Annotated in this window: 79 protein-coding genes, 4 tRNA genes and 1 pseudogene; 41 read left to right on the top strand and 43 right to left on the bottom strand. The window is 36.2% G+C overall.

Features of this window, described 5'->3' with window-relative positions; genetic code table 11:
• Positions 1-718: 718 nt before the first annotated feature.
• A tRNA-Pro gene (locus FT993_RS01670) sits at positions 719-796 on the bottom strand.
• A gap of 214 nt (positions 797-1,010) precedes the next feature.
• Here FT993_RS01670 and FT993_RS01665 point away from each other — a divergent pair.
• Entirely contained in the window at positions 1,011-2,240 is a 1,230-nt protein-coding gene (locus FT993_RS01665) for a multidrug effflux MFS transporter (RefSeq protein ID WP_147860803.1), read from the top strand.
• 40 nt (positions 2,241-2,280) lie between these two features.
• Positions 2,281-2,913, top strand: coding sequence for a Crp/Fnr family transcriptional regulator (locus FT993_RS01660; protein WP_147860802.1), 633 nt, complete (start codon positions 2,281-2,283; stop codon positions 2,911-2,913).
• A gap of 77 nt (positions 2,914-2,990) precedes the next feature.
• On the opposite strand, the gene FT993_RS01655 is transcribed toward FT993_RS01660, so the two are convergent.
• Entirely contained in the window at positions 2,991-3,407 is a 417-nt protein-coding gene (locus FT993_RS01655; RefSeq protein ID WP_147860801.1) for a PepSY-like domain-containing protein, read from the bottom strand.
• 201 nt (positions 3,408-3,608) lie between these two features.
• Between FT993_RS01655 and FT993_RS01650 the strand changes: the two genes are divergently transcribed.
• Genes FT993_RS01650 through FT993_RS01630 form a run of 5 tightly spaced genes read left to right on the top strand, consistent with a single transcriptional unit; the run spans position 3,609 to position 9,484 of the window.
• The gene (locus FT993_RS01650; protein ID WP_147860800.1) at positions 3,609-4,910 is read left to right on the top strand and encodes a TolC family protein; all 1,302 of its coding nucleotides are present in this window, start codon (positions 3,609-3,611) and stop codon (positions 4,908-4,910) included.
• A gap of 32 nt (positions 4,911-4,942) precedes the next feature.
• Entirely contained in the window at positions 4,943-5,530 is a 588-nt protein-coding gene (locus FT993_RS01645; protein WP_187240731.1) for an efflux RND transporter periplasmic adaptor subunit, read from the top strand.
• A gap of 6 nt (positions 5,531-5,536) precedes the next feature.
• Complete coding sequence (locus FT993_RS01640; protein WP_147860798.1) at positions 5,537-6,034, top strand: efflux RND transporter periplasmic adaptor subunit; 498 nt, start codon at positions 5,537-5,539, stop codon at positions 6,032-6,034.
• A gap of 5 nt (positions 6,035-6,039) precedes the next feature.
• Positions 6,040-9,231 carry an efflux RND transporter permease subunit gene (locus FT993_RS01635; RefSeq protein WP_147860797.1) on the top strand — a complete coding sequence of 1,064 codons (3,192 nt, stop codon included), beginning with the start codon at positions 6,040-6,042 and terminating at the stop codon, positions 9,229-9,231.
• A 46-nt stretch (positions 9,232-9,277) separates the two neighbouring features.
• Entirely contained in the window at positions 9,278-9,484 is a 207-nt protein-coding gene (locus tag FT993_RS01630; RefSeq protein ID WP_147860796.1) for a DUF2892 domain-containing protein, read from the top strand.
• A 373-nt stretch (positions 9,485-9,857) separates the two neighbouring features.
• Here the strand turns inward: FT993_RS01630 and FT993_RS01625 are convergent, their stop codons facing one another.
• The 4 genes from FT993_RS01625 to FT993_RS01610 all read right to left on the bottom strand — a co-directional run bounded on the left by FT993_RS01625 (position 9,858) and on the right by FT993_RS01610 (position 16,259).
• A complete protein-coding gene (locus FT993_RS01625; protein ID WP_147860795.1) occupies positions 9,858-12,824 on the bottom strand; it encodes a DNA polymerase III subunit alpha in 2,967 nt (988 codons plus the stop codon).
• 2 nt (positions 12,825-12,826) lie between these two features.
• Entirely contained in the window at positions 12,827-14,044 is a 1,218-nt protein-coding gene (dinB, locus tag FT993_RS01620; RefSeq protein ID WP_147860794.1) for a DNA polymerase IV, read from the bottom strand.
• 665 nt (positions 14,045-14,709) lie between these two features.
• Positions 14,710-14,783: transfer RNA gene (locus FT993_RS01615), tRNA-Arg, on the bottom strand.
• A gap of 117 nt (positions 14,784-14,900) precedes the next feature.
• Entirely contained in the window at positions 14,901-16,259 is a 1,359-nt protein-coding gene (locus FT993_RS01610) for an NAD-dependent succinate-semialdehyde dehydrogenase (RefSeq protein ID WP_147860793.1), read from the bottom strand.
• 119 nt (positions 16,260-16,378) lie between these two features.
• Between FT993_RS01610 and FT993_RS01605 the strand changes: the two genes are divergently transcribed.
• From FT993_RS01605 to FT993_RS12555, 3 genes and pseudogenes are all read left to right on the top strand, one after another.
• Positions 16,379-16,771, top strand: a complete 393-nt coding sequence (locus FT993_RS01605; protein WP_147860792.1) for a glyoxalase — start codon at positions 16,379-16,381, stop codon at positions 16,769-16,771.
• 14 nt (positions 16,772-16,785) lie between these two features.
• Entirely contained in the window at positions 16,786-17,862 is a 1,077-nt protein-coding gene (gene corA / locus FT993_RS01600) for a magnesium/cobalt transporter CorA (protein ID WP_147860791.1), read from the top strand.
• Between the two features lie 177 nt (positions 17,863-18,039).
• Positions 18,040-18,243 (top strand): annotated as a pseudogene (locus tag FT993_RS12555) (hypothetical protein); the annotation flags it as partial.
• Between the two features lie 15 nt (positions 18,244-18,258).
• On the opposite strand, the gene FT993_RS01590 reads toward FT993_RS12555, so the two are convergent.
• The 13 genes from FT993_RS01590 to FT993_RS01530 form a co-directional block, all read right to left on the bottom strand.
• Positions 18,259-18,951, bottom strand: a complete 693-nt coding sequence (locus tag FT993_RS01590; RefSeq protein ID WP_147860790.1) for a TVP38/TMEM64 family protein — start codon at positions 18,949-18,951, stop codon at positions 18,259-18,261.
• A gap of 16 nt (positions 18,952-18,967) precedes the next feature.
• Positions 18,968-19,753 carry a tRNA pseudouridine(38-40) synthase TruA gene (locus FT993_RS01585; RefSeq protein ID WP_147860789.1) on the bottom strand — a complete coding sequence of 262 codons (786 nt, stop codon included), beginning with the start codon at positions 19,751-19,753 and terminating at the stop codon, positions 18,968-18,970.
• Positions 19,754-19,841: 88 nt separating this feature from the next.
• A complete protein-coding gene (locus FT993_RS01580) occupies positions 19,842-20,657 on the bottom strand; it encodes a prohibitin family protein (protein WP_147860788.1) in 816 nt (271 codons plus the stop codon).
• 9 nt (positions 20,658-20,666) lie between these two features.
• A complete protein-coding gene (locus FT993_RS01575) occupies positions 20,667-22,697 on the bottom strand; it encodes a hypothetical protein (protein ID WP_147860787.1) in 2,031 nt (676 codons plus the stop codon).
• A gap of 4 nt (positions 22,698-22,701) precedes the next feature.
• Complete coding sequence (gene fabG / locus FT993_RS01570) at positions 22,702-23,448, bottom strand: 3-oxoacyl-[acyl-carrier-protein] reductase (RefSeq protein ID WP_147860786.1); 747 nt, start codon at positions 23,446-23,448, stop codon at positions 22,702-22,704.
• A gap of 140 nt (positions 23,449-23,588) precedes the next feature.
• Positions 23,589-24,461 (bottom strand): succinate--CoA ligase subunit alpha, encoded by an 873-nt coding sequence (sucD, locus tag FT993_RS01565; RefSeq protein ID WP_147860785.1) that lies wholly within the window; start codon positions 24,459-24,461, stop codon positions 23,589-23,591.
• A 104-nt stretch (positions 24,462-24,565) separates the two neighbouring features.
• Entirely contained in the window at positions 24,566-24,934 is a 369-nt protein-coding gene (locus FT993_RS01560; protein WP_147860784.1) for a nuclear transport factor 2 family protein, read from the bottom strand.
• A complete protein-coding gene (locus FT993_RS01555) occupies positions 24,927-25,862 on the bottom strand; it encodes a UDP-3-O-(3-hydroxymyristoyl)glucosamine N-acyltransferase (protein ID WP_147860783.1) in 936 nt (311 codons plus the stop codon). The genes FT993_RS01560 and FT993_RS01555 overlap by 8 nt, the downstream gene beginning before the upstream one ends.
• Entirely contained in the window at positions 25,862-26,425 is a 564-nt protein-coding gene (efp, locus tag FT993_RS01550; protein WP_147860782.1) for an elongation factor P, read from the bottom strand. Before efp ends, FT993_RS01555 begins: the two co-directional genes overlap by 1 nt.
• A gap of 8 nt (positions 26,426-26,433) precedes the next feature.
• On the bottom strand, positions 26,434-27,216 hold the full coding sequence (lpxA, locus tag FT993_RS01545) for an acyl-ACP--UDP-N-acetylglucosamine O-acyltransferase (protein WP_147860781.1): 783 nt from the start codon (positions 27,214-27,216) through the stop codon (positions 26,434-26,436).
• A gap of 4 nt (positions 27,217-27,220) precedes the next feature.
• Positions 27,221-28,612 carry a bifunctional UDP-3-O-[3-hydroxymyristoyl] N-acetylglucosamine deacetylase/3-hydroxyacyl-ACP dehydratase gene (locus tag FT993_RS01540; RefSeq protein ID WP_147860780.1) on the bottom strand — a complete coding sequence of 464 codons (1,392 nt, stop codon included), beginning with the start codon at positions 28,610-28,612 and terminating at the stop codon, positions 27,221-27,223.
• Between the two features lie 12 nt (positions 28,613-28,624).
• On the bottom strand, positions 28,625-29,647 hold the full coding sequence (gene lpxD / locus FT993_RS01535; protein WP_147860779.1) for a UDP-3-O-(3-hydroxymyristoyl)glucosamine N-acyltransferase: 1,023 nt from the start codon (positions 29,645-29,647) through the stop codon (positions 28,625-28,627).
• A gap of 34 nt (positions 29,648-29,681) precedes the next feature.
• Positions 29,682-30,902 carry an HD domain-containing protein gene (locus tag FT993_RS01530; protein ID WP_187240730.1) on the bottom strand — a complete coding sequence of 407 codons (1,221 nt, stop codon included), beginning with the start codon at positions 30,900-30,902 and terminating at the stop codon, positions 29,682-29,684.
• Positions 30,903-30,936: 34 nt separating this feature from the next.
• Here FT993_RS01530 and FT993_RS01525 point away from each other — a divergent pair, with 34 nt between their 5' ends.
• The 6 genes from FT993_RS01525 (at position 30,937) to FT993_RS01500 (ending at position 35,728) form a co-directional block, all read left to right on the top strand.
• Positions 30,937-32,484: a response regulator gene (locus FT993_RS01525; RefSeq protein ID WP_147860777.1), complete on the top strand. Its 1,548-nt coding sequence runs from the start codon at positions 30,937-30,939 to the stop codon at positions 32,482-32,484.
• Between the two features lie 10 nt (positions 32,485-32,494).
• Positions 32,495-32,929 (top strand): tRNA (adenosine(37)-N6)-threonylcarbamoyltransferase complex ATPase subunit type 1 TsaE, encoded by a 435-nt coding sequence (gene tsaE, locus FT993_RS01520; RefSeq protein WP_147860776.1) that lies wholly within the window; start codon positions 32,495-32,497, stop codon positions 32,927-32,929.
• Between the two features lie 218 nt (positions 32,930-33,147).
• On the top strand, positions 33,148-33,693 hold the full coding sequence (locus tag FT993_RS01515) for a hypothetical protein (protein WP_255504390.1): 546 nt from the start codon (positions 33,148-33,150) through the stop codon (positions 33,691-33,693).
• A 54-nt stretch (positions 33,694-33,747) separates the two neighbouring features.
• Complete coding sequence (locus FT993_RS01510) at positions 33,748-34,944, top strand: alanine dehydrogenase (protein WP_147860775.1); 1,197 nt, start codon at positions 33,748-33,750, stop codon at positions 34,942-34,944.
• Between the two features lie 2 nt (positions 34,945-34,946).
• Positions 34,947-35,318 (top strand): hypothetical protein, encoded by a 372-nt coding sequence (locus FT993_RS01505; protein ID WP_147860774.1) that lies wholly within the window; start codon positions 34,947-34,949, stop codon positions 35,316-35,318.
• Between the two features lie 74 nt (positions 35,319-35,392).
• Positions 35,393-35,728: a hypothetical protein gene (locus tag FT993_RS01500; protein ID WP_147860773.1), complete on the top strand. Its 336-nt coding sequence runs from the start codon at positions 35,393-35,395 to the stop codon at positions 35,726-35,728.
• 43 nt (positions 35,729-35,771) lie between these two features.
• On the opposite strand, the gene FT993_RS01495 is transcribed toward FT993_RS01500, so the two are convergent.
• Both FT993_RS01495 and msrA read right to left on the bottom strand, forming a co-directional pair.
• Complete coding sequence (locus FT993_RS01495; protein ID WP_147860772.1) at positions 35,772-36,065, bottom strand: hypothetical protein; 294 nt, start codon at positions 36,063-36,065, stop codon at positions 35,772-35,774.
• 29 nt (positions 36,066-36,094) lie between these two features.
• Entirely contained in the window at positions 36,095-36,631 is a 537-nt protein-coding gene (msrA, locus tag FT993_RS01490) for a peptide-methionine (S)-S-oxide reductase MsrA (RefSeq protein ID WP_147860771.1), read from the bottom strand.
• Between the two features lie 86 nt (positions 36,632-36,717).
• Between msrA and FT993_RS01485 the strand changes: the two genes are divergently transcribed.
• From FT993_RS01485 to FT993_RS01455, 7 genes are all read left to right on the top strand, one after another.
• Positions 36,718-37,377 carry an ABC transporter ATP-binding protein gene (locus tag FT993_RS01485; protein ID WP_147860770.1) on the top strand — a complete coding sequence of 220 codons (660 nt, stop codon included), beginning with the start codon at positions 36,718-36,720 and terminating at the stop codon, positions 37,375-37,377.
• A 273-nt stretch (positions 37,378-37,650) separates the two neighbouring features.
• Positions 37,651-38,406 carry a TIGR02757 family protein gene (locus FT993_RS01480; RefSeq protein ID WP_147860769.1) on the top strand — a complete coding sequence of 252 codons (756 nt, stop codon included), beginning with the start codon at positions 37,651-37,653 and terminating at the stop codon, positions 38,404-38,406.
• A gap of 68 nt (positions 38,407-38,474) precedes the next feature.
• Positions 38,475-39,692: a GAF domain-containing sensor histidine kinase gene (locus FT993_RS01475; RefSeq protein ID WP_147860768.1), complete on the top strand. Its 1,218-nt coding sequence runs from the start codon at positions 38,475-38,477 to the stop codon at positions 39,690-39,692.
• Entirely contained in the window at positions 39,682-41,607 is a 1,926-nt protein-coding gene (locus FT993_RS01470; RefSeq protein ID WP_147860767.1) for a BatA domain-containing protein, read from the top strand. Before FT993_RS01475 ends, FT993_RS01470 begins: the two co-directional genes overlap by 11 nt.
• 2 nt (positions 41,608-41,609) lie before the next feature.
• The gene (locus FT993_RS01465) at positions 41,610-42,869 is read left to right on the top strand and encodes a dihydroorotase family protein (RefSeq protein WP_147860766.1); all 1,260 of its coding nucleotides are present in this window, start codon (positions 41,610-41,612) and stop codon (positions 42,867-42,869) included.
• Entirely contained in the window at positions 42,866-43,201 is a 336-nt protein-coding gene (locus FT993_RS01460; RefSeq protein ID WP_147860765.1) for a hypothetical protein, read from the top strand. The genes FT993_RS01465 and FT993_RS01460 overlap by 4 nt, the downstream gene beginning before the upstream one ends.
• The gene (locus tag FT993_RS01455; RefSeq protein ID WP_147860764.1) at positions 43,198-43,857 is read left to right on the top strand and encodes an alpha/beta hydrolase; all 660 of its coding nucleotides are present in this window, start codon (positions 43,198-43,200) and stop codon (positions 43,855-43,857) included. The genes FT993_RS01460 and FT993_RS01455 overlap by 4 nt, the downstream gene beginning before the upstream one ends.
• On the opposite strand, the gene FT993_RS01450 is transcribed toward FT993_RS01455, so the two are convergent.
• Positions 43,854-44,255 (bottom strand): hydrolase, encoded by a 402-nt coding sequence (locus FT993_RS01450; RefSeq protein WP_187240729.1) that lies wholly within the window; start codon positions 44,253-44,255, stop codon positions 43,854-43,856. The genes FT993_RS01455 and FT993_RS01450 overlap by 4 nt on opposite strands.
• 101 nt (positions 44,256-44,356) lie before the next feature.
• Positions 44,357-45,118 carry an MBL fold metallo-hydrolase gene (locus FT993_RS01445; protein WP_147860762.1) on the bottom strand — a complete coding sequence of 254 codons (762 nt, stop codon included), beginning with the start codon at positions 45,116-45,118 and terminating at the stop codon, positions 44,357-44,359.
• Positions 45,119-45,217: 99 nt separating this feature from the next.
• On the opposite strand from FT993_RS01445, the gene FT993_RS01440 reads away from it, so the two are divergent.
• Positions 45,218-46,672: a TonB-dependent receptor gene (locus FT993_RS01440; RefSeq protein ID WP_147860761.1), complete on the top strand. Its 1,455-nt coding sequence runs from the start codon at positions 45,218-45,220 to the stop codon at positions 46,670-46,672.
• A gap of 74 nt (positions 46,673-46,746) precedes the next feature.
• Here FT993_RS01440 and murA read toward each other — a convergent pair whose 3' ends face one another.
• From murA to FT993_RS01425, 3 genes are all read right to left on the bottom strand, one after another.
• Complete coding sequence (gene murA / locus FT993_RS01435; protein WP_147860760.1) at positions 46,747-48,057, bottom strand: UDP-N-acetylglucosamine 1-carboxyvinyltransferase; 1,311 nt, start codon at positions 48,055-48,057, stop codon at positions 46,747-46,749.
• A gap of 2 nt (positions 48,058-48,059) precedes the next feature.
• Positions 48,060-48,704 (bottom strand): DUF4290 domain-containing protein, encoded by a 645-nt coding sequence (locus tag FT993_RS01430; RefSeq protein WP_187240728.1) that lies wholly within the window; start codon positions 48,702-48,704, stop codon positions 48,060-48,062.
• 100 nt (positions 48,705-48,804) lie between these two features.
• Positions 48,805-49,095 (bottom strand): DUF493 family protein, encoded by a 291-nt coding sequence (locus FT993_RS01425; protein ID WP_147860758.1) that lies wholly within the window; start codon positions 49,093-49,095, stop codon positions 48,805-48,807.
• 87 nt (positions 49,096-49,182) lie between these two features.
• On the opposite strand from FT993_RS01425, the gene FT993_RS01420 reads away from it, so the two are divergent.
• From FT993_RS01420 to FT993_RS01400, 5 genes are all read left to right on the top strand, one after another.
• On the top strand, positions 49,183-49,710 hold the full coding sequence (locus tag FT993_RS01420; protein ID WP_147860757.1) for an AAA family ATPase: 528 nt from the start codon (positions 49,183-49,185) through the stop codon (positions 49,708-49,710).
• Positions 49,711-49,722: 12 nt separating this feature from the next.
• A complete protein-coding gene (locus FT993_RS01415) occupies positions 49,723-51,636 on the top strand; it encodes an ATP-dependent DNA helicase RecQ (RefSeq protein ID WP_147860756.1) in 1,914 nt (637 codons plus the stop codon).
• Complete coding sequence (fmt, locus tag FT993_RS01410) at positions 51,623-52,573, top strand: methionyl-tRNA formyltransferase (RefSeq protein WP_147860755.1); 951 nt, start codon at positions 51,623-51,625, stop codon at positions 52,571-52,573. The genes FT993_RS01415 and fmt overlap by 14 nt, the downstream gene beginning before the upstream one ends.
• 184 nt (positions 52,574-52,757) lie before the next feature.
• A complete protein-coding gene (locus FT993_RS01405) occupies positions 52,758-53,030 on the top strand; it encodes an HU family DNA-binding protein (protein WP_147860754.1) in 273 nt (90 codons plus the stop codon).
• 99 nt (positions 53,031-53,129) lie between these two features.
• A complete protein-coding gene (locus tag FT993_RS01400; protein ID WP_147860753.1) occupies positions 53,130-53,690 on the top strand; it encodes a YqgE/AlgH family protein in 561 nt (186 codons plus the stop codon).
• On the opposite strand, the gene FT993_RS01395 is transcribed toward FT993_RS01400, so the two are convergent.
• Both FT993_RS01395 and FT993_RS01390 read right to left on the bottom strand, forming a co-directional pair.
• The gene (locus tag FT993_RS01395; protein ID WP_147860752.1) at positions 53,687-54,532 is read right to left on the bottom strand and encodes an aminotransferase class IV; all 846 of its coding nucleotides are present in this window, start codon (positions 54,530-54,532) and stop codon (positions 53,687-53,689) included. The genes FT993_RS01400 and FT993_RS01395 overlap by 4 nt on opposite strands.
• Positions 54,533-54,583: 51 nt before the next feature.
• Positions 54,584-54,979 carry an START-like domain-containing protein gene (locus FT993_RS01390; protein WP_147860751.1) on the bottom strand — a complete coding sequence of 132 codons (396 nt, stop codon included), beginning with the start codon at positions 54,977-54,979 and terminating at the stop codon, positions 54,584-54,586.
• Positions 54,980-55,106: 127 nt separating this feature from the next.
• Between FT993_RS01390 and FT993_RS01385 the strand changes: the two genes are divergently transcribed.
• Positions 55,107-55,180, top strand: a tRNA-Met gene (locus tag FT993_RS01385).
• A 114-nt stretch (positions 55,181-55,294) separates the two neighbouring features.
• On the opposite strand, the gene hisS is transcribed toward FT993_RS01385, so the two are convergent.
• Positions 55,295-56,668: a histidine--tRNA ligase gene (gene hisS / locus FT993_RS01380; protein WP_147860750.1), complete on the bottom strand. Its 1,374-nt coding sequence runs from the start codon at positions 56,666-56,668 to the stop codon at positions 55,295-55,297.
• A 99-nt stretch (positions 56,669-56,767) separates the two neighbouring features.
• Between hisS and FT993_RS01375 the strand changes: the two genes are divergently transcribed.
• Complete coding sequence (locus FT993_RS01375; RefSeq protein ID WP_147860749.1) at positions 56,768-58,009, top strand: ABC transporter permease; 1,242 nt, start codon at positions 56,768-56,770, stop codon at positions 58,007-58,009.
• 48 nt (positions 58,010-58,057) lie between these two features.
• Here the strand turns inward: FT993_RS01375 and FT993_RS01370 are convergent, their stop codons facing one another.
• From FT993_RS01370 to rpsF, 4 genes are all read right to left on the bottom strand, one after another.
• Positions 58,058-58,528: a DUF6495 family protein gene (locus FT993_RS01370; RefSeq protein WP_147860748.1), complete on the bottom strand. Its 471-nt coding sequence runs from the start codon at positions 58,526-58,528 to the stop codon at positions 58,058-58,060.
• Between the two features lie 79 nt (positions 58,529-58,607).
• The gene (gene rplI, locus FT993_RS01365) at positions 58,608-59,057 is read right to left on the bottom strand and encodes a 50S ribosomal protein L9 (RefSeq protein WP_147860747.1); all 450 of its coding nucleotides are present in this window, start codon (positions 59,055-59,057) and stop codon (positions 58,608-58,610) included.
• Between the two features lie 13 nt (positions 59,058-59,070).
• The gene (gene rpsR, locus FT993_RS01360) at positions 59,071-59,367 is read right to left on the bottom strand and encodes a 30S ribosomal protein S18 (RefSeq protein ID WP_147860746.1); all 297 of its coding nucleotides are present in this window, start codon (positions 59,365-59,367) and stop codon (positions 59,071-59,073) included.
• Positions 59,368-59,369: 2 nt separating this feature from the next.
• Positions 59,370-59,708, bottom strand: a complete 339-nt coding sequence (gene rpsF / locus FT993_RS01355; RefSeq protein ID WP_147860745.1) for a 30S ribosomal protein S6 — start codon at positions 59,706-59,708, stop codon at positions 59,370-59,372.
• A 172-nt stretch (positions 59,709-59,880) separates the two neighbouring features.
• Between rpsF and FT993_RS01350 the strand changes: the two genes are divergently transcribed.
• Positions 59,881-60,567, top strand: a complete 687-nt coding sequence (locus tag FT993_RS01350; RefSeq protein ID WP_255504389.1) for a LytTR family DNA-binding domain-containing protein — start codon at positions 59,881-59,883, stop codon at positions 60,565-60,567.
• On the opposite strand, the gene priA is transcribed toward FT993_RS01350, so the two are convergent.
• The 4 genes from priA to nadC all read right to left on the bottom strand — a co-directional run bounded on the left by priA (position 60,564) and on the right by nadC (position 65,479).
• Positions 60,564-63,023: a primosomal protein N' gene (gene priA, locus FT993_RS01345; RefSeq protein WP_147860744.1), complete on the bottom strand. Its 2,460-nt coding sequence runs from the start codon at positions 63,021-63,023 to the stop codon at positions 60,564-60,566. The genes FT993_RS01350 and priA overlap by 4 nt on opposite strands.
• A 90-nt stretch (positions 63,024-63,113) precedes the next feature.
• Positions 63,114-63,674 carry a chalcone isomerase family protein gene (locus tag FT993_RS01340; protein WP_147860743.1) on the bottom strand — a complete coding sequence of 187 codons (561 nt, stop codon included), beginning with the start codon at positions 63,672-63,674 and terminating at the stop codon, positions 63,114-63,116.
• A 27-nt stretch (positions 63,675-63,701) separates the two neighbouring features.
• Positions 63,702-64,619 carry a YihY/virulence factor BrkB family protein gene (locus tag FT993_RS01335; RefSeq protein WP_147860742.1) on the bottom strand — a complete coding sequence of 306 codons (918 nt, stop codon included), beginning with the start codon at positions 64,617-64,619 and terminating at the stop codon, positions 63,702-63,704.
• A complete protein-coding gene (nadC, locus tag FT993_RS01330) occupies positions 64,619-65,479 on the bottom strand; it encodes a carboxylating nicotinate-nucleotide diphosphorylase (protein WP_147860741.1) in 861 nt (286 codons plus the stop codon). Before nadC ends, FT993_RS01335 begins: the two co-directional genes overlap by 1 nt.
• Positions 65,480-65,692: 213 nt before the next feature.
• Here nadC and rlmH point away from each other — a divergent pair, with 213 nt between their 5' ends.
• The gene (gene rlmH, locus FT993_RS01325) at positions 65,693-66,166 is read left to right on the top strand and encodes a 23S rRNA (pseudouridine(1915)-N(3))-methyltransferase RlmH (protein WP_147860740.1); all 474 of its coding nucleotides are present in this window, start codon (positions 65,693-65,695) and stop codon (positions 66,164-66,166) included.
• Between the two features lie 2 nt (positions 66,167-66,168).
• A complete protein-coding gene (locus tag FT993_RS01320; protein ID WP_147860739.1) occupies positions 66,169-66,747 on the top strand; it encodes a non-canonical purine NTP diphosphatase in 579 nt (192 codons plus the stop codon).
• 60 nt (positions 66,748-66,807) lie between these two features.
• On the opposite strand, the gene FT993_RS01315 is transcribed toward FT993_RS01320, so the two are convergent.
• Genes FT993_RS01315 through FT993_RS01300 form a run of 4 tightly spaced genes read right to left on the bottom strand, consistent with a single transcriptional unit; the run spans position 66,808 to position 72,042 of the window.
• The gene (locus FT993_RS01315; protein ID WP_147860738.1) at positions 66,808-68,883 is read right to left on the bottom strand and encodes a cytochrome c biogenesis protein CcdA; all 2,076 of its coding nucleotides are present in this window, start codon (positions 68,881-68,883) and stop codon (positions 66,808-66,810) included.
• Positions 68,880-70,196 carry a tRNA lysidine(34) synthetase TilS gene (gene tilS, locus FT993_RS01310; protein WP_147860737.1) on the bottom strand — a complete coding sequence of 439 codons (1,317 nt, stop codon included), beginning with the start codon at positions 70,194-70,196 and terminating at the stop codon, positions 68,880-68,882. Before tilS ends, FT993_RS01315 begins: the two co-directional genes overlap by 4 nt.
• A 12-nt stretch (positions 70,197-70,208) precedes the next feature.
• A complete protein-coding gene (locus tag FT993_RS01305; RefSeq protein WP_147860736.1) occupies positions 70,209-71,501 on the bottom strand; it encodes an anthranilate synthase component I family protein in 1,293 nt (430 codons plus the stop codon).
• 1 nt (position 71,502) lies between these two features.
• Positions 71,503-72,042, bottom strand: a complete 540-nt coding sequence (locus tag FT993_RS01300; protein ID WP_147860735.1) for an NADPH-dependent FMN reductase — start codon at positions 72,040-72,042, stop codon at positions 71,503-71,505.
• A 92-nt stretch (positions 72,043-72,134) separates the two neighbouring features.
• Between FT993_RS01300 and FT993_RS01295 the strand changes: the two genes are divergently transcribed.
• On the top strand, positions 72,135-73,022 hold the full coding sequence (locus FT993_RS01295; protein ID WP_147860734.1) for a LysR family transcriptional regulator: 888 nt from the start codon (positions 72,135-72,137) through the stop codon (positions 73,020-73,022).
• 73 nt (positions 73,023-73,095) lie between these two features.
• Positions 73,096-74,031, top strand: a complete 936-nt coding sequence (locus FT993_RS01290) for a YeiH family protein (RefSeq protein ID WP_255504387.1) — start codon at positions 73,096-73,098, stop codon at positions 74,029-74,031.
• Between the two features lie 113 nt (positions 74,032-74,144).
• Here the strand turns inward: FT993_RS01290 and lpdA are convergent, their stop codons facing one another.
• Together lpdA and FT993_RS01280 are read right to left on the bottom strand one after the other, a co-directional pair.
• Positions 74,145-75,545, bottom strand: coding sequence for a dihydrolipoyl dehydrogenase (gene lpdA, locus FT993_RS01285; RefSeq protein WP_147860733.1), 1,401 nt, complete (start codon positions 75,543-75,545; stop codon positions 74,145-74,147).
• Between the two features lie 199 nt (positions 75,546-75,744).
• A complete protein-coding gene (locus FT993_RS01280; RefSeq protein ID WP_147860732.1) occupies positions 75,745-76,206 on the bottom strand; it encodes an Lrp/AsnC family transcriptional regulator in 462 nt (153 codons plus the stop codon).
• Between the two features lie 160 nt (positions 76,207-76,366).
• On the opposite strand from FT993_RS01280, the gene FT993_RS01275 reads away from it, so the two are divergent.
• The 5 genes from FT993_RS01275 (at position 76,367) to FT993_RS01255 (ending at position 81,972) form a co-directional block, all read left to right on the top strand.
• The gene (locus tag FT993_RS01275) at positions 76,367-77,590 is read left to right on the top strand and encodes an aminotransferase class I/II-fold pyridoxal phosphate-dependent enzyme (protein WP_147860731.1); all 1,224 of its coding nucleotides are present in this window, start codon (positions 76,367-76,369) and stop codon (positions 77,588-77,590) included.
• A 77-nt stretch (positions 77,591-77,667) separates the two neighbouring features.
• Positions 77,668-79,152, top strand: a complete 1,485-nt coding sequence (gene nhaC / locus FT993_RS01270; RefSeq protein ID WP_147860730.1) for a Na+/H+ antiporter NhaC — start codon at positions 77,668-77,670, stop codon at positions 79,150-79,152.
• Positions 79,149-79,865, top strand: a complete 717-nt coding sequence (gene bshB1, locus FT993_RS01265; protein WP_147860729.1) for a bacillithiol biosynthesis deacetylase BshB1 — start codon at positions 79,149-79,151, stop codon at positions 79,863-79,865. The genes nhaC and bshB1 overlap by 4 nt, the downstream gene beginning before the upstream one ends.
• A gap of 58 nt (positions 79,866-79,923) precedes the next feature.
• A tRNA-His gene (locus FT993_RS01260) sits at positions 79,924-79,999 on the top strand.
• Between the two features lie 776 nt (positions 80,000-80,775).
• A complete protein-coding gene (locus FT993_RS01255; protein ID WP_147860728.1) occupies positions 80,776-81,972 on the top strand; it encodes a tyrosine-type recombinase/integrase in 1,197 nt (398 codons plus the stop codon).
• The last annotated feature ends 149 nt before the right edge of the window (positions 81,973-82,121 follow it).

The raw sequence follows: 82,121 nt of genomic DNA, 5'->3' as shown, positions 1-82,121 counted from the left end.
CAGGGCTATTTCATTCCGCGTTGTGCTTTTCAATTCCATTGTTCTCTTTTTAAGTCAGTTAAATTTTCAAACAGTCGAATTTATCATTTCTCCGTTCCGCTTAAGATTCCGAGCTATTTTAGGTAACTCGTTATATCAACCCAAATATACACTTTTAAAACAATTTCTTTATTGGATAAAGTGTAACTAAGTTATTGAGGAGTGAATGTGTTAGAGTCAGTTTTAACCAGTAGAGGCAGATTTAGTTTATAAGCTACAAGGAGCGCAATGAAATAAATTGTTTCATGAGTCTTATACATTAATCCAATTCATAGGTGCTATAACAATCTGGAGGCATGCCTTTGAATTAAAAGCCAACTATTTTACCGTTTCTTTAAAGATACATTTTTGATACATTTTAATAAAGAAAAAGGATAAGCTAGGTTGGGAATGTAAAGCAATGCAGACGAGAGATTTTCCTCAAAAAAAATGGATCGGGCTCAAATAAATCCAACAGGCTAGCGCCTGAAATTGGATTTTTTGTTTTTACGCCCTTTAAAGCTGGGCTTTAGGGCTATATTTACTAGGATTAACTGCGTTGATCCTCAAAAAGGAATCGGTGCTCAAATGAATCCAACAGGCTAGCGCCTGAAATTGGATTTTTTATTTTTAGGCCCTTTAAAGCTGGGCTTTAGGGCTAAAAACAAAAAATCCAATCACTCTCGTGATTGGATTCATTTGGTCGGGATGAGAGGATTCGAACCTCCGATCTCGCGCCCCCCAGACGCGCACTTTAACCGGACTAAGCTACATCCCGAATGTTGCAGCGCAAATATACTTAAGTTTTTGACAATTTACCAAATATTAAAAGGCTTAATCTGCACCAGATAATAAGCCTCGTATTGGATAGTATACTAAACTTTTCATTACCAAGACGCTAAGCTTTTAGCCGCATTTAGACTCCGATTAATCTTTTGTTAAACTAGCCTATAACCGTTCGCTATTATCCAATTTACTTGCACCTTTGCAAAATGCCTTCCACGACTTTAACACATAAGAAAAAGCAACAGATTATTCTCTGGGTGCTAGGAACCTTAATTGCTCTAGGTCCGCTTTCTATTGATATGTATTTGCCAGCTTTTGAACAAATAGCACAAGATTTTAGCATACCCAAATCACAAGTAGGTTACTCACTTACCACTTATTTTATCGGAATTGCTCTGGGGCAATTAATGTACGGCCCAGTGATGGATAAGTTTGGTCGTAAAACCCCACTGTTATTCGGCTTAGTGTTGTATATCTTTGCCGCTTTAATTTGCTTTTTCTCTCCCAATATTTGGTGGCTCATGGCTGCACGTTTTTTACAAGCCATAGGTGCTTCGGCAGGTATGGTCGCTTCAAAAGCTGTGGTGCGCGACGTTTTTAAACCCGAAGAAGTAGCCCGGGCCATTTCATTTTTAATGCTCATTATGGGAGGTGCGCCCATTGTGGCTCCTACTCTAGGCGGCTTTATCATTCACCACCTGCATTGGCCCTACATCTTTTTGGCTTTGGTTATTGTCGCCAGCTTGATGTTTGTAAGTGTGTTTAGGTTTCTACCCGATAATTTTCCTGCCGATTATAGCGTAAACCTGAATCCGATTGAAGTAACCAAAAAGTATGTAGGTATTTTTAAGAACAAAATTTTCCTCACCTACTCGCTTGCCGGTAGTTTATGCATAGGAGCGCTATTTGCTTATATCGCCAACGCACCGGTTTTATTTACCGATAAATTTCATTTCACCGAATTGCAATTCGGTTGGTTATTCGGTTTAAACGCCGCAGGACTTATTGCGGGAAGTCAGTTGAACCGGGTGGTACTCAAACGATTTAGCACCTACCAAACCACTAAATTTGTTGGTTTTATTCTGCTGGTATTTAGTATTTTACTGGTTGTTTTCTCGTTGTATGTAGATCATTACATCAGTATATTAGGCTGCTTGTTTGTAATATTATTTTTATTGGGCTTTCAAAATCCCAATACCACTGCTCTATCGCTTTATCCGTTTACACGAAAAGCCGGACGAGCTTCGGCGTTGGTAGGAAGTTTTAAAATGATTTTAGGAGCGGTCGCCTCCTTTGTCATCAGCTCATTCTCTGGGCAGTATTTATTGCCTATGGCTATTTGTATTTTTCTTTGTTTTTTACTGAGCTATGTTTTACTGATTGGTTTTGAGTGGAAAGAAAAAGCCGCCGTAAGTTTTTTAAAAAGTGCAAAATAAGTGTACCTTAGTAAAACACTAATGCTAAACAGACCTGATTATGCCCAACACCTTAGACGGAGCTTACCAATCGCTTTTTCAACCTGAATTAATCGCCGAAATTGAAGACGTTGGTGTGATTAAAGAGGTAAAAGCCGGTGAAGAGCTGATACAAGTAGGCGACTATATACGCTCTATGCCTTTATTACTAGATGGTGCGATTAAAATTTCGCGTGTAGATGAAGACGGATATGAGTTATTGCTCTATTTTTTAGAGCGCGGCGAAACCTGCGCCATGACCCTTAGTTGTTGTGTGGGGCACAAACAAAGTGAAATTAAAGCTGTAGCTGAATTAAACTCTACTTTACTCATGGTTCCCGTTTTTAAAATGGAAGAATGGTCTTCAAAGTATAAATCTTGGCGCAATTATGTTTTTGAAAGCTACCACAACCGCTTGATGGAAGTACTCTCAGCTATAGACAATATTGCTTTTACCAAGTTAGACGAGCGCCTTCTACGCTATTTAGAAAGCAAAAAGAAAATCAACCGTTCGGTTCATCTAGAAATGACCCACCAAGAAATAGCATCAGATTTAAACTCGTCGCGTGTAGTTATTTCTCGCTTATTAAAAAAGCTAGAATATCAAGGTTACCTCAAAATTAATCGCAATAGCCTAGAACTACTAAAAACCTAAACGCAGTATCTTGGTCATAACTAAACATAAAAAAACCCAAACGTAAAGTTTGGGTTTTTCAATTTAATCAATTATTATTAGTCAACTTTTAAAAATTTTCCGTTTCCGTCAAACTCCAATTCGGTACCGTTGTCTAAACCTATTTCGTGTTTACCGTCTTCATATTCCCATTCAATAATCTTTTGTTCAGGATATTTGTTTTGCACAAAATACTTTACTTTTTCAGGAATTAAAGCGGCCGGAATTTCGGTATCACCTTTGATTTCGGTTAGGTAACCTTCAATATTAAAATCCATTTTAGCACCGTTCGCAAACTTCACTTGAAAAGCTTCTTGACGGTCATCTTTATCTATATTTACTTTATCTACCTTCCAAGCCTTATAATGCTTTTGAATAACATCTTTTGCTGGTTGTGGTAAATCGTTTACGCTTTGGGCTTGCATAAAGCTAAAACCAAAAAGTGCCATTGCTCCACCTAAAATTATCTTTTTCATAATATTTTAAAATTTAAAATTCAACTTTGTTTTTATGTCTATCCAAAGCTATTAAAATAATTCCTGCCTTATATTAAAATTATGTGAATTTAATTCGCTTTAACGTTACAGGCCTCCATTTATAATTTAATTAAGGTTTAGGTAACTTAGGTTACGAAAAGTAGATCAGTATACAAATACCTTTGTTTAAAATTAGAAACAATGAAGGTCAAGTTTTTACTGTATATTTTCGCTTTAAGCGGATTTTTAAGTCAAGCACAGGAATACAACCTGCTTACTCAACAGGAAGTATTAGCACAGGTGCAGCAAAAAAATGCTAAAATTAAAATTGCGGGGTACAATACGCGCATGGCGCAAGCCGACTATCAACAAAGTGCGGCAGTATTCTTACCCGAACTAGGAATTTCTCATCAGGCCACCTCCACTACCAACCCCTTGATGGCCTTTGGGTCTAAACTCAATCAAGAAATCTTAACACCAATTGATTTTGACCCAATGCGCTTGAATAATCCAGAAGCCATAGAGAATTTTCAAACCAAGGCCAGCATACAAATGCCTTTACTTCATTTAGACGGTATTTATGAGCGAAAAGCAGCCAAAAAAGCCTGGCAAGCAGCTCAGTACCAAGAACAGCATACGCAAACTTTTATGATATATCAGGCCAAAATGGCTTATATGCAATTGCAGTTAGCACACAAAAACTATGCGGTATTGCAAAAAATTGTAATCGCCGCACAAGCACACTATAAAATGGCTCAAGACAATCGAGCCGCCGGTTACTTACAAGATGCCGATGTACTTTTGGTACAAATGCGGGTGAGTGATATTCAAACCAAGTTGAACTATGCTAAAAGTGCTATTCAAAATGCCTCTGATCAACTGAATTTATTGATGGGCAATAATTTGTCCACTGCCTACCAACCAGTAGATAGCCTGCAACTACAAATGGTTGCTTTAAATACAAATTATAATTTGCAACAGCGTAATGATATAATGGCGAAGAAACAGGCTACCGAGGCTCAAAAGAATTTATTACGGGCAGCGCGCATGCAATTTTTACCTCAACTTGCAGCCTTTGGGAGCTACGAATGGCACGATGATGCACTATTTGGAACACAAGCCGAAGGCTATTGGATAGGTGCTCAAATCAGCTGGACACTTTTTGAGGGCGGCCAGCGATTTGCTAAAAACAAACGTGCTAAAAATGAATGGGAAAAAGCCGTTCTTGAAACCAAAAATTATGAACTAGAAAGTTTAGCAGAGCTTGAGCAAGCAAAACGCCAGTTACAAGATGCAGAGCGTGAAGTAGCACAAGCCGAATTGGCAGTAGAGCAAGCAAAAGAAGCGCTTCGCATAAGAGCTAACCGCTTTAAAGCCGGACTCGAAAAAACCACCGAACTTTTGCAAGCAGAAGCGGTTTATGCACAAAAACACTTACAGTATTACCAAAGCATTTATGGCTACAACCAAGCCTTATATTATGTCAACTTTTTAACCAATTAATGATGAAAACACGATTCTATAAATCTTTACAAATGAAAAATATATTATTCTCTGTTGGCCTAATCATAGCCTTATTGTTAACCTCATGCAATAAAGAACAGTCGGCTGCAAAAACTCAACAAGCCAATCCGGTTGCGGTAAACCTTTTCACGCTTAAAAAAGCACAAGAAAATCAACCTTATATTATGGTAAGCGGTACGGTCGCAGCCGATAATGCAGCGCAAATTAGTACTCGGCATATGGGTTATGTAAAAGCTGTGTATGCCAAACTAGGCGAAAAGGTAAAAAAGGGTCAGAGCTTGATTCACATTAGCAATACAGAGCTTTCGGCTCAATTGGCACAGGTAAAAGCCAAGCAGACAGAGGCTAGAGCGGCTTTTCTAAATGCTCAAAAAGATTACGAACGCTATACCCAACTCTTTAAACAAAATAGTGCCACCCAAAAAGAACTAGATGATATGCAAACCCAATATAGCATGGCGCAAGCTCGCTTAAAGGCCGCGCAAGAAATGCAAAATGAAATTGAGTCGCAATTTGCATATACACAAATAAAAGCACCTTTCACCGGTACTATTACTAGCAAAAATGTTCAAGTAGGCGATTTAGCCAAACCGGGGTAGGTATTAATGCAATTAGAAGGTGACCAAAGTTTATTGGTTGAAACCCGTATCTCCGAATCCGATATTAATCGTATCAATCCGCAAGATAGTGTAGCGGTTTATTTAAATAGTATTGACCAGCGACTTAAAGCTGAAATCTTTGAGTTAAGTAATTCGGCACGCTTTACAGGCGGACAGTATACGTTAAAAGTTCGTTTAATTAATCCGCCAGAGAGCGTAAAAGCTGGAATGTATGCACAGGTAAAACTCCCCATTGAATCAAAAACAGACGATGAATCGCAAGCTGCACCACTTCTTATTCCTAAAGAAGCCTTGGTAAAACAAGGGCAATTAACCGGAGTATTTACTCCTAGCCTTCAAAATACAGCCGTATTACGTTGGTTGCGCTTGGGTCAAGATTTTGGTGACCAAGTAGAAGTTTTGAGCGGTTTATCTCCTGAAGAACAAATTATTATTAATTCACAAGGCAGGTTGCAGAACGGAACCCCTATTGTTAAAAAATAAATCGGATGAAAGAAGGTATTGCTGGCAAAATTGCCAAATCGTTTATACAGTCAAAACTCACCATATTATTAATGATTGTTTTTATGGTGGTAGGCGTATGGAGTTCGTTTTTAATTCCGCGCGAAGAAGAACCGCAAATTGAAGTGCCGATGGCCGATATTTTTATCGGATATCCGGGAGCCAGTCCTCAAGAGGTAGAATCGCGTGTAATTGAACCACTAGAAAAGATTCTCACCAATATTACGGGAGTAAAACATGTGCAAGCCGTAGCACAGAAAGATGGTGGGATGCTTATTGCCCAATTTTATGTGGGCGAAGATACCGAACGATCCTATGTTAAACTTTACAATGAGATTCAAAAACATATGGATTTGATGCCCAGCGGGGTAAGTATGCCTTTGGTAAAAACCAGAGCCATAGACGATGTACCCGTTCTAGGTTTAACCCTATGGAGCGAGCATCTAGATGATTATATGCTTAAACAAATCGCACAAGAAACTCGAAACGCCATTGAAAAAATACCCGATGTAAGTCAGACTTCAATCATTGGAGGCCGTAGCAAAGAAATGCGCATCAGCATAGACAAAAACAAGCTACGAGAGCGTCAACTCGATTTGCAACAGGTAGTGCAATTAATCGGGGCCAACAACCACAAACAATACATAGGCAAATTCAATCAAAACGACACTGAATACCAGGTTAAAGCGGGTAGCTTTTTAAAAAGCCAACAAGAAGTTGAACAATTAATTGTAGGCACACAAGCCGGCAAACCTGTTTACCTTAAACAAATTGCACAAGTAGAAGAAACCCCAGAGCGATCAACCACTTATGTCTCGCTTGGTTTTGGTGCTGGTCACGAAGCGCAACAAGACTTTCAAAGTGAATATCCAGCAGTAACCTTATCTGTAGCCAAAAGAAAAGGTGCTGACGCTATGCAACTTGCCGATAAAATTTTAGAAAAAGTAGAGCGCCTAAGGGCCTCCACCCTAACTCCTGATGTACACGTAGAGGTAACGCGAAATTATGGTGAGACCGCTTCGCAAAAGGTAAGTGAATTATTGTTGCACCTTATTGGCGCTATTATAGCGGTAACTTTGGTGGTTATGATGGCTATGGGCTGGCGCGGTGGTTTAGTGGTATTTTTATCTGTACCCATAACCTTTGCCCTAACCTTGCTTAGCTATTACATGCTCGATTACACCTTAAACCGTATTACCTTATTTGCTTTGGTCTTTGTTACTGGTATCGTGGTAGATGACTCCATTATTATTGCCGAAAATATGCACCGGCATTTTAAAATGAAAAAATTGGCGTTTAAAGAAGCTGCATTATATGCTATTAACGAGGTAGGAAACCCTACCATATTGGCAACGTTTACCGTAATTGCTTCGGTGTTGCCTATGGCCTTTGTGAGCGGTATGATGGGCCCCTATATGAGTCCGATGCCCATTGGTGCCTCTATTGCAATGATTCTATCTTTATTTGTAGCTTTAACCATCACCCCTTATTTAGGTTTTATTTTCTTGCGTGAAAAAGAGAAAAAAAAGGATAAGCCTCAAGTTCAAAAAGAAGGAAGAGGTTTTATTTATAATCTGTACAATAAATTTGAGCGCCCATTATTAGAGCACAAAGCTTGGCGCTGGGGATTTTTATTGGGCACCTTTGGTATTTTATTTTTAAGTATGGGTTTATTTTTAACCGAAAGTGTTGCGGTAAAAATGCTACCTTTTGATAATAAGAATGAATTTCAACTCATTATAGATATGCCCGAAGGCACAAGTTTAGAGCGTACTGCAGTGGTGACCCGGGAAATTGGGCAGTTTTTAAAAACCCGTCCCGAAGTTGTAAGTTATCAAAACTATGTAGGTACCGCAGCTCCTATAACCTTTAATGGTTTAGTGCGTCACTATGATTTACGTGCCGGTAGCCATACCGCAGATATTCAAGTAAATTTACGCGATAAAAAAGATAGGTCTGAGCAGAGCCATGCTATTGCAAAATTGCTAAGACCTCACATTCAGGCAATAGGCGATAAATTTGGTGCAAATATAAAAGTGGTAGAAGTACCTCCGGGTCCGCCAGTGTTATCGACTATAGTAGCCGAAATTTATGGTCCCGACTATGATCAACAACTACAATTAGCTAAAGATATAAAACAGCTTTTACGCCATACTTCAGATGTAGTAGATGTAGACTGGATGAGCGAAGACCCTTATGAAGAGTACAATCTAAAAGTTAACCAAGACAAAGCGATGCTTCAAGGTATAAGTACACAAAAAATTGTACAGACTGCGCAATTAGCTTTGGCTGAGCGGTCAATTGGTAGAGTTTACCAACCCGAAGCTGCAGAGGCGGTGAACCTTGTATTGAGTTTAACAAATGCCCAAAAGAACCATATTGACGCCATCACAGATTTAAGTATAAAAAATGCCAACGGACAAATGATTCCCTTGCATTCGTTAGTAAGTATTGAAAAACGCCAAGCACCACAAAGTATTTACCGCAAAGACCAAAAACGAGTGGTTTTTGTTACCGCCGATATGGCGGGAGTTCTCGAAAGTCCGGTTTATGCTATTTTAGGAATGACCCAAAAACTAAAAGAATTGGATTTGCCAGTGGGCTATCAAATAGATGAGTTGTACTTAGGTTCTCCAGAAAATGAAGCCAACTATACCGTTAAATGGGATGGAGAATGGCAGGTTACTTTAGAAGTTTTTAGAGATTTAGGTATCGCCTTTTTAGGGGTAATCATCATAATATATATGCTTATTGTAGGTTGGTTTCAAAACTTTAAAGCCCCCATCGTAATGATGGTAGCCATCCCATTGTCTTTAATAGGCATTATTCTAGGACATTGGATGATGGGCGCCTTTTTTACGGCTACCTCATTTATTGGTATGATTGCATTGGCAGGTATTATGGTGCGTAACTCAGTACTACTCATTGATTTTATTAACCTGCAACTTGCCCAAGGAATGCCTTTAAAAGAAGCGGTGATAGAAGCGGGTTCAGTACGTACTACCCCTATTCTGCTTACAGCTGGGACAGTGGTCATCGGTGCCTTTGTAATTTTGTTTGATCCAATTTTTCAAGGACTGGCTATTTCACTAATGGGTGGTACCATAGCCTCTACTTTTTTAACGCTACTGGTAGTGCCGTTGGTGTATTACTTAGTTGAACGTAAAAATCATCCGTAAAGTAAAAGATAAATACTAAATAAATTATTAAATAAAAATAAAGAATATGATTAATAGATGGATAAGAGCAATTGCTGGTAGTTTTGTTATAATAAGTGTTTTACTGGCCGTATATGTAAACATGAATTTTTTATGGTTTACAGGTTTTGTAGGAATTAATCTCCTGCAGTCATCCCTTACTAAATGGTGTCTTATGGAAGATATCTTGAAAAAATTAGGGGTTAAAGAAGCAGGAGATTGCTGCTCAAGATAAGAGTAAATTCTTGAAAATTATAAATGGGTCGTCTAAGCTAATGCTAGATGACCTTTTTTTATTTTAAATTTTAATTTGATTAAAAGTAATAGAATTGTGAGCAAAAATACTTTTTATGTCGTAGGGGTACTTTTAATAATAAAACAAGAGGTTTCTTATGATTTTAAAGTACATAATTCCGCTTAAAGCGGATTTATATACCGTAGCGATACAAAGGGTTAAAATATAAATGGAACAAAATTTGACCTAAGTTTAAAAAACATCATCATGAAAAATATTGTACTTCTTTTATTACTCGCTTTAGGTAGTGAAACAGTGTTTGCAGATTGCTCAATGAGTGGAATGTCTTTTTTTTAAGCAGTGGCTACATTTTCTAAACAAAACGCGGATCTTTACGTACGGCTTGTTTTTCTATACTGCTCACTACAATACTGGGGTACTCATAAGCGTAGGTGAGCTTACCTACAATTTTATAAATACCCATACCATAAATAGGGAATTGATTGTAAGTTTCTGGAAAATGTACCGTATCAAAAACTTCAAACCAAGCGTCATAGAAAGTTCCAAAAGCCATATATGCCCCTTTGCTGGTTTTTGTGGTTTTTAAGCAAATTAAATCGCCGTAAATACAAATGCTTTTACCTGCCCAAGAAGAGAAATGACGCACGCCTAGCTTGCTGCTTATTTTATGTTGAAGCAGTTGAAACGGATGGTACACATGAAACCCCAAAAGATGCATTTGGTCATAAGCATCGCTCAAAAAATTTTGTTCTAAAGCCGGTAACTCATATTTCTTTGTTGGATTTACAAATAGCTTTTGTTGCCAGCGATTGACTTGCTGTTGATACGGATTTGCAGAAAGCTGAAAATGAGCTTGCCAAAGCAATTCATATTTAGATTGCCCCGTGAATCTAAAGGCACCAGCATTAATCAAAATACTTACTTGCTCGATAGAAACATTTAGCCGATTTAGAAAATCTTCGAGCGAGCGGAATGCGCCCCCAAAATTTCTTTCTTCTAAGAGCAACTGTATATTTCTTTGCTCTAATTCTTTTAAGTAACCCAAGCCCAAATAAACATCTTGTTTATCAATAGTTAAAGCAAAATGACTGTGATTTACACAAGGCAAATGCACACGCCCTCCGCAGTTTCGCAGCTCTTGCAAGTAGGTTTGCATACCATAAAACCCGCCTCCATTATTAATAACAGCTACCATAAATTCTAGAGGAAAATAACATTTTAAGTACAAACTTTGATAGCTCTCTACCGCATAAGATGCCGAATGCCCTTTAGGAAAAGCATATCCGGCAAAAGAAGCTATCTGTCCCCAAATTTCATGTATAATTTCTCTGGAGTAACCTTTTTGCAGGCAGTTGCTAATAAACTTTTGTTCTATGCGCTGCATTTGATTTTTAGAAGTTTTTTTACCGCTCATCCCACGGCGTAAAATATCGGCATCTTCTAAGTCTAAGCCAGCAAAGTGATGCGCTACCTTCATCACATCCTCTTGATATACCATAATGCCGTAAGTATCAGGCATAATCTGATTCAAAACCGGGTGAGCCTCCTTTCTTTTTTCGGGTTGTCGGTGTCTTTTGATAAACTCTTCTTTCATACCTGCACTAGAAACCCCGGGGCGTATAATCGAGCTGGCAGCAACTAAATTCAGGTAATTATCAGTTTTTAATTTGGTTAATAAAGCACGCATACCGGGAGACTCAATATAGAAAACTCCCATGCAATCGCCTTGAGCTAGTAAAGCATTTATACGCGTGTCTTGTTTAAAGTCACCTACCTTATTGATGTCTTTAAGTTTAGCCTGAGGTTGATTGGCTTTTATTAAGGCCAGTGCATCGGTGATTTTTGAAAGGCCACGCTGAGCCAAAATATCAAATTTATGTATACCAGCTTCTTCGGCAATATGCATATCTATTTGTATGGTAGCAAAACCCTTAGGAGGCATAAAAGTGGCGGCATAATGAAAAACCGGTTGATTTAAAATGAGAATACCACCAGAATGCACACTTATATAATTGGGAAAACCTGCTATGTATTTGCTGTAGCGTAGCACCAAGCGCTCTAAATGATCGAGTTGATTATCATTAAACCTCCCTTTACTCAAACGGTCTATTTGTGCTTTGGGCAAACCAAAAACTTTACCCAACTCCCTAATTACCGCTTTGCGTTTAAAAGTCACATAAGTCCCCATCAAAGCGGTATGCGTATATTTAGAGAAAATATACCGGGTGATATCATCTCTATCTTTCCAAGAAAAATCGAGATCAAAATCGGGAGGTGAACTGCGTCCTGCATTGATAAAACGTTCAAAATACAAATCGAGTTCAATAGGATCTACATTGGTGATTTCTAAAATATAAGCCACTACCGAATTGGCTCCACTACCCCGCCCAATATAGGCGTAATTCTTTTTTTGAGCGTAGCAAATAATATCATAATTAATAAGAAAATAAGAAACAAAACCCAACTTAATAATTGCATTCAGCTCGGTTTTTACCCGTTGCATCACCTCTACCGGTGCTTGTGGGTAACGTTTAGGTAGCTTTTGGTAGCACAAATCTTTTAATCGCTTTGTATCTTCCTCTTGAGTTTTGCCCAGTAGCTGCAAGTTTTTATTGTATTGTACCCCAAATTTAAAATGTACTCGGCAATTGTTTAGTAACTCTTGAGTTTGCTTGAGCAAATAGTCGATACCATTACAGGCCTGCGTTATTACCTCTGGGGTATAAAAAGTGTGTTTTGCTTGGCCTTGTTGCGCTTCAGGCAGTTTGCTTAACAAACAATTTAAATCGATGCTCCGCAGTAACCGATGTGCATTAAAATCTTTTTTGTTTCTAAAACTTAGGCTTTGTAAAAACACCAGTTTTTCTTTTGGATAGGCTGATTTATTCCGCTTTAGCGACAGTAAATCCGTAAAGCTAACTCCCACGTAATGCTGAGGTAAAAGTGAAAAGCTTGCTAACTTTTTTAGGGCATGTATCGGATATATGAAATAACAATTAGGTAAATTGGGCGCTTGAAGCGGAAAGTCTTGCTGCTGCTCTAAATACTGTGATAAAAACCGATTGAGCTCATAATACCCTTGGTTGTTTTGCGCGATTCCTACGTAGAGTTGTTGATGTTCGTTTCTAAAATCTACTCCTACACGCGGACAAACACCGCGTTTTTGCGCATGCTTTATAAACGATAAGCAAGCCGATGTTGAGTTGATATCGGTTAATACAAAGTCTTGAACACCCTGTGCTAAAACCCAGTCACAGAGCTCATCTTCTGGTATTACCCCGTAGCGCAATGAAAACCAAGAATGACAGTTTAAATACATTGTTATTGTTTTCTGTGAGCCAAAACCATAGGTGGTTCACCGTTAAACGGATTTCCCATACCGCCAATACTTTTACTATCTAGTGTAGAAGCTTTTAAAATGCTGCGTTCTCCAAACCTGTTTTTTATCTTATCAATAGATTGGTATAAATCGATTAATTTTTGCGAATCATCAAACAAATCAATTTGATGATGCCCCCCTACTAGCCCCGAAAATTTAAGCCCGATAAGTCTTATGAGCACTCTTCTTTGGTACAGCTGGTCAAAAAGTGCTAAGGCTTGAGGAACCAGTAAATGATCTGCACTGGTATAGGCTATTCGGGTTTGTTTACTTTGCGTTTGATAATCGGAGTATCTGATTTTTACCGTAACAATTGAAGTTAGTTTTTGTGCGTTTCTTAGTTGATAAGCCAAGCTTTCTGCCATGGCTTGTAGGCTATTTTTTAAACGCACTACATCTATTGTGTCTCGGTTAAAAGTGCGCTCCATAGAAATTGATTTGCGCTCGTGATACGGTATAATGGGGCTGTTATCTATGCCCTGTGCACGCAACCAAATGGTTTTTCCGTTTTTACCCAATACCTGCTCAATCACAGCCAAAGGCATTTCTTGCAAAGTTTGTATGCGTTGTATGCCCATTTGCACTAATTTGGTGTAGGTTTTTTGACCTACCATAGGAATCTTTCTGGTTGATAACGGAGCTAAAAAATGCTTTTCTGTTCCTTGAGGTATATAACGTTCATTATTGGGTTTAGCCTCGCCTGTAGCTATTTTTGAAACTACTTTGTTTTGAGATAAGCCTACAGATATAGGCAAACCGCTCTCTGCAATGATCTTTTTCCTGAGGTCAAAAGCAAATTGCTGTGTACCAAAAAACCGATCCATTCCGGTTAAATCAACATAGAATTCGTCTACACTGGCTTTCTCGAAAGCAGGTACCTCTGCCCGTATGATTTCGGTCACCAAGTGAGAATATTGCGTGTAAGTAGAAGCGTTGCCTTTTATTACAATAGCTTGCGGACAAAGTTTGCGGGCCACTTGCATAGACATACCGCTGTGTATACCATAACTTCTAGTCTCATAACTGCAAGCCGCCACTACGCCACGATCGCCTAAGCCACCTACCAAGATGGGTTTGTGCTGCAATTGACTATCTAAAAGACGCTCTACAGATACAAAAAATGTATCTAAATCGAGGTGTAATATAGCTTGAGGTTTCATTGTTTTAAGGATTTATTCCTTTTTAATGGATTTATTCCAAAATTAAAACAATAACTAGAATTTTGTAGGTTTATACGTGTTAAATTTTACCAGTTAAAAAACAACTATTTGATTTACAGATAAGTAAACAAACAAATTCTTAATTCATAAAATTCACCCGGCACATCTACTGTTTATATCTATACAGCGTTTGTTTGCTTCTTATTAAAGCTTTATCGTAAGTATCCTGAGTCCACGGTAAGTCCACTAAAAAGTAAACTAAGGTATACTCATACTAGATTCAATATAGATTTAGAATAAAGACAATATGATTTAAACCGTGCTTTGGTATAAGCTTAGTATACTTAAAAACTAAATCAACTTTAAGGAAATGTGATTAAAGGGAGTAATTAATTTTAATTACCGTCTCGGGTTTAAAATGCAGTACTTTATGAATGAGTTATTTATTCGAAATTTAAAACCTTTCAGAGCTCAATTAAGAGGTGTAAAAAAAGTTGAATATTTATTGTACTAAATAAAACAATTAGTTACTTAAAAACTCAAAAACCCAGAAAATGTCCTTGATCCAAAAAAACAGAAAATAGTCTTGATCCCATTATCCGTACTCAATAAGAGGTGCATTATAAAAACAAAAAACCCTTACTAAAAAATAGTAAGGGTTTTTGTGATCGCGACAGGATTCGAACCTGTGACCGTCTGCTTAGAAGGCAGATGCTCTATCCAGCTGAGCTACGCGACCATTGCTGTTAGCGGTTGCAAATATATAACTGTTTTTAAAAAAATCAAGCTGTTTTCTAACTAATTTTATTTTTTTTTACTTTAAGCTGAGCAACCTACTCAAAATCAAATTTGAAGATTAATTTTTTTTGAAGTATACCGTTTTGGCATTTACAAATTCTTTGATTCCAAAAGTACCTAGCTCTCGACCATAACCCGATTCTTTGGTGCCGCCAAAGGGTAGTCTTGGATCGCTTTTTACCAATTCATTCACAAAAACCGCACCGTCGTCAAACTGCCCGATCAAGGCTTCGGCCCTTTCATAATCTTCGGTAAAAATAGAGACTCCTAGTCCAAATTTAGAGCGGTTAACCAAATCAATCGCTTCTAAATCGGTTTTAAAGGGAGTAATTCCCATTACGGGTCCAAAGGTTTCTTCTTCAAAAATACGTGCTTTTTTATGCACATCGATTACAACGGTGGGTTCAAAATAAGTTTTTCGACGCTTGCCACCTAGAATTAAACGAGCGCCTTTGGTAAGTGAATCTTCGAGTTGTTTTTCTAGTTCTTCGGCTAAATCTTCTCGCGCCATTACACCAATAAAAGTATCTTCATCTTGGGGGTTACCACTTTTTAATTCGCGTACCTGCGTGATGAATTTCTCAACAAATTCAAGGTAAATAGATTCTTGCACCAAAAGCCTTTTTCCCGCAATACAGCTTTGCCCTGTATTCTGAAAACGCGCTTGAACGCATGTTTTTACGGTTTCTTCTAGGTTGGCATCTTCAAAAACCACTAAAGCATTACTTCCGCCCAATTCCAATACCGAAGGTTTTATTAATTCGCTTGCTTTTGAAGCTACTGCGCTACCTGCCGGTTTGCTACCGGTTAAACTTACGGCTTTAACCCGATCGTCTTTAAGTATGGCATTTACCTTCTTGCTACTAATCACTAAATTTTGGTAACAACCTTCGGGAAAACCGGCTTCATTAAAAGCTTCTTCAATAAGTTCTGCACAACCCATTACATTGCTAGCGTGCTTTAAAAGCACCGTATTACCAGCCATTAAGGTAGGTATAGCAAACCTAAATACTTGCCAAAACGGATAATTCCAAGGCATAACGCCCAAAATTATACCTAAAGGGTCATAACGCACCAAAGATTTATACGCATCGGTTTCGATAACTTCATTCTGCAAAGCTTCGGCTGCGTTATCGGCATAATAATCACAGACCCAAGCACATTTCTCAACTTCGGCTTTAGCCTGGCTGATGGGCTTACCCATTTCTTGGGTAATCATCGCTGCATATTTATCGGTATTTTTACGTAAAATTTGACCTACAGCTCTTACAAATTTTGCGCGACTATTCAAATTGTGGGTGCGCCAAACATCATATTGTTTTTCGGCGCGTTTAAGTTTTTTATTGAGTATTGATTTTGTGTCTTGACGGTATTTTTTTATGGTCTCTCCCGTGTACGGATTTATAGATTTAATCATAGTTTCATTTTAGGTTAAAAATAAGCATCCGTAGTAGAATTCAATTTTTTATTAAGATGATTTTAACGTGTAGCTCTAGGCTTTTTCTGTATTTTTATTAAAAACTAGTTTTATCTATTATGAAATCAAGATCTGAAGCACTTTTTCAGTTAAGACCAAATTTAAACCTAGCTACCTCTCCCCTTCAAAATCCGCTCGAGCATTTTCAAAACACTTGTTTACGACCTATTTTAAAATTCCAGAATGAGTTGCTGTTAGAGGTTTTTAAAATGCATATCCGCAAAAGGAAAAACCTGTTTTATAGTTTAAAAAAAGAGGATCGCCCAACGTATATTTCAAATGAAATCAGCAAAGACAATCAGCTAAGAAAATTATTACAAGGAATCACGCTAGCTCTTTTCACCTTTGAGGAATTGAGTTTCTACCAGGAAAATAAGTCTGAGATCAACAAACGTATCAACCGGCTTATCGCACAACGCTTAATCGATCAGCTACAGCTATTAGAAGCTTAAAACATTTAAAAACTATGCGTAAACCGCGAAAGAAAAAAGTAAAAAGCAAAAAACCAATTGTCAACCAAATACCAGGAAAGGTAGTTTATGTAGGAGAAAAACAAACCCAAGGTACCCTAATAGAGGTATTTGAATATAGTAAAGACTTTTTAACCTATAAGAAGTTGGCACAGGTTGAAGAAGCCTTTGCCTATAAAGACAGTAAAAATATTGCATGGATAGATTTTGATGGCTTGAACAATACCCAAGCTATCGAATCTTTAGGAAATCACTTTGGCTTACACCCTTTATTGTTAGAAGATATTGTTAATACACGCCAACGGCCTAAAATTGATGTGTATGAAGATTATATTTTTTTACAAGTAAAAATGTTGTATTATGATACACAAGATGTTTTAATAAAAGAACATGTGAGCATTGCTTTTGGAGAAAATTATGTAATTAGTTTTCAAGAAGCAGAAAGTGATGTTTTTGATGGTGTAAGGGAGCGATTGCAAAATGCACAAGGCCGCTTGCGTACCTTTAAAACCGATTACCTAGCTTATGCCTTACTCGATGCTATTCTTGATCATTATTTTGAGGTGGTTGAACAACTGGCCGAAAAAGTTGAAAATTTAGAAGATAACCTGTTTACTAACAATGTAAACAACCAAACAGCGCTAGATATTCAAGAATTAAAACGTGAAATAATTAGAGTGCGTAAGGCTATTTTTCCCGTCAAAGAAGTTATTGCACGCCTAGAAAATGGATCGCATAAACTCATTGAAGCACGTACAAAAAATTACTTGCGTGATTTGCACGACCACGGTATACAGGTAGCTGAAAATATTGAAATATACCGAGAAATGACTTGGGGGCTTATGGATATGTATATGAGTAGTATTTCTAACAAAATGAATGAAGTGATGAAGGTACTAACCATTATGGCAAGTATTTTTATCCCTCTTACTTTCATCGCAGGTATTTACGGGATGAATTTTCACCATATGCCCGAGCTAGATTGGGAGTATGGTTACTATTATGCTTGGGGAGTAATGATTTTAATAAGTTTGGCATTAGTAATTTACTTTAAGCGTAAAAACTGGTGGTAAAACCAAACAGCTTTTCTTTAGTAAACTGAACCAATGATTGTTTTAGTAGATAAACATTTTTTGATTTTGCTGGCAGGTTATGGATTTATTTCGGTTTTTGCCGGAATTATGTTGAGGGCATACCCCCCTAAGAAGATCAATTCTTTTTATGGTTATTGAAGTTACCGCTCTCGAAAAAATAAAATCTACTGGTTTAAAGCGCAACAATTTGCGGCAAAATATATATTGCAAATAGGACTTATTAGCTTGTTTTGCGCTCCGTTAGATTTACTAGAAATATTTTCTCCTTTTTGGTCTGCCGTCTTTGGTTTAACTTTTATAGCAATAACAATCGTTTGGCTCATTTTAAAAGTTGAAAAAGGTTTGAAAGCTCTAGAATAACTAATTTAATTGGATTCAAGCTTTTGATTTTCTTTTTCGGTAATCTAACCAAATAAAAATTCCGTAAAGCAAAATACCAGCTCCACCAATATAATATAGACTTTCTTTTAGCTTGTCTATACTGCTAGAGAAATAAGCAATGGCAACACTTAAAGGAATAATACCAGCTAAGGTAGCACCTATGAATTTAAGAAAATTCATTTTCATTCCACCTGCAATAAAACTGATGGCATCATTAGATAGAAATGGAGAAATGCGAAACAACAGCACGCTTAAAAACCCATATTCTTTTACCCAAAAACTTAATTTTTTATAATTTTTCTTTCCTGAAATTCGTTTGATATTATGGTGCCCAATTTGTAATCCGAGTACATAGCCTAAACTCGAAGCGATAAATACCCCACTTACCGAAATGGCTACCGCTTCAAAAAAACCATAAGCCAATGCTGCTACCACCATAGGTAACCAAGAAGGAACCACAATTAAAAACATTTGTAATACAATAATTAGCACTAAGATAAGCGCCCCCAAAAAACCAAAGCCACTTATAATTTTTTGTACCTCTTGGGTATTGCCCGCTAAAAGCGCCGCCCACAAATCTTGGGTAACCGATTTAAAGCTCGGAATAAAAGCATAGCAAAGCCCTAAAATGCCAAATACCAATAAACTAATGAAGACTGCGCTATATTTTTTCAAGAGATTTTTCATGCTATATACTATTGCTTTACGGATTTAATTTTACCTGATGCAAGATAAGTCCAGAAGCCGGAGCAATATGTTCTAGTTTTATTCCATTATCAGGATTTAAAGTTGATTTGATGAAATCAAGGTTTACATCTCCCCTACCTAAATCGATAAGCGCTCCCATCATAAGTCTGATCTGATGCCGTTTAAAACCGCTACCTTTAATTTTAAGGACATAACTTTTTTCTGGAAAAAAATTAGCCGTGTACACATCATTCTCAACCAATTCACAAGAAAAGATCTCTCCAGTTGTAATCGTTTGCGGACTAGGTCTAAAAGCATAAGCTCTAAAATCTTGCTTTCCGACAAATAAGCTAGCTGCTTGAGTCATTAAATCAATATCTAGATCATCTTTTACATAAGCCATAAACGGCGCAGCAAAGGGATGAAATTTTTTGGCAAAAGCAAAAAAATAATGGTACTCCTTCACTTTAGCATGTTTAATAATGTTAAAATCACGCGTAGTCTCTTCAATACCTAAGGCGTGTATGTCGGGTGGTAGATTCTTGTTCAACAAATCTAGAAATTCGTTGCATTCTAACTCTTTTTCATAAAGAAATAATTCGACATAAGTTTGGTTTACCGAAACCTTAGCATCTGTTCTGCCCGCTGCGATTACCTTAAACCGTGCCCTATCTAAAATGTATGAAAGCGTGCGTTCTAGCATACGTTCTACTGTATTAACATCGGGTTGTTTTTGCCAACCATGGTATCTAAAACCCAAGTACTGAAGCTTAATAAGATAATAATAGCGTTGGGGTTGCATGATATAAAAGTTACTTTTAGGTTAATTATAACAAAGAAAAACCTGTTTAAAAAAGATTAAACAGGTTTTTAACTGAATAAAATTATTATTATTTGTCATTAAGAATTATAGGCATTCCGGTTTCACCACCTCCAATAATTACTGTTTTGGAATTATTTGAGCGCGCTAACTCTAAAGTTGCTTGAATTCCTTTTTCCTGTAAAACCTTATCGGTTAACGATTCGCTTAAAATACGGTTTGCACGCGCCTTACCTTCCGCTTCAATTTTTTGGCGCTCGGCTTCTTTGGTAGCTTTGGTAAGTCTAAACTCATATTCTAAAGATTCTTGCTCTTGTTTTAATTTACGCTCAATCGCATCTTTAATACTAGGAGGCAAAGTTACATCGCGCACTAAAATCTCGTTGAGTTGTATGTATTGATCATCTACAATATTTTCGGTCTCGGTGTAGATTTCTTCTTGAATGGCGTCTCTCTTTGAGGCATATAATTGTTCTGGTGTATATCTACCTACCACACTACGCGCTGCAGAGCGTATAGCTGGTAATAAAACACGTTGCGTATAATCTTCGCCTTTTTCTTGGTGTAATTTACCTAATTTACCATAAATAGGTTGAAACCAAGCCGATGCATCAATTTTTATCTCTAATCCGTTGCTAGATAATACCTTCATTTTTTCGAAGACTTCTTGTTGTCTCACCTCATAAATAAAAACATCATTCCACGGCGCTACAAAGTGAAAGCCTTCACCCATAGGGGGCTCATCTGTAACCACACCTCCGCCAAAAGTTTTGTAAAGCACTCCTGCCTCTCCCGAGCCGATAGTAACCGTTGATTTAAATACAATAATTAATACCACTACACCAATAAATATAGCAGGTAAAGCAATTTTAGGTAATTTTTCCATTTTTAATATTTAAGTTAATCCGTTATACTTTCTTAAAAACCATTCTAGACTTAGCAACAACACCCACAAAGCTAAAAGCCACTTGAATTCTATTAATTCTACTTTTTTAGTAAGCGTACGTTGTACTGGTTTGTATACATCTGTTTGAAGTAGTTTTGTTTTTAAAGATAAAAAATCTTCACTGTAATACAAGGTATCGCCAATCTTATTAAGTTCGCTTACTTGCGCATGGTTAAACTGCTCTTCTATATCAAAGGCAGTTACCACAAAATCACCAGTTTGTAAGCCATTTTCACCCTCTACTTGGGCGGTAAAAGTATAAGAACCAGGTGTTAGCGCTCCTAAATTGGTTACATAATTGCCATCTACATAATTTAGGCTGTAATTTTTTATAGACTCGTCTTCTTGTTTCACCACTCGAAGATTTATGGTAGCTTGAGCGTCTTCTCGGTAGTTTTTATCTACATACTGTGCCTGCATTCTAATGGGCTCGCCTTGATTAAAAACCGTCTTCATATCAACCTTAAGTCTTTCACCACGATTGTTATCGCCTAAAAATTGTATTATGTCGTTTATAAACAAATCGAATGCTTCAAAATTTGCTAAATCAGCGAAACTCTTTACACGCCACTGCCATAAATTTTCTCCAAAAACAAGTCCGATTCTACGTTGCCCACTATCCACAAAGTAAACTACAGGTTGCTGTGTAGCAACCCCGTTTATGTTTTGTTGCAATAAGGCCTGCCCCTTGCCCAAATTACTTATTTCGCCAAATTGATCGCTCAAAGGCGGATAATCTAAAAAATTGATTTTACTGGGTTGATACAATGAAAAGTTTTCATTCAATTGCGCTTGAAACTCCTCATTTTGATTGATTTTTAATTCTTTACGGAAAGAAGACTGAATCCCATTTAGAAAATTATAGTCTGTTTTTGTACCCCCAATCATTACATAATTTTTTTGAGTTTTATCTAAGTAATCAAATACCCATTTAAATTTTTGATTAGGTTGGTATAGAACAAAATTAGTGTATTCGCCTAAATCTTCTTGTTTTAGCTCATCGATTACTTTAATATGGGCTTGGCGTTGTTTATTGCTATTAATGCTTTTTTTAAGCGCTCCTAAATCTGGGTGCAAAAAACTGCTAAGAATTAACACCTTAGATTGCTGGTCGACCACTTCAATATAAAAATCTCTTTGGTTGTTTTGTATGTTTTTTTCTTGATTTATTGGAGTAATAGAGGCAGTATATTTATGTTTGCCTATACGCTTGGCTGGCAGCATAATCTCTACTTGTTCTCCCTGCTTATCGGCGCTAAAGCTCAGCTTTGTCTCGTGTACCACTCGTGTACCTTTTTTGATTAACAATTTAGACTGAATGCTAGCGTCTCCTTGATAGTTAACAAATATTTCTACAGGAAAACGTTGGTCTAAAAAAGCATACGGATTCACATTGAGCAAATCGATGTAAACATCGGCGTGTTGGGTGGTATCCCCTACCACCACCGGAAATATTTCGCTTTGGTATTTGCTGGCGGCATAAACAGGTGCTGTACCCTGAGTAGCGTTGCCATCGGTAATTAAAATAAGTGGAGAGTTGGATTCTGGGTATAATCGTGCAAGTTGCTTTAAAGCCTTCCCAGGATCACTTGCATTCCCCGAAAATTCCGGTGTTCTAGAAAAATGCAATTCTTCATCAAAGGTAAAAGATTTAACGTTAAATGCCTCTTTGATCTCTTGGTCTTGAAGTAATTCTTGTAAAAACCTTTTTGTTTGTTTTTCTCCCTTTAAAAAACGAACCGATTTAGAGTTATCGGAAACCACTACAAGATTTGGTTTTTCAATACGAACTTGGTTTTGTTCAAACTTGGGATTGATGAGTAAAATCAATCCTACCAATACCGTAAAAAAGCGTAAAACACTAAAATACTTCCAGTGTTTTACGCTTTTTTTCTTTCTAGGAAAATAATATAACCCCAATGCTGCTACAGCGCTTAGCAATACGGCTATTCCTAAAAATAATACGGAAATTAAGCTCATGCTTTTAGGTTAACATCCCGCCATCAACGTTGATAACTTGTCCGGTGATGTATGCACTCATATCAGACCCAAGGAAAACACATGCGTTTGCAATATCTTCGGGTGACCCACCTCTTTTTAAAGGTATAGCCTGTCTCCAACCCTCAACGGTTTTTTCATCTAATTTATCGGTCATTTCGGTTTCAATAAAACCAGGTGCGATCACGTTACTACGAATATTTCTGCTTCCTAACTCAAGGGCTATAGATTTCGAGAAACCAATCATTCCTGCTTTAGAAGCTGCGTAATTAGCTTGACCAGCATTTCCTTTCACACCTACTACAGAACTCATATTGATGATACTTCCTTTTCGTTGTTTCAACATAGTACGCTGTACCGCTTTGGTCATATTAAAAATAGACTTTAGGTTCACCTCAATCACCTTATCAAAATCTGCCTCGCTCATACGCATGAGCAGATTATCTTTTGTGATACCCGCATTGTTAACCAGAATATCTATACTATCAAATTCTTCATTAACTTGCTCTACCAGTTTTTGAGCCTCCTCAAAATTGGCTGCATTGCTTTGGTAAGCCTTGGCTTTTACACCTAAACTTTGTAATTCTTTTTCGAGTTCTTCGGCTGCTTGTTTTGATGAGCTATAGGTGAAAGCTACATTGGCGCCTTGTTGAGCAAAGGCTAAGGCAATACCTTTCCCTATACCACGACTTGCTCCTGTAACAATTGCGTTTTTACCTGCTAATAATTTCATTCTTTTTAAGTTTGTTTTATCTAAGTCATTTGCTAAATTCAGCAAAATACTTTGCTCAAATATAATAATCTATTTAAGTTTTTCAATAAAAAAACCCTGCTTTGTTTTAAGCAGGGTTTATTCTTTATTTCAGTTAAAAATTAGCCCATTACTTCAGCTACTTTTTTACCGATTTCTGCTGGTGAATCCACAACGTGAATCCCGCATTCTCTCATGATTTTCTTCTTAGCTTGAGCAGTGTCTTCACTACCTCCTACTATGGCACCTGCGTGACCCATTGTTCTACCTGCTGGAGCGGTTTCTCCAGCAATAAAGCCTACGATTGGTTTTTTAGAACCGCTTGCTTTGTACCATTTTGCTGCATCAGCTTCTAATTGACCACCAATCTCACCAATCATCACCACACATTTGGTATCATCATCATTGATTAATAATTCTACCGCTTCTTTGGTGGTAGTTCCAATAATAGGGTCTCCTCCAATACCAATAGCAGTAGTGATTCCTAGTCCTTCCTTTACCACTTGGTCTGCTGCTTCATAGGTTAAAGTACCTGATTTTGAAACAATTCCTACATTTCCTGGTTTAAAAACAAAACCTGGCATAATACCCACTTTGGCCTCACCTGGTGTAATAACTCCTGGACAGTTTGGACCTATAAGTCTACAATCTTTATCTTTGATATAATCTGAAGCCTTAATCATATCGGCTACAGGGATCCCTTCGGTTATAGTAATAATTACTTTAATTCCTGCATCAGCTGCCTCCATAATAGCATCGGCTGCAAATGCCGGCGGTACAAAAATAATACTAGTATCTGCATTCACTTCTTTTACCGCTTCTGCAACCGTATTGAATACTGGCTTATCTAGGTGCTTTTGCCCTCCTTTACCAGGAGTAACTCCTCCTACTACATTGGTACCATATTCTATCATTTGTTCGGCATGGAAAGTACCTTCACTCCCAGTGAAGCCTTGTACGATTATATTTGAATTCTTATTTACTAAAACACTCATAATTTGTTCTTGAATTTATTGTCTTGCAAATTTAACTTTTTACTTGAAACTCTAAAAGAAAATGACTTCTTTTTAAGGGACTGATTATACAGCCTATGAGTCAATTAGTTCAAAACACTCATTAACTCTAACTCGGTCACCAAATTCTGCTCAAATCTCGCTAACAGCATAAAGGTAGCTACAGGATCTACCTCATCTGGATTCTCAATAGTAGTCATCCAAAAAGTAAATTTACCTGCCACGGTATCTTCTTCTTCAATTAAATGAGAAAAATCGGCATTAAGCTCTTCATACGATTTGCCCATTTGCTCAATTTTATTTTGAAAGACTTCATACCCCAAGTGCTGCGTTCCTTGAGCACTCATCCATTTTATTTTAATTTCGGGAGCTAAAAATTCTTTCATCGCATCGGGATTTTTATAGAAAGAAGACTCTAATAATTGTTTGATACGTTGTTTTTTGTTTTTACTCATTGGATTTTACTTTTTTTGGGCTTGATAAATCTTTTAATGCTGCCATTTCTCGATAAGCTGTTCTTGTTTCCTTTGCTGGGGAACCGAAATAACTTTTACCCGCTTCTAGGTTTTTACCTACACCTGATTGCGCCATCACAACAGCTTTCTTTTTGATCACCACATCGCTTTTTACACCAACTTGACCCCATAAGGTAACCTCATCTTCTATCACCACACAACCGGCTATACCAGTTTGACTGGCAATTAGGCACTTCTTACCTATTCGAGTATCGTGACCTACGTGCACTTGATTATCTAATTTAGCACCTTGTTGAATAATAGTATCTCCAGATACACCTCGATCTATGGTACAAGATGCTCCAATATGTACATCGTTTTCTATGACAACCCTACCACCCGATAGAAGTTGATCAAAACCCTCTGGTCTATTTTTATAATAAAAAGCTGCGGCTCCCAGCACTGTGTTGGCGTGAATTTCTACGTTATCGCCAATTATGGTATGATCATAAATACTCACATTACTGTGAATTATACAGTTAGAGCCAATTTTTACGTGATTACCAATAAAAACATTGGGTTGGATAATGGTATTATTTCCTATTTTAGCGGTTGTACTTACCGAATCGTAAGATTTTTGAAAAGGCCTAAAGTGTTGGGTTAAGCGATTAAAATCTGTAAATGGATCTTTAGATATCAACAGCGCCTTACCTGCTGGGCAGTCTACTTTTTTATTTATTAGCACCACACTAGCTTGAGATTGCAATGCTTTATCGTAGTATTTAGGGTGATCTACAAAAACAATATCACCCGGAGTCACTACGTGAATTTCGTTGATACCGGTAATTTGAAATTCCGCATCGCCCACAAACTCTATGTCTAAAATAGAAGCTATTTGCGCCAAGGTGTAAGGCTTAGGAAACTGCATTACTTAATACGTTCTTTATAAGTGCCTTTTTCTGTCTCTATTTTAATAATGTCGCCTTCATTGATAAATAATGGGACATTTACTTCGGCTCCGGTTTCAACCGTTGCAGGTTTTGTGGCGTTTGTAGCCGTATTACCTTTAACCCCTGGTTCTGTAAAGGTCACTTTAAGTTCTACATGCGGAGGCATTTCAACCGAAAGTGGAGCGTTATCTTCTGTATTTATTAAAACGGTTACCACCTCTCCTTCTTTAAGTAATTTAGGAGCATCTAGTGCAGCTTCTAATAATCTAATCTGGGTGTAATCTTCGGTATTCATAAAGTGATAGAATTCACCGTCTTGATATAAAAATTGAAATTTATGCGTTTCTACACGCACTTCATCAATTTTATGCCCTGCCGAAAAAGTATTATCTAAGGTTTTCCCAGTAGTAACACTTTTAAGTTTGGTTCTTACAAAAGCTGGCCCTTTTCCTGGCTTTACGTGTAAAAACTCTACAATTTTATAAATATCGTGATTGTATCGAATACAAAGTCCGTTTCTAATATCGCTTGTTGTTGCCATAGTTTATTTTAATTTGAGAAATATCCTTTCATGATGCCTCGCTGTGAATTTTTAATGAATTCTAAAATATCATCGCGCTCTGGTGTGGCCTCCATTTCGGCTTCTATTATTGCCACTGCTTGAGAATTGTTATAATTTTTCTGATACAAAATTCTATAAATATTTTGTATCTCTCTGATTTTTTTTGTAGAAAACCCTCTTCTTCTTAAGCCAATCGAATTGATTCCTACGTAAGATAAAGGCTCACGTGCTGCTTTCACAAAAGGAGGAACATCTTTGCGTACTAAAGAACCACCGGTAATAAAAGCATGACTTCCTATTTTGCAAAATTGCTGTACTGCAGCCATACCAGCCAGTACAACGTGATCACCTACGGTAATATGCCCAGCTAAGGTACTGTTATTTGAAAAAATGCAGTTGTCGCCGACCACACAATCGTGAGCCACATGGCAATAAGCCATTATCCAGCAGTTCTCACCTATAACAGTTTTCATTCGGTCTGAGGTTCCTCTATTAATGGTAACGCACTCCCTAATAGTCGTATTGTCTCCGATAATCGTTAGCGTGTCTTCATCGTTAAATTTTTTATCTTGTGGAACAGCAGAAATAACCGCACCTGGAAAAATACTCACATTTTTACCAATTCTTGCGCCCTCCATTATGGTTACGTTAGATCCTATCCAACTGCCTTCTCCTATAACCACGTTGTTATGTATGGTTGTAAAAGGCTCAATCACAACATTCTTTGCTATTTTTGCTCCCGGATGTACGTATGCTAAGGGTTGATTCATAATCTTAAGATTCTTTAGATTTTACAATTTGTGCCATTAGTTCGGCTTCTGCACACAACTTACCGTTAGCATAGGCATAACCCTGCATATGGCAAATCCCGCGTCTTATGGGTGATATTAAGTCACATTTAAAAATTAGCGTATCGCCAGGCACTACTTTTTGCTTGAACTTAACATTATCTATTTTCATAAAATATGTCAAGTAGTTTTCAGGGTCGGGCACGGTGCTTAAAATTAATATCCCCCCAGTTTGGGCCATGGCCTCTACAATTAATACTCCTGGCATAACTGGCGCTCCAGGAAAGTGACCTTTAAAGAACTCTTCGTTCATGGTCACGTTTTTAACGCCAGTAACATGGGTTTCACTTAGTTCAAAAATTTTATCGATAAGCAGCATGGGCTGTCTATGCGGTAACATTTTCATGATTTGATTCACATCCATAAGCGGAGTGGTATTCAAATCGATTTTCGGAACCTTATTACGACGTTCTAATTTTATTTTCTTAGCTACCCTCTTTGCGAATTCGGTATTAATTTTATGGCCAGGCTTATTGGCGATTACCTTCCCTTTAATTGGTGTTCCTATTAAGGCTAAATCACCTATTACGTCTAATAATTTATGTCTTGCAGCTTCATTTGGGTGGTGTAAAGTAAGGTTGTCAAGAATACCATTAGGTTTTACCGATATGCTCTCTTTATTAAAAACCTGCTGCAACTTTCCCATAGTTTCTTTAGATAACTCCTTATCTACATACACAATAGCATTATTTAAATCGCCACCTCGTATTAGTCCGTTATCTAAAAGCATTTCGATTTCATGTAAAAAACTAAAAGTTCTTGAATCGGCTATTTCTTTTTTAAACTCTTTAATACTATCTATACTGGCGTTTTGGGTTCCTAAAACTTTGGTGCCAAAATCTACCATAGTAGTTACTTGATATTCTTCAGACGGCACAAGCATAATTTCACTACCAGTTTCTTCGTCTTTATAAGAAATAACTTCTTTTACGATATAGTACTCGCGCTCTTCTTCTTGTTCTTCTATTCCTGCTTCTTCTAAGGCCTCAACAAAATACTTTGAAGAACCATCCATAATAGGTGGTTCACTAGCGTTTAATTCTATTAACAAGTTATCTATTTGTAATCCCACACAAGCTGCTAACACGTGTTCAGAGGTAAGTATCTGCACCCCGTTTTTTTCTAACGAAGTTCCTCGCTGGGTATTGTTTACATAACTAGCGTCTGCCTCGATAAGCGGCTGACCTTCCAAGTCTTTACGCTTAAAAACGTACCCGTGACCTGCAGGAGCTGGTTTAAAAGTAAGCTCTACTTCTTTACCTGTATGCAAGCCCACTCCTTTTAGAGAAACTTCTCTTTTAATTGTTTGCTGTTTCATAGTAATTAAGGCTTAATCTTTAAGCTTTTTTTCAATTTCGTTAATTCTTTTTATAGTACTGGGTAAATTTTTAAAATGCACATAAGATTTATTAAAATCATTATAACCAAGTGCAGGCGAGCCTTGAAGCACCTCATCATCTTCAACGTTTCTACCTATACCTGTTTGAGCCTGTATCTTAACTCTATCGCCAATTTTAATATGCCCTACAATTCCTACTTGCCCCCCAATAAGACAATGCTTACCTATTTTGGTTGAACCAGCAATTCCTGTTTGGGCAGCAACAGCGGTATGTGCGCCAATCTCTACATTATGAGCAATTTGTATTTGATTATCAAGCTTAACCCCTTTACGGATAATTGTTGAACCTAAGGTTGCCCGATCAATGGTTGTTCCTGCACCAACTTCTACATTATCTTCTAAAATTACATTGCCTATTTGAGGTATTTTTTGATACTCTCCTTTTTCATCGGGAGCAAAACCAAAACCATCTGAACCAATTACAGCACCACCGTGTATTACACAATTTTCACCAATAACCGATTCTGAATATATTTTAGCTCCGGCAAAAACAATACTGTTATCGGCGATACGCACATTATCTCCTATATAGGCGTGCGGATAAATTTTTACCTTATCTCCTATTTGCACATTGTTACCAATATAAGCAAAGGCACCAATAAAAACTTCTTCACCATAACTCGACTGCTCACCAATAAAATGCGGCTCTTCAATTCCAGATTTACTTAACTTTACCTCATTATAATAGGCAAGCAACTGTGTAAATGCCTTGTATGCATCGTTTACACGGATTAAAGTAGCGCTCACTGACTTTTGCAGTTCAAGCGATTTATTCACAATACAAATACTAGCTTGTGTGGTATACAAGTAAGCTTCATATTTAGGATTAGACAAGAAAGTAAGACTTTCTTCTTCTCCTTCTTCTATTTTCGAAAGACTAGAAACTTCTACCAAGGGATTACCTTCGACTTCTCCTTCTAATATTTCGGCTATTTGTTGTGCAGTAAATTTCATTCTGACAAAAATATAAAAAATTGTTAATTTCTGATTATTTTGGATAACAGATATAGTATTTTAAAACCGGAGTAGCCAAAGCCTTTAAATTCAGTTGATCTGAAGCTTCGGTTACATCTTTTATCTTATGGTTTTTATACATAATCTTTATAGGGGCTTGGTGATTATCATAAGCCAAATTGCTGACCTTACCATGAAAAACAAAGTATTCCGCTTCATGTGCCGAAATACCATATTCCTGCATTAGGTTCTCTTTTTTGGCTGCCAATTTCTTTTTTCCAATGGATTTATTCTTCAGTTTCACCTTAAGCAAATCCCTATTCAATAGCATACTACAAAGATTTTGCAAGACAAAATCAGGGTGATCTTTCCAGGATTTCATTGCAGCCAAAACATCTATATCATCCAAATTACTAAATCGTTTCAAGACATCGGCATCAAAACTTGCGGTAGTAACTTGATGGTTCAAGAAAAAATGCAAAGCTTCACTGGCGTTTAATTTTTCGCCACGAGCCACCAATTCTTTTGCGCGTTTAAGCACACGAATTAACAGTTGCTCGGCTCCTAAACTGGTTTTGTGTAAATAAACCTGCCAGTACATCAGCCTACGAGCTACCAAAAATTTTTCTACCGAATAAATTCCTTTTTGCTCAATTACCAACTCATCATTGGCTACATTTAACATACTAATAATACGCTCGCTGTTTATGTTGCCCTCTGCTACACCGGTATAAAAGCTATCTCGCTTGAGGTAATCAAGTCGGTCAATATCCAGTTGACTTGCAATCAATTGTTTAAAAAACTTACGATGGTATTCACCTTTGAAAATTTTGATAGCCAGCGTTAAACTTTGGTTAAATTCTTGATTTAAAGCCTCCATAAAACGCAAGGAAATCCATTCGTGATCAATATTTTCTACGATTGAATGTTCCATAGCATGGGAAAAGGGACCGTGACCTATATCGTGTAACAGTATAGCAATAAGCAAGGCTTTCTCTTCTTCTTCATTTATGGCAACACCCTTAAAACGAAGCACTTCTATACTTTTTCGCATTAAATGCATGCAGCCTAAGGCATGATGAAATCTTGTGTGATGTGCACCTGGATAAACTAAATAAGACATACCCATTTGCGAAATTCTGCGCAAGCGTTGAAAGTACGGATGCTCTAAAATATCATAAATACCCTCATTTGGAATAGTAATAAATCCGTAAATTGGGTCGTTAAATATTTTAAGTTTGTTTGTATTGTTCAAGGAAACGATTTTAATTAAACGCAAATATACATATATGAATAAAATTAGCATACTTTGGATTGATGATGAAATTGATTTATTAAAACCTCATATACTGTTTTTAGAAAAAAAAGGATACCAAATCACTACCTGTCAAAGCGGGGCCGAAGCTTTAGAAGAAGTTGCTGTTCATAATTTTGACGTAGTGCTTTTAGATGAAAATATGCCTGGTATAACGGGATTAGAGACTTTATCTGAAATAAAATCGGTAAAGAGCAACTTACCGGTAGTTATGATTACCAAAAGTGAAGAGGAGTATATAATGGAAGAAGCCATTGGAGCCCAAATTGCCGACTACTTAATCAAGCCCGTAAATCCTAACCAAATCTTACTCAGTTTAAAAAAGATTTTAGATCATTCTAGGTTAATTTCTGAAAAAACCACAGCCAGCTACCAGCAAGAGTTTAGAAAAATTGCCATGGATATGAATATGATCAACTCCCACGAAGAATGGGTAGATTTATATAAAAAACTCGTGTATTGGGAACTGCAATTAGAACATATCGAGGACAGCGGGATGATTGAAATTTTAGAGTCTCAAAAAACTGAGGCCAACAATCAATTTTTTAAGTTTATTGATAAGAACTATAAAAACTGGCTAAGGGGTGAAGATGCACCAACCTTATCGCATACTTTGTTTCAACAGAGAATTGCTCCTATTTTAAGCAAAAAACAACCCACCTTGCTCATAGTAATAGACAACCTGCGCTACGATCAATTCAAAAGTATTGAGCCGCTAATAAACAAATATTTTAAAAAAATACAAGAAGACTCTTTTTATAGTATTCTTCCTACGGCTACTCAATATGCTAGAAATGCTTTGTTCTCTGGGCTCATGCCAGCCGATATGCAAAAGCTACATCCCGATTGGTGGCTTAATGACACCGACGAAGGAGGAAAAAACCTTTATGAAAAAGATTTTTTACAAGCACAAATGAAACGTTTAGGCTTAGACTTTGTCATGGACTATCACAAGATAACCAGTTTAAAAAGTGGTAAAAAGCTAGTTGAAGATTTTAAGCAATTAAAAAACAATGATTTGACGGCCGTTGTTTACAATTTTGTAGATATGCTATCGCACGCCAAGACAGAAATGGAAGTGATAAAAGAGTTAGCCTCAACCGATAAGTCGTACCGCTCTTTAACCGAAAGTTGGTTCAAGAACTCTCCTTTATTAGAAATGATTCAGCGCGCTCAACAAGAAAAGTTCCAGCTCATCATCACAACCGACCATGGAACCATTAATGCCAAAAACCCTTCAAAAGTTATTGGAGATAAAAACACCAGTTTAAATTTGCGTTACAAAACCGGCAAGAGTCTATCTTACCAAGATAAAGAGGTTATCGCGGTTAAAAACCCGAAAGAATTTGGTTTGCCTAGCATACATATGAGTAGTTCGTTTATTTTTGCCAAGTCTGATTATTTTTTCGCTTATCCTAATAATTATAATCATTATGTAAGTTATTACAGAAACACCTACCAGCACGGTGGTGTATCTTTAGAAGAAATGATTATTCCGTTTGCTGTTTTTTCACCCCGATAATTTAAACATTATGAATCTTACCTACACCTTTGAGAGCATAGATCAAATCGCCCAACAATTGATTGACAAAATTAAGCAGGAACCACTGCCTATTTTATTTGAAGGCGAAATGGGGGCTGGTAAAACCACCTTAATCAAAGCTATGGTTAAAGCATTAGATAGCCTGGATCGCGTTTCTAGCCCAACTTTTTCTTTGGTGAATGAATATCATTCTCCATCGGGACCTATATTTCATTTTGATTTTTACCGTATCAATCAAGAAGAAGAAGCTTATGATATTGGTTTCGAAGAATATTTAAACCAAGATTCTTGGTGCTTTATCGAATGGCCTCAAAAAATCACCAATTTATTACCTAAAAAACATTATCTTATAAAAATTATGAAAAAAAATGAATTTTCTAGAGTCCTAATTTTAAACAAAAAACAGTTAAATATGGTAAAGTAAACCATTAATAAAAGCTAGTTAACTCATTGACAGGCAGTTTTTTTTACAAAAAAAGTTTGCAAAGGTACGGCGAAGAAAATTCGTGGAAATAAGTTTTTTCTTCATAGATTTGTATCAACAAATCACAATAAAACTTATTAAAATGAAAATTAAAAACTTTATCTTCGTAGCAGTATCATTAGTATTTTTAGCAACATCTTGTACACCTCAAGCCATTGATGAACACACAACAGAAGACAACATTAAAGGACAAACCGAAACCACAACAATCGAAAAGAAAGATATTAAAATCCCTTCTAACGGGTAGTTATATTGCCTTAGCAGTAGCGGCAACTCCTTTTATATTTTACTCATACGAAAGTTTCCCAGATTCAAAAACTTGGGAAACTTTTCTTTTTACCTTTGAGAGCAATTATTATGAAAAGGTAAATGTGAGTATTTGGACCATGATGACCAAATTTATTCCGTTATTTCTTTTAGTCATTTGGTTTCTTACTTGCAAACATTGGTGGTATCACGTAATTCTCATCCCTACAGGGATGTTTTTATTTCAGCTTATAAGCGTGTTAAACGATGATTTAAGAATTACCGATGAAACCGAGCTCATTTATGTACTCCCTATAATGCTTGCCACCATTCCGCTTATTTATCTAATACGCGCTCGAATAATTACGCGCATCAACCCTACCAATCTCGATGAGCTTGAAGCGGATCTAATGCAAAAAAAAACAGTTTGGGAACAATTAAAAGATCTCTTTAGGTAGTTTTAATAATTATTGCTAGCTTTAGAACTAATAATACTTAAGCTATAATCTGTTATGAGTCAGCCCAATACGCCTTTTAGCCACTCCGAATTAATTCCGCAAGAAGAAACCCTTGAAATTCAAAAAAGGAAAGGTAAGTTATTTATAGGCCTACCGCGTGAAACCTCTTATCAAGAAAAAAGAATATGCTTAACTCCAGATGCGGTTGCGGCATTAACGGCACACGGGCACCGGGTTCTAGTTGAGCATAATGCAGGAGCAGACACTAATTTTAGCGATCAAGATTATTCTGAAGCAGGTGCCGAAATAACAAAAGATACCGCTAAGATTTTTGCTTGTCCAACCGTGCTTAAAGTTGAACCTCCCAGCCTTAAGGAGCTCAGTTATATGCAGCAAAACAGCACATTAATATCGGCTCTTCAACTAAAAACTTTAAATAAAAGTTATTTTGAAAAGTTAAAGGAGAAAAAAATTACAGCTTTGGCTTTTGAGTTTATTCAAGATCAAGACGATTCTTATCCGGCAGTTAAAGCGCTAAGTGAAATCGCAGGCACGGGAGCGGTTCTCATTGCATCAGAACTACTTTCGAAACCTAAAGGAAATGGTTTGTTATTCGGGAACATCAATGGCGTTCCACCAGCTGAGGTAGTGGTAATTGGAGCGGGTACAGTTGGCGAATTCGCCGGAAAAGCAGCGCTGGGATTAGGTGCTAATGTGCGATTTTTCGACAATTCTCTTACCAAGCTCAATGCGCTACAATATAAACTAAGTCGGCCATTAGCCACTTCTACCCTACAACCTAAATATTTACTAAAAGCTTTAAAACGGGCAGATGTGGTAATCACCGCAGTACGCGGAAATCATCGTGCCCCTATTATCATCAGCCAGACAATGGTCGAGCAAATGAAACCCGGATCGGTGATTATCGATGTGAGTATAGATATGGGTGGCTGTGTCGAAACCTCTGAAATCACCAGTCATGATAACCCTACCTTTATAAAACACGGTATTATACATTATGGAGTACCCAATATCCCGTCTAGATTTGCTCGAACGGCATCTATAGCATTAAGCAACATTTGCACCCCATATTTATTGCATATAGCTGAAAACGGAGGCCTAGAAAATACCTTGCGATGTGACAAAGGTTTAAAAAATGGTTTGTATTTTTACCACGGAATTTTAACCAATAGGTCTATAGCTAATTGGTTTGATTTACCTTATAGAGATATACATTTACTTATTTTTTAAATATGAAATTAATTACCCGTTTCGCCTATTATTCTGTCGGACTGTTTTTTGGCATCATCATTCTTATTTTCTTTTTTAGTGGTAAGCGAACCTCCTGCGACTATTCACCCAATGATAGAGTGCTTAAAAATATTCGACAAAAAAACTTGGTGTATAAAGCAGAGACTATAGAACAGCTTAGAGCTGCACAGATAGACACAGCCGATATGCGAAAAGTTTTTCAAATTGGAAATGTAGATTTTGGAGCGAGTAATACCAGTTTAGATTCTTGCAAACTCTATGTAATTGAAGCCGAAATTGAGCATAAAGAATTAAGAATTAAAGTTGAAAATTGTACCCATGAAGCTCGAATAATCGAGACAGAAATAAAATAAAAATAATCCAATTGTTTTATAATAATATACATGTTTTTTTTATCATTGTGAACTAAAATAAATGCTTAAGAAATATGAAAAGGGTCATTGTCGATTATAAGAAATTAACACCAGAAATACTGACTCTCCTGGTAAACAAGTACCCAGACGGGTATGATGATAAACACATTATTACCTTTAAAAATGCTAAAAATGAAACCGTAGAGGCAGTAGAGGTAAAAACCGAGGATGCCATCTATTTGGTTAAAGTTAGCACACGTCTAGAAAATACCATGGCCAATTTTGAGGAGGATGACTATGAAGATGAAGATTTTGACGAGCCTATTGTAGAGCTAGACAGTAATAACAAAAAAGTAATTGACGATGCTGAGTTGAAAGAAGAGTTTTCTGATGATGATGAAGAAGAATAATTATTCTACATAAATAGAAAGCCACCAATTGAGGTGGCTTTTTTTATTTTACTTCTATCGGCTTTGAACGAGATAACCATAAGTACTGGTAACACCACATTAAAGTAAAAGTTGGCAGTACATCTGTATATGGTAAAATCTCCTCTAAAAAAACTATGGCAGCTGCCCATTTACCTTTTGTTCCGGGATACATCTCGGTCATTTTTTTAGCAGCAACTGGCGCCCATACAATATCCAAAAAAGGGCCAATACCCGGTATAAGCATACTTAACATTCCGATTCCGTCAAAAAGCAAACTTTTTATTAGTAGCTTTTTTTTATTTTTTTGATCTATCATAATTGGAAAAATTCAAAAACTATACCAGTTTAATTATCCTTTAAAAGATGAGCAAATTGATTTCTTAAAACTTTTATTTTTGGATCAATGATATATTGGCAATACGGCTGATTTGGAAAACGATTGTAAAAATTATAATGTTCTTCTTCTGCAGGATAAAAACCAGAAAAAGGCGTCACCTCTGTAACAATTTTACCCTCAAAAACCTGCTTGTCTAAATACTTAATATATTGCTGGGCTATTTCTTTTTGTTCAGATGAATGATAAAAAATAGCACTACGGTATTGTGTACCCACATCATTACCTTGTCGATTTAGGGTAGTAGGATCATGGGTGCTAAAGAATACGGCTAAAACATCTTTAAGGCTTAAAATTGTGGGATCAAAATAAAGCTGAATAGCCTCGGCGTGTCCAGTTCTACCCTGCACCACTTCGCGGTAAGGCGGATTTTTTATCTTACCTCCACTAAAACCCGAAACCACCTTCTCAACTCCCTTTAATCGTTGAAAAACCGCCTCTGTACACCAAAAGCAACCGTTGGCTAAAGTAATAACCTCTTGTGTCATATTTTTAAAGCTTTTCCTTAAGTTTGTGCCTCGTTTAGCACAATTCAATTATTTTAGCTAAATATATTAGTTTTTAAATTTAGTCCATGATACAAGTTCATAATTTACATAAATTTTATGATGATTTTCACGTATTGAATGCTGTAGATTTACAAGTTCAAGCCGGCGAAATAATATCTATTGTAGGTGCTTCTGGAGCAGGAAAAACCACATTATTGCAAATTTTAGGAACACTTGACAAACCAGCTAAAAAAGAAGATACTACGATAATAATAAACGGAATAAAAATCCTTGAGCTTAGTAAAAAAGAGTTAGCGGCTTTTAGAAATGAGAATATAGGCTTCATTTTTCAATTTCATCAATTATTACCAGAATTCACCGCTTTAGAAAATGTTTGTATCCCTGGATTTATAAAAGGAACCCCTAAAAATCAGCTAGAAAAGCGCGCATTAGAATTATTAAGTTTTCTTGGTTTAAAAGACAGGGCGAACCACAAACCCTCTGCAATGAGCGGAGGCGAACAACAGCGGGTAGCGGTTGCCCGCGCTTTAATCAACAACCCTCCTGTTATTTTGGCCGATGAACCCTCTGGAAACTTAGATTCGGAGTCGGCTGATAATTTACACCAATTGTTCTTTAAATTGAGAGAGGAGTTTGGACAAACTTTTGTAATTGTAACGCACAATCGAGAACTTGCCGATATGGCCGACAGAAAATTAACTATGGTAGATGGCGCAATTGTGTAATCAAGCTAAACATAAAGCTTACGCGGATTTAGTTCTAGTGCAAATCTCCATTTCTTAAATAACTTTCCTGTACGGTATTTATCAAAAACCAAAATTAACAAGAGTATAATTAGGCCTCATTGGTAAAATTTAAATTTTTACAATCAAAATAATCGGCTTTAAAGCCATAAATTGTGGTAATAATTTATCTTACTTTTTTGAAAATTTTAATTAGGTATTTAAAATTGAGCCCTTTAATTGTTTAAATCAAAGTGGAATTTTTAAAATTAATCGATGAACAAACAAGACTTGAAAGACTTTTTAAATGCGAAAGCCGAATATTACGAACAACCCGATTTTATTGAAACCGACCCAATTGCCATTCCGCATCAATTCAATAAAAAAGAAGATATAGAAATTAGCGCGTTTTTGGTTGCAACAATCGCTTGGGGAAATCGTAAAAGTATAGTAAAAAACGGATTTAGAATGAATGAGCTTTTACAAGAGTCGCCATTCGATTTTGTGATGAATCATCAAGAAACCGATTTAAAAGACCTTTTAAACTTTAAACACCGTACCTTCAATGGTGAAGACTTTATATTTTTTATCAAGTCTTTACAAAATATTTATAAGCACCATGGCGGTTTACAAAAGGTTTTTGAAAATCAAAATCCAATGCCACACGGTATTCACCAATTTAAAGCATTATTTTTTAGTATTCCGCACTTAAAAAGAACGCAAAAACATGTGAGTGATCCTTTAAAAAATTCAGCTGCAAAGCGTATAAATATGTTTTTAAGGTGGATGGTAAGACCCTCAGATAAAGGAGTGGATTTTGGATTATGGCAGGGCTTAAAACCAGCGCAATTGTCTTGCCCATTAGATGTACATTCGGGAAACGTTGCAAGAAAATTGAACCTTTTAAAACGTAAGCAAAATGATTTAAAAGCAGTACAAGAATTAGATCACGCCCTTCGAAAATTAGATCCCATTGACCCAGTAAAATATGATTTTGCCTTATTTGGACTAGGAGTTTTTGAGAAATTCTAATATTAGCAACAATCCAAGTATTTGTTTTTTATATTTACTAAAATTTTAGTTTAAGCCCAAATCGCTTTATGAGCAAAAGCAAGGTAAAAGAAGTTAGAAGGTTAGAGTCGTTAAAAACCTATGATATAATCAATAGTCCCGATGAGCAGTCTTATAATGAGTTGACTCGGCTAGCGGCTACTTTATGTCAAATGCCCGTATCTTTTATTTCATTTATAGACGAGGACAAGCAATGGTTTAAATCTTTTTATGGTTTAAATATAAAACAAACACCTAAAGAAGACTCCTTTTGTAAATTTACAATTTCTCAAAACCGAGATTTTTTTGAAGTATCCAATACGTTCAAAGACAATCGCTTTATCAACAATCCTTTTGTGCAGCAAAAAGAAAGTCCTATCCGCTATTACTTTGGTATAAAGTTGTACGATAAAAAACAAAATGTTTTAGGCACCCTATGCGTGGTAGATTTTAAACCAAATTCTTTAAGTGCTTCTAGAAAACAATCTATGCGCTATTTGGCCAATCAAGTGATGAATTTACTGGAGCTCAGAAAAAGTTTGCAATCTTTAAATGGCATAAAAAAGTCGCTAGAACAAAAAAATAAAGAACTTAAACAGTTCGCCAACCAAGTGAGTCACGATATTAAAATGCCTTTAGCCAATATTGTACTAACCATAGATTTGCTCAAGGCAAAATATCAAGAAAACATCGATGATACGGGTAAAAATTATTTAAATTACCTAAAATCATCAGGCTTAAAGTTAAGTGCGTATACAGAAAGAGTATTGTCTTATTATGCCCGCGAAGAAGAGGCGCATAACGAGATGCAAATTGTTGATTTTAATTATCTGCTAGAGGATATTATCGATCTGCTACAAATCAATCAGCCATGCGAGATTAACATTCCCGAAAAAAACACCCAAATACTAACCAATAAGGTTCTATTAGAGCAGATTTTACTGAATTTGTTAGGCAACAGTTTAAAGTATAACGACAAGCCTAAGATCGTGATTGATATAAAAATTAAAGAAGACGATTTGAATTATTTGATTACAGTAACCGATAATGGAATGGGAATCGCGACAAACAAACAAAAAGATGTTTTTAAGTTGTTTTTTACTGAAGAGAAACAAGACCGAAATGGCAATAAAGGCACCGGAATAGGCTTACCAACTGTACAAAAACTAGTCAAGCAATTAGGTGGAGAGGTATGTTTAGAATCTGAAGAAAATAAATACACTAGCGTTAGTTTTACTTTAAAAAAAGTGATAGATAATGGTATTTAAAAATATAGCCGTTTTGTACGGGTTATTCCTACTGCTTATTCCCATTTTTATTCATCTTTTTCAGTTTAGAAAATTTAAAAGTATACCCTTTACTAATGTTGCTTTTCTAAAAAAAATTGAGTTGCAATCAAGAAAAAGCTCTCAATTAAAAAAATGGTTGGTATTGCTTTTAAGGCTTTTTATGCTATCGGCTATAATTTTAGCTTTTGCTGAACCATTTATTCCAGCTAAAACAAAAAAGTACGAAGACCAACCCCTTTATGTTTATTTAGACAATTCACTAAGTATGCAACAAAAACACCAGGGATTAAGTCTATTTGAACAAGCCAAACAAGAATTGCTTCAGAACTTACCAAAAGATAAAACCTTTAATCTGGTTACCAACAACCAAACTTATGTCAACATAAATTTAAATGAGTTTCAAGAAGAGTTATTTGATTTAGAATATAGTCCCTTTCAGCCTCAATTTGAAGAAGTTTATTTAAAAGTAGAAAGTTTACAAGAAGACCATAAACTTCCGTTTACCTTCTTAATGTTAAGCGATGGTTTATACCCTTCTAATAATTTCGAATCTTTTACAGGAAAGACAACCGACCTTCATTGGGTTGATTATCAAACCGAAAGGCTTGACAACGTAAGGGTAGATACAGCCTTTGTTAAGCAAAATAGTAATGAAACACTAAATTTATGGGCTAGCTTTAGCGCAAACGCTACAAATGATCAACCCATAAGTGTAAGTGTTTATGATGACAACAAATTATTAGGCAAAAGCACCTTAATTTTTAAAGATAGTTTAAAGCAAACCTTGCAATTCAATATAAATCAGAACAGCATACAAAAAGGTCGAATTGAGGTAGACCAAAATGATCTGGCATATGACAATTATCTTTATTTCACTAAACAAAAAGCTCAACCCATAAACATTGTGAGTATAAATTCGGTTAGCGATGATTTTTTAAAACATATCTTCTTAAACGATTCCGAATTTTCTTACTATAACTTTACTTTAAACACTATTGACTATAAAGTATTACAAGAAGCTGACCTAATTGTACTTAATGAAATAAAAGGTATTCCTACCGCCTTATTGGGTCATTTAAAGACGCACGTTAACAAAGAAAAGCAATTGATTTTTATTCTACCCGACGAGCCAATCGATGAAAATTTAAGACAATTTTCAAAAGCTCAAGGAATACCTATCAAGAATTTAAAGAAAAACGAATTAAAAATCGCAAAAATAAACTACGAGCACCCGCTATTAAAAGATGTTTTCAAACAGAAAACAACCAATTTTGACTACCCAAAGGTTAGCTCATCTTACAGTTTAGGGGGGATTCAAGATAAAATAATCAGTTTTTCAACAGGCGAACCTTTTCTTGTAAAGAAAAAAAATGTGTATGCCTTTGCTGCGGCTTTTAATAAAGAAAATTCTAATTATAAACGCTCACCACTCATTGTGCCCAGCTTATATACTATCGCAAAAAATAGCGGTTCACAAGAGGTCTTGTACCATACTACATACACTAATCAAGAAATTCGTTTGCCTTACAGTTTAGAAAAAGATCAAATTGTTCAATTAATTCATCCCCAAGAAAGCTTTATACCTCGCCAACGCATTTTTGATGACTACTTGCAAATATCGCTGAATCAAGAACCTTACTTTGCCGGTTTTTATAAGCTTTTAAAAGGGAAAGATACACTCAGACGGTTGGCTTTCAACCATCGGCGAACAGAGTCTAAACTAACTAAAAGTGAATCTAAAACTTTTGAAACTTTTAAAAAACACAAATCTGTAGCCGATTTTACATATTTGGTAAATAAACAAAGTGAGGAACAAAAACTTTGGAAATGGTTTATTATTTTTGCCTTGCTGTTTTTACTGATAGAAACTTTGCTTTTAAAACGCCTCAAATAACTATGAGAAAAATAATTCTTAAGGCTGTACGCATAATAGACGCAAACTCCAAACACCATCAAAGCGTTCAGGACATTTTAATAGAAAATGAAATCATTATTAAAATTGATCATAGCATTGAGGACTCCGAGGCACAATTGATAGCCATTGAAGACTTACACTTATCTCCTTCTTGGTTTGATCCTAGTGTTTCTTTTGGTGAACCTGGTTTTGAAGACCGAGAAACTTTGGTAAATGGAATTAAAACAGCGGGCCTTAGCGGATTTGCCCAAATTGGCTTAAATCCCAATACTAACCCAGTAACCGATACTCAAACTGGCATTCGCTTTGCACAACAATATAACTCCTCACAAGCGGTTGAGGTATTTCCTTTAGGCGCTTTAACCAAAGAGGCAAAAGGTAAAGATTTGGCTGAGTTATTTGAAATGCAACAAGCCGGAGCCATTGCTTTTACAGACTATAAACAACCTATTGAAAACCCCAATATCCTAAAAATTGCACTTCAATACGCACAAGGATTTGGTGGTCTTGTTCAATCATACCCCTTAGAAATACAAATAGCGAGAGAAGCCCAAGTACACGAAAGTTTAAATAGCCTGCAATTGGGGTTAAAAGGAATACCCGCATTTGCAGAAGAAATACAAATAAAAAGAGACCTAGCCATTTTGGCTTACACAGGCGGTAAATTACACATCCCCTTTGTATCTACAAAAAATGCCCTTAAATTAATTGAAGAAGCTAAAGCGGATGGTCTTCAAGTGACCTGTGGAGTTGCAATACACCAATTGTTTTACAATGATGCCGTTTTACACGAATTTGATACGGCAAAAAAAGTTATGCCGCCATTACGCGATGAAGAAGATCGGTTGGCGCTGGTTGCGGGAGTAGAATCTGGCATTATAGATTGCGTTAGCTGCGACCACCTACCTCGCACACCCGAAGAGAAACAGGTAGAATTTGAGCATGCGCTACCGGGTAGTATCGGTTTAGAGTCAGCTTTTGGAGCGTTAAACCGTTTATTTGGACTCGAAAAAACTATTAGCCTTCTCACTCAAAGCAGAAAAGTATTTCAACTAGAAGAATATAGTATTCAAGAAGGGCAAAAAGCCTCCTTAAGCTTATTCTTACCAAATGAGAATTATACATTTTCTGAGCACGACGTAATTAGCAGCAACAAAAACAGTATTTTTTACGGCGAAAAATTAAAGGGAAAAGCTATAGGTGTAATACACAACAATCAATTATTGCTAAAACAATTATGAAAACAGATGCAAATAAAGATAAAGGTAAAAATACAGCTATTATCAGCTATATCACTTTTGTTGGCGGATTAATTGCCTTGTTCATGAACGCCGAAGAAAAAAATAAATTTGCCAGTTTTCATATTCGGCAGGCTATTGGTTTACACCTCTTACAAATTTCTGTATTTATAATCATTAGCGGATTTAATAATTTAGTATTCATTTTCCCTTTCTGGATTTTGTTCTTCGTTTTGTGGTTCTATGCATTTTTAGGAGCCGTTCAAGGAAGACGTGTACTCATACCTCTAGTGGGTAATTATTTTCAAAACTGGTTTAAAACTATAGCACCATGACAACAAAAGATTTATGTTTAAAGCATCTTGTGAGACCATCAAGTTTAAGCACCCCCGCTCCCACTATTATTATGCTGCATGGCTATGGGAGCAACGCAGAAGATTTGTTTAGTTTTTCACCAGAACTAGACGAGCGCTACCTTATTCTATCGGTTCAAGCTCCTTTAGACATGGTTCCCTATGGTCACGCTTGGTACGAAATAAATTTTGACGCCAATCAAAACAAATTTACCAATGATGAGCAAGCTGTTGCTTCAAGAGAATTGGTTCATCAATTTATTGAAGAAGCACTGGAGGCTTACCCGGTTAATCCTCAAGAAATAACGCTTCTGGGTTTTAGTCAAGGAGCGATTTTAAGTTATGCTACCGCATTGTCGTACCCCGGATTAGTAAAAAATGTGATAGCTTTAAGCGGATATATTCACGAACCTATTATAAAATCCGCAACGACGCAAGAGAATATAGTTGAAATATACGGTTCGCACGGGAGCGTTGATCAGGTTATTCCGGTTAGCTGGGCCAGAAAAAACAAAGATTATCTAGCCCAAAAAAACATTGTTTATACGTATTCTGAATTTCCAGTGGGTCACGGTGTTTGCCCGCCAAATTTTCAAGAATTTAAGCAGTGGTTAACGCAACGCACCAATTGGAATTAATTAGCGTAAAGCAAGCCGTTGTTCATCTCAATATCAATTGTCTGATCTTCATTGATAAAATAATTGAGTAGCACCTCACCCCAATAAGTGCCATCGGTAAACTCGGCAATTACCCATTTATGGTTTAAAACTTTCACACTATTAATGCGCATAACTCCGTTTAAACCTTGGTAAGGAACGTATGGGTTATCTTGATCTATAGCATTAGCCCCAACAATTTTCTGTTCAAGCAATTGAGCAAGTTCTGTAGCTTCAAAGCCTAAATCTTCAACGTACATTCTAGCTTTGTCATTGCTTTGCAGAGTGAATCGTTCTTGATGTGCTGTTTGCAAATTCATTATTGAATCTCGCAAAAGCAGAGCTTCATCTCTTTCATCTTTCAGTTCTGTGATTTTCAAATTAAGGCGTTCAAAAGTTTTCTTAGAATTGGTATATTGAAAAATAACAAATAACAAGGTGAACAAAAAAAGATAAAGAAAGATACTTTTTCTCATAATAATCAAAGAGTTAATTTAAGGTTATCGTAAGCCAAATGAACATTTTCGGGTAATTCGCATTCGACTTCATCGTGAAAGCCAAGCAAATGGCTAATATGGGTTAAATAGGCTTTTTTGGGTTTTAATTCTTCTATAAGCGCCAGAGCTTCTTCTAGATTTAAATGAGAAGGGTGTGGCTCTCTTCGTAAGGCATTTAAAATTAATACATCTAAATTTTTTAACTTTTGCTTTTCGGTAGTGCTAATGGTTTTTGCATCGGTGATATAAGCCATATTATCAACCCTGAACCCAAAAATGGGTAAAGTATTGTGCAACACTTCAATGGGGGTCACTTGCTTGCCTGCCACTTCAAAAGGCTTATTCATAATTTCATTAATATTAACACTGGGCGCTCCTGGATATCTATTATGACTTTCAAAAACATAGTCAAAACGTTTTTTTAAAGCTTTTATCACCCTTTCGCTAGCATATAAATTTATATCTCCTTGTTTAAAATAAAATGGACGTACATCATCTAGCCCAATGATATGATCATTATGCTCATGGGTATATAAAATACCGTCAAGTTGTTCGACATTTTGGTTAAGCATTTGCTGCCTAAAATCTGGACCGCAATCAATTACAAAAGTGTAGGTGTCCCATTCTAACAGCAAACTTACCCGTAAACGTTTATCTTTTGGATTTTGACTTAAACATACAGGATGTTTACTACCGATAATGGGTATACCTTGAGAAGTTCCAGTACCAAGAAAAGTAATTTCCAAAATATTTTTTAAACACAAATGTAGGGATATTTTTTTGTTTAAAAAGCAATTGTTTACCTTTGATAAAGACAAACTTGATTAATTAAGTAGCCAGAAAATATGCCAATAACAATAATGGGAGATCGGGAATTTCAAAATATTCCTTCTATTAAAAGCAAAGCTTTACGCATAAATTTAAACAAAAACATTTACGGTACTTTTGCAGAGATTGGTGCTGGTCAAGAAACCGTTCGAAATTTTTTTAGGGCCGGAGGTGCTTCGGGCACTATTGCTAAAACCATGAGTGCTTATGATAAAGACTTTAGCGATGCGATTTATGGTGTTGAAGATGACCATAGATATGTTACAGAGGCTCGCTTAAAGAAAATGTTGTCGCACGAAATGCGCCTTATTGAAGAACGCATCGTTAGAGAAAAACACCCCAACAAGCTTTTTTTTAGTTTTGCCAATACAGTAGCTACCATTGACTTTGCCAAAAAATATAAAGGTCACGGCTGGGTTGGTTTACGCTATCAAGTAACCCCCGATGGCGAATACAATGAAATTGTATTACACGTTCGTTTTCACGAGAATGACGCAAGACTTCAGCAAAACACCTTGGGAATATTAGGTGTTAATTTAATTTACGGAGCCTATTACAAGTATGATTCTCCCAAAAAATTATTGCGCTATCTTTATGATCATATAGACAAAGACCAAATCGAAATTGATACCATAAATTTTTCGGGACCTATTTTTAAAGATGTCGATAACAGGTTGATGTCATTGCAATTGGTTAAGAATGGTATGACCGAAGCGGTGATGTTCTCACCCGATGGTAAAAATGTCTTACCCGCAAAAGTGCTTTACAAAAAGAATGTTTTAGCGCTTCGTGGTAGTTTTAGGCCGGTGACCAATGTAAATATGGACATTTATAAAAACTCTTTAGAGCTGTTCTTAAATGAAAACAGAGTGAATCCCGAAAATGCAATCAGTATTTTTGAAATAACCCTATCTAACTTGAGGGCCGAGGGTGAAATTGATGAAAAAGACTTTATGGATCGAGCTAAATTACTTTGCTCACTTGGGCAAACGGTAATGATTTCTAATTTCCAGCAGTATTATAAAGTGGTAGAGTATTTCTCTCGCTTTACAAAAGAAAGAATGGGCCTTGCTATGGGGGTAAACAACCTTATCGATATTTTTGATGAGAAATATTATCGTCATTTAAGCGGGGGAATTCTCGAGGCTTTTGGTAAATTATTCTTTAAAAACTTAAAAGTTTACCTTTACCCTTGGAAAGATGATAAAACTGGTGAAGTCATCGATTCAAATAACTTAAAAGTGCATCCGCGTATGAAAGAGCTTTATAAGTTTTTTAAATACAATGGAAAAGTTATTGACATTAAGGATGCCGATCCAGCGGTGATGGATATTTACTCGCGCAAAGTGCTTCAAATGATTGCAGACAAACAAACCGGATGGGAAGAGATGTTACCCCAAAATACCGCTGATATGATAAAAGAACAAGAGCTTTTTGGTTACCGAAAAAAAGACCATGAGCACGCTGTATAATATATGATTCATAAAAATTAGAAAAAAAAGCCGTTTAAAAAAATTAAACGGCTTTTTTAGTATTGTACTAAAAATTATATCCGCGTGATTTTTGCTCCTAGGGCTTTTAATCTACCATCAATATTTTCATAACCACGATCTATTTGTTCGATGTTATGAATTGTCGAGGTTCCTTTGGCAGACAAGGCAGCGATAAGCAAAGAAATACCAGCCCTAATATCTGGACTGCTCATAACAGTGGCTTTTAGTTGAGATTTAAAATCGTGTCCGATTATGGTAGCACGATGCGGATCACACAAGATTATCTTCGCTCCCATATCAATCAATTTATCCACAAAAAACAATCTGCTTTCAAACATTTTTTGGTGAATTAAAACACTACCTCTAGCTTGCGTGGCCACCACCAACATAATACTCAATAAATCGGGCGTAAATCCGGGCCATGGTGCATCGCTAATATTCATGATAGACCCGTCAATAAAATTTTGAACCTCGTATCCATCTCGGTGAGCGGGAATAAACATATCGTCTCCTCGCTTTTCAATTTGTATACCAAGTTTAGCAAAAGTAGCTGGTATTAGACCTAGGTGTTTCCAGCTTACATTTTTAATGGTAATTTCGCTTTTGGTCATTGCCGCCAATCCTATCCAAGATCCTATTTCAATCATGTCAGGAAGAATGGTATGCGTACAACCATGTAGTTCTTCAACTCCTTCTATTTCCAATAAGTTAGAACCAATGCCTTTTATTTTAGCCCCCATTGCAACCAGCATAGAGCAAAGTTGCTGAATGTATGGCTCACAAGCTGCATTATAAATGGTAGTTTTACCTTTAGCCATTACGGCAGCCATCACAATATTTGCTGTTCCCGTTACCGAAGCTTCTTCTAAAAGCATGTAAGTCCCGGTTAAACCATTTGGTGCCTCAACACCATAAAAGCGTTCTTCCTTGTTATACCTAAATTTAGCCCCCAGTTTAATAAATCCCTCAAAATGGGTGTCTAATCTACGTCTTCCTATTTTATCTCCTCCAGGTCTGGGAATATATCCTTTACCAAATCGAGCCAATAAAGGTCCCACGATCATAATCGATCCGCGTAAGCTAGAACCCTCTTTCTTAAATAATTCGCTCTCTAAATAATCAAGTTGTAAATCATCACTAATAAAAGAATAGCTACCTTTTCCGTTTTTACGGATTTTAACTCCTAGATTACTTAAAATGTCGATTAGTTTATTGACATCTACAATATCTGGAATATTATCTATCCTAACTTCTTCTTTGGTCAATAAAACAGCACATAAAATTTGTAATGCTTCGTTTTTAGCACCTTGGGGTTGAATTTCTCCTTTCAAAGGAATTCCCCCTTCTATTTGAAAAGTTGCCATGTTTAGTATCTTTTTCTACCCTTATTGTTGCGATAATTCTTTTTAGACTTGTTCTTGTTGTATTGCTTTTTATTATTGCCCTTAATCAAGTCTGAAGCTTCTGCCAAGTCTTCTTCTTTTTTATTTAAGTTAATTTGGCCATTACTGAGTTCGAACAAATGATCAAAAATCACCTTATCTTCTACGGTGTCTCTGTTCCAATTTAAATAGCACTTTTTCATATGGTTAGCAATATTAAAAATAAGCGCCTCTTTCAAAGCACCTTCTTCAAACTTTAAGGCTGCATCAATCATACGCTTAATATTGTTACCATAAAACCTATATTTTGGATGGTTTTGCGGATAATTTAAGGGTGCAGGAGACTCTTCTAACATTTCTCGCGAAGGCTTAGGATATGGCGAATCTACTTCTAGTTTAAAATCGCTAATTATAAACAGTTGATCCCAAAGCTTATGCTGAAAGTCGGGAACATCACGAAGATGCGGATTTAAATTACCCATTACGGCTATAATAGATTTAGCCACTTTATTGCGTTCTTCATCATCTTTAATGCTAACCGCATATTCAACCATTTTTTGGATATGTCTACCATATTCGGGAATATGCAAGGTAGATCTTTCTGAATTGTATTCTAAATCGTATGTCAAAATCGAAAATTATAATAAGGTGATAAGAGCCCTTAATTTACTTGGCTCCGCTTGCAAAATAATAAATATTTATAAGTCTACTTTAGTAAAATAAAAAAAATTATAAAGAAATTACCCCTTCTACTTGGTTGCCTACTTCTTTATACTTTTCAATTACCGCATCAGGATTGACCATAATTACATTAACAGACACCGAAGTATAGGTGCCCTTAGAAGAAGTTTTGGTTTGAATAACCGCCCCCATATTGTCAAAAATATCTTCTACTTGCTTAATTTTCTGCGGTATAGAAGGAACAATAAATTTATACAAATATTTTGAAGGCCAATTACTGGTATCTTTTAATTTGATTTTCAACTTCTTATAAAAAGCCTCGGCATTTTCTTTACTCATAAAATTTGTTTATCTTTTTGCAACAAATATAAGCTTATTGATGCATTTTTTTAACTTGCCAAACGTAAAAAACAAAATCAATTAAAAATGGGTAAAAAGGTATTGATTATTGGAGGACCTGGTACGGGCAAATCAACAACTTTAAAAGCATTAGAAAAGAAAGGATACACCTGTTATCCCGAAATTTCTAGAGAGGTTATCCTAGATGCACAGAAAAAAGGAATTGAACAATTGTTTTTAACCGACCCACTACTATTTAGCCAACGACTTTTAGAGGGACGCATCGATCAGTTTAAAAAAGCTGAAATACAAAAGGATACAGTTTTTATAGACCGAGGAATTCCCGATGTAACCGCCTACCTAGATTATAAAAAAGACATCTACCCTACTTATTTCAAAGAAGCCAATTTACAATACCGTTATGATTTGGTTTTTCTGTTTCCCATTTGGGAAGATATATATATGAGAGATAATGAGCGATATGAAAATTTAACCGAGGCAAAAGAAATTCAAGTATTTTTAGAGCAAACCTATCGCAATTTAGGTTATGATTTAATCGCTGTACCCCAAGACAATGTAAATAATCGGGTTAATTTTATTTTGAGTCATTGTTAACCCAATCTCACTATGTCTAAAATCAAAGATTTATTAAAAAAACACTGGGGATATTCAGCGTTTAGACCAGGACAAAAAGAGCTAATTGAGGCGGTACTGGCCGGCCAAGACAGTTTAGCCTTGTTACCTACTGGCGGTGGTAAATCTTTGTGCTATCAATTGCCTGGTATTTATAAAGAAGGTATCTGTATTGTTATTTCTCCTCTTCTGGCTTTAATGCAAGATCAAGTTGATAGTTTAACTAAAAAAGGAATTAAGGCTCTTCAACTCAAAAGCGGTATGAGCTATGATGATATTAACCGTACGCTTGACAACTGCATTTATGGCCATTATAAATTTTTATACTTATCACCAGAGCGCTTACAGCAAAACCTTGTTTTAGAACGAATTCAACAAATGAATGTTTCTTTTATTGCCGTAGACGAAGCGCACTGTATCTCTTCTTGGGGGCACGATTTTAGACCAGCATTTAGAAACATAAACCAACTCAGAACCTATTTACCCAGTACGCCTATAATTGCACTTACCGCCACGGCTACAAAAAAAGTTGAAAAGGATATTGTTGAGCAATTGGCACTAAAGAAGCCTTTTATTTTTAAACAAAGCTACGAGCGCCCTAATATTCAGTTTGTGGTTAAGCCCCATGAAGACAAACGTTATTACTTGCAGTGGTATTTTAATAAATATAAGGAATTAGGCATTATTTACGTTAGAAATCGTAAAACCTCCTTAGAGTTGGCCCAATTTTTAAAAGCACAAAGCATCTCTGCCCGAGCTTTTCATGGAGGTTTACCAAGTAAAGAAAAAGACAATATTTTAACCGAGTGGCAAAAAGAAAAGTTACAAGTCATTGTAGCTACTACAGCCTTTGGCATGGGTATAGACAAGGCCAATGTGCGCCACGTTATTCATTTTCATTTACCCGAATCTTTAGAAAGTTATTATCAAGAAGCCGGTCGAGCCGGAAGAGATGGAATGCCCGCACGGGCTATAATTCTTTATAACGATAGTGATTTTATGTTACTAAAAAATCAATTTTTGCTTCCTCTACCTAGCGTAAAAGAAATAAAGTACGTCTATAAAAAACTAAACACCATGTTTAGTATTGCCTTTGGGGAAGGATTAAATGAGACATATAACTTTAGTTTTTTTGGTTTTTGCAAAAAATACAAATTAAATACACAAAAAACCTATTTGGCGCTCAATACACTTGAGCGTTTAGGAATACTTACTTTTGCGGGCGAATATTCCCAAAAAACAGCCCTTCAATTTTTGATTTCCAGCAAGCAACTTTTTGCATTTCTAGAGCGACATCGCAGTTATTCCTTTTTACTTGAAAACCTATTTAGAATTCAAGGTGGGTTTTTCGAATTTAAAAAAGAAGTACCTCTTGAGCGCCTTTCAGAAAAAACCGGTTTAGATAAATCAAAGATTATTGAGCAATTACAAGAATTGGCCAATCAAGAACTTATCGACTTAAGTCATAAAAATCAAGATACAACCCTCACTTTCTTGGTGCCCCGGGAAGATGAACGCAGCATTAACCCCTTTGCCAAATATATTCGCGCTCAAAAAGAAAATAAAGAATTAAAAATTAAAGCCGTTGCAGATTACGTAGTATCACAAGATAGTTGTTTAGTTATTCAATTATTAAAGTATTTTGACGAAGAAAAAACTAAACCCTGCATGCAATGCAGTTGGTGTCTAAACCAAAAGAAATCATCTAAATCAGAAACTAATATAAAAGAGATCAAAACTTACTTTTGTCAAGTTTTAAATCAAAATCCTACCTATTTAAAAGATCTAGTATTAAACGCACCTTTTAATGAAGCAGATTCTCTGTACACCTTGCGTTTAATGCATGAGAAAAAAATAATAGAAAAATCTATTCACGATATAATCCGTTTAAAAAATGAAGTCACTTAGAATTGTATTTATGGGTACGCCCGATTTTGCCGTATGCATTTTAGACCGAATGATTCAAGAAAAGCATCAAATTGTTGGTGTTGTCACCGCGCCGGACAAACCTGCCGGTAGAGGACGAAAAATACACCAGTCTGCTGTTAAAACCTACACCCTAGAAACAAGTATTCCTATTTTACAACCCACCAACCTTAAATCTGATGATTTTTACCAAGAACTAAAAGCCTTAAAACCAGATGTTATTGTGGTGGTAGCCTTTAGAATGCTCCCCAAACGTATTTGGTCACTCCCACCTCTTGGAACTTTTAATTTACACGCCTCCCTTCTACCGCAGTATCGCGGCGCAGCTCCCATTAATTGGGCCATTATAAACGGAGAAACAGAAACAGGGGTAACCACGTTTTTCATAGATGAAAAAATAGACACCGGCGCTATTCTATTACAAAAGAAAACCACTATTGAGCCTCAGGAAAATGCGGGTGCTTTACATGATCGTCTAATGCATTTGGGGGCTGACACCGTACTTGAAACCCTAAAACTTATAGCAACAGATAACGCAAACCCTTTTCAGCAACCCCATAACGAGAATTTGAAGACAGCCTATAAATTTAATTCTGAGAACACTAAAATTAATTGGGAACAACCGGCTGATCAAATATATAATTTTATTCGTGGCCTCTCTCCTTTTCCTGTGGCATATACCTTTCTAACCAACGAAAATCAAGAAAAATTACGCTTAAAAATATTTGAAACCCAAAAAACCGATTTACCTTCAAATAGACCACCAGGTATTTTATTTAAAGAAAACAACAAGCTTCTGGTTAGCACTCCAACCAAACCGCTTCAAATAATTAGCTTACAATTACAGGGAAAAAGAAAAATGAGTGCGATTGATTTCCTTAACGGATTTAATTTAGATAAAGAAATAAAATTGTCTTGAAACCCTTAAATTTACTAAGCTTGGCAAATATTTGATATTTTCAAGTATTTTTATTAACAATTTACTATAGTTATTAACAATTTTATGCATTTCCCTTGCCAAGCCTTGCATAGAAGCGAAAAGCTATTAAATTTGTAAAGAATACATAATCGTTTAACCAACATTAATTTTAAAAAACAAAATTATGAACAAAACAAATTTAATTGATTCTATGGCAGAAGATGCTGGAATCTCAAAAGCAGCAGCAAAAAAGGCCTTAGAATCTTTTTTAGAAAACATTGAAGGAGCTCTTAAAAAAGGTGACAGAGTTTCTCTAGTAGGTTTTGGTTCGTGGTCTGTAAGTAAAAGAGCAGCTCGTGAAGGAAGAAACCCACAAACTGGTAAAACCATTAAAATCGCTGCTAAAAATGTAGTGAAATTTAAGGCGGGTTCTGATTTACAGAAATCGGTTAACTAAAATAATTAGTCGATAATTTATACAAAAGACCCTTAAATTAAGGGTCTTTTTTTTGTTTTATGAATTTATTTTAATAGCTTTAATTTAAAATTAATCAATTTGAAACACGAAAAACCCAATAAAGGCATATTACTAATTGCAGAACCAACTATATTTGGAGATGTCACGTTTAATCGTTCTGTGGTGCTTTTAGCAGATTATACCGAGCACGGAGCTGTAGGGTTTATTCTGAACAAAAATTTAAATTTAACACTTACCGATTTAATTCCCGATCTTAAGCAAAATTTCCCTGTATACAACGGAGGCCCTGTTGAACAAGATAATCTTTATTTTATTCACCATATTCCCAATCTCATTCCCGATAGTATTGAAATAAGCAATGGAATCTATTGGGGTGGTAATTTTCAAGCGGTCAAAAAACTCATCAGCAATAAGCTTATTAAGTCTCAAGACATAAAATTCTTTTTGGGTTATTCAGGTTGGGCAGCCAAACAATTAGAGGAAGAAATGAAAGCTAACCACTGGATTACTGTAAATCAGTATAACAAGAATGATGTCTTGGCACACAATCAAGAAAACTTCTGGAAAGAAATGCTTCAGGAATTGGGTGGTGACTATTTGATCTGGGCCAACGCACCCGAAAACCCTAACTACAATTAACTTAAACGCGCTAATGCATTTAATTTCCCGCGTAACTCATCGGCTACTACGTGTGTAAATTGTTTTTTTCTATAACCACTTATAGATTGTATTCCTTGTATGCTGTTGGTTAAAAAGAGTTCATCTGCTTTTTGCAAATTAAACGGACTTATTTTTTCTTCTTTAAGGGTATAAGTTGGTAGCTTTTTAATAATCTCAATAAGTTTTTTTCTTATAATTCCATTCAAGCTTCCTTCACTTATAGGAGGTGTTTTAATTTGATTTCCCTTCACCCAAAAAAGGTTAGCATTGGTAGCCTCGACCACCATTTTATTTTCATTCAGCAATAAACAATTCTGATAATCATTTTCTTGAGCGTAAATACTGGCTAGAATATTGATTATTTTATTAGTTGACTTTAGGCTAGATAAAAGACCTGAGGTGATATAATGATCTTTAAAAAGTTCTACCTTATAATCTAAATTATTGGCAAGATAAAAGGGATGATCTAGTTCGGTTAGCGTTATGAGGTAATCTATTTCTAAGTTTTGAGGCAAATAGTATCCTCCTGGTTTACGGCAAACAACCAATTTTACCCTAAAATTAGTCTGCGGATTCTCTTGAGCTTCAATAGTTTTTAAAATTTCTTTTTCAAGAAATTCGGGTGAGAAATCCATAGGAATTTCCATTCGGAGAATACGCATTGAAGCCATTAATCTAAAATAATGATCTTCCCAAAAAACAATTTTTCCTCCAAGTACGCGTAGTGTTTCAAATACACCATCACCATATTGAAAACCTCTATTTTGGGCTAAGAAAGATGTTGCTTTAGAATTTGTAAGTTCTCCGTTAAAATTAAGCATAAAAAAACCTTGATTGATTAATCAAGGCAAATATACATTTTTGGTTGCTTTTTAAGCCGATCCTAAAACATGTTTTAGGTCAGAAATCATATTTTCCCACAACATTTTCCCTTCGTTAATTTCATCCTCGTTGTCTTCGGCAAAATCAGTAATCATTAAAGATACGTCTTTGGTAATCTCATCAACTTGGATACGCATCTCAAAGAAATAAGCATCCTCGTTTTCTACATCTTCCATCCATCGCAATTTAATTCTCTCACCGCTTTTTTTACTCAACAACTTTGCTTTCTCTTCAGAGCCTTCCCAAATAAAGGTATACACCTCGCCACGGGAGTTCACATTATCGGCAAACCATTCGCTTAAACCAGATGGAGTTGATATATATTGATACAATAAAGCCGGTGAAGCTTGTATTGGAAATTCCATTTCATATTTTACTTTATCCATAACGATTATTCTTAGTTGTGAGGCAATATATATATTCTTTATTAAAAAACCATGAAAAAAAGTTGCTTTTATTTTCTAAAAGATATTTGGGTTATTGTAAAATAATTTTATATTTGCACCCGCAAACGGCGAGGTAGCTCAGTTGGTTAGAGCGTCGGATTCATAACCCGGAGGTCCCGAGTTCAAATCTCGGTCTCGCTACAAAATAAAAAACCTTAAGGTATATAACTTTAAGGTTTTTTTAATTTAATTTTTAAGCAAAAAAAGGAGAAATTATTGTTGCTGTTTCTCCTTTTAATTTTATTCAACAAAAAACTAAGCTTTAACCAGTTTTTTAAGCTCTTGAAGGTTTACATTGTTTTGCTCACCGGTCATCATATTCTTTAATGTAAATTGTTCTTTCTGCATCTCTTTACTACCAGCTAATACTACAAATGGTATGGCTCTTTTATTGGCATAATTCATTTGTTTTTTCATTTTAGCCTCATCTGGGTATAATTCAGCGGCTACCCCCTCATCTCTTAGCAGTCGTATCGCTTGCATAGCGTATAAGGCTTCTTGATGTCCAAAATTTATAAAGATTACTTGAGTTTGAGCATCAGTCTTTTTTGGAAATAGTTTTAATTCTTCAAGCACTAAATAAATTCGGTCTAAACCAAAAGAAATTCCTACCCCACTCATATTCTTTAACCCGAATATACCGGTTAAATCATCATAGCGACCTCCTCCACCAATAGATCCCATTTTTACTTGCGGTGGTGCTGCAATTTCAAAAATAGCGCCGGTGTAATAATTTAAACCACGAGCCAAGGTAACATCTAGTGTTAATTTTGCTGTTTTTAAAGGCATATTCTCTATGGCTTGTTGGATAAACTCTAGTTCTTGTAAGCCTTCTAAACCACTCTTAGATGCTAGCAAAATATTTTTTAAGCTGGCTATCTGCTCGCTAAAATCACCTTTTAAGTTAAAAATAGGCTGTATAGTATCAATTGCTTGAGCTGTAATACCTTTGGCCTTCATTTCTTCTATAACCGCCTCTTTTCCTATTTTATCTAATTTATCGAGTGCAACGGTAAAATCAATCAGCTTATCTGACTGACCGATAATTTCGGCAAAACCCGATAAGATTTTACGATTATTAATTTTTATTTGAACACCTTCTAATTTGAGCTGAGTAAAAACTTCGTCATAAAGTTGAACAAACTCTACTTCTTGCCATAAACTCTGGCTTCCTACCACATCTGCATCGCATTGATAAAACTCTCTAAATCTTCCTTTTTGAGGTCTATCGGCACGCCATACTGGTTGAATTTGATAGCGTTTAAATGGAAAGTCTAGTTCATTTTGGTGTTGTACCACGTAGCGTGCAAATGGAACCGTTAAATCATAACGCAAAGCTTTCTCGGCAATTTTAGGCGTTATTGCCAAAGTGTTTTCAGACTTAATATCATTGGGGTTTACTTTTTTAAGAAAATCACCACTATTTAAAATTTTAAAAATTAGCCGATCTCCCTCTTCCCCATATTTTCCCATTAGGGTATCATAATTCTCAAAACTAGGTGTTTCAATGGGTTGAAATCCAAATTTTGTAAATTGGTTTTTTATTGTATTTATTATGTAGTTTCTTTTGTTTACTTCTTGCGCAGAAAAATCACGCGTTCCTTTTGGTATTGAAGGTTTCTGAGCCATAGTTTTCTTTTAGAGTCCAAATATACTGAAACAAATCAGATAAAATAAGTAACTTTTTGTACTTTCACTCGTCTTATAAACAACAATTAAAACGCACCTATGTTTGGTTTATTTCGGGAAAATGTAAGAATTGCATTAGATAGCATAAGAACACAACTTTTAAGAACAATTTTAACCGTTCTTATTATTGCCATAGGAATTACCGCGCTAGTAGGTATCTTAAGTGCAGTTAATGCTTTAGAAAACACAATAACCAGCGATTTCACCTCTATGGGTGCCAACACTTTTAATCTTCAACGGTATAATTTTAGTGTACAAACTCGCGGGCGTGGAGAACGAAACAAAATCAACCCCATTATATCTTACAGGAATGCGATAGATTTTAAAGAAAATTTTCAGTTCCCAAATGCTACTACCAGTATATCCTTTACAGGTACCAGCCAAGCTGAAGTAAAGTATAAACAAGATAAAACAGATCCTGAGGTACGCGTAATTGGCGTTAATGAGCACTTCCTAAGCAATAGTGGTTTGCAATTGGAAGAAGGGCGTGATTTTTCTTTTTTTGATATAGAAAACAATTCTAATGTGTGTATTGTAGGTGCCGATTTTAAAAAAGGCTTATTCAAAAACAGTGATCCTCTTCAAAAAACCATTAGTATTAGAGGAGCAAAATTTAAAATAATAGGAGTTTTAGAAGGTAAGGGGTCAACTTTTGGAAATAACGAAGACTTACGGGTACTTATTCCTCTTCAAAGGGCGCGAAGTATGTTCACTAGTATTCAACCCAATTACAACATCAGTATAAAAGTAGCCGATAAAAATTTTTTAGAGGGTGCGCAAGACGAAGCAGTTATAACCTTTAGAAAGATTAGAAAACTTAATCCTAAAGAAGAAAATAATTTTGGTATTGAACGCAGCGATAGTTTGCTTAATGAAATTTTTAAAATAACGAGCGTGTTGGATTTTGCTGCTTGGATTATTTCGATTATAACTATTTTGGGTTCTTCTATTGCTTTAATGAATATTATGTTGGTATCGGTAACCGAACGCACACGAGAAATAGGAGTTAGAAAAGCGCTTGGCGCAAAAAGAAACACCATAGCACTGCAGTTTTTTAGCGAAACAATAATTATTGGTCAGTTGGGAGGCATCATAGGTATTTTTCTGGGTATGCTCATTGGTTTTGCGGTAGCTCAAAGTTTTGACTTTCAATTTAGCATCCCCTGGGTAGCCATCATTTGGGCCACAATTATTTCTCTTTTAATTGCTATAATATCTGGCTCTTACCCCGCTATAAAAGCCGCCAAACAGGACCCAATAGAGTCTTTAAGGTATGAATAAACTATGGTTAGACCTAAAGCCTATTCATTCCTTTGAAGTATTTAGACCCTAATCAACTATTTTTTGAAAATAGGTAAATAACTCTCCTTTAGTTATCTGCGCCCCTTGTTGAATCAAGGCGAATACATCTTTATTACGGTCGGCTTTTAAAGCCTTTTTCGATGTGTATAGCTCTACATCTTCATGGGTCAAATTTTGTTGTAGCCAACGATATCCCTCACGGGTGGTTATATTAATAGTTTCATTCTTAACCTTAATACCAATTAGCGTTATAAAGTCTTCATCCATAGAGAAAAGAAATAAATGCTGCGGTGAATAATGCTCTAGATATTTTACTTTTCTCAACACTCCCTCCCAAATCAAATCACTAAAGATATCGAGCTCTTCTTCGGCAACTTCAGGTTTGTTTTTTTTAATCTCTTCCCATTCATTGGCTGTAATAGACTGACTGGCCAAGAAATTAATAAATTCTTGATGCATTTCTTTAAATTGTTCTTGGCTTAGACGTTGATATTTCATAAACAAAAAGTATTTATTTTAAAAATAAGATAAAAAAAAAGCCTATCGCATAGATAGGCTTTAAGTTTTTCAGGTAAGATTAATTTTCACCAACTACTTCAAAAGTAAAATCGGCTACCACTTCTCTATGGAAACGTAGTTTAGCTTCGTATTGACCTAAACGCTTAATGTTACCACCCAAAATAGTGATGTATTTTTTATCGATGTTCACATCGTTTTTTACTAAGGCTTCGGCCAAGTCTGCTGCAGTAATACTACCAAACATCTTATCTCCAGCTCCTGCTTTGGCTGTCAAAGTAAGCTCTAACTTATTTGCTTTAGCTTGCAGTTCTTGTGCTTCTTCAACAAACTTCTTCTCTTTATATGCACGTTGCTTTAAAGTTTCTGCTAACATTTTCTTAGCAGAAGGTGTAGCTAACTCTGCATATCCTTGTGGGATTAGATAGTTTCTACCATAGCCGTTCTTAACGGTTACGATATCATCAATAAATCCTAAATTTTCAACGTCTTTCTTTAATATCAGTTCCATAATGTCGTTTCTTTTATTTTAATAAATCACCAACGTATGGCATTAATGCTAAATGACGAGCTCTTTTTACCGCTACAGCTACTTTTCTTTGATATTTAAGAGAAGTTCCTGTTAATCTTCTAGGTAACAATTTACCTTGCTCATTTACAAAAGCCATTAAAAAATCTGGATCTTTGTAATCGATATACTTGATACCTGATCTTTTAAAACGACAATATTTTTTTGTTTTCGAGGTTTCGATATTTAAAGGCGTTAAATATCTAATTTCCCCATCTTTTTTTCCTTTAGCTTGTTGCTCTATAGATGACATACTTACGCTTTTTCTTTGTTTCTTTTAACTCTTTTTTGTGCCCATTCGATGGCGTGCTTATCTAATTTCACCGTAAGATATCGCATCACCGCCTCGTCTCTTCTAAACATAAGTTCAAAAGGCTCGATAGCTTCACCATCTACTTGAAATTCAAATAAGTTGTAAAATCCACTTTTTTTGTGTTGGATAGGATAGGCAAGCTTCTTAAGCCCCCAGTTCTCCTTGTTAACCATCTTCGCCCCTTTAGAAACAAGAAAATCTTCATATTTCTTTACTGTTTCCTTTACCTGGTCTTCAGATAAAACGGGATTCAAGATGAAAACAGTTTCATAATGATTCATAATGTATGATTTAATAAAATTTGGATGCAAAAATACGTTTTTTTATCGAATAAGCAAGTTTGGCTTATTTTTTTATTCCTATAATTTGTGAGTTAATCGAAAGTTGCTTACATTTAGACCATATAACCAACACCAATAACCTGTGGATGATATTAAATTAAATTGCATAGTTGTGGATGATTCTACCATTCAACGAATTTCAATCACCAAATTGGTTAAAGATCATCCAAATTTAGAGTTAATTGCCGAACATAATAACGCTATTAAAGTTAAGGAAACTTTAAAGAATGAAGATATCGATCTCATCTTCCTTGATATTGAAATGCCCATTATCTCTGGTTTTGATTTACTCGACAATCTTGAAAAACAACCACAAATTATTTTTATTACGGGTAAAACTCAGTATGCCTTTAAAGCTTTTGATTACAAAGCCATCGATTTTTTGCAAAAACCCGTTAGTGCCAAACGCTTTGATTTTGCTATAAGCAAGGTGCTCGATTTCTTTAAATTGCGTATTAAAAAAGAGCGTATCTCAGACAATAATTACATCATGATTAAAAGCAATTTTAAAAATTTTAAAGTGTTTTTAGACGACATCAAGTTTGTTCAAGCTTTTGGTGATTATGTGAAAGTTGTAACCAAGGAACAAACGTACACCGTTCTTTCTACCTTAAAAGGGTTTAACGAGCGTTTGCCTAGTGATCAATTTTTAAGAGTACATAAATCATATATTGTAAACTTAAGCAAAATAAAGAAATACGAGTCAAAAAACCTTTGGATTAAAGATATAGAAATACCTATTAGCCGTAACCGCAAGAAAGAGTTAGATTTTGCTATGGCGAGTATCGGAATCTCTTAAACAGGGTCTACATCTATCGTTAACTTAACTTTTCTGAATTTTCCTATAGACTCATAAGACTTTTTTACTTTTAAAATAAAGTCTTTTGTCTTCTTTACGGAATAATTCATCGGTATTTTTACAATAATATTTTTGCGGTACTCATTGCGTATACGTGCAACCGCAGGAAACTCTGGACCCAGAACATTATCGCGTAAACCTTGACGCAAAGCTTCCGAGAGCCATAAGGATGCCTCTTCTACGGCATTGTAATCCCTCTGTTTACAGGTAATTTTTATTAGTCTATAGAATGGAGGGTATTTAAAATTCTTACGTTCATACACCTGCTCTTTGAACATATCTTCATAGCTATTGGTGGTTACCTGTTGTAAAATCTGATGATGCGGATTAAAGGTTTGAATAAGTACTTTACCCTGCTTAGCTGTTCTTCCGGCTCGACCGGCCACTTGAACCAACATTTGAAAACTACGCTCATGAGCCCTAAAATCGGGGAAGTTTAATAAGTTATCGGCATTCATTACGCCCACTAAATCTACATTCCTAAAATCAAGTCCTTTGGTTAGCATTTGTGTACCTACTAAAATATCTATACTATGCTGTTCAAATTTATCTATAATTTTATCGTAAGCATTTTTACCTCGGGTGGTATCCAAGTCCATTCGGGCAACACGAGCTTTGGGCAACAAAGTATTTAACTCGGTTTCTATTTGCTCTGTTCCAAATCCTTTGGTACTTACCTCGCTACTCCCACAAGCCATACACGCTTTTTGCATGGCAATATGATAACCACAATAATGGCAACGCAAACTATTATTGTGTTTATGAAAGGTAAGACTCACGTCACAATTGGGACAATGCGGACTGTGCCCACAAGTATGACATTCTAGTGTGGGGGAATATCCTCTTCTGTTTTGAAAAAGGATAACCTGTTTACCTGCCAATAAAGTTTGCTCTATTGCCTCGGTAAGCACATCAGAAAAATGACCTTTCATCTGCTTACGCTTATATTTTTCTTTAAGGTTGATCAAATGAATTTCAGGGGGCACTACTGGTCCATAGCGTTTTTTTAGACTAACCAGAGCATACTTATCTATTTGAGCATTGTAATAAGATTCTATACTCGGAGTAGCCGTACCCAAAACAATGGAAGCTTTACAGAGATGACTAAGTACTACTGCAGCATCTCTTGCGTGGTATCGTGGAGCGGGATTTAATTGCTTAAATGAATTCTCGTGACTCTCATCAACCAAAATCAATCCTAAATCCTGAAAAGGTAATAATAAAGCCGAACGCGTTCCTACGATAATTTTTCCTTTGGTTTGATTATAAATATGCAGGTAGGTCTCAAAGCGTTCTTGTTGTGAGTATTTACTATGATAAACCATCACCTCCTGGCCAAAGTAGGCTTCTAAACGTTTGATGAGCTGGGTGGTCAGCGCAATCTCGGGGACTAAAAAAAGTACCTGTTTGCCTTTTTTAATCTGCTTATCTATCAACTTAATGTACACTTCGGTTTTACCCGAAGAGGTTATCCCATGAAATAATATAGGTTTTGAAGATTTATAGTTGGCCTCAATTTGGTTCAAAGCCGCCTGCTGTTCTGCGCTTAAATTAATTGCTTGTTGAATTTCTTGGTTTTGGTTTTGCACCCGATCTATTTGAAGCGTGTATTCTTCTAAATAACCTTTATCAACCAAAGCATTTAAGGAGGCATCTGAAGCTTGCGCTTTTTCTTTTAGTTTTTTTCTAGAAATAGGTTTATTCGATTGTGCTTTTAAGGTAAAAAATTGCATCACAATCTCTTTTTGTTTATGAGCTCTTCCCAATTCTTCTAACATTGCATTCATAGCCTGTTGATTTTCATAAGATTCGCTTAAACGCACATAATTAATCAATTTAGGCTTGTATTGCTCAAAGATTTCTTGCTCTAATAGAATATACTTTTTCTGAGCCATTTCTTGCAAAATGGGCAATACATTTTTTTTACCCAGCAATTGCCCCACTTCTTTGATTTTTAAATGCGATTGTTTTTGCAATGCCTCAAGCACTAAAAATTGTTCGTCACTAAGCTGATGATGGGTAAGATCTAAGGCATCGTGTTGATTATTGCGTTGAATCACAGTTTCACTTTCAAGTAGAAAAATACCAGGTAAAGCCGCTCGCATTACTTCGCCTAGACTACACAGATAATAAGAGCTAATCCATTTCCAGAACTCCAATTGAAGTCTGCTTACTATCGGCGACTGATCAAGAATGGTTTCTATAAATTTTGGCGTATAAATTTCTGGATGCTGCTGATGTATTTTTGCAACGATACCGGTATAGATTTTAGATTTACCAAAAGGTACTGCCACCCTCATACCGGGTTGCAGTAAATCATATTCCTCATGACTTATCGCATAAGTAAAGGTATTGTTTATAGCCAAGGGGATAATTACATCTATATAAAAATTCATAAAGCTTATTAAAACACAAAGCTATTAAAGATTATGACTCATAGGCAAGCCAAAAGCTTTAATAGCTTCAATTTATTTAAACGGTCTAACTTATTTACCCAACATGCCTTCTTTTAAATCGTCATCTGCTGGCTTTTTGTCTAACCAAATACCAAATAATGCTCGTTTAAATGCCTCACCCTGTATTACTCCTCTTTGCTCTCCATTTTTATAGGCTACTACTCCACGCTCGGGTTGGTAGGTAATATCAAAAATATCCCCTTTAACAATATCTTCCTCAAAAAACCCTATAAATTGATCGATTTGTTTGCGAAGTGGAGCTACATTATTGTTGGTTGATTTTTTAAAGCCGTCTTCTACGGCCTCTATCATTTTACTACTCGAAACTAATTTTGAAACGATTTGAAGACGTACCGCCATTGGTTCGTTACTATCTAAGATTTCTTTGGCACTACTTTTCTTTTCTGTAAGATAAAGCGCCCCAACATAAAGGTCTATCCATAGCTTTTCTCTTACTCCAGCACCGTTAAGTACGGTTTGATGTTCTCCTATTTTCATTGTATTGGGCAAAGTTACCCCTCCTACTTGTGTTTGGCTATAGCCTGTAAAAGCAATAAATAGCGCCAATAATAAATTAATGTGTGTTTTCATAGTGTTCAGATTTGTAAGCCTAATTTATCACTTTTTTTGTTTTAATCTATAAATAGTTGCATTTAATTCAAAGCCTAACAACAATATGTTTGCATTTAGCCATATATATATAAGCAAAATTAGTAAAGCACCAATACTTCCGTAAAGCTCATTGTAATTATTAAAATTTTCTATGTAAATACTGAATAAATAGGTGTTCAACAAGATTAATAAGGTGGTGAAAAGCGCGCCAAGCGAGAAATACCTAGACTGTCTGCCCTCTTTAGTTCCAAAATAGTATAAAATAGCAACAGCATTATAAATGAGGAGTATTACCACTACATACCTACCAAATTGCGCCCATTGCAGGCCATCTGTAAACAAACCAAGGGCCTTTAAATTTTCTATGATAAAAGTTAAGTAAAAAAGCACTATAACAGCGACCAGAACCAAAATAGCCAGTATAATTGCGGTGATTACAGCAACCATATATTGCCGAATAATCGATCGATTAATATGCGTATGGTAAGAAAATTCAAATCCGGTAAAAATTGCATTTACACCATTGGCCATTAAAAAAATAGAAAGTATAAATACAAAACTCAATAAACCACCTCTTGGATTATTAAAAATATCTGCAAAAATTTCATTAAAAAAACCAGAAGTTTGGGGAGGTAAGAATGAATCTATAAAAGACAAAAGCACTAAATGAAAATCGTCTATAAACCAAACAAAAGGAATCAAGTTTAACACAAACAGCAAAAACGGGAAAATAGCCATAAAGAAGCTAAAAGCAATTGAGCTGGCTCGCGTAGAAAAAGTTCCTTTTATAATGCCCAGCGCATATAACTCACCCAAATCATAAACGCTTAAGCCGTTTAAGCCAGGTAATTTAATGCTCCTAGCCTTGGCTTCAAACCAAGCTAAAGGCTTTTTTTTAAAACTTATTTCTCGCTTTTTTGTCATTACTCTACTGCCTTCAGGCTAAGGTCAAGGTTATGAACCGAATGCGTTAAGGCCCCGCTACTTATATAATCTACTCCACAAGCTGCATACTCTGCCGCGGTTTCTAAGGTAATTCCTCCACTCGATTCGGTTTGGGTTTTACCGTTGATTAAAGCTACAGCTGCCCGAGTATCTTTATAATTAAAATTATCAATTAATATACGGTGAATGCCGTCGTAATTTAAAATCTCTTTGATTTCCTCTATATTTCTGGCTTCAACAATAATCTTTAGATCAAGCGAATTTTCTCGTAAATAAGCTTGGGTTTTTTCTATTGCTGCTCCTACTCCACCTGAAAAATCAATATGGTTATCTTTAAGCATAATCATATCGTATAAGGCGAACCGGTGATTTACCCCACCTCCTATTTTTACCGCCCATTTCTCTAGTGCGCGTATGCCTGGAGTTGTTTTTCGTGTATCTAAAATTTTGGTTTTGGTATTTTTAAGCAATTCCGCAAAAGCATTTGTTTTAGTCGCAATTGCACTCATACGCTGCATGGCGTTAAGCACCAGGCGTTCAGCTTTTAAGATAGACTGACTGCTACCCGAAACATAAAAGGCTATATCTCCGTATTGTATAGGGCTTCCATCCTCGAGTAAGGTCTCCACTCTCAACTCTGGATCTACATAGCTAAAAACCTGTTTAGCAAAATCAACACCCGCTAAAACACCCGTATCTTTAACCAATAATTTGGCTTTACCGGTCGCGTTTTTTGGTATGCAGGCTAGAGAACTGTGATCACCTTCTCCTACGTCTTCACGAATGGCATTTTCTATAATTAATTGTATCTCTTTTTCAATTTGGGCTTGTGCTATCATAAAAAGGTATTTATATCTGCTAAAATAATAAAGTATTCTCAAATTGTAGTTGAATCTTGATATCTATTCTTTCTAGAGACCAAGGCATATTAGTTTACTAAGCTTAACAATTGCCTATTGGTTTCGCTTAACGCGGATTTAAACTCGAAAAATTAAAACAATTTGATTAAAAGTCGGGAGAGTCATTTATTTTTGTGCAGAGAGTATATAACTATGAAAATAAAACTGATTGTTGTTGGAAAAACAGATAAAGGTCCGTTGCAGGATTTAATCGCAGATTATTGTAAACGTCTTACACATTATATTCCGTTTGAGTTGCAAGTAATACCTGATTTAAAAAAAACTAAGCATTTAGATGTACAACAACAAAAACAAAAAGAAGGTGAGCTTATTTTAAAAGAAATCAACACTTCAGATTGGTTGGTTTTATTAGATGAAGCAGGAAAATCTTTTACCTCAATGCAATTTGCGCAAGAATTACAAAAAAAATTAAATGCCGGTACTAAGCAATTGGTTTTTATAATAGGCGGCCCCTATGGCTTTTCAGATGCTGTTTATCAACAAGCAAAGCAGAAGATTAGTCTATCAAAAATGACTTTTTCTCATCAAATGGTACGGTTGTTTTTTGTTGAGCAAATTTATCGAGGATTTACTATTCTTAAAAATGAACCCTATCATCATCAATAATTATGAAACTTGTATTTGCTACCAATAACGCCAACAAATTGGCAGAAATAAAACAACTTTTACCCGAACATATCGAGTTGTTATCGCTTAAAGATATCGGTTGTACCGAAGAAATTCCAGAAACGGAAAACACCATCGAAGGTAACGCATGGCTCAAAGCCAAATATGTAAAAGAAAAATACGGTTACGACTGTTTTGCCGATGATACCGGCTTAGAGGTTAAAGCTTTAAACGGGGCACCCGGAGTTTTATCTGCCCGCTATGCCGGTGAATCAAAAAACAACCAAGCCAATATCGCTAAATTATTAGACGAACTTGCCGATAAAGAGGACAAAAACGCTCAATTTAAAACCGTAATTGCTTTATATTTTGACGGAGAGCAAAAAGACTTTACCGGAATTTGCCCCGGACAAATAATCAATGAACTCCGTGGAGAAGGTGGTTTTGGCTATGACCCGATATTTGTACCTCAACATCAATCTAAAACTTTTGCCGAAATGACAGCAGAAGATAAAAACCTTATCAGTCATCGTGCTTTAGCTTTTAAGCAGCTCTTAAATTATTTAAATACCAAGAAATAAAGAATAAAAAAACTCCCTTAAAGCGGGAGTTTTTTTATTCAATTACCAAAAAGATGCTTTTTATTGATTTTTAAATTTAGTAATTCCATCTTTTAACCAAGCACTATAAGCGTCTACATCGGGTAGATAACCAACGGGTTTGTTAAGCTCCTCTTCTTGGTGATTAAGTAATACATAGTAAGGCTGGGCATTGATACCATAGTGTTTGATTTGAAAATCACTCCATTTGTTACCTATAGTACGAACTCGCTTACCGGTAGTTTCACTGGTGTATTGCTCCTCTTTAGGTAATTGCTCTTTAATGTCTACATATAAACTAATAAGAACAACATCATTTTTCAGTTTATTTAGAACCTGTGGTTCGCTCCATACTCTTTCTTCCATTTTTCTACAGTTTATACATGCTTTTCCTGTGAAGTCAAGTAAAATAGGTAAGTTATTTTCCTTAGCATAGGCTACTCCCGCATTATAGTCGGTGAAAGCTAAAATATCATGTGGTCCTAGCTCGGCGTGTTCGGGAAAATCACTTTTATTGGTTGCTGTTGTTGAGCCTCCGCCTTTGGTGTTTCCTACCCCATATGGAGATTCAGAATAATTCATAGGTGGTGGGAAACCACTTATCATTTTTAAGGGAGCACCCCATAATCCTGGAATCAGGTATATAGTAAAAGATAAGGTTACTAAACCTAGGCCGAGTCTTCCAACTGAAATATGTTTTAGCGGAGAGTCGTGAGGCAAACTGATTTTACCAAATAAATACAGGGTAAGGGCACCAAAAATAGCAATCCAAAGTGCTAAAAACACCTCGCGCTCTAACCAATGCGCCTCTAATACCAAATCGGCGTTTGATAAAAATTTAAGTGCTAAAGCTAATTCTAGGAAACCTAAAACTACCTTTACTGAGTTTAACCATCCACCAGATTTTGGTAAAGTATTCATCCAACCTGGAAACATCGCAAATAATGCAAAAGGAATTGCAATAGCCAGTGAGAAACCAAGCATACCTATTATGGGAGCAATTCCTCCTTTTGATGCTGCTTCAACCAAAAGCGTTCCAACAATGGGTCCCGTACAGCTAAAGGAAACAATAGCCAATGCTAAAGCCATAAAGAAAATTCCGATAATCCCACCCTTATTGGCTTGGCTGTCTACTTTGTTAGCCCAAGAATTAGGTAACATAATTTCGAAAGCTCCTAAAAAAGATGCGGCAAAAATTATCAAGATAACAAAGAATACAATATTAAAAGTAACGTTGGTAGAAAGGGCATTTAGCGCATCGGCACCAAAAATAGCAGTGACTAAGGAACCTAGTAATACATAAATTACCACAATAAAAAATCCGTAAAGGAGAGCGTTACTAACCCCCTTGGCCTTTGTTTTACTTTGTTTGGTAAAGAAACCAACCGTCATAGGAATCATTGGGAAAACACAAGGAGTAAGCAGGGCTACGAAACCAGATAAAAAGGCAATCCAAAAAATAGAGAAAAGTCCTTTTTTACTTCCATCTTCATTAGAAACAGATGCTTGGGCATCAAGCAAAGCTTGCGGAACCTCATCATCATCGGCATTAAGTTGCTCTTCTTTCTTTTGTTTTTCTAGATTTTTTTTGTTTCCTGAAGCTTGGTAAGCCTCAAATTCATCATAGTTTGAAAATACCTGTGCTTTATTATTTTTAAGGTCAAATACCATATAGTATTCTTCGTTGATACAAACATCTATACAAGATTGATAAAATATTTGCGCTTTTATCACTTGAGTGTCTGGATTGGTTAGAGTAACCTTTTGTTTAAAAGTGGCCTGATTTTCAAAATACATCTCATCTACTCCAAAAGTTTCGTTGAACTGTGTTTTGGTTTCACTTTCTTTGGCAAACTCTTCTATATCGTAATTTCCCTCTTTGTCAACATAATCAAATGCTAACGGAATGGGACCGCCTTCTGGAGTAAACTGACTGTAAACGTGCCAGTCAGGGTCAATGCTTAGTTCATAAACTAATTCATACTCTACATCAGACAGTTTATTAATTTTTCCTTCCCATCGTGTGGGTTTTAATTGTTGATTTTGCCCCATCCCAAATTGAGCATAGGATGCACTAGTAATTAAAAATGCAATTAATAGTTTAAGGTATACCTTCATGATTTTAAAGTAATTTTTATTATCTTTCGAGTTTTGTCTTGCACTTTAAAGCGCTCATCAATTCGATGTGAAACTAACCAAATTATTTCTTTTTCACAGCACAAGACATAGATATTTTCTTTGTCTTGAAGCGCCACTTTATTATTAATTAAAAAATCGCTAATTTTTTGCTTCCCTTTCATTCCGAGCGGGTAAAAATAGTCTCCTGCTTGCCATTTTCGCAAAATAAGCGGATATTTTAACTTATTGGCATCCAAATAAGCTACTGTATCTGCAAAACTCTCCATTTTATCTACATTGATTATTTGCAGTCGACCCAAAGGAAAATCAAGTTCATTTTCAGGATAAAGCAAGTACGAATCGGGTTCATCTAATGTTTCTGCATTTTGTTTTTTTAGTAAAAGAATGTCTCTGTCTTTATACAAGACATAAGCACCAGTTTCTACTTTTTTACCAGGTTGTGCCTTTCTTAACGCATAAACCGATTCCCAATCGCTAAAATCAAATTCTTTTAGTAGTTGATATAAAACTGCATTAGGGTGCGGCAAATTGTTGAGCACGTTTAAATCAATCTCAAACCCCGAGAAAGTTTCGCGTACTATTTTATCATAAATCAAACTCACATAATCTTCGGCCAATTGTTCTATTTGCTTTAACTTGTTTTGAGTTTCTTTAAAAGCTTCCAGAAAATTGGGATTTTCTTGCTCTAAAATCGGTGAAATTTGATGCCGAATTTTATTGCGTAAATAATAGTTAGACGCATTTGTTTTATCTTCACGCCATCTAATGTGGTGTTGCTTGGCGTAGTTTTCAATTTGCTTTCGCGAAAATCCAATCAATGGTCTTGCTACGATGTTATTCTCCTGAGGCATACCGGTGAGCCCCGCAATTCCCGTGCCGCGTATTAAATTAATAAAAAAAGTTTCTATTTGATCATGAGCATGATGCGCTGTTATTATCTTTTTATACGAATGGTTTTGCGTTAAGGTTTTAAAATAATTATAACGCAATTCCCGTGCGGCCATTTGTATGGATACCTTGTGATCTTGGGCATAAGCCTTACAATCAAATTTTTGCGTATGAATTTTAAGCTCAAATTCTGCTGCTAATGCTTCAACAAAACGTTGATCTTCATCGCTTTCTTTTCCGCGTAAAGCGAAATTTACATGCGCCAAATCAAACTTCACCCCTGCTGCAACTAGTAAATGGCACAAAACCACCGAATCGATTCCGCCACTGATGGCCAATAAGTGTATACTCTTTAAAAGCGAAGGAAAGTGTTGTTCTAGGTTTTCTCGAAATTTATGTAGCATAAGCTATATGATTTATTGCGGGCTTTGTACCGATTGTTTTAGCGCTTCCACTTTAACAAGGCACTCTTCGTATTCTTTTTCGGCATTAGATTTTATCGTAATGGCGCTACCTACAGAACAGCTGAGATACCTTTGCTCTTGGTTGTATAAAATACTCCGAATGACCACATTAAAATCAAAATTTTCTTCTGGGTCAATATACCCGATAGCGCCACTGTAAAGGCCTCTTTTGGTTTCTTCCAATTCTTCGATAATTTGCATGGCCGAAAGTTTTGGTGCACCGGTCATACTTCCCATGGGATAGGTAGTCATAAATAATTCGCGTATCGAACAAGATGGACTCAATTTTGAGGTGACCGTACTAATGAGCTGATGCACTTGCTTAAACGTATAGCGTTTACAAAGTTCTTGCACTTCTACGCTGCCTTTTTGTGCCGTGCGAGACAAATCATTACGCACCAAATCGACTATCATTACATTTTCTGATATTTCTTTGGGGTCATTTTCTAATTGGCTGGCAAGATGTGCATCTTTCTGTGGATCTTTATGTCTTTTAGCGGTACCTTTTATAGGTTGACTTATAATTTTCTCGCCTTGTTTTTTTAAAAAGCGTTCTGGACTAGCACATAGGGCCGTAAACTCTTCCAATTTTAAAAAGCAAGCAAAAGGAGGTTCAGATTTGGCATTTAAAGCTTGATAAGTAGCATATATATCTAACTGAACCTGATCTGCATAAAATTCTTGGCAAAAATTGGCTTCATAAATATTGCCACGCTGCAGATGCTCTTTCATCTGGTTTACTTTGTTCAAGTAGTTTTGTTTGCTGATTCTCGGCCGTAACTCGATGTTAGCCAGAGCTGGTAAGTTAAATGGCTTTTCCTTTTGTAAAATAGTTTGCCAGTCGGTTTCAATTTCATCGGCGACAGCATTTAAATATTTAAAAGTGGCTGTTTGACCCTGTAAACTGACTAATTTTTGAGGTTGAAAAAAGTATAAATCTGGAAAACCCAACCCGTCAAAGTTTTTAGAACTTAGTGGCTCTATATCGTTTTTTAAATCGTAACTCAAATAGCCAAAAATCCAATCTTTTGTTGTTTTTTGATATTCTTCAAGATCTTTAAACGCATCAAAAGTATCTGTTTTTATAGCGGTAAAAGCCTCAACTGCGAGTAATGCTTCGTAGTCTTGGTTGGGGTATTGGTTGGAGTCTAGCCAAACCACCTCATCAAACTGCTGTGCCCAAGCCAAAAGCTGTTCTTTAAATTGTTTTAAATCTGTTATTTGAAAAGATTGTTCGGTGCGCACTTTAAAATTTTATAGCTTGTTGAAATTGTGACAATGTATCTTTAACTCCTAACAAAAGCGTTTCATCTCTTAGGGTTTGCTTCTCGCTATCAAAATTATCTTCAAAAGATGGTAAACCAAAACTAGCAATTAGTTTACCGCCATAGCGTTCTACCGCAATTTCGGCATACTCTCGAGCTTTCCCAGCAGCCAATTTTCCTGGAGAGGTACTCGTAAGTAAAACTGGTTTATTCTCTAAAAAAATCCGGTCATACCGCGACAACCAATCCATTACATTTTTAAAATAACTAGACACCGTACCGTTATGTTCATTTACAGAAAGTATGATGGCTTTAGCCGATTTAATATCATTATATAAGCGTTCAATATCTTTAGGGAAACCGATTTCTTTTTCGTAATCTATACCATACATAGGTATTTGATAATCTGTTAACCGAATCACATTAACCGGTTCTACCAATTGTTGACTAAGAAAACTCACCCACTGGTGATTGATAGATTTTGTGCTGTTTGAACCTGCAAAGGCAATAATCTCACTCATTTTTTAAGTATATATTGTAAAATAAACAGAAAATAGCCACATACACAAATCCTACAAAAACTATTCGTACTTTTGAGCTATAACTTTTGATTATGGATTTTCGATTGCGTGTTTTTATTGAAGTTGCAAAGGCTTTGAGTTTCTCGAAAGCTGCGAGAAGTCTGCCCTTATCGCAGCCTGCAGTTTCTAAACACATTAAAGAAATCGAGCAAAAATACCGCGTTAAATTATTTGAACGTCAAGGAAATAGGATTGCACTAACACCAGCAGGAACAGAGTTTTTAAGTTATGCCGAGCAAATTGTAAATTTATATAACGATTTACAGAATCATTTTTTACTACAGCAACAAGAGCTACCCAATTATGTGAAATTGGGTGCCAGTACCACCATAGCCCAGTATATTGTTCCTCAGCTTTTGGCTGATTTTAAGCAACGTTACCCAGAAACGAATTTTACTTTAATCAATGACAACTCGGCCACAATCGAAGAGAAGATTTTTAACAACCGGTTGGATTTTGGATTAATTGAAGGCCGAAACCACAATCCTTTATTACAATACGAGAAATTTCTAGATGATGAACTGGTACTGGTGACCCGTGCTGGAAATGCATCACAGCAAATCAAACTCAGCCAACTTACCCAGCTGCCGCTCGTGCTGCGCGAGGAAGGGTCGGGTACACGTGCTATTCTAGAAGCAAGGCTTAATAGCGAAGGTTTATCGCCTAAAAAACTACAAGTAGACATGATTTTGGGTAGTACAGAAAGCATTAAGACTTATCTTCTTTACACGCAATGTTACGCCTTTGTTTCTATTTTCTCTGTTATTGAGGAATTGAAACACAAAAAACTGGAAATTGTTGACATTGATGATCTTAGTTTTTCTAGACCCTTATATTTTGTAAGCAAGCAAGGATACCAATCTATGTTTTATGATTTAATCAAGCGGTTTTTTAAGCGTAGTTATAACCAAAAGTTATAAGGTATAATAAATTGCGTTGCTTAACTTCCAGTAATCGAGCTTAATTTTGGGTAGGAATTAAAAACAGAATACCGTGAAATACCGATTGCCCAATAAATTTACCCAATTAATCTTTATAGTATTGGCTGTATTATGCCTTACGCCCTACATCAGTTCTCCTATTGCCCTGTTGCTAGGCTTTTTAATGACCAATTTACTATACAATCCGTTTAAAGCGTATACGGGAAAAGCGGTCAAGTGGCTATTAAAAATAGCCGTAGTTGGTCTTGGTTTTGGAATGGATTTAAACCATACCTTAGCAGTAGGTAAAGAAGGTTTGTTGCTTACTATTTTAAGCATAAGCACCACACTCATTTTAGGTTACTTTATTGGTAAAGCTTTGCACATAAATCGAGCTATCTCCTATTTAATTTCATCGGGAACGGCCATTTGTGGTGGTAGTGCAATTGCTGCAGTTTCTGCTGTAGTACAAGCCAAAGAAAAGCAAATCTCGATTGCACTGGGCGTAGTTTTCTTCTTAAATGCCGTTGCTTTATTGGTCTTCCCTATGCTAGGGCATGCATTAAACCTATCTCAAGCCGATTTTGGTTTATGGAGTGCGATAGCCATTCATGATACCAGCTCTGTAGTTGGCGCTGCATTAGCTTACGGCGAAGAAGCTTTAGATATTGCGGTTACCGTTAAATTGGCGAGAGCTTTATGGATTATCCCTTTAAGTATTCTTACTATGTTTTTCTTTAGGGGTGAAACCGGTAAAATTAAAATACCTTGGTTCATTTTGCTTTTTGTAGGCGCCGTAATCTTAAGTTCGTATGTTAGTTTACCCGATTTTATTGTTACGGGCATTCCTTTTCTGTCTAAAAAATTATTGGTGCTCACCTTATTTTTGGTCGGTGCCGGATTAAGTATACAATCAATTAAAGAAAGTGGTTTCCAGCCCATTTTACTCGGACTAAGTTTATGGATAACCATTTCGGTTACCTCTCTGGCATACATTTTGTATCTCTAAAATTGATTTAGTTTTTCATTTATTTTTGGTTTACAAAAAAACCCCTGTAATTTGAATATTACAGGGGTTTTTTACGGGTATAATATCCGCTTTAAGCGGAAATAAAATTTATACTAAACATGCAAAGCTCTATCGCCAGTTGCGGCAAGTGCAGCTTCTTTTACTGCTTCTGCATAGGTGGGATGCGCGTGACTCATTCTTGAAATATCCTCTGCACTAGCTCTAAACTCCATTGCGGTAACAGCTTCGGCAATTAAATCTGCTGCGCGTGCGCCAACCATATGCACCCCTAGCACCTCATCTGTTTCTTTATCGGTTAAGATTTTCACAAATCCATCGATATCTCCACTTGCTCGTGATCTACCCAAGGCACGCATAGGGAATTGCCCACTGGCATAGTTTACATTTTCCTCTTTTAATTGCTCTTCGGTTTTTCCTACAGAAGCAACCTCTGGCCAGGTATAAACCACTCCTGGAATAAGGTTGTAATTGATATGTGGTTTTTGACCAGCAATTACTTCGGCTACAAAAGTACCCTCTTCTTCGGCCTTATGTGCCAGCATTGCTCCTTTTACCACATCGCCTATCGCATAAATATTGCTTACGTTAGTTTGCAAGTTTTCATTCACTTCAACTTGGCCTCTATCGTTCAATTTTACACCTGCAGCTTCTGCGTTTAAACCAGCTGTAAAAGGCTTTCTTCCCACAGAAACTAAGCAATAATCACCTTTAAATTCTACTTCGTTACCTTTCTTGTCTTTGGCTTTTACCACTACTTCATCACCTTTATTTTCTACGGCAGTAACTTGGTGCGAAAGTGCAAATTTTGTTTTTTGCTTTTTAAGCACTTTCATAAGCTCTTTACTTTGAGCTTTATCCATAGTAGGTATGATCCTGTCCATGTACTCAATTACGGTAACTTCTGCCCCAAGTCTTTTATATACTTGACCCAACTCTAAACCAATCACACCGCCCCCAATAACCAAGAGGTGTTTAGGCACTTCTTTCATTTTTAGCGCCTCGGTAGAGGTAATAATTCTTTCTTTATCTATCTCAATAAAAGGTAAGCTAGCTGGTTTACTACCGGTGGCAATAATGGTATTTTTGGCTTCAATAGTTACCTCTTCTTCACCTTTAATAATTATATGATTTTTATCTTTAAAAGAGCCTATTCCTTGGTAAGTGTCTATTTTATTTTTATCCATCAAGAAATCAATACCCTTGGTGGTTTGCTCCACAACGGTATTTTTTCTCGCCATCATTTTTTCAAGATTCATTTTCACCTCTCCAGCGATTTCAATTCCATGCTCTTCGAAGTGCTTAATGGCATCTTCATAGTGATGTGATGAATCTAGCAATGCTTTTGAAGGGATACAACCTACATTAAGGCAAGTACCACCTTTAGTAGCATATTTTTCTATAATGGCCGTCTTTAGCCCTAGTTGTGCGCAACGAATAGCGGCAACATAACCTCCAGGTCCAGACCCAATAACAACAACATCGTACGTGTTCATAATTTTTTTGTGGTTTTTTTAAACGATTACAAAAATACAACATCTACAAGAATGACCAAGTTAGCGGCTTATTATTTGTTTTTTGATTAAAGCGATGTTTTTGGTTATAAACTTTCCTAAAATTCAAATTTGTCACCCTTCAAATAAAATTCCCTTGCTCTGTTAGCGCAGCACTCGGTTTAATTGTTCTGAATTTATTTTAATAAGTCAAAGCAATTTGCGTAGTCTCTTTCACTTCATCTATAACAAAAGTACTTTGCGTACTTCCTATGCCACTCAAAGCAGTAAGTTTATCGACTAAAAATTGGCGATAAGCAGGCATATCTTTCACCAGAATTTTTAGTATAAAATCATAATCTCCGCTCACGTGATAACACTCCATCACCTCGGGTAATTGTGTTACCTCTTTTTCAAAGCGCTTTATATTTTCGCGGGTATGTTCATTGAGTTTTAGATGACAAAGTACCATAAAACTTTTGTTGACGCGATTTTTATCGATCAAAGCTACATATTGGGTGATGGTCTGATTTCTCTCCAGTTTTTTAATCCGTTCGTGCACCGCGGTGACCGAAAGGCTCAATTTAAATGCTAAACTTTTAATGGTTTGTTTAGCATCTTGTTGCAGTAAGGCCAACAGGTTTTTATCAGTAGTATCGAGCATAAGTTTATTTTATTCCGTTTTAATCCGTAAAAAATTAAAAATACAGAATAATATTCTATAAATTATGTTTTTATCGAATTTTATACTAAATAAAATAATACCTATAGTAAATCATTTAAGCTTGATTTATCTTTAATTTTATTATAAAATACATTGCACTATGAAGCATCATCCAGGAATTGCATTACAGGAGCTACAATTAGCTACTCAAGACCGCGGGGTTAATCCGCCTATAGCCGACTCGAGCACGTTTAGGTTTCGCAACCCACAAGAAATGTTTGAAACCTTTGAAGGCAAAACCGAAGGCTTATTTTTATATTCTCGACACGCCAATCCTACTCTATCTTATCTTGAACAAGCACTCGCTCGCATGGAGGGTACCGAGGATGCCTTGGTTACCGCTAGTGGCATGGGTGCAATTACCGCTGTTTTGTTGCAACTTTGCCAGCAAGGAGATGAGGTGGTAAGTAGTCGTACCGTGTATGGAGGTACTTATGCGTTCATGAAGAACTTTATGCCAGGCTTAGGTATAAAAACGCGCTTTGTAGATATTACAAATTTACAAGAGGTAGAAGCCAGCATTACCCCACAAACAAAAGTTCTGTATGCCGAAACGCTGAGTAATCCACTACTAGAAGTAGCTCATATAGATGCTCTAAATGTCATCGCAAAGAAGTATAATTTAAAATTGGTGATAGACAACACTTTTTCTCCTTTATCTTTTTGTCCCGCCCAAATGGGTGCCGATGTGGTGATTCACTCCCTTACCAAGTACATAAATGGAAGTAGTGACACTTTAGGCGGAGTGATTTGTGCTAAGCAAGAATTTATACTGAGTTTACGTGATGTAAATCAAGGTGCTGCCATGTTACTGGGAGCTACTTTAGATAGTCTACGTGCCGCTTCTATACTCAAGAATTTAAGAACGCTACCGGTACGTATTCAACAACATAGCAAAAACGCACTTTTTTTGGCCAAAAAATTTGAAAGCTTAGGCTTAAAAACGGTTTATCCTGGTTTAGCATCACATAAAAGTCATTCCTATTTTAAGGCAAAACATTACAGTGATTTTGGTTTTGGGGGGATGCTTACGGTTGATGTAGGAAGTTTTGAAAAAGCCAATGTTTTTCTAGAAATGATGCAAGCTTATAACTTAGGAGATTTAGCGGTAAGTTTAGGATTTTACCGAACGCTATTCAGCGCTCCCGGAAAATCAACTTCGTCAGAAATTCCTGAAGAGGAACAAACAGCCATGGGCTTAAGCAACGGTTTGGTGCGTTTTTCTATTGGTTTAGATCATAGCATTACACAAAGTTGGGATGGCATTAAAAAGTGTCTGGAAGCCAGCGGCATAGTAGCCTCTGATTTACTAAATGCAAATTAATTAATATTAAGCGCAAATAATTATTAAAAAATTGTTTACTTTACTAGCCTTAATTCGCTTTAAAGCCAGTAAAAAAAATGGACACCCAATCATCTGATCCGAATAACCAACACATTATTGAAAATAATTTGAGTCTAGGACAGGCACTTTTGCCTGTCTTTGCATTAATAGGCATGCTCGCTTACAACGTTTATGTTTATGGAGATAGTGCGCTAGACGGGTCCAATCAATTTATTCTCCTTATGGGGGCTGCGGTTGCGGCTATCGTAGGATATTTTAACCGTGTATCTTACAAAACTATGGTAGAAGAAGTAGCGCAAAACATCAAATCTACCTCTGGCCCAATTTTGATTCTGCTTATGGTTGGCGCCCTATCGGGTACTTGGTTGGTTAGCGGTATTATTCCTAGTATGATTTACTACGGATTGCAATTATTAAACCCCAGCATATTTTTGGCAGCCTGCGTGGTGATTTGCTCCATTATTTCTGTTGCCACAGGAAGTAGCTGGACCACCTCTGCTACGGTTGGTATTGCCTTAATAGGCATATCTGAGGCATTAGGCATATCTTTAGGAATGACGGCTGGTGCCATACTAAGCGGAGCTTATTTTGGTGACAAGTTATCTCCATTAAGTGATACTACCAACTTGGCCCCCGCTATGGCTGGTACAGATTTGTTTACCCATATTAGGTATATGCTTTACACCACTGTACCTTCTATAATAATCACTTTAATTGTCTTTATTATAATCGGTTTAAATTTAGACACCCCCGATCAAGTAAATACCCAAAAAATATTGAATGCGATAGATAGCGCTTTTACCATTAGTCCGTGGTTATTTGCCGTACCTCTTTTGGTAGTCTTTTTAATTATTAAAAAAACACCCCCATTAGTAGCTTTATTGTTGGGAACTCTCCTGGCAGCGCTAGCTAGCATTTTTTTTCAACCCCACGTTTTAAATCAAATTGCCGGAACCGATGTTTTGAGTATTTCTAGCGCTTATCGCGGAATTATTGACTCGATCACTGTGAGTGTACAAGTACCCACCGACTACACCGCTTTAAACGATTTATTTTCTTCGGGCGGAATGTATGGTATGCTCGGTACCATTTGGCTAATTATTTGTGCTATGACTTTTGGTGGAATAATGGATGCCATTGGGGCTTTAAGTAGAATAAGCAAAGCTTTGCTCAACTTGTTTCACTCAACCTTTGGATTGTTTAGCAGCACCGTTATAAGTTGTTTAGCCCTGAATGTAACCGCATCAGACCAATACTTAGCTATTGTGGTTCCTGGTAAAATGTTTGCTAAAGCTTATAAAGACAAAGGCTTAGCGCCAGAAAACCTAAGCCGTACGTTAGAAGATTCTGCTACAGTTACCTCTGTGCTAATCCCTTGGAATACTTGCGGAGCCTACCATAGTGGTGTTTTAGGTGTTCCTGTATTGAGTTACTTCACCTATGCCATTTTCAATTACTTAAGTCCGTTTATGACGTTATTATTTGCCGCATTAAATATAAAAATAAGACAACTTAAAAATAATAAAACAAGCCTCGCATGAAATTAGATATATTAGCATTCGGAGCCCATCCCGATGATGTAGAGCTGGGTTGTAGTGGCACTTTAGCCAAAGAGATTGCAGCCGGTAAAAAAGTAGGAATTGTAGATTTAACCCGAGGTGAATTAGGTACTCGAGGAAGTGCTGAGCTTCGTGCTCAAGAAGCACAAGCTGCAGCCGATTTGTTAGGTGTAAGTTACCGACATAACTTAGGTTTTAGCGATGGTTTTTTCACCAATAACAAAGACAATCAACTAGAAGTAATTAAACAAATTCGAGCTTTTCAGCCAGAAATTGTTTTTTGCAACGCTATAAGAGACCGACATATAGACCACGGAAAGGGAAGCAAACTGGTAAGTGACGCCTGCTTTTTAAGCGGGTTACGCAAAATTGAAACCCATTGGGAAGGTAAACCTCAAACCGCTTGGCGCCCGCGTTTGGTCTTGCATTATATACAATGGCAGGAAATAACGCCCGATATAATTCTAGATATTGGAGCTCACATTGAAACAAAAATTAAGGCAGTAAAAGCTTACGGTTCACAGTTTTACCAAGCCCATGCCAATGAGCCCGAAACACCTATATCTAGCACCAATTTTCTTGACAGTGTGACCTATAGAGCTCAAAATTTAGGTAGACTAATTGGCACCGATTATGCCGAAGGCTTTACCAGCGACAGACCCATCGCTGTAAATTCTGCTTTCGATTTAATTTAATACATTTTTTTCTTGGCAGAATGGATATTATTTTTTAGATTTGCACCCGCAAACAAATGGTGGTTGTAGCTCAGTTGGTTAGAGCGCCTGATTGTGGTTCAGGAGGTCGTCGGTTCGAGACCGATCTTCCACCCCTAGCAAAACCCTACTAATAGTAGGGTTTTTTTGTTTTTATACTTTTTTAATTTTCGGGTGCACGTGAATAAATAGGGTAAAAAAGGGTATTTTTGTATAATATATTTACGAAAAGTTTACGAAAAGTTTACGAAAAATGAAAGCCTCCATCCTACTAAGCAAGACTGAAAAACCTAATAAAGAAAATAAATATCCGGTGAAATTAAGATTGTTTCACGAAAAAAAGATTAGACGGAAAACTATTTCGCATTCTACTTTATCTGATTGGGATCTGCTTAAGCAGTTACCAAAAATTACTCACCCTGATTTTGAAGATCTGTATTCGCTTTTCTACTATTTTTTCAGCTTGAAATTATTAAGGGTTTTATCTGGATAGATTCTTTCTATTCATCTCAATGAAACAAGTGGCCTTAAAACATACACGTCATTTCACAGATTGAACTTTTAAGCTGAATTTTATTCTTCGAGACGTACTTTAAAAAAATCGGCTTCAAGCTTTTAATTCGGTTTAACCTATGAAATTTATTCAATCGGCATAATATTATTACCCAATAAACAAGCAAACTAGCTTCTCAAAAATCCGGTTTAACCTTAAATAATCTCAATCATTCCTCTACTCTAGTTCATTAAAACCAGTGCAACACGCAATTGATTAAATTATAAATAATATGCATTTAATAAGATAAAAACAACGTTTAAACAATTTTTTAAAGCGTAATAGTGATTCTTTAATTTTATTATTGTTAAATTGTAAGGTTAATAAAATTAAAACAAAATGCGTATAACCTTAAAACCTATTTTTCATCGCGATGCCCATTGCGTTGGTATTTTTTTTGAATACAATCGCGAATTGATTGCTTATACCAAGAAGATAGCTAAGGTTAAATATTCTAGTACGCAGCGTTGTTTTTATGTTTTACAAAAGCCAGAGACCTGCACCAATTTGTATGCTTATTTTCGCAAAAAGAATCACTATGTAGATTATAGCGCTTTAAGCGGATTTAAGCTTCCTGAAAAAAAAACTAAACCTAAGCCTAAATCGCAAAAAGTTGTAAATGCAAACGATTTAAACCAAGAGGGGCGCAATAGGTTAAAACAGTACTATAATTATTTACACGGAAAGCGTTACAGTCAAAGTACCTTGGCCACTTACTGCAGTTTTGTTTTAAAATTTGAACATTACACTAAAAAAGAGCCTTTAGCTTTGGTTTTAACCGATTTTAATCGGTTTATAGAAGATGAAATAGCTGCTAAGCAATTTTCTATAAGTACACACAGGCAGTGTATTAGTGCATTGAAACATTATGTAGCTTTGTTTAACATAGAATTACAGGAAGATTTGAACCACTTGCGCCCCAAGCGCAATAAGTCATTACCTAGCGTATTATCTTTACAAGAAGTTTTGCGGATATTACAAGCGACAAAAAATCTAAAACATCGGTTTATTTTTGCTCTCCTCTACTCTTCTGGTTTACGAATTGGCGAAGCACTATCTTTACGAGTAAGCGATTTGAACATTGAACGTCGACAAATTTTCATACATCGCAGCAAGGGACGCAAAGACCGCGTAGTTATATTAGCCGATACCATTTTACCTTTATTATATAATTATTTAAACATTTATCAACCCCGACATTTTTTAATTGAAGGCCGTTCTGGATACGCTTATCAAGCTAGCAGTGTTAGAGCTTCATTAAAGCGTGCTGTTTTACGCGCTAAAATAACCAAAACGGTAACCCCACATACCCTACGCCACTCTTTTGCTACCCATTTACTCGAAACCGGAGTAGACTTGCGTTATATACAAGAATTATTGGGACACAGTAAACCAGAAACCACAATGATTTATACGCACGTAAGTCGTAAGCAGTTATTACAAATAAAAAGCCCATTAGATTCTGCTTTACAGCAACTTAATCAACAAGGCTATGATACCAAAAAAGTATCTTTATCCGGAAATATTAACCTATAAAAGTGTATATTTGACTCGATATAACCAGTTACCTAAAATAGCTCGGAATCTTAAGCGGAACGGAGAAATGATAAATCCGACTGTTTGAAAATTTAACTGACTTAAAAAGAGAACAGTGGAATTGAAAAGCACAACGCGGAATGAAATAG

This window comes from Mesonia sp. HuA40, from assembly GCF_008017835.1.
In the GTDB taxonomy this organism is placed as follows: Bacteria; Bacteroidota; Bacteroidia; order Flavobacteriales; family Flavobacteriaceae; genus Mesonia.
The sequence above is the reverse complement of the archived record's forward strand: the minus strand, read 5'-3'. Positions and strand labels throughout refer to the sequence as shown.

Coding starts and splice junctions, on each gene's coding strand:
- FT993_RS01665 (WP_147860803.1), top strand. CDS start 1,011: ATGCCTTCCACGACTTTAACACATAAGAAAAAGCAACAGATTATTCTC.
- FT993_RS01660 (WP_147860802.1), top strand. CDS start 2,281: ATGCCCAACACCTTAGACGGAGCTTACCAATCGCTTTTTCAACCTGAA.
- FT993_RS01655 (WP_147860801.1), bottom strand. CDS start 3,407: ATGAAAAAGATAATTTTAGGTGGAGCAATGGCACTTTTTGGTTTTAGC.
- FT993_RS01650 (WP_147860800.1), top strand. CDS start 3,609: ATGAAGGTCAAGTTTTTACTGTATATTTTCGCTTTAAGCGGATTTTTA.
- FT993_RS01645 (WP_187240731.1), top strand. CDS start 4,943: ATGAAAAATATATTATTCTCTGTTGGCCTAATCATAGCCTTATTGTTA.
- FT993_RS01640 (WP_147860798.1), top strand. CDS start 5,537: ATGCAATTAGAAGGTGACCAAAGTTTATTGGTTGAAACCCGTATCTCC.
- FT993_RS01635 (WP_147860797.1), top strand. CDS start 6,040: ATGAAAGAAGGTATTGCTGGCAAAATTGCCAAATCGTTTATACAGTCA.
- FT993_RS01630 (WP_147860796.1), top strand. CDS start 9,278: ATGATTAATAGATGGATAAGAGCAATTGCTGGTAGTTTTGTTATAATA.
- FT993_RS01625 (WP_147860795.1), bottom strand. CDS start 12,824: ATGTATTTAAACTGTCATTCTTGGTTTTCATTGCGCTACGGGGTAATA.
- dinB (WP_147860794.1), bottom strand. CDS start 14,044: ATGAAACCTCAAGCTATATTACACCTCGATTTAGATACATTTTTTGTA.
- FT993_RS01610 (WP_147860793.1), bottom strand. CDS start 16,259: ATGATTAAATCTATAAATCCGTACACGGGAGAGACCATAAAAAAATAC.
- FT993_RS01605 (WP_147860792.1), top strand. CDS start 16,379: ATGAAATCAAGATCTGAAGCACTTTTTCAGTTAAGACCAAATTTAAAC.
- corA (WP_147860791.1), top strand. CDS start 16,786: ATGCGTAAACCGCGAAAGAAAAAAGTAAAAAGCAAAAAACCAATTGTC.
- FT993_RS01590 (WP_147860790.1), bottom strand. CDS start 18,951: ATGAAAAATCTCTTGAAAAAATATAGCGCAGTCTTCATTAGTTTATTG.
- FT993_RS01585 (WP_147860789.1), bottom strand. CDS start 19,753: ATGCAACCCCAACGCTATTATTATCTTATTAAGCTTCAGTACTTGGGT.
- FT993_RS01580 (WP_147860788.1), bottom strand. CDS start 20,657: ATGGAAAAATTACCTAAAATTGCTTTACCTGCTATATTTATTGGTGTA.
- FT993_RS01575 (WP_147860787.1), bottom strand. CDS start 22,697: ATGAGCTTAATTTCCGTATTATTTTTAGGAATAGCCGTATTGCTAAGC.
- fabG (WP_147860786.1), bottom strand. CDS start 23,448: ATGAAATTATTAGCAGGTAAAAACGCAATTGTTACAGGAGCAAGTCGT.
- sucD (WP_147860785.1), bottom strand. CDS start 24,461: ATGAGTGTTTTAGTAAATAAGAATTCAAATATAATCGTACAAGGCTTC.
- FT993_RS01560 (WP_147860784.1), bottom strand. CDS start 24,934: ATGAGTAAAAACAAAAAACAACGTATCAAACAATTATTAGAGTCTTCT.
- FT993_RS01555 (WP_147860783.1), bottom strand. CDS start 25,862: ATGCAGTTTCCTAAGCCTTACACCTTGGCGCAAATAGCTTCTATTTTA.
- efp (WP_147860782.1), bottom strand. CDS start 26,425: ATGGCAACAACAAGCGATATTAGAAACGGACTTTGTATTCGATACAAT.
- lpxA (WP_147860781.1), bottom strand. CDS start 27,216: ATGAATCAACCCTTAGCATACGTACATCCGGGAGCAAAAATAGCAAAG.
- FT993_RS01540 (WP_147860780.1), bottom strand. CDS start 28,612: ATGAAACAGCAAACAATTAAAAGAGAAGTTTCTCTAAAAGGAGTGGGC.
- lpxD (WP_147860779.1), bottom strand. CDS start 29,647: ATGAAATTTACTGCACAACAAATAGCCGAAATATTAGAAGGAGAAGTC.
- FT993_RS01525 (WP_147860777.1), top strand. CDS start 30,937: ATGAATAAAATTAGCATACTTTGGATTGATGATGAAATTGATTTATTA.
- tsaE (WP_147860776.1), top strand. CDS start 32,495: ATGAATCTTACCTACACCTTTGAGAGCATAGATCAAATCGCCCAACAA.
- FT993_RS01515 (WP_255504390.1), top strand. CDS start 33,148: ATGAACACACAACAGAAGACAACATTAAAGGACAAACCGAAACCACAA.
- FT993_RS01510 (WP_147860775.1), top strand. CDS start 33,748: ATGAGTCAGCCCAATACGCCTTTTAGCCACTCCGAATTAATTCCGCAA.
- FT993_RS01505 (WP_147860774.1), top strand. CDS start 34,947: ATGAAATTAATTACCCGTTTCGCCTATTATTCTGTCGGACTGTTTTTT.
- FT993_RS01500 (WP_147860773.1), top strand. CDS start 35,393: ATGAAAAGGGTCATTGTCGATTATAAGAAATTAACACCAGAAATACTG.
- FT993_RS01495 (WP_147860772.1), bottom strand. CDS start 36,065: ATGATAGATCAAAAAAATAAAAAAAAGCTACTAATAAAAAGTTTGCTT.
- msrA (WP_147860771.1), bottom strand. CDS start 36,631: ATGACACAAGAGGTTATTACTTTAGCCAACGGTTGCTTTTGGTGTACA.
- FT993_RS01485 (WP_147860770.1), top strand. CDS start 36,718: ATGATACAAGTTCATAATTTACATAAATTTTATGATGATTTTCACGTA.
- FT993_RS01480 (WP_147860769.1), top strand. CDS start 37,651: ATGAACAAACAAGACTTGAAAGACTTTTTAAATGCGAAAGCCGAATAT.
- FT993_RS01475 (WP_147860768.1), top strand. CDS start 38,475: ATGAGCAAAAGCAAGGTAAAAGAAGTTAGAAGGTTAGAGTCGTTAAAA.
- FT993_RS01470 (WP_147860767.1), top strand. CDS start 39,682: ATGGTATTTAAAAATATAGCCGTTTTGTACGGGTTATTCCTACTGCTT.
- FT993_RS01465 (WP_147860766.1), top strand. CDS start 41,610: ATGAGAAAAATAATTCTTAAGGCTGTACGCATAATAGACGCAAACTCC.
- FT993_RS01460 (WP_147860765.1), top strand. CDS start 42,866: ATGAAAACAGATGCAAATAAAGATAAAGGTAAAAATACAGCTATTATC.
- FT993_RS01455 (WP_147860764.1), top strand. CDS start 43,198: ATGACAACAAAAGATTTATGTTTAAAGCATCTTGTGAGACCATCAAGT.
- FT993_RS01440 (WP_147860761.1), top strand. CDS start 45,218: ATGCCAATAACAATAATGGGAGATCGGGAATTTCAAAATATTCCTTCT.
- murA (WP_147860760.1), bottom strand. CDS start 48,057: ATGGCAACTTTTCAAATAGAAGGGGGAATTCCTTTGAAAGGAGAAATT.
- FT993_RS01425 (WP_147860758.1), bottom strand. CDS start 49,095: ATGAGTAAAGAAAATGCCGAGGCTTTTTATAAGAAGTTGAAAATCAAA.
- FT993_RS01420 (WP_147860757.1), top strand. CDS start 49,183: ATGGGTAAAAAGGTATTGATTATTGGAGGACCTGGTACGGGCAAATCA.
- FT993_RS01415 (WP_147860756.1), top strand. CDS start 49,723: ATGTCTAAAATCAAAGATTTATTAAAAAAACACTGGGGATATTCAGCG.
- fmt (WP_147860755.1), top strand. CDS start 51,623: ATGAAGTCACTTAGAATTGTATTTATGGGTACGCCCGATTTTGCCGTA.
- FT993_RS01405 (WP_147860754.1), top strand. CDS start 52,758: ATGAACAAAACAAATTTAATTGATTCTATGGCAGAAGATGCTGGAATC.
- FT993_RS01395 (WP_147860752.1), bottom strand. CDS start 54,532: ATGCTTAATTTTAACGGAGAACTTACAAATTCTAAAGCAACATCTTTC.
- FT993_RS01390 (WP_147860751.1), bottom strand. CDS start 54,979: ATGGATAAAGTAAAATATGAAATGGAATTTCCAATACAAGCTTCACCG.
- hisS (WP_147860750.1), bottom strand. CDS start 56,668: ATGGCTCAGAAACCTTCAATACCAAAAGGAACGCGTGATTTTTCTGCG.
- FT993_RS01375 (WP_147860749.1), top strand. CDS start 56,768: ATGTTTGGTTTATTTCGGGAAAATGTAAGAATTGCATTAGATAGCATA.
- FT993_RS01370 (WP_147860748.1), bottom strand. CDS start 58,528: ATGAAATATCAACGTCTAAGCCAAGAACAATTTAAAGAAATGCATCAA.
- rplI (WP_147860747.1), bottom strand. CDS start 59,057: ATGGAACTGATATTAAAGAAAGACGTTGAAAATTTAGGATTTATTGAT.
- rpsR (WP_147860746.1), bottom strand. CDS start 59,367: ATGTCATCTATAGAGCAACAAGCTAAAGGAAAAAAAGATGGGGAAATT.
- rpsF (WP_147860745.1), bottom strand. CDS start 59,708: ATGAATCATTATGAAACTGTTTTCATCTTGAATCCCGTTTTATCTGAA.
- priA (WP_147860744.1), bottom strand. CDS start 63,023: ATGAATTTTTATATAGATGTAATTATCCCCTTGGCTATAAACAATACC.
- FT993_RS01340 (WP_147860743.1), bottom strand. CDS start 63,674: ATGAAAACACACATTAATTTATTATTGGCGCTATTTATTGCTTTTACA.
- FT993_RS01335 (WP_147860742.1), bottom strand. CDS start 64,619: ATGACAAAAAAGCGAGAAATAAGTTTTAAAAAAAAGCCTTTAGCTTGG.
- nadC (WP_147860741.1), bottom strand. CDS start 65,479: ATGATAGCACAAGCCCAAATTGAAAAAGAGATACAATTAATTATAGAA.
- rlmH (WP_147860740.1), top strand. CDS start 65,693: ATGAAAATAAAACTGATTGTTGTTGGAAAAACAGATAAAGGTCCGTTG.
- FT993_RS01320 (WP_147860739.1), top strand. CDS start 66,169: ATGAAACTTGTATTTGCTACCAATAACGCCAACAAATTGGCAGAAATA.
- FT993_RS01315 (WP_147860738.1), bottom strand. CDS start 68,883: ATGAAGGTATACCTTAAACTATTAATTGCATTTTTAATTACTAGTGCA.
- tilS (WP_147860737.1), bottom strand. CDS start 70,196: ATGCTACATAAATTTCGAGAAAACCTAGAACAACACTTTCCTTCGCTT.
- FT993_RS01300 (WP_147860735.1), bottom strand. CDS start 72,042: ATGAGTGAGATTATTGCCTTTGCAGGTTCAAACAGCACAAAATCTATC.
- FT993_RS01295 (WP_147860734.1), top strand. CDS start 72,135: ATGGATTTTCGATTGCGTGTTTTTATTGAAGTTGCAAAGGCTTTGAGT.
- lpdA (WP_147860733.1), bottom strand. CDS start 75,545: ATGAACACGTACGATGTTGTTGTTATTGGGTCTGGACCTGGAGGTTAT.
- FT993_RS01280 (WP_147860732.1), bottom strand. CDS start 76,206: ATGCTCGATACTACTGATAAAAACCTGTTGGCCTTACTGCAACAAGAT.
- FT993_RS01275 (WP_147860731.1), top strand. CDS start 76,367: ATGAAGCATCATCCAGGAATTGCATTACAGGAGCTACAATTAGCTACT.
- nhaC (WP_147860730.1), top strand. CDS start 77,668: ATGGACACCCAATCATCTGATCCGAATAACCAACACATTATTGAAAAT.
- bshB1 (WP_147860729.1), top strand. CDS start 79,149: ATGAAATTAGATATATTAGCATTCGGAGCCCATCCCGATGATGTAGAG.
- FT993_RS01255 (WP_147860728.1), top strand. CDS start 80,776: ATGCGTATAACCTTAAAACCTATTTTTCATCGCGATGCCCATTGCGTT.